Below are 115,343 nucleotides of genomic sequence, written 5' to 3' on the forward strand. Positions count from 1 at the left end.
CGGCTGGCGATCGCCCGACTGCTGCTGAAAGCGCCCTCGGTGGTCGTGCTGGACGAGGCGACGGCCCACCTGGACAGTGAATCCGAGGCAGCCGTCCAGCGCGCCCTGGACACCGCCCTGCAGGGCCGGACCTCGATCGTCATCGCGCACCGCCTGTCCACGGTGCGTGCCGCAGATCAGATTCTGGTGGTGGAGGCCGGTCGCATCGTGGAGCAGGGCCGCCACTCGGAACTGCTCGCAGCCCACGGTCTCTACGCCGAGCTGTACCGGACACAGTTCGCCGAAGCGGCAAGTCCTGCCTGAGTGAGCCTGCTCAGGCGTCTTCCTCGTCCCAGATGCGGACCTTTTTGGGCTTAGTGAGCCGACGCCTGTCCTCCGGTGAGAGTTCACCCGACTCCAGCAGCACATCGCGATGTTCCTGGCGCGCCCGGAACAGGACGAACATCATCCCGCCGACCATCCCGGCCCACCACTGGATCGCGTAGCTGAGGTTGATTCCGGCGTTCGTACCGGGATGAGGCTTGTCCAGCGGCGCCGGTCGTGCTGGGACGGCGCCGGCCGCGGTCCGCTCGCTACGCATCTCCACGTAGGTGTTCTCGTATGTGGCTACCCGGGTCAACGCGGTGACATCGGTGCTGTTGATCGAGTCCACCGAGCCGGAGACCCGGGCCTTGTGTCGGCTGGGTTCGGTCGGGCGCAACCAACCGGTCACGGTGGTGGTACCGGCAGGAGCCCGCGGCACGGGCGCCGAGATCGATGCACTGATCCCGTTGGCCACCCACCCACGATCGACCAAGATCGCCCCCGACCCATCGTCCGGGATGAAGGGCACCAGCACCTCCCAGCCGAAGTAGCCGGCATCGGGCCGGTTGCGGACCAGGACCGTCGCGTCGGGCAGGTAGTGCCCGGTCATCCGGACCTGAGTCCACTGCGCCAGCTTCGGCAGCGGAGCAGCGCGTCCTGGCACGACAGAAGACAGCGCGCGCGGTGTCGCGTTGTAATTCTGCGATACCTCCTGCTGGGAGTTGTGTTTGGATTCCCAACGGTGCCACTGCCAACGACCGAGGAAGAAACACCCGATGCCCCACACGAGTGCCACCAGGATCCAGGCCAGCCAGCGCCTGGTCAGTAGCAAGCGAATCACACCCTGAACGCTACCCGCCGTACTCTGGGCAGTATGACCCGCACACCTGCTTCGGACCTTCCGGCTCTCGGTGACCGCTTCGGCCGGGTCGCGGCCGATCTGCGAGTCTCTGTCACCGATCGCTGCAACCTGCGCTGTACCTACTGCATGCCGGCCGAAGGGCTGGACTGGATGGCCAAGCCGGAGATGCTGACGGACGACGAATTGGTGCGGCTGGTGGGGATCTTCGTCGGCCTGGGAGTGCGCCAGGTGCGCTTCACCGGCGGCGAGCCAATGCTGCGACGCTCACTGGTCGACGTCGTGCGCCGGGTCGGGCAACTGCCGAATGCGCCGCGGATGGCTATGACCACCAACGGGATCGGCCTTGACCGACTCGCGCAACCACTGGCCGATGCGGGCCTGAATCGCGTCAATGTCTCGCTGGATTCCGCATCGCCGGAACGCTTCAAAGAGTTGACACGCCGAGACCGCTTCCATGACGTCGAGCGCGGGCTGAAGGCGGCCGCCGATGCGGGCCTGGCACCGGTGAAGGTCAACGCGGTGGCTATGCACAGCGACGCCGAGAGTCCCGCAGATCTGCTCGCCTGGTGCCTGGACCGCGGGTACCAGTTGCGCTTCATCGAGCAGATGCCGTTGGACGCAGGTCATGTCTGGGACCGCTCCACGATGATGACCGGCGCACAGCTGCATACCGCGATCGAGGAACGCTTCACGCTGACTGCATTACCCGCAGACGCCAGGGGCAGCGCGCCGGCAGAGGAGTTCCTGGTCGACGGCGGACCCGCCACGGTCGGCTTGATCGCCAGTGTGAGTGCGCCGTTCTGCGGAGCGTGCGACCGGGTTCGGCTGACTGCCGACGGGCAGGTCCGTAACTGTCTGTTCGCCCGCAGCGAAGGTGATCTACGCGGGCCGATGAGGGCTGGAGCCACCGATGAGGAGTTGACGAGCATCATCAGTTCAACGATGTGGGCGAAGGCTGCAGGTCACGGAATCGACGGGCCCGGCTTCGTACAGCCGGATCGACCGATGTCGTCCATCGGCGGCTGACCGGCGGTCCGACGCGCTCGACTCAGATTAGATGCGCTCGACTCAGAGGTCGTCGACCGGGATGACATCCTTGAGAAAGCCGCGGAGCGTGAGAAATGAGCTGAGCGATTCTCGATGTTCACCGCAGGCCAACCAGATCTTGCGCCGCTCGGGAGTGTGCAGGGCTGGATTGTTCCACCGCACCGCCCATTGAGCCTGCGCGCGACAGGACTTCGCGCTGCAGATCCGTTCGGGACTTTCGTCCGGACGATCGCCCAGATTTTCTAGGAATCCCACTACGGCGTGGGGTGGCCCGGCTGCAGAATCTTGATCTGGTCTTCGGGTCGCACGACTCCGAGGACATCGATCCGCTTGCTGTTCGACGCGTTCGCAATGACCACTGCGATATACGGCAGGATCACGGCGAGCACGATGAAAATCCACCGCAGTGGTCCGGTGAAGACGACCGCGAGAACAAAGCAGACCGTACGGAAAGTCATCGATATCAGGTACTTACGCATCCGGTCACTCTGGTCGCCCTTGGCCGAAGCTGGCAGGTTGGTGGCAGATCCAACGGGAGGTAGTTCCTTGCGGTAAGCCATGTGAATAGTGTATGTGCCGCCCCTGAGAAGCCTGTAGGCACCGTCCCTGCGAGCGATCGGGTAGCCGGCAGATCATCGGCTGGACGACCGCAGCGGACTACCGCCCGCTACCGGGCGGTAGTCCGATAGCGTCGCTTCTCGAATCTATGAGGGAGATCCATGAGCCAACCCCGCAACGTCCTGGTGACCGGTGGCAACCGCGGCATCGGAGCTGCCATTGCTGTGGCGTTCCTGCAAGCCGGTGATCACGTCGTGGTGACCTCCCGTAACGGAGAGGCACCCGAGGGTGCACATGCAGTGGCCTGCGACGTGACAAGTTCCGAACAGGTCGACGCCGCGTTCACCCAGGCCGAAGAACTGCTCGGAGGACCGATCGAAGTTGTCGTGGCGAACGCGGGCATCACCCGCGACACGCTGCTGATGAGGATGAGTGACGAGGACTTTCAACAGGTCCTCGATACCAACCTGACGGGTGCGTTCCGTTGCGCGCGGCGCGCAAGCAAAGGAATGCTCAAGCTTCGGCGGGGCCGCATCATTTTCGTATCCAGCGTGGTCGGGCTGTACGGCGCGCCGGGGCAGGCCAACTACGCCGCGTCGAAGGCCGGTCTGGTCGGCCTCGCCCGCTCCATCACCCGGGAGCTGGGTAAACGGGGCATCACCGCGAACGTCGTAGCGCCCGGTTTCGTCGAGACCGACATGACGCGCGCACTGCCGCAGAAGCAACAGGCGGAATACCTCGGGGTCATTCCAGCCGGCCGGTTCGCCCAGGCGCAGGAAATTGCACAGGTGGTGCGCTTCGTCGCGAGTGATGAGGCGGCGTACATCAGCGGCGCGGTCATCCCGGTCGATGGTGGCCTCGGAATGGGTCACTGAGCTCCAGCAGGGGATCCGAACAACAGGCCGATCGGAACAACCGCCCCATCCGCGAAACATCGAGAGGACGCCATGGGATTACTCGAAGGTAAGACACTGCTGGTTACCGGAGTGCTGATGGATTCATCCATCGCATTCCACGTGGCCCGCCTGGCACAACAGGAAGGTGCAGAGGTGGTCCTGACCTCCTTCGGACGGACCATGAAGATCACCCGAACCATCTCCCGGCGACTGCCCACAACACCGCAGATCGTGGAACTGGATGTCACCAACGCCGATGACCTGGCCAGCCTTTCCGACCGGCTCAGCGAGCATGTGGACGGGCTTGACGGGGTGCTGCACTCGATCGGATTCGCGCCACCGGGCGCGTTCGATTTCATGGGCGGCACCTGGGAGGATGCCAGCGTCGCGCTGCACGCGTCGGCGTACTCGCTCAAATCCCTCGCGGTCGCCGCGTTGCCGCTGATGCGCGAACGGTCGGCACTGGTCGGTTTGACCTTCGACGCACAGTTCGCCTGGCCGGTCTACGACTGGATGGGGGTCGCGAAGGCCGCGTTCGAATCCACCAACCGTTACCTCGCGCGCGACCTCGGCCCCAGGGGAGTGCGCTGCAACCTGGTGGCAGCCGGGCCGATCCGTACCACCGCCGCAAAGTCGATCCCCGGCTTCGAGACCTTCGAGAACACCTGGGGTAAGCGGGCACCGCTGGGCTGGGATGTCCGTGACGCGGAGCCGGCGGCGCGGGCCTGCGTGGCCCTGATGTCGGACTGGTTCCCCGCAACCACAGGCGAGATCGTGCACGTCGACGGTGGCGTACACGCGATGGGGCAGTAGGGCTTTAGGCTTTCGCACGTGCCCACCGTGACAACTCGACCCGACGCTTCGGTCACTCACATCCGGGTGCTGCAGGGGCCCAATCTGTACTTCACCAAACCCGCGGTCATGCTCACCCTTGAGGTGCCGGGTTATCTCGGGGCTGAGCACGAGGTGCTTGCGGCGCTCGCGGTCCGTCTCGGAGTTCGGCGCGGCGATCCCGGCCTTGCCGATACCGAGACGCGGCAGCGTTTTGTGCTGCGGTTGCTCGAGAGGTGCGTGCGTGCGGTCGGAGCCGGTGTGGGAACTGCCCGGCTCGGTGTCCGGGCCCGGCCCGGTGGTGAACTCTCGCACGCGGTGGTCGCTGTAGTAGTGCGGAACCGCGGTCGGGCAGAAGCGCTGGGCGACGTCTTCGGCCCGCTGCTGACCCGGCTGCTGGACGGCGAGGACGTCGAACAGGCAGTCGCGCACGCGGCCGGTGTCGTGCGCTCGGCTGCGACCGGTGAACCACTGCGACCGCTGCGCCCGAAAATTCCTACGATCTGCGTGACCGGCACCAACGGCAAAACCACGACGACCCGGTTGTTGGCGCATCTCGCGATGACCGCCGGGCGTCGCACGGGGTGGAGCTCGACGGACGGGGTCCTGATCGACGGTGAGCTGATGGAGGGCGGGGACTACTCCGGCCCTGCGGGCGCGCGCACGGTGCTGAGTGACAAGAGCGTTCAGGTCGCGGTCCTGGAGACAGCACGCGGCGGGATGTTGCTCAAGGGCCTGGGTACGGCCTACAACGACGTCAGCGTGGTGACCAACGTCAGCGCGGACCACCTCGGCTCCAACGGCATCGACACCCTGGATCAACTCGCTGAGGTCAAGGCGATCATCACCCGTGTCACCAGGCCGAACGGCTGGGTCGTGCTGAACGGTGAGGATCCCCGGGTGTGGGCGATGCACTCCACCGCCAGTGGCCGGCCGTGGTGTTTCGCGCTGTCACCGGATGCCCCGGCACTGCGGGAGGCGCTGGGTGCAGGCGGTCGCGGAATCACCGTGCTGGACGGCTATCTCACCGTCTTGACGTCCGGTGACTCGCCGCAGTGCCTGCTACCCGTGCTCGATGTGCCGGTGACGCTGAGCGGGCTGTCCGAACACAACATCGCCAATGCTCTCGCTGCGGCGGCGGCCGCGCTGGCCATCGGTCTGCCGGTGGAAGCCGTTGTGCAGGGACTACGCACCTTCCGGCCCGATGTGGAACACAACGCGGGCCGGATGAACATCTACACGGTGCCTCTCGCGGTGGGCGAAGCCAGCGTCATTATCGACATGGCTCACAACGAGGCCGGTCTGGAGGCACTGCTGAGGGTGGCGCGGGGATTGACACCGCCAGGTTCCCGCGTGCTGCTGGGCCTGGGTACCGGGGGTGACCGCACCGACGAGATACTGGTCAATCTCGGCGAGATGGCGGGGCTGGCCGCTGATCGCGTACACATCCAACACAAAGAGCACTACCTGCGCGGACGCACCATGCAGGATTTGGAGGAACGGTTCCGGGAGGGTCTGGGGCGCGTCGGGGTGAGTGCGCTCAGTTCCTCAGAGACCGAATTGGATGGCCTACGCGCCCTGCTCGAGGACGCCCGCGACGGTGACGTACTGGCCGAGATGGTGCACGCGGACCGAGCCCAACTGCATCGGTGGTTGCTCGAGCACGGCGGGCGGATCGACGATGCTGCAGCGATCCGGCGTAAGGCAGCAGTGGCGATCGGACAACACGAGGCGCAGGACCGCATCGACGCGCTCTGGGAGCTGAGTGATGACAATCGTCGGATCGCGGACGCCGAGGCACTGAGACGGCAGTATCCGCACGACGCCCGGGTGATCTACGAACTGGCCGGCGCCTACGACACCGCAGGTGAGGAGTTGGCGGCGCTCACCCGCTACGACGAAGCGCTCGACGGGCGGCTACGCGAACCCTTCCGGCACCGGGCGATGATTCAGAAGGGTTCCACGCTGCGGCATCTGAGACGATTCGAGGAATCGCTCGCCGTGTTCGACGAGTTGCTCGCGGACTGGCCCGATTCTCCTGCGGTCGTGGCGTTTCGGGCCTTTACCCTGCATGACATGGGCCGCGACGCAGACGCTCTGCGCGAGGCGCTGGCGTTGCTGATCGAGTCCGCAGCGGATCCGGACGTGCACCGGTACGCGGGCGCGCTCAGGCGCTTCACCGCCGCCATCGAAAGGTAGGAAAACCGCCGAGGGGTGCAGGTACATTTCCACCCTTCGACGGCATCTCCACCTCTCGATGGAAGCAGGGGTCAGGGTGCCTGCGGTTCGATGGCCTCGCGACGCTCGGCTTCCTGTTCGGCGTAGGTGCTCTGCGCATCGTCGGCCAACTGCTGCGGGTCCAGATCCGGATCCCCGGGCTGCGACTCATCCGTACGGGAACCGGGGTTGGCCTGGTGGGTGAAGTCTTCCAGTTCTGCGAGCACTGCGGCATGCTGGTCGACGCAGAGCATCACCAGGTCGCCGGCGTTGGCCAACAGCACCGCGTGACGCACCGCCTGCGATTCGTTCGTGACGGTGGTGACCTGTCGACAGCGAGCACCCTGGTCCATGGCCCGTCGTGCGCCGCGGACCACCAGTTCGGCTGCTTCACCCGGAGCCCGCCGTCGGAGGTTCTCATCCTCACGCACCACCATGACGTCGAAGTGCTGAGCAGCGATCTCGCCCAATGCCTCGATGTCCTCGTTGCGTCGGTCACCGGCTGCACCGATCATCCCGATGCGGGAGATGCGGTGATCCAGCGCCTTCTGCCGTTGCTCGACGTACCCGTCGACGAATTCGCCCAGTTTCTCCATCCCGGGCGGGTTGTGGCAGTAGTCGACGAACACCTCGGCGCTGTTGACCTCCAGCCGGTTCAACCGTCCGGGGGACAGATAGTAGGACGTGGTGTAGGTCCGCAAACCCTGGCGGATGTCGTGCAGCGGAGCACCGGCGGCGAAGGCGGCGCCGGCGGCTGCGAGCGCATTGGCGACGTTCATCCGGGCAGTGCCCCCGAAGGTGGAGGGCAGCAGGTGGGTCCAGGCCAGCGGCATCCGGCGCCGCCCCTGACGCAGCACGATCATCTCGCCGCGTTCGCTCTGCTCCAACAGCACAGCGCGGGCGCCGCGCCGGCACTGCTCCTCGACGAATTGCCCGATCTGGCTGTCCGGAGCCTGCATCGAGAACCACACGACGGTGCCGGAGCATTTGCGACGCATCGCGCGTACATGCGGGTCGTCGGCGTTGAGTACCGCGAACCCGTTGCGGGGAACGGCCTCGACGATGACGGCCTTGACCGCTGCAAGCTGCTCCAGGGTGTCGACGCCGCGAAGGCCGAGGTGGTCGGCAGCGATGTTGGTGACGACCGCGATGTCGTTGCGGTCATAACCCAGACCTTCGCGCAGGATGCCACCGCGGGCCACTTCCAGCACCGCGAAATCGACCCGCGGGTTCTGCAGCACCATCCGGGCGGACCTCGGCCCGGACGCATCTGCCCGGATCACCAGACGCTCGTCGATGACGATGCCGTCGGTGGACGTCATCCCGACCTTGCGCCCCAGGCCCTTCATGATGTGGGCGAGCATCCGGGACGTGGTGGTCTTGCCGTTGGTGCCGGTGACGGCGACGATGGGCACCCGCGACGGCGCGCCCGGTGGAAAGAGCAGGTCGACCACCGGTTTGGCGATGAACTGAGGTTCGCCGACGGTCGGGTGGGTGTGCATCCGGAAACCGGGCGCCGCGTTGACTTCGCAGATGGCGCCGCCCGTCTCGCGCACCGGCGCGGTGATGTCGGGGCAGATGAAGTCGATGCCCGCGACGTCCAGGCCGATCAGCTGCGCAGCTTCCTCGGCGATCTCGATGTTGTCCGGGTGGGCATCGAAGGTCCGGTCCACGGAGATCCCACCCGTCGACATATTGCCGGTCAGGGCCAGCTTCACGAGCTGATCGGCTGCTGGCACGCTCTCCCACTCCTGCCCCTGCGAGCGGACCAGCTCCAGCGCGCCGTCATCCATCTTGATCCGGGTCAGGACGTTCTCATGGCCTACTCCGCGCCGCGGGTCGGCGTTGGTGATCTCCACCAGTTCGCGCACTGTGTGCTCACCGTCACCAATGACATGGGCTGGGACCCGCTCGGCGATCGCCGCCATCCGACCACCGATGATCAGGCACCGGTAGTCCTTGCCGGTGATGTGCGACTCGACCTGCACAATGCCGCGTCGCGTCTGTTCCTCGGCGATCGGGAAGGCTGCGCGTACCTCGTCCTCGGACCGTAGATTGAGCACCACCCCGCGTCCGTGGTTACCGTCCAACGGCTTGACGACGACCGGGAATCCGATCTCGGTCGCAGCCTGCGCGGCGCCGTCAGCGGTGCGTACCGTCTGCGATCTGGGGACCGGTAGACCGGCCGAGCCGAGCAACGCGTTGGTCAGACTCTTGTCACCGGCGATGTCCACCGCCAGAGCCGAGGTGCGCGAGGTCATCGTCGCCCTGATGCGCTGAGCGTGCACGCCTTGACCCAGCTGAACCAGTGACGCCTGATTGAGGCGGGTCCACGGAATGTCCCTGCTGACGGCCTCTTCGATGATCGCATTGGTCGAGGGTCCGAACGCCGTCCGGCCCGAGGCAACCAGGAAAGCCTCCAACTCGGCCGGAAAATCGAAGTCCGGCTCCGCCTGGACGAGGTGATTGACAAGCCTGATCGCGAGCTGCCCGGCCGCCAGCGCGACACGCTCGTCCAGATACCCGAAGATGACGTTGTAACGACCGGGTACTGACCGGTCCGCTCGGGTCTTACCGCGTCGTAGATCGTGACCGGCCTGCTGCTGCAACTGCAGTGCAACGTGCTCGGCGACGTGGCCCACCCAGGTGCCCTCACGCAGCCGCTCGATGAAGCCGCCGTGATGTCCACGCGAACAGGTGTGCCCCTCCAGACCGGGCAGGAAGTGCAACAGGCCGTCGGTGAAACCGGGGAGCAGGTCCGTGGGGTACTGCTCGAGCACTCCGAGATCGACAACCAGGTGAACAGCCTTGTCGTAGGACCAGATGTTGGGTCCGCGGTAGACGCGCGCGGACACCGTCCTCAGCTCGGGGGCGGCGGGTTCGGTGGGTGTGGCGCGCTCAGTGGACACGGCTGAACCTCCTGGTCGTTGGGGTGGGTGGCGTCAGGGGCGAGTGGGGTTAGTGCCTCAGCATGGTCAGTGCCTTCGCATGGTCAGTGCCTTAGTGCCGCGGCAGCAGTCGCCGTGTCGTGCCGATCGCGACTGGATGAGACCGAGAGATCGGCGTGTTTCTCCACGAATTCGGTGAGCGTTGCACTCGGGAGGTCGAAGGTGGCACCGAAGGGCAAGGTATGCACCACGGCGCCGGTAACCAGCAGGGGAGCATCACGACGGGCCTCATGAGCGTCGGTCACGGCGTTACGGGCGTCGATGACGAACACCGCACCTGACCCAACCACGCGGAGCGTCCGACCGTCGGTGATCTCGGCTGCGGTGTCCTCGTCGATGCCCATGCCGAGCAGGCTCGGTGAGCCGGCCACCAGGGACAACAGCCTTCCGTACCGCGCGCGCTGGTCGAAGTGCTGGTCCACGATGACGCCCGGCAGCAGCCCCAGCCCGGCGGTGAGTTGGCTGGACCGCTGGCGGGGGGTGACACCTTCGTCGCCCATCGAGATCATGAACTGACTCATGATCGAAGCACCTGCAGAGGTACCCGCGACCACGGCGCCACGCTCATAGGCGCGTACCAATGCTGCGCCGAGTGGCGTACCGACGATCAGCTGGCTGAGTTTGAGTTGGTTACCTCCGGACAGGAAGATCCCGGTCGCCTCATCGACATGGGCAACCAGCTCTTCGTCCGCGCTGGCGCGACGGTCCTTGGGATCGACCGACACGATGCCTGCACACCCGAGGCGCTCGAACACGGTGGAGTACACCTCGACGACCTCGTCAGGCACCGATGAAGCGGTCGGTATGACGACCAACCGAGCCTTGCGTCCTCCCGCAAGCCGGACGAACCGTCGCAGGATGGTGACGCGACCCACCTTGTCCTCCGCGCCTCCGATGATAAGCAACGAGCGCGGGGGTGCATCAGACATCAAGAGGGCCTCGAGAAAGAACCTTCATCGGGGCCCCCGCGAAGTATCGGAGCGCAGCGGAGAACTTCGTGGGGTTTTCAGCCATGGCGCGAGTCTAAGGAGTCGGCGTGATCGAGAGAATCGGGCGCATCGAGCAAGTCGGCGTCCTCGACCTCCTCGCGCGAGATACCCAGCAGATACAGAACCGCGTCGAGGTAGGGCACGCTGACCGACGCGTGGGCTTCGGCGCGCACCAACGGTTTCGCATTGAAGGCGATGCCCAGGCCCGCGATGGCCAGCATGTCCAGGTCATTCGCCCCGTCACCGACCGCGACAGTGCGCGACAGTGGCAACCCTTCCTGGTCGGCGAAACGGCGTAATGCGCGGGCTTTCTCAGCGCGATCAACCACAGCTCCGCTGACGCGACCGGTCAACCGGCCGTCCCGGATCTCCAACGCATTGGCGTGCGCGTGATGAATACCGAGTTCGGCAGCCAGCGGGCCGACGATCTCGATGAACCCGCCGGACACGACTGCCACGGTGAATCCGAGCCGCCGCACCGTGCGCACGAGGGTGGCTGCCCCTGGGGTGAGGCGGACCGCGCGGCGCACATCGTCCAGCACCGACTCGGGCAGCCCGGCGAGGGTGGCCACTCGTTCGTGCAGGCTCTGCGCAAAATCCAACTCTCCGGCCATGGCCCGCTCGGTGATCTCGTGGACCTGCGCCTCAACGCCTGCGTGCCGGGCGAGCAGTTCGATCACCTCGTCCTGGATCAGGGTCGAATCGACGTCCATCACGAGCAGCCGTCGACCCCGTCGCTCCAGCCCGCCCGGTGCCACGGCGACGTCCACCGAATGGGTTGCCGCCAGCTTGGCCAGCATCGGTCCCAGGACGGTCACGTCGGCGCCGGACACATCGATCTCCAGTCCGGTGACCGGCATGCTGACCAACCGACGAACCCGGTCCATCCGCGCGCCGTGCGCAGTGATCGCCGAGGTGATCGCACCGAGAGCCGTGGCGTGTAGCGGAGCACCGATGACGACGACCGACACCCGACCGGCCCGGTGCGGCTGCGACAACCCGTCGTCCGAAGGGGACTCGACGTGCACCTGGAGGCTGTGTCGATCGGCGACAGCCTCGACCGCGGACTGCAGTCGGTCCTGTCCGCAGCGCAATGTGGTGGTGACGGACAGGGTCAGCCATCCATGCACCGCACCCTGCGCAAGATCGATCACGTCCTCGTCGAGCTTTGCCACGACCGCCACCAGATCTGCTGTGCAGCTGGGGGAGTCCTGGCCGATCAGGACGAACCGCAGGGCGCTGGCAGCCGGCTGTGCGGTCGTCGCGATGTCGGGCGCGGTCTGCTCGCTCACGCCTGCAGGACGGTGCCCTTACCGACCACCACGAGCCCGCTGTCAGTGACGGTCAGGCCGCGCCTACGGTCCTCGTCGTGATCGACCCCGATGCTGACGCCGTCAGGGACCTCAACGTCCTTGTCGATGATGGCGCGGTGGATCGTGCAGTTGCGTCCGACCTTGACGTTGTCCAACAGCACGGAGTCCTCGATGCGTCCGAAGCTGTGCACATGCACGTTGGGTGACAGGACGGAGCGCTCGACCCTGGAGCCGCTGACAATGCAGCCCGGCGACACCATCGAGTCGACGGCAGTGCCCTGCCGGTCTGCCGAACCATGGACGAACTTGGCCGGCGGATAGCTGCCGGAGTCAGTGAGGATCGGCCATTCGTAGTTGTAGATGTTGAAGATCGGCAGGATCGAGACCATGTCCATGTGGGCTTCGAAGTAGGAGTCCATCGTCCCGACGTCGCGCCAGTACCCGCGGTCGCGGTCCGTGGCTCCGGGGATGACATTGTTCTTGAAGTCATAGGCGTAGGCCTCGCCGCGGCTGACGAAGTCAGGGACGATGTCACCACCCATGTCGTTCTTGCTCCCCTCGCGGTCGCCATCGCGAATCACGGCGTCCACGAGCGCATCGGTGGTGAAGACGTAGTTGCCCATCGACGCGAGGATCTCCTTCGGGCTGTCCTGCAGCGGCTCGGGATCGCTCGGCTTCTCCAGGAATGCCGCAATGCGGTCGCTGCCCTTCTCCAGCTCGATGACGCCGAACTGGTCGGACTGCTCGATCGGCTGGCGGATCGCAGCGACCGAGCACTTTGCGCCCGACTCGATGTGCTGGGCGACCATCTGGGAAAAGTCCATCCGGTAGACGTGGTCGGCGCCCACCACGACGACATAGTCCGGCTTCTCGTCGTAGATCAGGTTCAGGCTCTGGTGGATCGCATCCGCCGATCCGGCAAACCACTGCTTGCCCATCCGCTGTTGGGCGGGAACGGGGGCGACGTAGTTGCCGAGCAAGGTCGACATCCGCCACGACTTGCTGATGTGACGGTCCAGGCTGTGCGACTTGTACTGGGTCAGCACGACCATCTTGAGATAACCGCTGTTCGCGAGATTCGACAGCGCGAAATCGATGAGGCGGTAGATCCCACCGAAGGGAACTGCCGGCTTGGCCCGGTCAGCAGTCAGCGGCATCAGCCGCTTGCCCTCCCCGCCGGCCAACACGATCGCGAGAACTTTAGGACCACCTGTGGCAACCATGGCCCAAACCATAGGCCCATGGAGGTCCGATCGGCAGGTCTGCTCACCGAGCCGTGCGTGAACCACTCAGAGGGACTAGCGTCCCGGGAATGCGCGTCGATCTGCTGACCAAGGAATACCCGCCGAACATCTACGGAGGCGCGGGGGTGCACGTCGCCGAGCTGGTGAAGTCCCTGCGGGCCTCAGGCATCCTGACGAGGGTGCGCGCGTTCGGCGCCCCGGTCGATGAACCGGACACGACCGGCTATCCGAACCTTCCCGAGCTCGCCGACGCGAACGCCACCCTGCAGACACTCGGGGTCGACCTCACGATGAGCGCGGACTGCGTCGGAGCCGACGTCGTGCACTCCCACACCTGGTACGCGAACATGGCCGGCCACCTCGCATCGTTGCTGCACGGGATTCCGCACGTCATCACCGCTCACTCGCTGGAGCCGATGCGGCCGTGGAAGGCCGAGCAGCTGGGCGGTGGGTACCGCGTATCGTCCTATGTCGAGCGCACCGCCTACGAGAACGCTGCCGCCGTCATCGCCGTCTCGCATGGCATGCGGGCGGACGTCCTGCGTAGTTACCCCGCCCTCGACCCGGCGCGGGTACACGTCGTGCACAACGGGATCGACTCGCGACTGTGGGCGCGCGACCAGTCGGAGCAGGCTCTGGAAATCGCCCGCAGGCACGGGATGGACCCCAGCAGGCCGTCGGTCGTGTTCGTCGGGCGGATCACCCGGCAGAAGGGTCTGCCCTACCTGCTCCGCGCGGCCGCGCAGCTGCCGCCGGACGTCCAGCTGGTGCTCTGTGCTGGTGCGCCCGACACCCCTGAGATTCTCGCGGAAGTGCAGGCGCTGGTGGCCGGCCTGCAGGAGTCGCGTGGCGGTGTCGTGTGGATCGACGAGATGCTGCCACGTCAGGAGGTTGTCGCACTCCTGTCGGCCGCGACGGTATTCATCTGCCCGTCCGTCTACGAACCGCTCGGAATCGTCAACCTCGAGGCGATGGCCTGCGAAGCCGCTGTTGTGGGCACCGCTACCGGCGGTATCCCCGAAGTTGTAGCTGACGGTGAGACCGGCTGGCTGGTGCCCATCGATCAGGTCGAGGACGGCACCGGTACACCGAAGGATCCTGATCTGTTCGTGGCGGACCTCGCCCGGGTGATGACCGACGCGGTCTCGGACCCGCAGCGGGCGCGGGCGCGCGGCCGGGCCGGCCGCGAGCGGGCTATCCGCGAGTTCGGCTGGGACGCCATCGCCGAGCAGACCCAGGCTGTATACGACCAGGTACACCGGGAGTGGGCGGCCCGGTAGTGCGGTGCGCTCAGATGTAGGGCACACCTGTGCATAACCCCATGAGGAAGCCGTGCCACCGGGCACGCTGTGGCGATGGCGGATCATCTCAGGCTTCGCGCAGCCATGATCGAGCGCGGCGGGGTCGCACGGTGGGCGGACCTGAAGGCCGCTGTAGGTCGTCGCAGCATCGAGGCGGGCTGCCGTGATGAAGTGGTCGTGCGAATCGGGTACGCCACCTACGTCTCGCCGGGTCTCGATCAGCATGCTGCGCTTCGGGCCCAGACCGGGGGAGTGCTCAGTCATCTCAGTGCCGCAGTCCTGCACGGCTGGTCACTCAAGCATCAGCCGATGTCCGCCTTCATCACCCTCAGGCCGAATGCCCGCAGACCCAGCACCAAGGGAACACAACCTCGTTTCTTCTTTCGCCATGTGGGGATTGAGCAATGTGCCGACGGCGTGACCGAGCCGATCCGCACGGTGCTCGACTGCGCTCGCGACCTGGACTTTGGCGATGCCCTCGCTGTGGCCGACTCGGCGTTGCGGGCGAACGCGGTGACATCACCGGAATTGCTCGAGGTTGACGGGCTGTGCGTGCACCCGCAGTTCAGTATCGAGACGCCGTCCCAGTGGGCTCGCGTCGATCTCGCTGATCCGGCGTTGAGGATTGTGATCGAGGCCGAGGGCTACGAAACACACGGCACAAGAGGTGGGTTCGACAACGACTGTGCTCGCTACACGGCCTTGACGGCTGACGGGTGGTTGGTCTTGCGGTTCACCTGGACTCAGGTGATGCACCGCCCGACGTGGGTCGCTGAGCAGTTGGTTCGCGTGCGGGACCTACGGATGAACGGGTCCCGGCATGAAAACGAGCCTGGCGGAAGGAACGGATGCTGAATAGTGGCCTCTCACCGGGATGCCGACCCACCGCTCCTTCCGCTGGGCTCGGCAGGCAGTCTGCAGCCGTTGCCACCGGGTCAGCGGGCGGGGCGCAGTCCGCCGAGCGCCAGCGCGCACGACGTGGTGGCCTGCGCGAGTGCACGATCGGCGCCGGCACGCAGGCGCAGCAGCAACGCGTGCCGCTCACCGAGGTCATGGACGCCGACGGCAGGGGATTCCTCCAAGGCGATGTCGACCGCGGCACCGATCGATCCGGCCAGCACCAGGATGCGATGCGCCCGCCCAGGTAGACCCGGCGGCAGGCCCCACTCCCGGTCCCGCACCCGGGAGTCGACCTGAGCTCGCGCTGTCGAACCGGCCCACGGGCTGACGTCCAGCGTCTCGAACGCATGGGTTGCCGCACGCACCAGGTCAGCGAGATCACGTTCGATCTGAGATTCCTGCAGGCTCTCCAACTGGTGGACGGGCGTCGGTTCGCAGTCGAATGCCGCCCAGGTGACCCGGGTGCCGGTATCGCCGTCCGGCCCGTAGGTCTCGATCGTGGGCACCAGCGCGCCGCCCAAGGCGGGTACGTAGACGCACTCGCCGACCTCTGCCGCAGCGCCGGTGAACGCGAAGTCCCCTCGCGGCATGCCGGTGAGATCACCGGGTCGAGGCAGGGCACATCCCAGTACCCGCTCGCCGAGGTCCTGCCAGAGGGCCAACCGATCCAGGTCGCCGCCTACGTGGTCGATGTCCGGCATCGAGCGACCGACGGCGTCTTCGAGGTCGAGGTGACCGGCCCATGCTGCGGTCACCCAGAGACTCAGACGCGTGGAGGCCGGGAGTGTTGACACGCCGAACATCGTAGGTCGCCTAGGGTCGGTAGCCATGAGCGATGTGCTGGCCCTGGCTGAAGTAAGCGTGGTCCGCTCGGGCAAGAAGTTGTTGGACCGGGTGAACTGGGAGGTCGAAGAAGGGGAGCGATGGGTCGTACTCGGGCCCAACGGCGCCGGAAAGACGACCCTGCTGCAGATTGCCGCCGGCCGCATGCACCCGAGCAGCGGCGTCGCCGGGGTCCTGTCAGAGGTGTTGGGAGCAGTGGACGTCTTCGAGTTACGCCCGCGCATCGGACTGGCGTCGGCTTCGATCGCCGACCGCATCCCGCCTGCTGAGGTCGTACGCGACGTCGTGGTCACAGCTTCCTACGGGATCGTCGGCCGCTGGCGCGAGTCCTACGACGAACTCGATCACGGTCGCGCCACCGAACTGCTGGGCCTGCTCGGTGCGGGTCATCTGGTCGACCGTCGCTACGGAACGTTGTCCGAAGGCGAACGCAAGCGCGTGCAGATCGCCCGGGCGTTGATGACCGACCCCGAGCTGCTCCTGTTGGACGAGCCGGCGGCCGGGCTGGATCTGGGCGGCAGGGAAGACCTGATCGGTCGCATGTCAGCGCTCGCGCAGGACACCGAGGCTCCGGCGATGGTGCTGGTGACCCACCACGTCGAGGAGATCCCCCCCGGTTTCACCGACGTCCTGATGCTGCGGGAGGGCGCCGTCGTGGCCGCCGGACCCATCGAGACGACGCTGACCGCCGAGAACCTCACCGCCACCTTCGGCCTGAAGCTGGCTCTGGACCGCCACGGCGACCGGTGGTCGGCGCGCGCGACCTCCTGAGGGCACCTACCTAGGTCATTATCGGGTTGTTCTCATAGGGTGCGTCAGTGCCCCTCAGTCATGCCATCTTGATTCTGCTCGCCGGGATGGCTGCGGGCACCATCAACACCGTCGTCGGTTCCGGCACTCTCGTGTCCTTTCCGACCCTGCTCGCCTTTGGAGTGCCGAGCGTGTCGGCGAACGTCTCCAACACGATCGGTCTGGTAGCGGGTGGGCTCTCCGGGACCTACGGCTACCGCAAGGAACTACGCGGCCTGAAGACGCTGTTACGTCGACTTGCGCCGATGTCGTTCTTCGGAGGATTGACCGGCGCCATTCTGCTGATCGTGCTACCGCCGGGCGTTTTCAAAACGGTTGTCCCGGTCTTGATCCTGATCGGTGTGCTGCTGGTCGTTCTCGGACCGTGGCTGAGTCGAAAGCTTCAATCCGCGCCTGCCCACGTCAGTGCCGACACCGGAGCTCGACGTATCGCGTTGTTGGGCGGGGTGTACGCAACGGGTGTCTACGGCGGCTACTTCGGGGCTGCTCAGGGTGTCATCCTGATCGGCATCCTGAGTGCGCTGATGACCGAGTCGCTGCAGCAACTGAACGGCGTCAAGAACGTGCTGGGAACCATCGTCAACGGTGTTGCAGCCATTACGTTCCTGATCATCGCGTGGCACGACGTCGACTGGGCCGCGGCAGGACTGATCGCGGTGGGCTCGTTGATCGGTGGCCTGATCGGTGCCCGGGTGGGCCGTTCGCTGCCTCCGATGGCGCTGCGTGCCTTCATTGTCGTCATCGGTGTGGTCGCCATCGTCAACCTGCTGCGATGAGCGCTGAGATACCCGGGCACGTCACCGTCATCGATGACCCGTCCGACCCTCGGGTACGCGACTACTTCTCCTTGACGGATGTCGCGTTGCGCAAACTGCTGGAGGTGGACGGGGGGCTCTACCTGGCGGAGAGTGAGAAGGTCATCCGGCGCGCACTCGCCGCGGGTCACCGGCCACGATCCTTCCTGATGAGCCGCCGCTGGTTGACCGACCTGTCCGACCTGATCGAAGAGGCGGGCCGGGGCGGTGTGCCCGTCTATATCGCCGATACCGACGTCATCGAGGCGATGATCGGCTTCAACCTGCATCGCGGTGCACTCGCGGCGATGCACCGACCGGCCCCGGTGGCCCATCGCGACCTGCTCGTTGACGCCCGACGCGTCCTGGTGATCGAAGACGTGGTCGATCACACCAACGTCGGCGCGATCTTCCGCTCGGCGGCAGGCCTCGGAGTCGACGCGGTACTGGTGACCCCTCGGTGCGCCGACCCGTTGTACCGGCGCAGTGTGCGGGTATCGATGGGCACAGTGTTCCAGGTGCCGTGGACCCGGATCGAGCCCTGGCCGACGGCACTGGACGAACTACGTCGACAGGGCTGGTTCGTGGCTGCGCTGGCCCTCGGGCACGGTTCGATCGACCTCGACGAGCTGGCTGCGCAGCTGCCCGAGAAACTCGTGCTGGTCGTCGGTACCGAGGGCGACGGTCTGTCGGCGCGGACGCTGGCGTACAGCGACGCAACGGTGCAGATCCCGATGTCAGGAGATGTCGATTCGTTGAATGTCGCCGCTGCCGCTGCAGTGGCGATGTGGGCCACCCGCCGGCCTGCCTGATCATTCACCACCTTCAGATGGTGCTCGGAGCTGACTATCGGAAGTGCTTCATCAGCAGTTCATAGGAGCGCTGACGCTGCGCCGGGTCATGAACGTTCGTGGTCACCATCAACTCGTCCGCCCCACACCTGGTGGCCCGGGCCCGTAGACCGTCGGCGACCTGATCGCCGGTGCCGATGGTGGTGAACCGGGTCATCCGGTCGGCCATGGTCTCCTCCGCCACCGTCCAGTGGTGATCGGCAGCCTCCTTCGGAGACGGGAACGGGCCGGGCCGGTTCTGGCGTAACCGGATCAACGCCAGCGCGGCGGCGCGGCCGTGAGCGTCGGCGGCAGTCTGGTCGTCGGCCACGATCGCCCCTACGGCGAGCATCGAATGCGGTCGGGTCAGCGCACCCGGCCGGCCACTGGGCTGGAACCCGTCGCGATACGCGGACATCGCCTCACTGGGGTCTGCCTCACCGAAGTGGCCCGCGAAGGCGAACGCAGTGCCGAACGCAGCAGCAGCCTGTGCGCCGTACATGCTGGACCCCAGAATCCATACCGGTGGCAACGGCACGTCGGCGGGCTGCGCACTGATCGGCTCGAACGGGTGCCCTTCGGGGAAGCCGTCGACGTAGGCCAGCAACTCGGCATACTGCTGCGGGAAGTCATCTGCTGCCAACGCCTCCCGGCTGCGACGCAAGGCGTAGGCCGTGAGCTGATCGGTACCGGGCGCCCGCCCGATACCGAGGTCGATGCGCCCGGGATGCAATGCTTCCAGCACCCGGAACTGCTCAGCCACCTGCAGCGGCGAGTGGTTGGGCAGCATGATCCCGCCGGCGCCCACCCTGATCCGATCGGTCTGAGCGGCGACAGTCGCGATCATCACCACCGGAGCGCTACTCGTGACGCTCGGCAGGTTGTGGTGCTCGGCAACCCAGAACCGCTCGTATCCCAGGCGTTCGGCGGTCTGCGCGAGGCGAACTGTCTCGCGGAGCGCATCGGCGCCGGTGCGACCGGAACTCACCGGAGACAGATCCAGCACGGACAGGGCGATGTCACTACTACTCATAGTTTGTCGAACATCTTCGGGAAGCCGCTCATTCCATCCCCTACATGCTCGTTAGGCTCCCACCATGCAACTGAAAGACGCCTCGACCGTCATGACCGCCCCCATCGTCGCCACCGGCCTGGTCGGCGGCTACGTCGCCGCCCGCGAGACCGGTATCCGCCCGCTCGGAGGCATCCTCCTCGCCGCGGCCGGAGGTTACGCAGCGCGCACGTGGGTCACCAGGTCCGGCCCTGCGACGGCTGCCGGCCTGGGTGCCATCTACGTGCTCTCGTTCGGCGCCTCGCATCCGCTCGCCAAGAAAGTCGGTGCGTGGCCGGCCGTGCTGGGAGCGGCAGCAGTCAGCGCCGCAAGCGCCTGGGCCTTGTCCGATCGCAGTTAGTCTGACCGGATGGAACCCGTCTACCGACCGATCGTCGCGGCAGCGCGGACGCTGTTCTGGCTGCAGGGTAACGACATCACCCGGATCGGCGCGGACAACATTCCCACTACGGGCGGCGCGGTCATCACGCTGAACCACATCGGATACCTCGACTTCGCCTACGCAGGGATACCTGCCCACGACGTGCACCGGCTGGTCCGGTTCATGGCCAAGAAAGAGGTCTTCGATCACAAGGTGAGCGGTCCTCTGATGCGCGGTATGAAGCACATCCCGGTCGATCGGGAGGCGGGCGCGACCGCGTTCCGGGAAGCCGTCAAAGCACTGCGGGCCGGTGAGTTGATCGGGGTGTTCCCCGAAGCGACCATTTCCCGGTCGTTCGAGTTGAAAGAGTTCAAATCCGGCGCGGCGCGGATGGCGCAGGCCGCCCGGGTACCGGTTATTCCGATGGTGCTCTGGGGCACCCAGCGGACCTGGACCAAAGACCACCCGAAGGCTGTCGGTAAACGGCGTCACGTACCGATCGTCATCAGCGTGGGCACTCCGATCGAGGTGCCACGGGGCACGAATGTCGAAGAGACATCGGTACGCGTCAAGTCGGTGATGGACACGATGTTGCGCGAAGTGCAGGAGTCCTACCCGGCGATGTCCGGCGAAGATCTCGTTTTTCTGCCCGCCCGGCTGGGTGGCAGCGCCCCGACCCTGGAGCGCGCCAAGGAACTGGACGAACGCGAACGGGCCGACCGACTGGCCAGAAAAAGGGCCAGAGCAGCCGCGAAATCTGGCAGGTCCTGAGCACTTGTCAGAGGTCGGGGGCACAATCCGAACCGTGACCCCAGAACCCGCCACCGCGCTCGATCCAGATATCCGTGACGTAGCAGTCGAGGTGCTGACGGCGCTGGCCGGCCCGAACGCGCAGCTGCGGGAGGGTCAGGGGGAGGCGCTGGACGCACTGACCCGGCCCGGCGCTCGTGTGCTGGTCGTGCAGGCCACCGGCTGGGGCAAGTCCGCGGTGTACTGGATAGCCACTGCCTGGAGCCGCCGTGTCGGTCGTGGTCCGACGCTGGTGGTGTCGCCGTTGCTGTCGTTGATGCGCGACCAGGTCGCTGCGGCATCGCGAGCGGGTCTGCGGGCCGCGACCATCAACAGCTCCAACATCGAGCAGTGGAGCTCCATCGAGCAGCAGCTGGGTGCCGACGAGCTCGACTTGATCCTGGTCTCGCCGGAGCGGTTGGCCAACCCGGGTTTCGGCGCCCGGGTGATGCAGTCACTGGCCGGGCGTCTCGGGCTGGTCGTCATCGACGAAGCCCACTCGGTGTCGGACTGGGGACACGACTTCCGACCCGACTACCGGCGGGTTGCCGACATCCTGCAGCGGGTTCATCCCGACCTTCCCGTGCTGGCGACCACGGCGACGGCCAACTCTCGCGTGGTGCAGGACCTCGCGACCCAGTTCGGCGCCGGGACCACGGTCCTACGGGGACCGCTGGCCCGCTCCAGCCTCGAGCTCGCCGTCTTACCCAGCATGGCACCCCTGCAGCGCTACGCGTGGGTGGTGGACCATCTGCCGCGGCTGCCCGGGTCCGGCATCATCTACACCCTCACGGTCGCTGACGCCGAGCGGCTCACGCAGGCGCTGCGCACGCGGTACGCCGACCGAGACGATCTCATCGTCGCGGCCTACACCGGCGCGCTGGAGGCCGGTGAGCGGGAGCGGCTGGAAGATGCCTTACGTGCAGGGCAGGTCAAGGCGCTGGTGGCGACCTCTGCACTCGGGATGGGTTACGACAAGCCGGATCTCGGTTTTGTGGTGCATGTGGGTGCGCCGCCTTCTCCGGTGTCCTACTACCAGCAGGTGGGTCGTGCGGGTCGCGCCATTGAGCACGCCCCGGTCGCATTGCTGCCATCGGCCGGTGACGAGTCGGTCTGGGAGTATTTCGCGACGGCGACGATCCCGCGCGAGCCGGACGTCCGCCAGCTGCTTGCGGCGTTGCGCGAGGCTTCCTCGCCTCGGTCCGTGCCCGCTTTGGAGGCGGAGACGGGCCTTCGACGCGGCAAGATCGAACTGTTGTTGAAACAGCTCGCCGTCGACGAAGTGGTCAGTCGTGGCACCGACGGGTGGAGCGCCACCGGCAAGGACTGGACCTTCGATGCAGCGCATTACGAGGGCGTCCTGGCCGGTCGTCGGCGGGAGGCCGACATCATGCGTTCCTACATCGCCGGCGAGCAGTGCCTGATGGCGCTGCTGCAGGAGTCGCTGGACGACCCGGCGGCGCAACCGTGCGGACGGTGTTCGGTGTGTACAGGGCGGCTGCCACAGGGATGGGTCGAGCAGGCGGAACCGGGCACCGTGCGGGATCTCGCCGTGGTGCTGCGGGCGGACCAGCAACTGCTGGAGCCTCGGAAGATGTGGCCGGGTGGCGCCTTCGGAGCGCGGGGCCGGATCCCGCCGGCACTCGGCGCAGCAGTCGGCCGGGTGCTGGTGCATGCTGACGCAGCGGAGTGGGGCGACCTGATCGCCGGACCGCTACGCCACGACGCTGTTGCCCCGCCGGAGTTGCGGGACGCGGCCATCGCGGTCCTTTCCGGTTGGAAGGGTGACTGGTCGCGCCGTCCCGACGTCATCGTGGGTGCCCCGGTGGCTGGGCATCCTGAGCTGACCGCCTCACTCGCAACAGAGCTCGCCGCCGTGGGCCGGATGGAGTATCTGCACTGGAGCGTCCCGTGCCCCGACGTCAAGGACCTGACATCACCGGACGAAGCGGCGGCATGGCGAACAGCGTTCGCCGCAGGCCCGCCGCCGGCCGTCGACGGGCGCACCGTGCTGCTCGTCGTCGATGCCTCCCGGTCCGGCTGGGCCGTCACTGTCGCCGCGGCGACTCTGCGCGAGGCCGGCGCAGCCGCAGTACTGCCGCTCCTTATCCACCGCACCGTATGAGCCCCGGCTGACGGACAATGGGGTGGTGCGTACGACCGCCAGCATCCTGCATCTTGACCTGGATGCCTTCTTCGCAGCCGTCGAGCAGCGCGACAAGCCGTCGCTGCAGGGTCGGCCGGTCTGCGTGGGCGGCACAGGATACCGAGGTGTCATCGCTACGGCGTCCTACGAGGCGCGTGCCTACGGCGCGCGATCCGCCATGCCCACCGCTGTCGCCCGGCGGTTGTGCCCGTCCGGCACTGCCTTCCTCGCACCGCGCTTCGCTGCCTACACCCGCTCCAGCGAGGCGGTGATGGCGCTGCTGCACGAGTTGTCACCCATCGTGCAGCAGGTCTCGGTCGACGAGGCGTACGTGGACCTGGCCGGCGCCGGCATCGAGCTGACGCTCGACGCGGTGACAGGCCGGGTCCGCCGGTTGCTGGATGACATACCGGGCGCAACCGGCGGACTGACCGCCTCCGCCGGTGTGGCCTCGTCCAAGATGCTCGCGAAGATCGCGTCGGAGTTGGACAAGCCCGACGGGATGGTGGTGGTCGCGCCGGGGGATGAGTTGCGGGTGCTGGAACCACTGTCGGTGCGGGCGATCGGCGGGATCGGTCCCGCCACCGCCGCGCGGTTGCGGACCTTCGGGGTAGAGACGGTGGCCGACCTGCAGCGGATGGGCGAACCGGATCTGGTCAGCATCTTCGGAGCTGCCCATGGTCACGGCATCTTCGGACTTGCGCGGGCGCAGGACGACCGAACGGTCGATGTCGACCGGGAAGCGAAGAGTGTCTCGGCGGAGGAGACTTTCCAGGTCGATGTGACCGACGCGCGGGTGTTGGCTGCAGAGCTGGCAAAAATGGCCGAACGCATCACCGACCGGTTGAGGGCCAGTGGGGCCTTCGCCCGCACCGTGACGATCAAGGTGCGCCAGCACGATTTCACCACCTCGACGCGCTCGGCGACATTGCCGCACCCGACGGGGGAGTTGCCGGTGATCAGCACCACAGCCCAACGGTTGCTGGACGGTGTCGACGTCTCCGACGGATTGCGCCTCCTCGGCGTCGGTGTCTCCGGATTCACGACCCACGCCCAGGAACAGCTCGATTTCGGCACGGGAGATGATGCGGAGCCGGTCAGCGCAGCCGATGTTCACACCGCGGAGCAGCCGGTGGCCACGGCAATGCGCGGCGCTGCAGAATGGCGGACCGGGCACGACGTCCGGCACAGCGTGCACGGCGCGGGATGGGTGTGGGGCAGCGGCGCCGGACGCGTGACGGTGCGGTTCGAAGGACCGCGCACGCCGCCCGGACCGGTCAGAACCTTCGCGACCGACGATCCGGACCTGCACCCTTCAGCTCCTCCCTCGTGGTGAGTGCTGGCGCGCGCCGCGCACAACGCAATGCGCTCATCGGTGCGGTGCGAAGTTGCGCAGCCGCAGCGAATTGGAAATGACCAGCATCGAACTCATCGCCATCGCGGCCGCCGCGATGAGCGGGTTCAACAGACCTGCAGCCGCGATAGGGATCGCCGCCACGTTGTAGGCGAAGGCCCACACCAGGTTGCCGCGAATGGTGCGTTGCGTGCGACGGGCGAGTTGCACGGCGTCCACGACGACCCGTAGTTCGTCCCGGACGAGGATGATGTCAGCCGACTTCATCGCGATGTCCGTTCCGCGGACCAGCGCCATCCCGAGGTCGGCAGTGGCGAGAGCGGCCGAGTCGTTGATGCCGTCACCGACCATCGCGACGCATCGACCTTCGGCTCGCAGTGCCTCGATGCGAGCGGCCTTGTCGTCCGGCAGCACCCGGGCATACACGTCCTGGATACCCAGCTGGCCGGCCACGACGGTCGCCGTCTGCAGTGAGTCGCCGGTCAGGAGCACGGTGTGTAAGCCGATCTCGTGCAGTGCCTGCACTGCGGGTGCTGCCGACGTCCGGACGGTATCGCTGATCGCGAGCACCGCGACGAGACGCCCGTCGACCGCCAGGAGCACCGCGCTGTTTCCCTCGCCGGCAGCCCGTGCAACGGCGAGTTGCGCCGGGCCGGTGAACGCCACCGCATGGCGTTCCAACAGGTCTGCTGTTCCGATGACGCAGCGCAGTCCGTCGATCGTGGCCACGGCTCCCGCACCGGGGAACGCTTCGAACAGTTCCGGGGGAGTGGGGCGTCCGACCATGGGTTCGGCGTACCGCACCACCGCCGCAGCGATCGGATGTTCCGATGCCGATTCCAGCGCGGCGGCGTACCGCACGACATCCACCTGCGACATCTCGTCGAGCAGTTCGACCTGCTGGACCCGCATCCGGCCGGTGGTGAGGGTACCGGTCTTGTCGAAGACCACCGTGTCGATGCGACCGCTGGCCTCCAGTGCGTCGTGACCCTTGATGAGGATGCCCAGTTGTCCACCGCGCCCGATACCGACCATCAACGCGGTGGGTGTTGCCAGACCGAGCGCGCACGGACAGGCAATGATCAGGACTGCCACCCCGTTCGCGAGGGCGGCGTCGGCTCCGGATCCGAACCACCAGCCGATGGCTACTCCCAGCGCGATCAGCATGACGACGGGTACGAAGTAGCCCGTCACCCTGTCCGCCAGCTTCTGGGCCCGGGACTTGCGCCGCTGGGCCTCCTGGGCGATCGCTGCCATCTGCGCGAGCCGGGTGCGCTGTCCCACGGCGGTCGCCTCGATGACCAGCCGGCCGGTCAGATTTGTCGTCCCACCGATGATCTGTTCGCCGTCGGCCACTTCTGAGGGCGTCGACTCGCCGGTCATCGCGCTGGTGTCGATGCTGCCGCCACCGGCCACCAGCACGCCGTCGGCTACCACCCGCTCACCGGGCAGGACCACGAACCGGTCGCCGGTCTGCAGCTGTTCGGTGGGGATGAGACGTTCGATTCCGTCTTTGAGGATGCGTGCTTGCTTGACCGCAAGGGAGGCAAGGGCCTGCATGACATCACCCACCTGGCCCCTGGCGCGGGTTTCGAAATACCGGCCGCCGAGCTGGAAGGTCACCATGCCCGCAGCGACGTCGAGGTAGATGGCGTCGGCGCCGGCGGGGGTCGATCCGAAGCCCAGCCAGTAGCCCGGTGTCGTTGACGGGTGCACCAGCAGGGCGTACAACGCCCACCCGAAGGACACCAGCGCACCCAGTGAGACCAGCGTGTCCATGCTGAGGACGCCGTGCTGCAACCCGCGCCACGTCGCCTTGTGGAACGGCCACGCCGCCCACGTCACGATCGGGATGGCCAGTAGCACGCACAACGCCTGCCACCCGTTGAATCGCAACCCTGGCACGAGCGCGAGCAGGATCGTCAGGTCGCACAGCGGAACGGTGAGCAGGGCCGATACCGCCAGGCGCCGACGAAGCCCGCTCAGGCGCATCTGTGAGGCCCGACGGGTCCACTCGTCGTCGTCCGGGTTGTGCAGGACCGCGGTGTAGCCCGCGCTCTCCACGGCGGCGATAGCGACTGCAGAATCGCCATCCCCCAGGCCGGTTACCACCACACGATCCGTGGCGAGATTGACCGAGGCATAGACACCCGGCAGCTTGTTCAACTTCTGCTCGACCCGGTTCGCGCATGCTGCGCAGGACATGCCGCCGACGTCCAGCTCCAGTCGGTCCTGCTCGACGTCCGGGTGCTGGTCAACGGTCGTCATCGACTGGTCCCTTCGACGGTGCGCCCATCCGGGCGAGCATCTCGTTGTAGGCGTCGAACGATGAGTCGGCCCCTGAGTCGAGGTGTCGGTCGACACGCTTGGCCACCCGCGCATCTTGTCGCGACCACTGCATGACCAGGGCGATGATGATGATGACCAACGGGAACTCGCCTGCAGCCCATGCGATTCCGCCGCCGACGTACTGGTCGTGCGGCAGGTCCGTCATCCACGGTTCGTTCAAAAAGGTGTAGAGGGACTTTGCGATCACGGTGTCGCGGGTCATGACGATGACCCCGAAGAAGGCGTGGAACGGCATGGCGGCCAGGATCAGCCCGAGTTTGCCGAGGTAGGGCACAGTCCGCGGTGGAGGGTCCACCCCGATCGTCAGCCCGTAGAACAGGTAACCGGCCAGGATGAAGTGTAGATAGGCCAGTTGATGGGCCCACTGGAAGCGCAGGGTGTCGGCGAAGAGGGGGCTGAAATAGAGCACATAGTAGGACAGGATGAAGACCGCGAAGACTTCGAGCGGGTTGTAGAGCCAGCTCAGGAAGCGCGACTTCAACAGCACGGTGAGCCATTCGTGCGGCCCCGCCGGCTCGCTCCGCGCGTGGCTCCTGGTGGCACGTAATGCCAGCGTTGTGGGCCCTCCCAGCACCATCAGCAGCGGACCGAGCATGTTCAGGCTCATGTGAAGTGCCATGTGCACGCTGAAGACGGCCCCGGCGTATCGGCCCAGTCCACTGGAGGTCGTCAGGACGACGACGACCCATCCGCAGATCCATGCAACGGTGCGTCCCGGTGGCCAGTGGTCACCCCTTCGGTGCAGTCGGAGCACTCCCAGCAGGTAAGCGACGATCGCCACCACGCTGATCACGAGGAACAAGATGTTGATGCGCCAGTCGAAGACGAGTTCAAACAGATGCGGCGTCGTTCTCAGATCAAAGCCGAAGAACTTCTGAGCGGTGCTGGTCGGCACGAAGTACTGGGGTGAGGGAATGCGCTGACGGACCACGGTGGCCGCGATGGCCAGCAGGATCAGCAGGGCAGCAGCGCCGTCCTGCAGCTGCCCGGTCAGTGACTGTCCGGGCAGTGAGCGGGCAGCGGAGCCGGCCGAATCAGCCGGCTTACCGGGTGATGAGAACCGAGTTCGCCGTACCGCGAAACCTGCGGCGGCGAGGATCAGCAGATCACGGGCGATGAACCACCGGCCGGTGGCATTGGACCACGGGGCGGTGCCTGCCAGTTCGAACCATGCGACGCCGATGTCGGTGAGCACGGTGACGGCGGCGCCGATCAGCACCACGCGTCGCACTCGGACCTGGGCCAGTGGTTCGACGGTGAGGATGTGCCCCCCGCATCTGAGCGCAATCAGTACTCCGGCCAGCACCGTGAAGGTCGGGGTGCCGATGGTTGCCAGATCGCTGCCGTAGTCGTGGTTCGGTCCGATCAGCACCTGGGTGATCACGACCGGTGCGAGGACGGCCACGAACCCCAGGATCACGACGAGCGGTACGAAGTCCCACGATGACATCAGCAGAGCGAGCCCGGCAATCGCGAACGCGCAGACCGCGACCACGATCCAGGCCCGGGGCAGCTCGTTCGCGTGGATCAGTGAGCCGACCGTTCCCCCCCGTGCCAGGGAGCTCAACGGCCGCCCTGCGGCGTCCGAACCGTCGACGACAACCAGGGCGGTGCTGGCTGCACCCCAGAGCAACGCGGTCCAGAACATCGGCCTGAATTCGCGGTGCGCCCCCAGGACCATCCGGTCCCGTCCACGGCGGGGGGTGATGAAGACGACCAGGACCCACCAGCCGAGGCAGCAGGCTGCTGAGACACCCGCAACGAGCTGCAGGGCGGCGCTGGTCAACGCAGTCGCCGTGCCTGGAAAGTGCAACTCGATGGGCAGATACCCCGCCGCGCCGAGCCGGGCCACAGACAGGAGTACGAGAGCCAGAGGTATGACCAGGAGCGCCAACACCCGCACTGCGGAGAAGGTCGGTATTACCGGGGCAGACGCGGACTCAGTCACGCGTGCGCGGCACCGATCGAACGATCCTCAGGCGGGTCCGAAACATTCATTAACTGTACAACTCCCGTCGCGCAAGCCCTCGGCGCGCACACGCCGCAACCCTGCGGGCCTCAGATCACCGGACCCGGTCCAATTCCAGTTGACTGACCTCCTGGTTGCCTGCGCAGTGGCTGGTCATGCAACACGAGGACTTCGTCCGGGCCGGGAACCAGGCAGCAGACCCATCGCTCTACGACGTGGAGAACGCTGCGATGGATCGAGACGGCGTCCTGTGGTCGGCCGTGTGTCGCCACGCCCCCTGGTCCGAGCGGGTACTGCTGGACCTGGGGTGCGGAGCCGGCTTCTGGGACCGCGAGGGTGAGTCCCGGTTCCGCCGAGCACCTGCCACTACCGGACGGCTCCGTGGACGTCGTGCACGCCAGGTTTGCCTACTTCTTCCCGCACCCTGAGTTCGATCCATCTGCCGGGCTTACAGAAGTGGCACGAGTGCTGCGCCCCGGCGGCAGAGTTGCCGTCATCGACAACGACACCGAGGAGTGGTTCTGCAACCATCCGGACCGTACCCACGTGAGCTATGGCTATCTGCTGCACGTATGGATCACCCACTGACTCCATCGACGACACAACGAGGCTGTGATGGGCGTAGGGCAGGGCGGCGGTCGAGTTGCGCGCCGCTTGGAGGGAGATAGAGATCGGTGTCCGGAGGGGGACTTGAACCCCCACCCTCCTGAGAGGACTAGCACCTCAAGCTAGCGCGTCTGCCTATTCCGCCACCCGGACAGGGTGTTCGGCGACCTCCTGCGTAGGGGGCCGACGACGCGAAAGATTAGCACGCACATGGCCGGTGGCCTGCATTCACGATCCGTGCTCGGCAATTGCGGTGGCATCGGTCGGAACCGTCAGGCAGCGGGCGCGCGGGGGGCTACCCGGAGCACCCTGTCCTGCCCGTCCCCGTTGTCCGTCGTCACGTAGAGCGACCCACCAGGACCGGTCTGGACGGTGCGGATCCGGCCATATTTCTGCGTGAGCTCCGACATCCGTTCATCGCGGATGACGTTGCCGGCCAGGTCCAGCGACAGGATGCGCACGCCTTTGTTCTTCAGTTCGGCGACGGCGATGGCGCCTTGCCAACGACCCCACGCTGCACCTTCCAGGAACGTGATGCCGCAGGTGGCGACCGTCGAGGCCCCGGAAGACCACCGCGCGGGTATGGCGTCGGGGAACTTGACCGTGTCCGTCATCGGCACCGATTCGTCGTAACCCGGCACCGGGTCCCAACCGTAGTTACCGCCCGCTCGCAGCAGGTTCGTCTCGTCATCCCTGCTGCTGCCCTGTTCCTGGGTCCACACCTGGGTTGTCCCGGGACGCACCGCTATGCCCTGCAGGTTGCGGTGCCCGTAGCTCGTCACGTACCGCGCGTTGCCGCCCCGCGAATAGAACGGGTTGTCCGTGGGGATCTGACCGTCGGTGCCCACCCGGAGCGTTTTCCCGCCGAGCGAGTTCAGATCCTGCGGGTTCGTGCCATCCGCAGCGTCACCGGTCGCAACCGCCAAGAGGTTGCCCGGCACGAAACGCAGCCGACAGCCGCTGTGCCGCCCACTGGTCACCGGCAACCCGGTGAGAATTGCTTTCTCGCGACGGGCAGACCGGCCGTCTGCCGACAGTGCCCACCGGATCACCCGCGCGTCTATCGGCTTGCCGCCACGCTGGTGGGTCTGACACGTGTAGAAGGTCGTGTGCTCGGTGGTCGGATCAATCACCAGTCCCTCAAGACCGCCCTCGCTCTGTACGAAGAGATCGTCCAGCGGAGCCTGCACCGGGGTCACTTTGCCGGCCGCTGTGCGCAGGGTGATCTTCCCGGGCCTCTGCGTGGTCAGCATGTCGCCGTTCTTGAAGAACGACACATCCCACGGATGGTCCAGGCCCGACATCACCGTTTGGACGCCCGGGGAGGAGGCAGTTGCAGTTGTGGCTGCGGCCCCCGATCCGGGTCCTGTGGACCCCGACGAGCAACCACCCAGCAAAACACCGACAACAGTGAGCTTCGCGCCGTTGCGGACGGATGCTGCCGGCCCGAAGCGAAGGAATCGGCGGTGGGCTGCAGCAGGCTTGCGTCGGTCCATGGATCAACGCTACCCAATGGGATCTGCTCGCCGATCGCTGAGCAGATCCCACTGGGGGGTGCAGGTTGCATCTCGTGGTGAGGGGCGCGCAATTGCAGCACCGTCGGCACAATATGCACCCACTGCCGATGTGACCCCCGATCGTCGGTGGTCGGCGGCACACTGGATGGATGCTGCTCAACGATCTCGTCGAGACCTCCTCCCGCATCGGTGCGACCCGATCTCGTAACGCCAAGACGGAGCTCGTAGCTGCCCTGCTGCGAGCGGCTTTTCCGAGCGAGGTGGAGATTGTCGCCGCCTATCTGGCGGGAGTTCTTCCGCAGCGGCGGGTGGGCGTGGGATACCGCGCGCTCGCAGACGTCCCGCCGGCGCGCGACGATCCGAGTCTCACGATCGGACAGACCGATGCCGCGATGCAGCGACTGGCCGACGCATCCGGGCCTGGGTCGGCGGGCGTGCGCGAGCAGGAACTGAGCGACCTGCTGGCATCCGCGACGACATCTGAACAACGCTTCCTGAAGGGTCTGATCACCGGGGAGTTACGTCAGGGCGCGCAAGACGGTGTCATGCTCGCTGCGATCGCTGTTGCCGCAGCAGTACCGACGGCGGATGTACGACGGGCCGTCATGCTCACCGGTTTCGCCGCGCCCGTGGCAGCGGTGGCAATGACCGGGGGAGTGGCGGCGCTCGCTGAGATCGAGTTGGTACCCGGACGGCCCCTGCGACCGATGCTCGCCGCCTCCGACACCAGTGTCGCCGACGCGCTGGCGACCGTCGCGGCGCCGGGAGAAGCGGGCGCAGTGGAGTGCAAACTGGACGGCATCCGCATCCAGGCGCACAAGAACGGCAACGAAATCCAGCTGTTCACCCGCAGCCTGGAGGACATCACCGACCGACTACCCGAGGTGGTCGAGATCGTGATGGCAATCGATGCCGGCTGCATCGTGCTCGACGGGGAGGTCATCGCACTACGCGCGGACGGTGTGCCGCACCCCTTCCAGGTCACCGGTGCGCGAACGGCGAGTCGCAAAGACCCGGCGCGGCTGCGACGCGAAACCCCGGTCACACCGTGGTTCTTCGACCTGCTCCATCTGGACGGCGAGAACCTCATCGACCTACCCGCGAGTGCACGGTGGGAACGGCTCGCCGCGCTCGTTCCCGATACCTGCCTGGTCCCTCGCATCGTGACCGCTGACGCATTCGAGGGCGACCGGTTCTTCGCGGAAAAGGTGGGTACCGGGCACGAAGGCGTCGTCGTGAAGTCGCTGTCGGCGCCGTATGCGGCGGGACGTCGCGGAGCCGGGTGGGTCAAGGTCAAGCCCCGCCACACTCTGGATCTGGTGGTGCTGGCCGTTGAACGGGGCAGCGGCCGACGATCCGGCCTGCTGTCCAATATCCATCTTGGCGCCCGCGACCCGGAGACCGGCGGTTTTGTGATGCTGGGCAAGACCTTCAAGGGAATGACGGACGAAATGCTCGCCTGGCAGACGCAGCGATTCGGCGAGCTCGCCACCTCGGACGACGGCTGGACGCTGACACTGCGCCCCGAGCAGGTCGTCGAGATCGCCTTCGACGGTATCCAACGTTCCACCCGTTACCCCGGTGGCATGGCGCTGCGATTCGCGCGGGTGCTGCGCTACCGCGACGACAAACGCGCCGACGAGGCCGACACGGTGAAGGTGGTGCGCGAGATGGCACAGTGGGACGCATGACGGATCAGCAGCCCGAAGACGAAGTCGTACAACTCTGCCAAGACCTGATCGGCATCGACACCAGCAACTACGGCGACGGCAGCGGCCCAGGGGAGCGCAAGGCCGCCGAGTACGTCCTGGGCAGGCTGCAAGAGGTCGGCCTCGAGCCCGAACTGGTCGAGAGTGAGCCGGGTCGCGCCAGTGTGATGGTGCGTATAGAGGGCGAAGACTCCTCACGCGGTGCGCTGTGCGTGCACGGCCACCTCGACGTCGTCCCCGCCAACGCCGACGACTGGGCCGCTGATCCGTTCGGTGCCGAGCTCCGCGACGGGTGCGTATGGGGCCGTGGAGCTGTCGACATGAAAGACATGGACGCGATGATTCTGGCGTGCGTGCGCGATCTCGCTCGCACTGGTAGAAAGCCCGCCCGCGACCTGGTGATCGGGTTCCTCGCCGACGAGGAGGCCGGGGGACTCAAGGGTTCGCACTGGCTCGCACAGCACCGCCCCGACTTCTTCGAGGGGGTCACCGAGGCCATCAGCGAAGTCGGTGGCTACTCGGTCACGGTACGTAACAAACAGGGCCAGGATCAGCGGGCCTACCTGCTGCAGACCGCCGAAAAGGGGATTGCCTGGTTGACCCTGCGAGCCCACGGGCGCGCCGGGCACGGTTCGTTGGTTGCCGATGACAACGCGGTCGTGCGTCTCGCCGAAGCCATTGCGCGCATCGATGCGCACCGTTGGCCTCGTGAGTTCCTTGCCTCGGTCCGGGATCTCTTCGACGGTCTGTCGCAGCTCACCGGCAAGCCCTACGACGGCGACGATGTCGACCATCTGCTGCCCGACCTCGCGGGTGCGTCCGCTTTCGTGAAGGCGACGTTGCAGAACACTGCCAACTTCACCATGTTGAACTCCGGGTACAAGCACAACGTCATCCCGCAGAGCGCGAGCGCATCTCTGGACTGCCGGTTCCTGCCCGGCCATGAGGCGGAGATGATGGCGATCATCTCCGAGCTGGCGGGCGAGCACGTCGAAGTCATTGTGGTCCACCGGGACATCGCGCTGGAAGCGCCGTACGACGCACCGTTGGTGGAGAAGATGAAGCAGGCGCTCCTTGTCGAAGACCCCGGTGCGGCAATCCTTCCCTACTGCCTGTCCGGCGGCACCGACAACAAGGCGCTCGCCACCCTTGGCATCACCGGGTACGGCTTCGCACCGCTGCGACTACCGGCCGGTCTGGACTTCTCGTCGATGTTTCACGGCGTCAACGAACGGGTCCCCGTGGAGGCGTTGACATTCGGCGCCAGGGTGCTGAGCGGGTTCCTCGCCGACTGCTGAACGCCGACTGTGTGGCGCGACCACGTTGCGCGGGGACTGGTCAGGCGGTGCGCCGCACCTTGATGATCCTGCGCCGCAGCCATACCCGCCGATGTCCGCCGAGGTAGAGACGAACGCGCGCCAGCTCCCAGTGACCGTATTCAGCCTCGTCGGTGAGCGTCTGTCGTATATCGCTGCGCGAGACCTGCCGGGGGAATCGCAGCTCCCGGTACTCGTATTCGATCATCGGCGTTCCATCATTGCTGCCCATTGTGCGACACACCCGATACGGTCGGGTCATGGCCATCGACCCGCACGTCGCCCTGCAGCGCTTCACCGACGCACTGCAGGAGCATCTGACCGCTGCCCGAGGCCGCCGAAGTGAGAACGATCCAGCGGTGGTCGCGGCGTTCGACCGGGTTGCTGAAACGTTCGACAGCTACGACGAAGCTCTGCTTGCGGCGTACGGCGAGGTCACCCCGTTGGAGGTCTACGACGACTCGGACGACGATTCGGACTCGGACGACGACTCCGATGACGACGACTCGGACGAGGACGACGACGACGATTTCGACGCAGAGATCGATGAGTCGGACGGCTCGGACGACAAAGGGTCAGCCGGCCGCAGCGACCGGCGCTGAGACCTCGTCCAGCGCGGCTCGCACCTGGTAGGGCAACTCGATGTCCTCACTGCCCAGCGCCATCCGAAGCTGCGCCGCCGTTCGAGCACCGACCACGGCGCCGGCCAGGCCCGGTCGCTCCCGCAACCACGCCAGGGCCACCTGAACCGGTGTGATGTGCAGCCCGTGTGCAGCAGTTGTCACGGCGTCGATCATCGGGTGCAGTTCGTGGCTGACTCGCTGACCTGCCCAGTTGCCGTGCCGACCGCCGGCGGCGCGGGAATCGGCCGGGACGCCATGGCGGTACTTCCCGGTCAGCACGCCACCGCCGAGAGGGCCCCAGGACATCAGCCCGACGCCCAGGTGGTCCGCAGCGGGAACGACATCATGCTCGACCGAACGCTCGATCAGGCTGTACTCCACCTGGTCCACAACCAGCGCAATGCCCTGCGCAGCCAACAACGTTGCCACCCGGGCGAGCTGCCATCCGTTGTGATTGGAGACGCCGACGTATCGCGCGCGCCCCGACGTCACTGCGTACGCCATGGCCGAGACGGTCTCCTGCACGGGTGATTCGTCGCTCCATGCGTGCACGAGCCACAGATCCACCCGATCCGTGCGCAGCCTGCGCAGGGAGGTGTCGAGTTGGTTCAGCAGGGCGCCTCGGGACGTATCGACGACACGGGTGCCGCTGGTGCGCGATATGCCTGCCTTCGTACACAACACCAGGTCATCGCGATGGGGTGCGAGCAGTGATCCGAGGATCGTTTCACTGTCCCCGTCGCCGTACCCGTAGGCCGTATCGACCAGAGTGCCGCCCGCATCGCGGAATTCCGACAGCAGATCGCCGGCGGTCTCGGCATCGACCTCGTTGCCCCAGCCCATCGTGCCCAGCCCGAGGGTGCTGACGCGAAGCCCCGACCGTCCTACCGTCCTCATCCGCACTTGCACACCGTAGGCGCCGGGCTCGACAGGACGGAAAGGTGCGTTAGCGTCGAGCCCATGCGACTTGGGCTCAACCTCGGCTATTGGGGCACGACCGGTACCGACGACCTGGCCGGCATGGTCACGCTCGCGCAGGAGGCCCACCGTCAGGAGTACGACGTGGCGTGGCTGGCAGAGGCCTACGGCTCGGACATCCCCTCCCTCGCCGGTTATCTGGCCGCCAAGACACCTGGGATCGGCTGGGGGAGCGCCATCATGCAGATCCCTGCGCGGACACCGGCGATGACCGCCATGACGGCGGCAACCCTGGACCGCATCACCGGTGGCAAGTTTCACCTGGGCCTGGGCGTTTCCGGGCCGCAGGTGAGCGAAGGCTGGCACGGCGTGCGCTTCAACGATCCGCTCGGGCGGACCCGCGAGTACGTCGAGATCATCCGCGCCGCGTTCGCCCGCAAGAACGTCGTGTACGACGGGAAGCATTTCCAGCTGCCGCTGCCTGACGGCCCCGGGAAAGCGCTGCGTCTGCTGCTGCTGCCCGAGCGCCCCAATGTGCCGATCTACCTTGCTTCCATCGGCCCCAAGAACTTGGAACTGACCGGTGAGATCGCCGACGGCTGGCTCGGCATCTTCGTCAGCCCCGAGTACGTCGGCGAGCAACTGACCGCGATCAGAGCGGGTCGGTCGAAGGCAGGACACGAGGGCCTGGACGGGTTCGACGTCGTCGCCTCGGTGCCGGTGAGCGTCGATGACGACCTGGACGTCGCGGCTGACCGGCTGCGCGCGAACGCGGCGCTCTACGTCGGCGGCATGGGCTCGAGGGATAAGAACTTCTACAACAAGCTGGCCGTCCGGATGGGTTTCGAGCAGGAGGCAGCTCAGGTGCAGGATCTCTACCTACAGCGCCAGCATCGGGAGGCAGCGGCCGCCGTACCGCGCGAATTCATCGATCAGACCGCCCTGTTCGGCCCGGCCGACCGCATCGCTCAGCGATTGCACCGTTACGCAGATGCAGGGATCACGACGCTGAACGTGGCCCCCGTCGGGGACAGTCTGGACGACCGCGTGGCGACAATCGCCCTGATGCGCGAGCTGCTCGTACGCGAAGGTCTGGGCGACTGATGGCGACCCTGCTCCTCTTGCGACACGGACGCAGCTCGGCGAATACGGCCGGGGTGCTGGCCGGGTGGACCCCTGACGTACATCTGGATGACACCGGGCGCCAGCAGGTCGAGCGTCTTGCCCAGCAGCTCGGCGATGTTCCGATCGCACGGATCGTCGCCAGCCCGCTGGAGCGGTGTCAGGAAACGGCCGCAGCAGTGGCCGCGCCGCACGGTCTTGCTGTGGTTACCGACCCGGATCTGGGCGAATGCAAGTACGGCGCGTGGACCGGGAAGAAGATCTCCGAGCTGAGCAAGGATCCGCTGTGGAGGACCGTGCAGGACCATCCGGCAGCAGCGATCTTTCCGCCCTCCGACGACTTCGAATCCGAGGGTCTCGCCGGGATGCATGCCCGCACGGTGGCCGCGGTGCGCCGCGTGGACGCGCAGGTCGAAGCCGAGCACGGCCCGTCAGCCGTGTGGTGTGCGGTCTCGCACGGGGACGTAATCAAGGCGATTCTCGCCGACGCGCTCGGACTGCACCTCGATCAGTTCCAGCGCATCGTGACCGGCCCAGCATCCCTTTCCGTCGTTCGGTACACCCCGACCCGGCCGTTCGTCGTACGCGTCAACGACCAGGTCGGTGACGTCGCGGACCTCATGCCGAGTGTGCAGGACACCAGCGGCGACGCAACTCCGGGCGGCGCCACGGGAACCACTGCCGAACCATCCGATGAATCGGTTTAGAGTCGAGTTATGACCCTGTTGGAGTTCGAGCACCCGGACCGGTTCGTCGCCGGCACCGTCGGTCCCCCCGGGGCCCGCACCTTCTTCCTGCAGGCCGCGCAGGGCCGCGCGGTGGTGTCGGTCTCCTTGGAGAAGGAGCAGGTCGCCGTACTCGCGGAGCGGGTCAACGACCTGCTCGACGAAGTCGACGCGACTGCCGACATTCCGCAGGCACCGCAGGACAACGAGCCGCTCAGTACCCCGATCGACGACGAATTTCGGGTCACCACGATGAGCCTGGCGTGGGAGGCCGACCATCAGGTCGTCATCATCGAATGCCACGACCGTGAGGTGTCACTCGAACCGGACGAGACCGGTGCCGACCTCGTCGAGGTCACCGAGCCTGACGCAAGCCTGATGCGCGTCGTGCTGCGCCCGGAGGTTGCGCGGGAGTTCGCCCGGCGCAGTCTGGCCGCGGTGGCCGACGGTCGCCCTCCGTGCCCGTTCTGCAGTGAGCCTCTGGAGCCCACCGGTCACGTCTGCCCCCGTGCCAACGGCTACCGGCGCTAGCTCGCCCGACGTCCTCGCCGTCCTTCGCGAGGGGGAGGTCGAGATCGAGGGGCGACTGGTGGATGCCTCCAACGTCGCGATGCGCGTGTGGATCGGCAGCGGCGAGGACCGCACTCCCGCTGTCTACAAACCAATCCGCGGCGAACAACCGCTCTGGGACTTCCGGTCCGACTCGCTGGCGGCCCGCGAGGTGGCCGCATTCCTGGTGTCGCAGGCCGGTGGTTGGGACCTGATACCACCGACGGTATTTCGCGACGGCCCGCTCGGCGCGGGGTCCGTGCAGCGTTGGGTGGGCCCCTTGGATGCTCGGCCTGATCACGAGTTGCTACGCGTCGACCGTGGTAACGAGCCACCGACGGGGTACGTCGCGATCTGGTCGGTATTCGATGAATCCGATCGGGCCCAGGTGGTCTCGCATGCAATCATTCCGGCGCTGCAGGACCTTGCTGTGCTCGACGCGGTGCTCAACAACGCTGACCGGAAGGCCAGCGCGATCATCGTCGACGAGGACGAGCGCTTGTGGGCGATCGACCAGGGTCTGTGCTTCCACGAGGAACCCAAGTTGCGTACCTGCCTGTGGGGCTTCGCAGGCGACCCGCTCAGTACCGCCAACCTCGCGCGGCTACGCCGTCTGCAGGAGTTCCTGCGCGAGGACCAGCAGGTGGCGGCGCTGTTGTCGGTACGCGAGTTCACAGCCCTGCTGGCCCGTTGTGACCAGCTTGTCAGCACGCAGCAGTATCCCGAGGTTCCCGAAGGGCGCACACCGCTGCCCTGGCCCTTGTGGTGAGACCGATAGGCTCCCGATCGTGAATTCGTGGCCCTCTCCGTCCATCCCTGACGTGGCAGGGTCTTCTCCCGCCCTGAGCTTGCGGAACCCGGTGACGGGGCTCCTCGAACCGATGACGGTGCGCGATGGTGCGGCCTCCATGTACGTCTGCGGCATCACGCCGTACGACGCGACACACCTGGGCCATGCAGCTACCTATGTGACCTTCGACCTCGCAGGGCGGGTCTGGCGCGACACCGGTGCGCACGTGACCTACGTTCAGAACGTCACCGATATCGATGACCCTCTGCTGGAGCGCGCAGCACGCGACGGAGTGGATTGGCGAGACCTCGCGCACCAGGAAGTAGAGCTGTTCGCCACGGATATGACGGCCCTACGGGTCATCGCTCCCGACCACTTCGTCGGCGTCGTCGAGACCATGCCGCGACACGTGGATGTCGTCGCCCGACTCCTCGCGTCGGGTGCGGCCTACTCGCTGAGCATCGGTGCGGACGAGGCCCCTGCGGACGGCGCGGTCGACGTCTACCTCGACCTGTCGCAACAGCCGACCTTCGGGCAGGTGAGCGGCTGGGACCGCACCCAGATGATGTCGGTATTCGCCGACCGTGGCGGGGACCCCGAGCGCGCCGGGAAGCGCGACGAGTTGGACCCGCTGCTGTGGAGAGGCAATCGATCCGGGGAACCCTCCTGGGACGGCGGCCCTGTTGGTCCGGGACGGCCGGGATGGCACATCGAGTGCACGACAATCGCGTTGGACCACCTGGACATGGGCTTCGACCTGCAGGGCGGCGGCACCGATCTACGCTTTCCGCATCACGAGATGAGCGCGGTGCAGGCGGTAGCGCTGACTGGTGAGGTGCCGTTTGCGCAGCACTACGCGCGGCAGGCGATGGTCGCCTACGACGGCGAGAAGATGAGCAAGTCCAAGGGCAATTTGGTGCGCGTCTCCCAGCTGCGCCGCGCAGGTACGGATCCGATGGCGATCCGTCTGGTGCTGCTCGCCCAGCATTACCAGCAGGAGTGGGAGTACACCGGAGAACTGCTCACCCGTGCGCAGACGCGCCTGCAACACTGGCGCGATGCAGTCCGGGTCGGCGCGGATTCGGACGCTGACGCGGTCATCGACGGTCTCCGTCGCGCCCTGAGCAACGACCTCGATTCACCGACCGCGCTGGCCGTCATCGACGAATGGTGCGAGGGATCCAGCGGCGCGGCAGGCTCCCCGCGCATCGCTGCAGCAATTGACGCCCTGCTCGGTGTCGACCTCACACCCTGATTTCATTCGGGGATGACGTTCGACGCCAGCCACCCCGGAGCTGTTCAGGTTGAATATGTAACGTCTTCCGCATGATGATCGAAGTGCAGGCAACCGACGGCCCGGCTCAGGCATGGGTGTCCGTGCCCAGTGTCGGGGGAACGCACCCGGGGGTCCTGTTCTTCATGGACGCGATCGGCCTGCGGCCGCGATTGCACGAGATGGCTGATCGGATCGCCTCATGGGGCTATGTCGTGATGGTGCCGAATGTCTTCTATCGCGATGGCACCGCAGATCAGACCTCGCCGGCAGCGCCGCTGGACACCGACGAAGCGCGCGGCGCGTTCTTCAAGCACGCGATGCCTCGGGTCAACGGACTGATCCCGGACCAGTCCCGACCCGATACCGCGATCTGGATCGACGCGTTGACCAGCCGCACCGACGTCAGCACCCCCATCGGGGTGGTGGGTTACTGCATGGGTGCTCGCCTTGCGGTGCGCGCCGCATGTGACCACCCGGACCTGGTCGCCGCGTGCGGTGGATTCCACGCCGGGGGGCTGGTGACCGACGACCCTGACAGCCCGCACGCTGGACTGTCGCGGGCAACGGCGGAGTTTGTTTTCGGGCACGCGGACAATGACTCGTCGATGCCGAAGGACGCGGTCGACCGGCTTGGCGCGACCTTGAAAGAGGCGGGCCTGACCACCAGCAACGAGATCTACGCGGGCGCGCCACACGGGTATTCGATGTCGGACACAGCGGCCTATGACCCCGAAGCCACCGAACGCTCATTCCACGAGCTGCGCGCTGTCCTGGACCGCCGGTTGCGCTGACAGTCCCGACCTCTGACCGTCTCAATCGGCTTTCAGCTCACCGATCATCGATTGGAAGAGCGGGGTGAGACGGCGTAGTTCTTCGACATGGGCGCCGGTCAGCGCACTCAGGATCTGCTCGCCTGCGGCCGTGAGGTGCAACCGCACCACCCGGTGATCCTGCGAATCGCGCACCCTGTCGATCAGCCCGCTCTTCTCGGTGCGGTCGGCCAATTCCACCGCTGAGTGATGACGGATGAGCAGGTAGTCGGCGGCCTGCCCGATCGTCGGACCGGCCGCGTCCTGGTGACCGCGGATCGCCAGCAACAGCTGATGCTGGCTGGAAGTCAACCCGTGAGCAGCGGCCTGATCTGCGCTCCAGCGCTCGAACCTGCGCAGCCGCGTCCGCACGGCGAGCAGCCGCTCGTAGTCGCTCTGGCTGACTGCCGCGTGCTGTTCACCGAGTATGTCGGACATCACTCTCCGCAAATTTCTGGCGGCTTCACAGAGCCGCTACTATTATGTCTCGTGTCACGATACATCTCTGAGATTTCACGAACCGACGTCCGGCAGACGCGATGACGACCGCCGCCACCCGGCCGGGAAAACCACCCCTTCGCGACGTCAGTCACCTCGGGGACTTCAGTGTCACACCCCGGATGCTGCTGATCGCCGCCCTCGCGCTGCCGGTCGGTGCGGTCAGCGCGGTGATCGCCTGGGCGCTGCTGAGGCTGATCGGCCTGATCACCAACGCCATCTTCTACGGCCGGGTGGGCACCCAGCTCGTGGCGCCGGGGGAGGGCCACCACAATCCGCTGGTGGTCATCCTGGCACCGGTGATCGGTGGTTTGATCATCGGCTTGATGGCACGGTACGGATCGGAAAAAATCCGCGGCCACGGCATGCCTGAAGCAATCGAGGCAATTCTGCTGGGGGGCAGCAAAGTAGAGCCGCGGGTTGCGGTTCTCAAGCCGGTATCTTCGGCGATCGCGATCGGTACCGGCGGACCGTTCGGTGCCGAGGGCCCGATCATCATGACCGGTGGGGCGGTCGGGTCGCTCTTTGCGCAGTTGTTGAAGCTGACTGCCGACGAGCGCAAAACCCTCCTGGTGGCCGGCGCCTCCGCGGGGATGGCAGCGACCTTCAACTCCCCGTTCGCCGCGCTCATGTTGGCCGTCGAACTACTGCTGTTCGAATGGCGTCCGCGCAGCTATGTGCCCGTCGCCGCCGCCGTCTGCGTCGCGGCGATCGTGCGTCGTCCGCTGCTCGGTACGAACGCACTCTTCCCGGCCGTCGGCACCTTGCACATCGGCTATTCCACGTATGCGCTGTGCGTTGTCTCCGGCATCACCTCGGGTCTGCTCGCGGTCGTTGCAACGAGGCTGGTCTACCTCGCCGAGGACGGTTTCCACCGGCTGCCGATCCACTGGATGTGGTGGCCCGCCATCGGGGGGGTGATCATCGGCATCGGCGGACTGATCGTGCCCCAGGCGCTCGGCGTCGGGTACAACGTCATCGGCGCAGAGTTGGACGGCTCGATCGGATTGGGCCTCGTGGTGGGCATCCTGATCGTCAAGACCCTCATCTGGTCGCTCTCGTTGGGCTCTGGGACGTCGGGGGGAGTCCTCGCTCCGGTGTTCATGATCGGTGGCGCGCTCGGCACCCTGGAATCGCACGTGTTCCCAGCAGTCGGACCCGGCTTCTGGGCACTCATCGGTCTCGCCGGTGTGCTCGGCGCTGTCATGAGGTCGCCTCTGACGGGGATCATCTTCGCGCTGGAGCTGACCCGTCGCTTCGACGCGTTGCTGCCGCTGATCATCGGGGCCAGCGTCGCGTTCATGGTGTCGGTGCTGCTGCTCAAGCGCTCGGTGCTGACAGAGAAGATCGCGCGCCGGGGTTACCACCTGTCCCGGGAATACGACGTGGATCCCCTCGAGATTCTCTTCGTCGGTGAAGTGATGCAGACCGAAATCCTGACCTTCGAGCAGGATGTGTCGGTGACCGATGCGTTTGCTGCTATCGCTGATACAGACCCCGCCAATGTTGATGCGCGCCGCCAGATGCTCTACCCGATCGTGGGTGAAGCCGGGACACTCGATGCCCTGGTCACCCGCACCCAGCTGGAGACGGCACTGCATGACGACCGCGGGGAGTCCAGCGTCCTGGACGTCGGTGTCCATGAACTCGTGGTGACCCATGCAGACGAGACGTTGCGACATGTCGTGTCCGTGATGGCCGGCAGTGGAATCGACCGGATGCCGGTCGTGGACCGCGAGGATGCGACGCGCATCGTCGGCATGGTGTCGTTGACGGATCTGCTCGCAGCTCGACTCCGTGACCTGCAGGAGGCGCGTGACACCGACCGGATCCTGCGGATGCGGATCGTACGACCCGGTCGCCGCAGCGACATTCGTCCCTGAGGGCAGGACGGTCTGCCGCTACTGCGCCGCGGCGCCCAACGCCACGCCTAACAGCAGCACCGCAAGAACGGCGCGCACAGTGTCAATCTGCAGCAGGCGTCGAACAAGTGCATCGTCGCGCTCGGAAAGTCGTCCGTGAATCGGGGCAGCTCCGAACGCCGTGACCGAGGCAACCGCGGCAGCCAGCACCGCACCGGCATACGTCCAGCCGCTGCGGTCCGCGAGCAGCATCCAGCACACCGAAACCGCGAGCAGCACGTAGACGACGCCGACAAGCGGAACGATGCCGCGACTGTGCCGAGCGTGAGCATCGGGCCAGCGTTCCGGTGGGATCCGGGACAGTGCCGGGTAGACCAGCACGGTCACCGTCAGTTGGAACCCCGCATGCAACGCCGCGGCGATGAGGAAGGTCACAGCGGCGGCATCCACCAGCTCAGTGTGCCAACCCGAGCCCGCCCGCCATTGCTCAGGCCCGCGTGGTGTGCACCGGTTGCCAGGCCCGCAGGGCGGTCAGCAGTGCGTCGACGCCCAGCCGTAGCGTCGGTTCGATGACGGGGGAGTAGTGCGGTGAATGGTTGCTCGGCACATCACGCAATACCTCCAAGACATCGTCCTGATCTCGTGCACCGGCAAAGAGCGCAGGATCTGCCCCGCCCAGGAACCAGAACGCGCACGGCACCCCGGCAGCTTGCGCGAGCACACCGACATCCTCGCTGCCGGTCATCGCACCCGGATCGATCACAGCTGCATCACCGAGCCAGTCCGCGAACGCGTCGCGTACACGGTCAACTGCCTCGGCGTCGTTGAGCAGCGGTGGGAAGTAGTCGGTGTGTTCGACCGTCGCGACCGGCGCACCCGAAGCTGCCGCCTCCGCCTGCACGATCCTGCTGATCGCTGCCAGAGTGCGCGCCCTGACTTTCGGGTCGAAGGAGCGTACGTTCAGGCGCAGCTGCGCTTCGTCCGGAATGATGTTGTTCGTCGTACCGGCCTGGATCATGCCCACCGTCACCACCGCGGTCTCGGCGCCCGCAGTCTCCCGGGCCACGATCGTCTGCAACCGCATGACCGTTGCCGCAGCCATCACGATCGGGTCGATCGTGCTTTCCGGGCGAGAACCGTGCCCGCCTCGTCCATGCATCGTGACCGTTAACGAGTCGCTGGAGGCCATCGCCATTCCGGGATGAATGGCGATACATCCCGCGGGCAATGGCGACACGTGCTGACCAAGAACCACATCCGGTCTGCCGACGAGGTCGAACAGCCCATCGTCGATCATCGCCTGCGCGCCGGAGCCGACTTCCTCGGCAGGCTGGAACAGCACGATGACACGACCCGAGAAAGTGGTTGTGTCGGCAGCCAGTTGAGCGGCCGCGCCCAACAGGCAGGTCATGTGCACGTCGTGCCCGCAGGCATGCATCACGGGAACGTCATTGCCGAGTCGGTCGACGGCTCGCTGCGTGCTGGCATACGACAGGCCGGTCTTCTCCACCAACGGGAGAGCGTCCATATCTGCGCGCAGCAACACGGTCGGGCCGTCACCGTTGTTCAGGACGCCGACGACACCCGTGCCGCCAATGCCGGTATGCACGTCGTAGCCCCAGACGCGCAGCGCGGTCTCGAGGATCCGGGCGGTCCGGGTCTCCTGGTAGGACAGCTCCGGATGCCGATGCAGATCGCAGTAGATCTCGGCGAGTTGCGAGTCAGTCAATGCGGTTCCCGGATCGAATGTGGTCACTGGTCTGAATCCTCCTGGGACAAGAGCGGGTGCTCGGCCTACCTGCACCGACCATCGCAACGTATACCGAGCCACCCGCGGTGGGGCACAATCGCGGACGTGACCGACTCAGCGCCCATCGGGCAGCGCCACGATCCGTCGATGCCGCGCTACGCCGGACTCGCGACCTTTGCGCTGCTGCCGCGTATCGAGGATGTCGCTCACGCCGATATCTGCGTGCTGGGCATTCCGTTCGACACCGGCACCAGCTTCAGACCGGGGGCGCGGTTCGGTCCCAGTCACATCAGGGAACACTCCCGACAGCTGCATCCCTATCACCAGGTTCTCGACGCCTACCCGTTCGCCAGCTCGCAGGTGGTCGACGCCGGCGACGTGGGCGTGGGTCCCTACGACATCGTTGCGGCGGTCGAGGCGATCGAGACCCGGGCACGGGAGTTGGTCGACGGCGGTGCACGCATCGTTGCCCTCGGCGGGGATCACACAGTTGCGTTGCCGCTACTACGCGCTGCGGCTGGCGCGCACGGGCCCGTCGCGGTGCTGCATTTCGACGCGCATCTGGACACCTGGGACACCCTGCACGGCGCGTCGGTATGGCATGGTTCGCCGTTTCGCCGCGCCGCTGAGGAAGGCCTCATGGACCTGGCGCACTGCCAGCATGTGGGCATCCGGGGAGGTATCTACGACCCGTCGGAGCTGCACGAGGACGAGGCAATCGGGTTCGAATTGATCCACAGCGACGAGTTCCAGCACCGATCGCTGGACGACATCATCATGCAGGTGCGCCGCCGGGTCGGTACAGGTCCGGTCTACGTCTCGGTTGATATCGACGTGCTGGATCCGGCGTTCGCGCCTGGGACCGGCACGCCGGAGGTAGCGGGCCTGAGTACGCGCGAGTTCTTCTGCACCCTGCGTGCCCTCCGCGGCCTGAACATCGTCGGCTGCGACGTGGTCGAGGTCGCGCCGGCCTACGACCACGCCGGTATCACCGGGCTGGCAGCCGCTCATACCGCGTGGGAACTGATTACCCTGATGGGCTTGACCGACCCCGCGTGACGAGCCTGCCCGACGTCACTGCCTGCTCGACGTCACTGCCGCCCGACGTCACTCGCCGTCGGCCATTGCGGCCAGTTCGTCCTCGGGCATCGAGGGGGTGTCGCGCGACAGCGTTTCGCCGCGGAAGAATTCCGGTTGCCGGGCCCGCATGACGAACATCGCGACAACACCGAGACCCAGCACTCCGAAACCGAGGAAGAACACCAGGCCGACGCTGCCGATCGCCGAACCGCTGCCGTTGTCGGGATCCATGCTCGCCTTGACCGAAACGACGAACACCGCGGCCAGGATCAGGCCACCGACCAGCGGGAAGAGAAACTTGAAGATGGCGTTGTGCATGGTGCTGAAGAGCTGTCGACGGAAGTACCAGATGCACGCGAAGGCTGTAATGCCGTAGTAGAAGCAAATCATGATGCCCAGCGCAGCGATCGTGTCCAGCAGCGTCCGCTCGGACAAAATGGTGGTCACCGTGTAAAACACAGCGGTCACGACACCGGCGACCACCGCTGCGAACGACGGGACCAGGAACCGCGGGTGTACCTGGGCGAGCTTGGTCGGGAACGCCTTGTACGCGCCCATCGCAAGCATCGTGCGCGCCGCCGGTAGGAACGTGGTCTGCAGACTGGCGGCCGAGGACGCGAGCACCGCAAGGAACAGCAGCAGTCCGACCCACTTACCCATGACCGGTCCCGCCAGCGCAGCGAAGACGTTGTCTGCGGTGTCGGGGTTACCCAGACCGAGCCCGGTGTCGCCGACGCCGGCGTACATCAATGCTGCCACTGCTACCAGCAGGTAGGTCAGCAGGATGGTCACGACGCACAACAGACCGGCGCGGCCGGGTGTCTTTTCAGGATCTTTGCATTCCTCGCCCAGAGTCAGGCAGGTGTCCCATCCCCAAAATGCGAAGATCGATCCGGTCACTCCGAGGACGAAGGCGCCCGCAGTCAAGCCGGTGAGGGGGTTGAACCAGTCGAGGCTGAAACCCTGGGTCGACGGCGCGTTCCCACGAGCAACCTGAACCAGGGCGAGCACCGCGAACAACAGCAACACAATCATCTGGAATCCGACAAGGACGACCTGGATGCGCTCGCTGGTCGTGATCCCTCGATACGCCACTGATGTTGCGAGCGCCAGAAACGCCAGCGTGGTCAGGATGGCAACCGGTTTGTTACTGGACAGGTCGGCGATTCCCGGGGCGCTGAAGACCCTGGCCAGGAAGAGGTAGAAGAATTCGACGGCAATCGCCGCGAGGTTGGACAACACGATGATGGTTGACATCACCATGCCCCAACCGCACATGAAGCCGACGTAGGGCCCGAAGGCCTTGGTGGACCAGGTAAATGACGCGCCGCAGTCGGGGGAGTCTGAGTTGAGCTCGCGGTAGGCGTACGCCGTGAGGAACATCGGGATGAAACCTGCGATGAAAATGGCCGGCATCTTGAATCCGACAGCGGCGACGATCAGGCCGATACTGGCGGTCAAGGTGTATCCGGGGGCCACGGAGGAGACCCCGAGGATGGCGCCGGACAGGGTGCTGACCTTGCCGGGCGCCAGACCCTTCTCGATGACGCCGCTTCGGGTTGAGGCAGTCTGCTGTTCGCTCACGGTGTCACCTTCACTTGTTCTCGGGTATCTGGATGTCGGCCCGATCGGAACCTGTCGCTGCTTCAGAAGTAGCGGGTCGGGGTACAGCGATGACCGGTACCGGGCAGCATCGAACGAGTTTCAGGGCAGTCGATCCCAGGAACACCCGGGCGAAAGGACCCATCGGTGCCGAACCCAGCACGAGGAGGTCTCCGTCGTGCCACTCGGCTCGGGCGACTGCCTGAGCTATGTTGCCGCCCACCCGTACGAAGATCTCGACCTCGATGTCTTCCGGCACAGCTGCAGCGACCGCTTCGAGTTGCGTTCTTGCGGCTGCAGACTGGGCAGTGGTATCGAACCTGGCCGGGCCCTGCCCTGGGATGTGCCGCAACAAGGGGTACTCCGAGAAAACGAAAGTCACCAGTTGCAGCGGAACCCCATGCGTGCGGCACAGCTCGATGGCGGCACTCAGTGCCTGCGGCGAATCCGGGGACTGGCTGTAGCCGCACACGATCCGCTGCACCGATTCGGTGGCGGACTGGGCGAAACCCTGGGGTGCAAACGCGAGGGGGATAGGTGAAGCGTGCTGCAGCAGGCCGCCGACGCTTCCCACGGCGTACCGACCGGAGACACCGGTGCGTGCGCTGCCCAGGATGAGCATCGAGGCGCCTACCTCGGATGCGTAGTCCAGCAGGCCCACGCCTACCGAGGGCGACAGTCGCACGGTGTGCGACACGTCCAGCGGAGCCAGATCGTTCATCATCGCCTCGAAGATGGGTTGCAGCCGGTCCGCGACAACACTCGCGTACCCGAGGGCACCGTACGCAGCATCACCACCGGTAGCGGTGTGCGGCACCACGGTGCACACGGTCAGCGATATGTCGGTGCCGGTCACCAGGAATCGGCCCAGCGCAACCGCATCTTCTCCTGTCTCATCGGGAACGAACGCAGCCACATAGGAGGCTGCGAGCGGAATCGGTGTGACCTGTGTCATGGCCGTACGGTAGCCGTAGGGTTGCTGAGTAGTCCCTGGATTCGATGGTGTCGCAGAATCTTTCTGCAACGCCGGTCCGGTCGCTCGAAAGTGCTCTTCGTTCGAGCTTGGGCGGACAGGGGATGTGCGCGGGGAATGTTCCGAGGTGCCATTACAGAGGTCGAGCAGGGTGGGAGGAGGTCACCGGTGAGCACCGGAGTCGAGCGGGCGCGCGCGGACCTTGCGGCCGGCCGGGCCTGGAAGGCCAGAGACCGCCTGCAGGGCGTGGTCGCCGACTGCGTCGACGCAGACGTGCTGGACCTGCTGGCGACGGTGTATTCGCAAATGGGCGATCTGCCCGCGGCCGGCGCTCTGTGGTTTGCCACCGGTCGCGAGGACGAGGCCACCCACACCTGCCTGATCGCCTGGCGCGAAAGGTACGGAGGCGAACTGGCGCAGTGGCGCAGCATCCCCCGGCCGGTCCGAAAGGGGGTGCGAACCGATGCGATGCTCACCCTTGAGCGTGCGGCGCGGCGCGCTCAGGACACGCCGCGTGGTCGAGGATCGGCAGACACCGGCGACGGGGCATGGTGGGACCCTGTCGCCCTGGCGGTGATTGTGGCGGTATGTGCGTTGATCGGAATCGGCGCGTGGACCGTCTTGCAGTGGATCTGGGCATGAGCGTGTGTCCGAACCGTGCCGCAACGAGCTGGTTCGGGTGAAACCCTAAAGGTCGGGCTGAAGGTGAGTGCTCGAAGACCCTGCCTCGGCGACATGCACCTCGGTGCCACGTTCTCGAAATGCCCGCACAATCGCCCGGTCGGCCTGCCAGTCGGTCACCAGGTGCGCGATGTGATCACTGGGAACGGTCTGACACATGGTGTCTGTGCCGAGTTTGGTGTGGTCGGCGAGCACGACCGTCTCCGTTGCAGCTCCGACTATGGCCCGATCGGAGCTGGCCACCAGCATGTTCGGAGTGGACAGTCCGTGATCGATACTCAGACCGTTGCCCGACAGGAACGCGCGATTCAGCCGCAGTCCGGCCAGGCTACGTTCGGTTCCTGAGCCCACGAGGGCGAAGGTCGAACCGCGCAGAGTGCCTCCCGTGACGATCACTTCAACTGAGCTACCGGCGAGTTTTTCTGTCACCAGAAGTGAGTTGGTGACCACCGTCAGGTCGCGGAACCCGGTCAACTGCTGCGCCAGCGCCTGCGTGGTGCTGCCCGCGCCCAGCAGTATCGCGTCCCCTTCTTGCACGAGGCGGGCAGCTGCTGCCGCGATGGCCAGCTTCTCCTGCGCAGCGACAGACGATTTCTGCAGATAGCTCGCTTCATGCGTGAGGTCACTGGGCAGAACGGCACCACCATGACGGCGCCGCAGCAGGTTTTCCTCCTCCAACGATCGCAGATCGCGCCGGATCGTGACCTCGGAGGATCCCGTGAGGTTGACCAACGACCGCAGCGACACCACCCCCCTGGCTCTGACCGCCTCCAGGATGGCTTCGCGCCGCTCAGCTGCGATCATTTTCGTTACCTCTGGTAGCTACGCGTTGATGTTCCCGAAACAATATCAACCGATCAGCTTCTGATCGCAAGTGATCAGATCATCCCTGACGATCCAGGCCCTTGTTGGGTCTATGCGGGAATCGCACCTGGCGTGGTCCCGCCAGGGACTGCGCCGCTGTCCATCAACGATCATTACCGAACTGTTATCTGACCGGTATTGACCGATCTCGCTCGATTGTGTTGAATGGCGCTACGCCGCGTTGTGACGGCGCTCACTTGAAAGAGGTATCAGCATGATGCGACGAGCCCCCTTGAGCCTGCGGTCAGCAGGAGTAGCCGCTGTAGCGGCCGCGATGATCGTCGGGACGGCGGGATGTACCAAGAGCAGCAGCTCGGGCGCCTCCTCCTCCGGTGGCGGCAGTACAACGAGTAGTAGCGCAAGCAGCGGTGCGACGTCGTCGTCGTCCTCTTCCGACGGTGCGGCTCAGCAGACCGACTCGGCGTCGGGCGCGTCGTGCACCTACACGAAGTACGGCGTACCGAAGCTGGACCTGAAGAACACGACGGTGGGATTCTCCCAGTCTGAATCGACAAGTAACCCGTTCCGCGCAGCGGAGACCAAGTCGATCACCGATGAGGCGAAGAAGATGGGCGTCAAGCTCATCCAGCGCAACGCCAACGCCAACGTGTCGCAGCAGAACACCGACATCCAGGACATGATCTCCCAGGGTGCCAAGGTGCTGATCGTGGCGCCGGAGAACTCCGCCGGACTGACACCCGCCCTGAACGCGGCCAAAGCCAAGAAGATCCCCGTTCTGACCATCGACCGCACCGTCAATGGCACGGCGTGCAGCGACTTCATCGGCTTCATCGGTTCCAACTTCACCGGACAGGCCAAGATTGCCGCCAACGACCTCGGCGGCGCACTCGGCGGTAAGGGCAACATCGCGGTGCTGCAGGGGACCTCCGGCAACAACGTTGCCACCGAGCGCACCGACGGCTTCACCAGCGAACTGAAGGCGAAGTTCCCGGGCATGAAGATCGTCGCTTCGCAGACCGCGAACTTCGACCAGGCGACCGGTCAGAAGGTCATGGAGCAGATGCTGCAGAGCAACCCGAACATCACGGGCGTATATGCCGAGAACGACACGATGGCCCTCGGTGCCATCCAGGCGATCCGGGCGGCCGGCAAGGTGCCCGGCAAGGACATCAAGATCGTCAGCATCGACGGCACTCAGCAGGCCGTCAAGGACGTCGCCTCCGGTGTCATGGTGGCCGACGTCGAGACGAACCCGCGGTTCGGTCCGCTCGCCTTCTCTACCCTGACGAACTTCTACACCTCTGCAGGCACCCCGGTGAAGGTCATCATCAAGGACGGGCACTTCACCAAGGACAACGCCAAGCAGGCACTGACCGACGGCAGCGTTTACTGACCGATAGTTCCTTCGTTCACTGTGATGGGGTCCGGCACTGCCGGGCCCCATCGCGACCGGAAAGGCTTTGATGTCCGTCGCATCCGACGTCGTGCTCCGCTTGGACGGGGTCAGTAAATCGTTTCCCGGCGTTCGCGCGCTGCGCGACGTGTCACTCGAGCTCCATGCGGGCGAGGTACACGCCCTGGTGGGAGAGAACGGGGCGGGAAAGTCCACCCTGATCAAGATCTCCACCGGTGTCTACACCGTCGATGAGGGACAGGTGAGCCTGCTCGGAGAGCCGGTGAGCTTCAACAATCCCCTCGAGGCTCAGGCCGCCGGTGTCTCAACCATCTACCAAGAGGTCAACCTCATCCCGTTGATGAGCGTCGCGCGAAATCTCTACCTGGGCCGCGAACCGCGACGTTTCGGCCTGATCGACACCGCCAAGATGAACCGCGACGCCCGCGTCCGGCTGCACGAATTCGGCATCGATGTCGACCCGACACGGCCGCTCCGGTCGCTGGCCCTCGGCACTCAGCAGATGGTCTCGATCGCCCGTGCCGTGGAGATCGATGCTCGCGTGGTGATCATGGACGAACCCACGTCCTCGCTGGAGAAGCGGGAGGTCGAAACCCTCTTCGGGGTGATCGAGCGGCTCGCCGCATCCGGCATCGCGATCCTCTACGTGAGCCACCGGATGGAGGAGCTCTATCGCATCTGCAAACGGGTCACTGTGATGCGCGACGGCGCAGTGGTCGGTTCCTCCACGATGGCCGACATCAGCCGTCTCCAACTCATCTCGATGATGCTGGGCCGCGACGCCAGCGAGCTGAAGCACGGCACCACCGCCTTCACCGAGAACACCGCGATTGCTGACGACGTCGTGCTGAGCGCTCAGGGCCTGACCGCACGCCATGCCCTCGACGACGTCTCGGTGCAGATCCGGCGCGGGGAGGTCGTCGGCCTCGGTGGACTGCTCGGGGCAGGACGCAGCGAGACCGCACGGGCGATCGTCGGCGCCCTGCCCACAGAAGGCGGGGAGGTGATGGTCAACGGTGTCCCGTTGACCAGACGCTCACCGGCAGCAGCCATCAACGCCGGCATCGCGATGTTGTCCGAAGACCGCAAACTCGATGGCATCATCCCGGGCCTGTCAGTGCGGGAGAACATCGTGCTGGCCGCGCTGCCGCGGCTGTCCCGATTCGGGCTGGTCAATCGGGCCAAGCAGGACGAAGTGGTGAAGTTCTTCATCGACCGTCTGAAGATCAAGGTGTCCAGCCCCGAACAGAAGGTGTCCAACCTGTCCGGTGGCAATCAGCAGAAGGTCCTGCTCGCCCGATGGCTGTGCCTGCAACCCAAGGCCCTGCTGTTGGACGAACCAACTCGCGGGATCGACGTGGGTGCGAAGGCCGAGGTTCAGCGCCTGATCGACGAACTTGCTCAGGACGGGCTGGCCGTGCTGCTCATATCCTCCGATCTGGAGGAACTGATCGAGGGCTCGCATCGGATCATCGTGCTCAAGGAGGGTCGGATCATCGACACACTGACCGGTGAGGGCGTCACGGACGCCAATCTGATGCGCACCCTGGCCGCTGAAACCCCCGACGTTCCCGCTGACGCCTCGTCGGTCGGTACCTCCGCACTTCAAAAGTCCGCAGACCCGAAGGACCACTCATGACGACCGCGGTCGCCACCAAGCCCAGTACCGATGCGATCGGTCGGCGTCGGTGGGCCACATTGACAGCAAAATACGGCGTTTACGGCGGCATCGTTGTGCTGATCGTCGTCAATGTCTTCGTATCGACGGACTTCATCAGTCTGTCCAACCTGCGCGTGCAGCTCTACCAGGCAGTCCCGGTACTGATCGTGGCACTGGGGATGGCGCTGGTCATCGGCACCGAAGGTATCGACCTGTCGGTCGGCGCGATCATCGCTCTCTCTTCGGCGATTCTTCCGCTCTATCTCGGCTACGGCGTCTGGGTTTCCATTGCTCTGGCGATCGTGGCAGGAGGTGTCGCCGGACTGATCTCCGGCAGCCTGGTTGCGTTTGCCAGAGTGCAGCCGATCGTGGCGACGTTGGCGATGATGATCGGGTTACGCGGCCTGGCCGTGATCATGAACGGCGCTACGGCCAAGCCCATCGACGACATGACCCTGCTCAACCTGGGTCTGACGGGCTGGTTGAGCCTGCCGACGATGGCCTACGTCGCTGTGGTGCTGGTCGCGATTGTGGCTTTCGTCATGCGCCGCACGACGCTCGGCCGCAACCTGGTGGCCGTCGGTGACAATCCCTCTGCCAGCTTCCTGTCCGGTCTACCGGTGCGCCGGATCCTGCTCGCGGTGTACATCGCGTCGGGCATGCTCGCCGCCATCGCGGGCATCCTCATTGCCGGTCACGGTGCCTACGCCGACCCGGCCAACTACGGGTTGAACTACGAACTGCTGGCGATCACCGCCGTCGTCGTGGGTGGAACTCCACTCAGCGGCGGACAGGTACGGGTCATCGGTACGGTCGCCGGCACCATCTTCATGCAGCTGGTGACCGCGACGCTCGTGCAGAACAACGTCAAGAACTCCTACGCGCAGATGATCGAAGCCGTCATCATCTGCATCGCCGTCTTCGTCGCCCGGGAAAGCGCCAACCGATGAGCCAGCAGATGACCTCGCCCGCCGACGCGGCGGAGGTGTCCGGTGTGAAAGAGACCCGCAGCGAGCGCACGTTCTCACTGCTGCAACGTCAAGGTGGCGTCGCCGTTCTGGCGCTCGTGGTCGTTCTCGCCAGCATCTTCTCCTCCGGATTCGCCTCCAGCGGAAACTTCTCCACGATCCTGGTCGGCACGTCCTACATCTCCCTGCTGGCGCTGGCGCAGACCTTCGTCATCATCACCGGCGGGATCGACCTGTCCGTCGGATCGATGTTCGCGCTCGGTGGCGTCCTTGCAGCGTGGGGGATGAACCACGGTGGCAGCGGGATGGCCCTACTCCTGCCGATCGTCGTCGGCATCATCATCGGCGCGATCCAGGGTTCGTTGATCGCCTACGCGCGGCTCGCGCCGTTCATCGTGACCCTGGCCGGTCTGCTCTTCGCCCGCGGACTGCTGCAGGCGATCAGCAGCGAAGGATCCAAGACCTACCTCATCCCCGGCGGTTCCTTCTTCGCATTCATCGGAGATGGCACCTGGCGGCCGATCCTCACCGCCGTGGTGTTGTTCGCACTCGGTTCGGTGCTCCTGACCCGGACCAGATTCGGTCAGGCGCTGTTCGCCCTCGGCGGTAGTGAGAACGCCGCACTGCTGATGGGTATCCGGGTCAAGCGTGCCAAGGTCCTGCTCTACGTGTTGTCCGGCACGGTGGCGTCCGTCGCCGGAATGCTCAACGCATCACGGCTGCAGTCCGGCGTCAGTAACATCGGGGTCGGTTACGAACTGACCGCCATCGCAGCGGTCGTCATCGGCGGAACCATCCTCACAGGTGGATCCGGTTCGGTCTACGGCACGGCAGCAGGGGTGCTGCTGCTTGCGGTCATCCAGAACCTGATCGGTGTGCATCTGTCGAAGTACGGATCATCCGCATCGGACCTGGTCAACGGCGCATTCCTCGCGCTCGTCGTCGTACTGCAGTCATTCCTGGCCCGCCGGCGACAGATATGAAGGCGCAGAAGACTGTGGCGCCGCGGATCGATGCCAAGCTGGCCGATGGCCGCGACATCTTCTACTACGACGACCGCCCTGAGCTCGATCATCAACTGCTGGACACGCGGGAGCTGCCCGACGTGACGTTGCGGTCGCAGGCGAGGTGGGACCCGCTGATGCGTGAATGGGTCGCGATCGCCTCCCATCGTCAGGGACGCACGCACCGTCCGGCCGACGATGCGTGCCCGCTGTGCCCGAGTACGCCGGATCGACTCACCGAAGTGCCGTCGGCTGACTACGACGTGGTGGTATTCGAGAACAGATTTCCGTCGTTCGCGGCGGGTGTGAGCGCCGTACCGGATCTCGTTGACGGGGAGCCGTTGCTGACCAGGATGCGGGGGACCGGCCGCTGCGAGGTGGTGTGTTTCAGTCCTGAACATGCGGCCAGCCTGGGCGATGTCTCACCCGAGCGGATGCGGACCGTGGTGGACGCATGGTCGGACCGCACCACTGCCTTGAATGCAATGCCGCAGGTAGCGCAGGTCTTCCCGTTCGAGAATCGCGGATCCGAGATCGGCGTGACTCTGAGCCATCCGCACGGGCAGATCTACGGTTACCCCTTTGTCACTCCGTGGACCGCCCGGATGCTTGCCTCTGCCGCGGATCATCACGCGCAGCACGGGAGCAACCTCTTCGAGGATCTGCTGCGCGCTGAGCAGCGGTCCGGCGTCAGGGTGGTCACCAGGACCGAGCACTGGACGGCATTCGTGCCTTCCACGGCCAGGTGGCCGATGGAGGTGCACGTCTACCCCAACACGCGGGTGCGTGAACTGCCCGAGCTCGACGACGCGCAACGCGACGACTTCGCAAGGATCTATCTCGATCTGTTACACCGCCTCGATGGGCTCTACGACATGCCGCTGCCGTATGTCTCCGGCTGGCATCAGGCGCCGGCGCGGACGCACCGGGAGCACGCGTACCTGCACCTGCGGTTGCTGTCGAACCGCCGTAGTGCGACCAAGTTGAAGTTCGCGGCCGGTTCCGAGAGCGGAATGGGAGTTTTCATCAACGACATCGCACCCGAGGTTCAGGCAGCCGCACTGCGGGACGTGGTGCCCGCTTGAGGTCGCGGTTCGAGGACATCTACGGCCGGCCGCCGCAGCGGACCTGGTTCGCTCCGGGTCGGGTGAACATCATCGGCGAACACACCGACTACAACGACGGTTTCGCACTCCCGATCGCCCTACCGCTCGGGGTACGGGCCGACGTCGCGGCGGTGGCAGATGGCGCTGCCAGGGTTTCATCGGTGCAACACCCGGGTGAGGTGGTCTCGGCCCGCATCGAGGATCTGTCACCGGGCTGCGTGGACGGCTGGGCGGGGTACGCCATGGGGGTGCTGTGGGCACTGCGCGAAGAAGGTCACCAACTGCCCGGTGTCGACGTTCTCATCGACGGCGACGTGCCGGTCGGAGCGGGTCTGTCCTCCTCGGCTGCGCTGGAGTGTGCTGTGGCCACGGCCGTCGATGACTTGTTCGGCCTCGGCTGCGGCTCCGACTCGTTGATCCGGATCGCGCGCCGTGCCGAGAACGATTTCGTCGGTGTGCCGACGGGAGCTCTGGATCAGACCGCGTCGATGCAGTGCCGGCGCGACCAGGCGCTTTTCGTGGACTTCCGATCGATGCAGACCCGGGCCGTGCCGCTGCAACTGGACCAGGCCGGTCTCGTGCTGCTGGTGATCGATACCCAGGCACCGCACCAGCTGGTCGACGGCGAATACGCCGCGCGTCGAGCTGACTGTGCCCGCGCCGCTCTTGCTCTCGGTGTGGCTTCCTTACGCGAGGTGGCCTCGGCCGACCTGCCCGCAGCATTGACCACCCTGGCCGAACCGGTCCTACGACGACGCGTCAACCACGTGGTCACTGAAAATGCCCGGGTGACTCAGGCGGTGGAGTCGCTCGACTCCGGGAAGGATCCACGGGAGCTCGGATCGTTGCTGACCGCATCGCATGTATCGCTGCGCGACGACTTCGCCGTGTCATGCCCCGAACTCGACCTTGCGGTCGACACCGCTCTGGCTGCGGGTGCCCATGGGGCGCGGATGACCGGTGGTGGCTTCGGCGGCAGCGCCATCGCGCTGGTCGACCAACTGAACGTGGGCGCGGTCACTGCTGCCGTCTCCCGAGCATTCCATCAGCGGGGCTTCACCCCGCCGGTGGTGTTCACGGTCCACCCATCGCCCGGCGCCCATCGGCTGCCGGGCTGAGGTAGTTCTTCGGTCAGGTCAGGAACTGCCGTCGCACCCGGACGGGGTACCAGCGGCAGGTGTCGTGTCGCCGAAGGAGTCCGCACTTTCGGCGCGCGCCAGCAGGTGGGCCACCGCAGTCCCGAAGACGGGACTGTAGGAGGTGCGGCTGGTGCAACCACCCTGGTTCAGCCCACCGATGACGCCGGTGACCAGGGTCGTGCCATCTGCGCTGGTGACGAGCCACGGGCTGCCACTCGATCCACCGACGTACCCTGCACATCCGAAGGTCGGGTTGTTGTCACGGGTGAAATCGAGTCCGGTGGTGCAGGAGATCGCTCGATCGCCGGTGCCGGTGTTGAAACCCTGCACGGTCACTGTCGTAGCCGACGCAGGGGTGTCGCCCAGATTGTTCGCGCCGGTGACGTCCTGAAGTTCACGCGTCGCGCCATTCACCACGCGCGGCGCGACCTGCAGGATTGCGACGTCATCGGGGTCTGACTGCGATGCCTTCCACGCCGCATCCATGAACACGTCGGTCACTGACCACACTCCGTAGGGAGTGGAGCCTGCGTCGTAGCCGGGCGCAACCGTGATCCCTGTCCCCTTTCCGGTCCCGGACACGCAGTGGGCGGCGGTGATGAGCAGGTTACGGGTGGTGCTGGACACCACGCTGGCAGTGCAGGTGTGACCCGAGGTCTCGCTGGAGGCTCCGAAAAGCGCCGCGACGGTGGGGTTAGCGCTGACACTCACCGCCTGCAGTGAGTGCGCCTGCGGCGATATCGGCAAGGATGCGGGCAGCGGAAACATCGGCGCAATTGCGGTGAGCGCTACAGCGACGGCCTGCGAAAGGAACGGCATCTTAATGTCCGCCGCCGCGGCCGGCACCGGTCGGCGGGTGCGAGCCCCGTTTGCGGCTTGTCGCTGGGGGTCCCTTGAGCAAAACCGGCTGCTCGGGGGATCGGGGGAGTGTGCGACAGCCGTTCATGCTCGTCGTTCTCCTCCAACGTCCCTATGTGACAACACCATGAGGCGGGTTCGGTCATTGAAGGACGTGTGCAGACTCAATGTGCCCGCTGTGGAGTCGTCTTCGCCCGGCCGAAACACGCCTCACGGCGCCGCCGATGGACGTTCAGGCGGGGGAGTGCCAGGAAGGTGAGCCTGGATCGCACGGGGTTGTTGGGGCTCTCGACCTTGGAAAAGAGGATGGCGCCATGCCCATAAACAGCGCACCCAGGGGAGCCCACGACACGTCGGGATGCGGCCAGGGAGAAAGCGGCAACGGTGGCCGATGGTGCGTGCGTCGCCGGCAGAATTGAGCACTTGTATCGGACCGAGCATCGGTCGCCCGCCAGCTGGGGTGCGGGACGGAGTCGGCGCGGCCCTGGGTTCGCGCGGGCGATATCGATGACGGCCACGTCCCAGGGTTCTTCCACTGGCTGACCCGGCCGCGGTCGGCCTGTCGGGACGCGCTCTCGGCGCGGGTGGGGAGGTTCTTCACCGCCTCGGATTCCACGCACGGGTACCGGTGGATCGATGCCGACCTGACGAGGAGGGCACGCGGTAGGCACCCGAGCCGGTGCGGCAGATGATGCGCACCCAGAGCATGGTCTCGCCAGTCCCGGCCGTTTCAAGGGCTCAGCCACACGTGGCCCTGCCGGACCACCAAACCTACCGACCGCGGCCCAGACAACTTACGGACCGCGGCTCAGACTGCGGAGGTGGTCAGTTCGCGCGGATGATCTTGTGCGTCATTCGGACGGTCGGGCGCTGGTCGAGCATGTGCCGGAGTGCCTTCTGTGGGGTCATCCGCTTGGCAGCGCTGTCCATGGCCGAGAAATTGAAGTTGAACTGGCCGTAGGTCCAGGCCTCGATATCGATGCTGCCGCTGGCGTTGTAGAAACCGACCTGCGGTGCAGTGCTGTTGATGCCCCCATCGAGTTGTGCGGTCAGGGCGCCGGAGCGGGTTGCCCCGGCAAGAGTGGTGATGATCTGCGTGTCTTTGATCGCGAGCAGATTTGTGGTCTGTGCCACGGACGTGTTCGCCGTGGGTGCAACAGCAGCGGTGGTCATGTTGACTGCGATGGTGTTCTGCCCATAGGCGGAGCTCGGCAGGTTTGCAGTGCGTGCCAGGTCGCCACCGAGGCGGCCCTTGGTGATGTTCTTGCCCGTGATGCTGTTGACAGCGAGCTGGGGGGTGCTGGGGGAGTACGCCGCGCCGAAGGCATCCGTGCCCTGGGTGTAGTAGCCACCGACAGACAGGGCGACATCAGTTGATCCGCCGTACGCGGTGACCGCGAATTTGTAGGTACCCAACTCCATGCCGTCCTGGGTTTGGGCGCTGACGAGGGTCAACGGCACGATGACGGAGCTGCTGACGGACTCCTTGTTCGAGAACTGCAGCGATGGGATCCACGGCTTGGCGCCGCTACCGCTCCAGGCGATCAGACCGCCTTTGCCGCTGGGATTGATGGCTGTGAGGTTGAGGTCCATAGCCATCACTTTGGGAGCCACGAATGAGGGGTCATTCGAGCCGAAGCCGATCTGGAAGTCCTCTTCCAGGCTGTCGCCTGGCTTCAACCGGTCCCTGGTAATTCGGGTGTCATCCTGCAGCGTCAGGTCGCTGGGCAGGTAGAGCGACCCCGCCGCCGCGGTGCTGGATGCCGATGCGAACCAGCCGACCACATCGATGCGCAGGTGTGCCTGGTAGGCACCCGCTCCGCGCACACTGATCTGTCCTGTTGAGCTGAGGGGTACGGTGACCCGGCCTTCCTGAGCGGAGCGCCCGCCGTAGGCGAAGCTCACGGCTGCCGGAATCTTCGCGCCCGCCGGGTAGGCCACGAAAGCACCGTTGCCGTGTTGGTCGAACGCCGTCAGCTGCACTACGACCGACGAGACGCCCTTGGCGGGGATGCCGCTCTTGCCGGCGACCGTGTAGGTAACGGTGTTGTTGCGCGACACGTAGGTCTTGTGGCCACCGAGGCCGGAAAAGGAGTCGGCGATCCGAGCGGGGGAGATCGGCCGGTAGGTGCCTGTGGCTGTGACAGCCGGCGGCGTGGCGGCATGCGCGGCGGACGGTGCGATCGCACCGAATGCAGCTGTGGTGCACGCGACGGCGACCACTGAGGCAGCAATTCTGACGGACATGGTGATTCCCTCGAGAGTGGCCTTCCCCGTGAAGGCTGTCCGAAAGATAGCGCCCGCAGAGAGCAAGTATTGCGGAACGCAGAAGTATTTCCCTCATGCTTTCGAATCGTTACAAACGGGGTCAAAATAGAGGCGGTGGGGGCGCCCAGGCATTACCCGCTGAGGACTGCGTCGTGACGTACCGCCACGTTCGTGGGACAGGCTGAGGGTAGAGCTGAGAGCGGTGAGCAGAGCCGCGAAAGGTAAAAAACGGGATGCGTGCGGCGCAACCCGATCGTCGAATACAGGATTGATGGCCGCTCCTACGCTCAAGAATTTGGTAGTGACCCCGGGCAGTCACCCACCGCGCCCAGCTCTATGACGACCGGAAACCAGTAATTCTTGGGTGGTGTTGACGCAGATGGTGGCGGGGTTGCTGTGGGTCGTCGGGTTCTCGGACAACAGGCGTTACCTGTACGCCGACAACGCGATCACCCGCGAGACGATCCGAAACCGGGTGAGCCGCGAAACTTTGGGGCGCATCGAGCCGTGAGCGCAGGCGCTGCTGGAGACTGCTCCCGAACCAGAAGGCTGAACCACTGCCTACGTTCGCTCGGCGCAGTTTCGAAAAGGTCCAATCCGAGCCGGGTTCTGGGTGTCGTAGCAACTGCACGTTCTACGCCACCGAGACAGTGTTGGCTGAGGGAAGCTGGGCCCGGCTGCGGTTGTCACGTAGCGAGATTCGTCATTGGGCCCCAACACCGCGCACGTACGGCTGATGGCGATCGACGGTTTCTTTCGAGCCGACGCAGCGAGGCAGACTCTGCAGTGGATGGTGCACACTGCGGCAGATGAGCGTGCATAGATCGTTACTGCATCCAATTTACGCGTTCACCCATCCTGCCCGTGATCTCGCGCCCGGTCGTGCTGAGAACAGGATGTCTGCCTACATCTACGGCGATGTCCTGGTGTTGGCCGCAACTGCCGGCGTTTCGGCCCCGGAGATCCGCACCGGTCAGGCGCTACTCATTCTGCTCGGCACCGTCATATCGACCTACCTGGCCCATGTACTCGCCGATATTGTCGGTGCCGTGTTCGCGGGCCACACTTCGGTGGCACTCTTACGCGCTGAATTACGTGATGCCATTCCCGTCGCCAGCGCGAGCCTGCCGTCTTTCGCCCTACTGACCGCAGCCGCGATCACCTGGCTCCCTGCACTATGGGCCCAGACCGCCGCGTGCTGCGTGCTCTTGGCCCGCCTGGCTGGCATCGGCCTGGTGTACCGCCGACTGCACCCTCATGTCAGAACCCGCACCGCAATGCGATTCGGCGCGGCAGTGGCACTGGTCGCTGCCCTGGCCGTCGCACTCAAGCTGGCCCTGACCCACTAACCAAAAAAATTGACAGGGCAGATCACAGAAAACGAACGCCAGCTTCCCCCGGTATCAGCCCGGGACTTCGAAACGTGTCCCCAGGAACCGCGCCGGCAGGGCAGCGTTGGGCTCCACGGAGCTGGCAGTCTCAGAGCACGACGCCAGTTAGATGTGCGACGCGATGTGCGAACCCGGGGCCCGACATGCGATCCCAGAGGTGCGTCTTGTTTCCTGCTACCGTCGCCTGAGAAACATGCGATCCCTATGGAAGGGTCCGTCCGGGGGACGGAAAGCAGTGAACAAGTACTTCCTCATCATCTGCCGCGGCCAGTGGCAGCGAAGCGAGTAAGTCGCCCACTCAGGTACTGGCTGATACCTAGTCGGCATTGTTCAACGCTAAGTCGGTACACATCAGTGGCACTGTGACAAGCAAGGGGCAGCAGCAGAAACTTGATCTGCGGCTCCATCGCCGCAGGCTTGAACTCCGGGCCGGGGGAGGTCACGAAACGGCCAACTTGTCATAATGCAGATTATCGGCGAATCGTTGGGGCTAGGGATCCGGTTCAGCTGACTGGTGCGCTGGAGAAATCGACGTCGACAGTCGGGACGACGCCCGCTGATCGGCCGGGAGCTGTCTGAAAACTCCAGTACAGATTGGTGTGGTCGATGACCTTGTCAGGTGTCGGCGCGCCCCACGGCGAGAGATCGTCGGTCGTATGTGCGTCACTCACCAGCAGTGCGTCGTAACCGCGGGTCAGGGCGCCGTGCAGGGTCGAGCGGATGCAGGCATCGGTCTGCGCCCCGGACACCAGCAGCGATCCGACTCCTCGACTGGCCAACACCTGTTCGAGATCGGTGGCTTCGAAGGCGTCACCGTATTTCTTCTGTACCAACGGCTCGCCCTCCAGGCGCTGCAGCTGCGGCACGTACTCCCACGCCTGGCTCCCGGACGGTAGCTCGTCGCTGTTGTGCTGGATCCAGACGACGTCGACTGACGCGGCGCGGGCCTTGTCGATCAACACCGCGACATTGGCGATGACCCGCTCGCGCTCGTAGGCCTGCCCCAGCACGCCGTTCTGCATGTCGATCACCAGTAGCGCTGTCTTGTCCCGCTCTGCCAGGGTACTCATCGTGGCCTCCTACGCCTTCAGCTCGATCCGCCTGACGTTATCGCCAAGCACCGACAAGACCTGCGGAACGCGCATATCCCCCAGCGACGGCAATTCCCACCCAACGCAACACGTGGCTTGGGCGTCTGCAGGAATATGACCAGCATTGATCGTCGTACTGTTCTCGCCACGGTCGCTGCCGGTGCTGCCGCTGGCCTGCTCACCGCGTGCACACCCAAGGCGGCGCCAGCAACCGGGGTGACCCCACCGGAGACTGCCGCAGTGAGAACGACGGCAACGACCAAAAGCACCGCTGCCTCGTCCTCGGTTGCCGCTACCCCGAGCAGCAGCGCGACGGATGCACCCGATCTTGCCGCCTGGAAGAAGTTCGCCGGGACGGTCACAGGGAGTGTCGAGCTGCCGGGAAGTGGGCCGTACGCGCGCGACAAGTTGTTGTTCGATCCGGAGTTCGATCATTACAAACCTGCCGCTGTTCTGCGAGCGACCTCCGTCAGCGACATCTCCCGCACGATGGCTTTTGCTGCCGACCACGGCCTGCAGGTTGCGGCGCGCAGCGGTGGGCACTCCTACGTCGGTGGATCAGCCGCGAACGGCACGATCGTGATTGATATGCGACAACTCGCACGGGTCACCTCAACGCGCTCGACGGCAACCGTCGAAGCCGGTGCCGGTCTGTACGCGGTGCATGCCGCACTCAGTCCGAAGGGGCTGACCGTGCCCACCGGCACCTGCCCCACTGTGGGCAGCTCTGGTTACACACTGGGTGGCGGGATCGGCACGGAGTCTCGCTCCTTCGGCCTGACCTGCGACCAGTTGCAGTCCCTGCAGTTCGTCCTTCCGGACGGGTCAGCTGTAACAGCGTCTACCGGTTCCAACAGTGACCTGTTCTGGGCGGCCCGCGGTGGTAGCAGCACGGTGCCGGGGATCGTCACATCGATGAAGTTCGCGACCCACGCGGCGACCGACCGCGGCACCTTCCGGCTGACTTTCCCTGCTGCCTCCGCGAGTTCGGTGGCGGCCGGTTGGGGTCAGTGGCTGAATTCAGCAGACCGCGCCTGGTGGGCCAACGTCCATCTGGACCTGCAGGGCGGCGTGCTGAGTCCGAGTGTCGTCGGCGTCACTCCGGCAGGGCAGGAAGGCTCGGCAGCAGCGGCGCTGATCCGCGCGATCGGCGTCAGCCCGTCGACCTCCGCCTACACGTCACGCAGCTATCTGGCCACGGTCCGGTACCTAGGGGGTGGCATCACTTCAGCACGAACGTCATTCGTGGGTGGCTCAGACGTCATCACGACAATGGATGCACAGAGTGTGTCGGCCATCCTGCAGGGTGTGAAGGCCGCCGGTGCTCGATCGGTGACCGCAATCCTGGATCCGCTCGACGGAGCCGTCCACGATGTCACGTCCAGTGCGTCGGCATTCCCCTGGCGCGCCCAGCAGGCCTCCGTGCAGTGGTACTCCAACGTTCCCCGCGGCGACTACGCCGCCGCTCGGACCTGGATCACTGCAGCGCACCAGAAGGTCTCCGGCGTGTCGGCAGGTGCCTACGTCAACTACGTGGAGGCAGGTGTCTCCCCCGACCGCTACTTCGGGCCCAACCGCGGCAAACTCGCGTCCATCCGGCAGGCCCACGATCCGGGCCACCGGGTTCACTCCCCCATCACTCCGTGAGTCGGTGAGCTGTCCCGCCCGACGCCGTTGCGACGTCATCGTGTCGGCCCCACCGGGGCGATAGGTTCCTGGCCATGCGAGATCTTGCGGCCGGCCCGTCGTGACGCTTGCCCCGCCCCGAGGCTCATCGCTGCAACAGCGCAGGATGCAGGCTCGCTGGTACTGGTACGACTGGGCCAGCACGGGATACCTGACGGTCACCGTGACGGTGCTGCTCGCGCCGTATCTCACGGCAGTCGCCAACACCGCTGCCTGCCCCGGACAGGCCGGCGATGCCACCTGCAACAACGACCTGCACGTCCTCGGCGTCGGTATCGCGCCCGGTTCTCTGGTGCCGTACACGATCACCGCGGCTACGATCTTCTCGGCGTTCGTGCTCATCGTCTTCGGCTCGATGGCCGATCGTTCGCGCAGCCCGTTGCGGTTTCTGAGCACGTTCGCGCTGATAGGAGCAACCGCCGGCGGTGCACTCTGTCTTGTCAGCGGCACCCGCTGGGCACTCGGCGTGGTGTTGGCGATCATTGCGAACGTCTGCCTGGCCGGTTCGCTGATCGTCTACTCGGCGGCGGCCTCCTGCTCGCGGTGAATCTTGCGTTCCTCAGTGCCCATTCCGCCCTCGGAGTGGGCACCGAGACCGTTGTCCGGGTCAGCTTCTTCGTATCGGGCCTGTGGTGGGCCGTGTTCGCGATCTACTCGATCCGCGGTCTACGCGATGTACCCCACGAACCTGCGACGGCATTGGTTGGCAGCAATCCGGTGGTGTCCGGGCTGCGGCAGCTGCGGCAGACGTTCACCGAGTTGCGTGACTACCCCCAGACGCTGCGCTTTCTGCTGGCCTACCTCTTCTACAACGACGGCGTGCAGACCGTGATCAGTTCGGCCAGTCTCTATGGCGGTCAGCAACTGAAATTCTCCACAACACAGTTGATCGTGACGATCCTGCTGGTGCAGATCGTCGCATTCGGAGGCGCACTGACCTATGGCCGGCTGGCGCGGCGGGTTCCGGGGCGCACCCTGGTGTACGTCAGCCTGTATCTGTGGATCGTGATCGCAGTCGCTGCGTTCTTTCTCCCGGAGCGCGCGTTTGCCCTCTGGCTGCTGCTCGCCGTCGGTATCGGACTCGTGCTGGGCGGCACCCAGGCTCTGTCGCGCTCGCTGTACTCCCACCTGATCCCACGAGGTCGCGAGGCGCAGTTCTTCAGTCTCTATCAGGCCATGGACCGCGGAACCAGTTGGATGGGCACGCTCACTTTCGGACTGGTGTACCAGGTCTTCCGCGACTACCGGCTCTCGATCATCGCCCTGGTAATTTTTTTCGTGGTCGGAGCGGCGCTGTTACGCAGCGTCGACGTGCGGGCCGGCATCAGCAGAGCCGGTAACGACCTCCCCGCCGTCGTCTAGTGCAGGTGGTTTCAGTGCAGGTGGTTTCAGTGCAGGTGGTTTCAGTGCAGGTGGCGAACGCCGTCCTTCTGGCACACTGCCCTGATCTGGGATTTGCCCTGCACCGGCGACCTGAGTAACGTCGTTTGTCGCGTAGACGGGCACTCGATCACATCCGTGGCAACCAATCCGGACCCTACGACGTCTACGAATACAACTCATCAGTCCAGTACGTGATGACGGAACACGATCATCCATCGTTTCGTTATACGTGAGAGAACGCCGCAAATCCGCCGACCGCCGCGGCCGTCCAGCAGGGAGAAGAACATGGCAGACCGATCATTGAGAGGTACCAACCTCTCAACCTTGTCGTTGGAAACCGACGAGAACATCGCCTACAGCGAACGCCAGACCGTACGGTACGAGTGCCAATGCGGCAGAATCACCGAGTTGCCATTCTCAGTCGAGGCTGACATTCCGGGAATCTGGGAATGCCGGTGCGGCAAAGAGGCCACCCTCGTGGACGGCCCCGAACCCACTCGCAAGCCTGTCAAACCTGTCCGCACCCACTGGGACATGTTGCTCGAGCGTCGTTCGGTACCAGAGTTGGAAGAACTGCTCGAAGAGCGGCTCGCCTGGTTGCGTGCCTCGCGTGGCGAGAAGCCTCGACGCAAGCGCACCGCCTGATCACTCGCGGGGATGTTTTTCCCTGACGATTTTTCCTTCGATGGCACCGGGAGCTCCCGGTGCCATCGGCGTCTGCGGATGGGTGTCGGTAGGGGCGGAATAGGGGTATGCCGTGTACGTCGGCGGAACTCGCTGTCCCTGCACGATGGTCACTCCCCCGACTCCTGCAGCCACCCGACGTGCCGCCCACCCCTTGATGAGTGTCCGTCCGATGGGGCGGGTGAAGGGCAAAATCAACAACAGTCCGAAAAAGTCGGTGATGAAGCCCGGTATGAGGATCAGCACCCCGCCCAGCAGGGCAAGCACCGCGTCGAGCAGGTCATCTGTCGGCATTTGTCCGTTGCGACCGGCCTCCCGCAGGTCGCGCCATGCACTACCCCAGGTGCGCTTGACCAGCCAGACGCCGATCACCGACCAGATCAGCAGTAGCCCGAAGGTCTTCCAGCCGCCGATGGCCTGACCGATCGCGACGACCAGGGCGATCTCGCAGACCGGGAGCACGAGAAACAACAAGAGGACCACCCAGCGCACCCAGTGGCGGCGTCTGCCGACAGGGGTGCCGGCAGGGATCGGTCCGCTGGTCATCGCAACCCGTTGGTCATCGCGACGAACCGGTCAGCTGGTGTCGTAGCTGCTCGGCGCGGTGGTGCAGGCCCCACGAAGTGATGTTGATGAGCGATTCGCGCATGATGTCCTTGCTCATTTTGGACACTCCCACTTCGCGCTCGACAAAGGTGATCGGAACCTCCACGATACGCATGCCGGCGTTGGCGGCGCGCCAGGTCAGGTCGATCTGGAAGCAGTAGCCCGCCGAACTGACATCCTCCAGCGAGAGTGCGCGCAGAGCGTCCGCGCGATAGACCCGGTAACCCGCCGTAGCGTCCCGCACAGACATTCCTAGGAGCAGCCGCGTGTACAGGTTGGCGCCACGGCTCAGCAGCTCACGTTGCTTGGGCCAGTTCTGCACCCGACCGCCGCGCACCCATCGCGACCCGATCACCAGGTCTGCGGTGGCAGAGGCCTGAATCATTAGAGGTAGAACGCTGGGCGGATGGGAACCATCGGCGTCTATCTCGACCAGGACGTCGTAACCGCGCTCCAGACCCCAGGCAAAACCTGCGATATACGCGGCGCCGAGTCCTTCCTTGGACACGCGGTGCAGTACCTGGATGTGCGGCTCCCGGCTGGCCCATTCGTCGGCCAGCGCCCCCGTTCCGTCCGGTGAGGAATCATCCAGGATGAGAATGTCGGCGTCCGGTACGGCATCACGCAGACGCCGCAGAATCGCCGGCAGGCTCTCCAGTTCGTTGTACGTCGGCACGAGCACCAGGACACGTCGTGCGGGCAGGTCAGACAAGCTGAGAGCCTCTCGAAGATCGCTTGTTGTCATGGGACGTCTCACGCCCGCGCCGCGAACCGACGGCAGACAGGAAGAACAGTGCCACAGCGATCGCATAGGCAAGATTTTCGGGCAGCGCACCCAACCGGTCGGAGATCGTCAGCGTGCTTCGCAGCGGCAATGCGCCGGACAGCACTTTGCTGGTGAAGAGGCTGGACCTGTCGTGCACCACGCCGTCGGGGGTAATCAGGCCACTTACTCCTACCGTCGATATGTGCACCACCGAGCGCCCATGCTCGATGGCTCGGATTCGGGAGATCGCGAGCTGCTGCTCGGACTCGGCCGTCCGCCCGAAGGTGGCGTTGTTCGTCTGGACAATGATCATCTGCGCACCGTCCTCGACGGGCAGGCGCACCAGGTTGTCGTAAGCAACCTCGAAGCAGATGACCGGTCCCACCTTGACCCCGCCATGGGTTTTGGTGGGAATAGTGAAAAGTCCGGTTTTTTTGCCCTTGGCGAAGTCCACCTTGACCAGGTTCACCTTGTCGCTGAAGTGGGCGAAGAAGGACCGGTCGGGAATGTACTCGGCAAACGGCACCGGGTGCTGCTTGATGTACTGCGCCACCAGGCCCTGCCCCGGCAGGAACAGCAGGGACGCATTCGAGACGTCGGGAGCGGGTTGGTTCAGCACCGCGCCCAGGATCAGGGGCGCTTTCACCACCGCTACCGAACGCAGAATTTTCGTCATTGCGTCCGCGTTGCGGGTCGGATCGATATCAGAGGCATTCTCGGGCCATACGACAAGATCCGGCTGGGGGATCGTGCCGCTACGGACCATCGCAGCAGCACGCGCGGTGGTCTCGGCGTGGTAGTTGAGGACTCCCTCTCTCTGTGCGTTGAAATCCAGGCCCATTGTCGGCACATTGCCTTGGATCCCCACAACCTGCAGCTTCGAACCCGATGTCGGCGTCGGATACCAGATCGACCCAGCCACGACGGCAACGACGGCGACTGCGGGCCAGCCACGGCCCCAGACGGACCCAGCGGGCAGAAAGGAAGCGGCACTGCCGGCCGTCGAAGTGCGCACCACTTCATCGTCGACAGTTGAGCCGCCGAGCAGACGTGGGAATGTTCGGTGGACGACCGCTGCCAGGACGGCGCCGAGGAAGGCGACCGCGAAGCTGAGGCCGGGGCCGCCGGCGATCGATGCCAGGTGAGCCAGCGGCGACCCGGACTGGGACCAGGCCAGCCGCGCCCAGGGGAAGCCGCCAAAAGGCCAGGAGGAACGCACGCCTTCCTGCACGACCCACAGGATCGCGACGCAGAACGGCCGCACGTGCGGGGAGTTTCTTGGCCACAGCCAGTTCGGCAGCCAATGTATCGGCCGCGCCGATTGCAGAATGGCGATCCCGAGGCCGAGGAAACCCAGATAGATGGATTCGGTGACGCCCAGTGCCAACCACGGGACCGCACCGACATAGATACCGGTCCAGTGCAGTACCGGCAGCATGCAGGCGGCTCCGCCGACGAGCCCGTAGAGAAAGCCGGCGCGCGCACGCACACCGCAGGTTGCCAGCGACAAAAGTGCGACCCCGAGGATTGCGAGCGGCCAGATGCCGAGTGTCGGAAACGACAGCCACAGGCAGAGTCCACCCGCAGCGCTGAGCCCCAGGCGACGCCACATTTGCGCAAGGGTATGCGAGCAGTCTGTCGACTTTTTGGGCGGCGCTCGATTGCTGCGGCCGGTGGGTATCTCAGCGTGACGTAAAGATGGACGGGCCAACGCTCCGTTGGGACCAATACGCGCATCAGCGCATGTTTTCTACTGAGAGCGTGGGCCCGTCCATCACCATGGGCCGGGTGAACGGCCGGTGGCGCGTGCGCTAACTTACCTTCTGGCAGATTCCTGTCAACACGCTCCTGACCTGCAGAAATAGATGTCCATGCAGGTCAGGACGGTGGAGACCGGGTGACATTTCGGGCACTGTTTCAACGGGCGACGGCGTGTCGCTCACGACACGCCGTCGACGATGTCAAACGGTCGAACCGACCCCCGCATTGTTCTCGCGCGTCCGGTGTGACGGGTGTTACCTGTGAGTTCCATGTGGTGCCGCGGATGCACTACAGCGTTGGTTTCCACGGTCAATTGCCTCAGCTGGGTGGTGGAAGGCGGTCCTCCCACGGGGTGCTGAGAACCACAGTGGTGTGTGTAGTCACCCCGGCTGCGGCACGCACCCGGGCCAGGAGCTCCTCCAACTCCAGTGGGCCGGCGACCCGCGCCTGCAAGACGTAGCTCTCGCTGCCGGCCACGGAGTAACAGGAATCCAACTCGCTCAGGTCGCGCAGTTGGTCAGGTACGTCATCAGGTGCTGCCGGATCGAACGGCGTGACGGAGATGAGCGCGGTGAGCGGCATCCCGGCGGCCTGATGGTCGACAATTGCCCGGTAACCGCGGATCACCCCGCGCTCCTCCAACCTGCGAACGCGCTGATGGGCAGCCGAGGTGGACAGGCCGAGATCTCTGCCCAGATCAGTGAAACTCATCCGACCATCGAGTGCCAGCAGCTGCACAATACGGCGATCCAGTTCCTCCATGGGGGCACTGTAGGCGACGATGTGCCCATGCCCAGACGCCTGATGTTGCTGGATTCGGCCAGTTTGTACTTCCGCGCTTTCTATGGTGTGCCCGATCGACGGTCGGACCCAGGAGATATTCCTACCAACGCGGTTCGCGGCTTTCTGGACATGATTGCGACCCTGGTGTCTGATCATCAACCCACCGATTTCGTGGCCTGCTGGGACAACGACTGGCGACCGGAGTTCCGGGTGGCTGCGATTCCCTCGTACAAGGCTCACCGCGTTACCGAGGGCTCGCAGGTCCTGGAGGAGTCCCCCGCCGACCTCACCCCCCAGGTGCCGTACATCGTGTCGCTACTCGCTGCCATCGGTATCGCGCGCCTCGGCGTGGACGGCTACGAGGCAGACGACGTGATCGGCACTCTGGCGGTCGCACACCACGGGATGTGCCCGGTCGATATCGTGACCGGTGACCGCGACCTGTTCCAGCTGGTCGACGACGAGGCCCCGGTGCGGGTCCTCTACACCGCACGAGGCGGGGTACGGGACCCCGACATCTTTGATCAGTCGGTCCTGCAGGCCAGGTACGACGTCCCCACCGGACGCGCTTATGCGGAGATGGCCATGTTGCGCGGCGACAGTAGCGACGGGCTACCTGGCGTTCCAGGGATCGGTGAGAAGACTGCGGCAACGTTGTTGCGGCGATACGGCGACCTGACCACCATTCGGAAGGCCATCGCCGACGGCGACCCGATGTTGAAGGGCGCCCAGCGGACTCGTCTGGAGGCGGCCTCGGACTATCTGGATGTGGCTCCGGCCGTCACGAACGTTGCTCTCGATGTTCCGGTCCCGGCTGATCTGGACACTGCGCTGCCGACCGAGCTGGCGGACCCATCGGCTCTGAACAGGATTCGCGGCGAAATCGACATCAACACCCCGGTCAGCCGGTTGCTGGCAGCGCTGCACCTGGATTGAGCGACTCATCCACACCCGTACTGAGACCGGGACCTGACCTCAGAATGGACGCCGCCGGTCGGCTCGAGGATCGCCGGGCGGGAAGGATCCTTCGACGTCCGTGCCGTTGTCGTGCTCGAACAGCAATTCGTTCAGGCGGACCTGGACATCTTCGACGTGCGGGATGTCGTCGAGCTTCAGGCCATCCTGGTCGGAGGCATCCGAGACAATCAGCGTTCCGCAGCCGAGTATCCGGTCGGTCAGACCCTTCTCGTACGCGACGTCGGAGATTCGGTACAGCGGGATGTCGCGCCCGGACTTGCTGATGATGCCCCGGCGGGTGATCAACCGCCGGTTGGTGATGACGTACAAGGTGCTGCGCCACCGCCACACCGGAACGAGAACGAAGATGAGCACGACCAGCAGCCACGCGACCGCGATACCGAGCCGACCCCACTGGTAGTCCCAGAACGCTCCCCCCGCAATCGCCGCAGCGCTCGCGACGACCAGGATCACCAGTGGTAGCACAATCTGCTTGACATGAGTGTGCAGTTCGAGCTCGATGCGCTCACCCTGAGTGAGGTGTTTGGGTGAGAAGACCATGTCCGCATCCTGCCACGAGAGATCCACGCCTTTCAGGACGCAGCCGTTCAGGACGCAGCCGTTCAGGACGCAGCCGACATCGGGCCATCGGGTCGGGTCAATCCAGCCGGTCGGCTGCCACCACGCCGCGCATCACCGCATTGATACCCGCCTTGGTGGTCTTGCGGATAGCGGGATCGCCACTTGCGTCGTGGATCTGATCGAGCAGGTCGACAAGTTGCTTACAACGCCGGACGAAGTCACCGGCCGACATCTCCGCGTCCCGCAGGACGGCGTCCAGTCGCGCTCCGCTGGCCCATCGATGCATCATCGCGGCGATGCCCGCGTCGGGCTCCCCCGTCGGCTGTAGGCGCTTGCCGGCTTGCTGATCGTGCAGCTCACCCCACAACCGGTGCATGTCCTCGAGTGCCTCGCTCACCTGGGTGTTCGGCATCTTGGCGCCGCCACCCTCACCCTCCCGACGTGCCTGGTGCACCAGCGCGCTGACGACTGCGACCAGGGATGCGGCATCCAACCGGCTCCACACACCTTCGCGCAGGCACTGTGCGACCAGCAGATCCTTCTCGGCGTAGATCCGTTTCAGCACCTGCCCGTCTGCGGTGACGTGTTGCCCGTCCTCGCTCAGGTAGCCCAACTCGGTCAGCAGATCGCAGATCCGGTCGAATGTTGCAGCCACGGTCTGGGTGCGACCGGACACCTTGCGGGACAGGCTGTCGGTTTCCCGGCGCAGTCGCCACCAGCGCTCTGCCCACCGGGCGTGATCCTCACGTTGCTCGCACTGGGCGCACGGATGCTCGCGCAATCGGCGCCGCAGCTGCTCCACTGCTTCGGTTGTTGCACTCTGATCATCGGATTCATTACCCGGATCAGTTGCCCGATCAGCGGATTCTTCCGATGTCTGCACCCGCAGCGCGACGGCCAGGTCTCGGCGCGCCTTCGGATTGCGGGAGTGGAATCCTTTCGGGATCGTCAATTTCGCAAACGGTAGGAGCGGAGCCTGCAGGTCGCCGATCTCCAACCGGCGTGCCTCGCCGTCCTGGGTCAACACGACCGGATCAGCGGTCCCCCGCCGACCACCACCGGATGAGATGACCACGGCCCGGCCGGTTCGTCGGCCGATCGGCACCTGCACGACGTCGCCCGCTACCAGTCCCTCCAGGGAGGTGGCGATGGCTGCGCGCCGACCTGCGTTGCGGCTGCGAGCGGCGTCCTTCTGCAGGTCCGACAATTCCCGACGCAATGCGGCGTACTGGGCGAAGTCCCCCAGGTGGCACTGCATCGCCTCGAGATACCCCTCCAGACCCTCCTCATTGTGCCGAATCGCCGATGCGACCCCCACGACCGACTTATCGGCCTGGAACTGGGCGAACGACTGCTGGAGCAGATCGCGCGCAGCGGGCCGACCGAGGCGCTCAACGAGGTTGACCGCCATATTGGAGGTCGGTACGAAACTGGATCGCAGCGGGTAGGTCCGCGTCGACGCAAGGCCGCCGACGTGGTGTGGGTCCAGGCCCCGGTGGTAGAGGACGACGGCGTGGCCTTCGTAGTCGATGCCACGACGCCCGGCGCGCCCGGTGAGCTGGGTGAACTCCCCCGGCGTGATGTCGGCGTGGGTTTCACCGTTGTACTTGACGAGCTTTTCCAACACGACGGTGCGGGCCGGCATGTTGATACCCAGGGCGAGCGTCTCGGTGGCGAAGACCGCCTTGATCCGCCCTTCGGTGAACAACTCCTCGACGATTTCCCGGAAGGTCGGCAGCATCCCCGCGTGGTGCGCGGCGAACCCTCGACCCAGACCCTCGACGAAGTCCCAGTAGCCCAGAACCGCCAGGTCTTCCTCGGGTAGGTAGGCGACTCGTTGCTGCACCAGATCCCGGATCCGCTCACCTTCGGCCACCGGGATCAGCCGGGTGCCCCAGGCAAGAAGTTGGGTGACCGCAGATTCGCACCCGACGCGGCTGAAGATGAAGGTGATGGCGGGAAGCAGCCCTTTGCGGTCCAGCGCGTCGATGACCTCCGCTCGGCTGGGACCGCGACCTGGCCGGCCGGCACGCACCGGACCATCGCTGCTCCTACCGTTCCTGGCCTTACCCCGCCGGCCACGCGGACCACCGGCGTCTTCTCGCCGACCATGCCGGTCCGTTTTCGCATCGAACCCCTGAATACGTTGCAGCAGCTGTGGGTTGAGGCGCAACCGCTCGCTGTCACGCTCGTCATCGACGAACAGATCAAACACTGCCGGCCCCACCATCATGTGCTGCCACAGCGGCACCGGTCGGGTCTCCTCGACGATCAGTTCAGTGTCGCCGCGCACCTGGCCCAGCCATTCGCCGAACTCTTCGGCGTTACTCACCGTCGCCGAGAGGGAGATGAGCTGCACCTGCTCCGGCAGCTGGATGATGACTTCCTCCCAGACCGCGCCACGGAAACGATCCGCGAGGTAGTGCACCTCGTCCATCACCACGTACCCGAGACCGTCGAGCGTGGCGGATCCCGCATAGATCATGTTGCGTAGCACTTCGGTGGTCATCACGACCACCGGCGCCTCACCGTTGATCGACGCATCCCCGGTCAGAAGGCCGACCTTGTCGGCGCCGTACCGCGCGACGAAATCGGCGTACTTCTGGTTCGAGAGCGCCTTGATAGGCGTGGTGTAGAAGGTCTTGGTGCCAGTCTGCAGCGCGAGATATGCCGCGAACTCACCGACGAGCGTCTTACCGGACCCGGTCGGCGCGGCCACCAGCACGCTACTGCGTCCGTCCTGGACGGCCAGCAGGGCCTGACGTTGGAAATCGTCGAAGGGGAAGTCGTACCCATCGGCGAAACGGCGCAGGTGTGAACTATCGAGGCGGCGCGCTGAGCGTGCCGGCACCGACGTTTCCGAACGGGACATGCTCCGAGGTTAATCGGAGCGGCTGGTCAGAGCGCGGACGCCTGCTCGTCGGGCACGTCGAGCCACTCGCGAGGCATCGCCTGGAAGCGGCGCCGGTCCAGCACCGCTGAGATGCCGACGGCAATGAAATACAACGCCACCATCGGGAACGCGAGGGCCAGCATCGACCACGCATCCGGGCTCGGGCTCATGATCGCCGCGAAAACGAAGATCAGCATGGTCGCCACCCGCCAGCCCTTGACCATCACTTTGGCCGGGAGCACCCGGATGCAGTTGAGACCGACCAGGAAGACCGGCAGCAGGAACGCCAGGCCGAAAGCCAGGATGAACTTGGTAATGAAATTGACGTAAGCCTGCGCTGCAATGAAGTTGGTGCCGCCCTTGGGCGTCTGTCCGATGAGGAAGTCGACAGCGTTGGGGATGGTCAATGTTGAGACCCAGCACCCGGTGAGGAACAGCGGGACTGCCGACGCGATAAATACCGCACTCACCCGCTTTTCTTTGCGTTTCAGCCCCGGTGCAAGGAACCGCCAGATCTGCCACAGCCATACCGGACTGGCGATGATGATGCCCAGCCACATGGCGATTTTCAACTTGATGCTGAAAGAATCGCTGACTCCGTTTGCGAAGTTCGTTGAAACGGATCCTGCGGGGAAATGGTTTCGGATAGCAGCCTCTTTGAGAGGACGTTCCATCCAGTCGAAGACCGTCTGGAATTTTATCCACCCGTAGACCCCGGCCACAGCGATAGCCAAGGCGCAGATTGCAGCGCGACGACGGAACTCCCGGAAGTGCTCCCCGAGGGACATCCGGCCTTCGGGATTGCCTTTACGGCGCAGTACGGCCATCGGTCCTCAGCGTTGTCGGGTACGGGCGATCTATGAATACAGACCGGTCAGGCTGAGGTGTTGTGGTTCGCGGCGTCAGCCTGCGGCGCTTCGCTGACGGGTGTTGCGCCGGCGGGGGTGGTTCCCGCGACGGGCGGAACCGGTGCCTGCGGGGTCACTGGAGCCTGCGGGGTCACTGGAGCCTGCGGGGTGACCGGAGCCTGCGGGGTGACCGGCGGCTGAGCTGCTGTCTGACCCTTGACCGTCTGGCCGGACGCCTGGGACTTGCCGTCTTCTTTCATACCGTCGACCTCGGACTTCAAAATCCGAGCAGAACGGCCGAAGCTACGTGCCATATCCGGCATTTTTTTCCAGCCGAACAACAAGAAAATGGCGATAACGATGATGACGATGTGCCAACCGTCGAACAAGTTCCGAAACATCGGGTAAATCCTTACGCGTTGTCGGTGTGGTACTTCGACGCAGAGTCTACGCGCCCCGAGTGGGCCCTTCCCCGATCACGGAATACGCGTGGCGTGTCACGGTGGACCGTAGGCGGCCAGCGCCTCCGCAGCTCCGGCCTCGATCTCGTGGCGAAGCGCCGCGGGCTCGATGACCCAGGCAGATCCAGAAAGGCGCCACACCAGGTTGCGCACCCAGGCGCTGTCCGCCGTACGCAGCGTGACTGTCATGCCGCCGTCGGGTCGCGTGACCGCATCCTGCACCGGGTAGTACTCCGCCACCCAGCCGGCCGCCGGGCTCAGCCCAAGGGTGATCTGCAGGTCCTGCGGGCTCGGGGTGAAGATATCCGCATCAAGATCCCTGGACCGCGCGTCCTGCGGCGCGATGCCCGCCTCCTGCAGGACCTCGATCGACTCCACCCGGTCAAGCCGGAAGAGTCGCACATCCAGCGCGCGGTGACACCAGCCCTCCAGATACCAGTGACCGGTCAGGTTCACCACCCGCATCGGATCAACATCCCGCTCGGTCGCCTCGTCACGAGCGGCCACCAGATACTTCAGGTGAACCCTGCGCCGGTTGCGCAACGCGACGCGGGCCGACTCCAGCGTCTGATCAGTGGTCGAACTGTCGAGTGTGACCCGGACCCGACTGCTTGCCCGGGCATTGTCACCGGTCGCCTCGGTGAGTTTGGCCAGCGCGCGGTCGACTGCATCCCGTTCGCCAAGCCCGGGAACAGCGGCCAGAGTGCGCAAACCGACGATCAACGCCATCGCCTCGTCCATCCCCAGGCGCAGCGGGCGTGCGATGGTGTCGACGTTACGCAGGTAGACGTGCCCACCTTCCCACTCCGCCTCGATCAGGTCATCGGGAAGGTGGCCGGGCGTGCCGCACACGAAGAGCAGTGCGAGGTCGGCCTCTATCTGAGCCCTGGGTACCCCGAGCTGTGAGGCCGCTTCGTCAATATCGATACCCTGCCGATTCACCAGCCACGGCACCATCGTCAACAGCCGCGACAAGCGGGCTGTCGCGCTCTCCGGGGCTGCCATCAGAGGGTCCCCTCGCCCGCAGGGTGATCGGCGACGCGGCGCTGCGCGGACCGGGCCGCCGCCAGCCGTCGCACCACGGCCTCGATCAGTTCCGGCGGATGCACGACCCGCACCGCCGGACCGAAACCGGCGATCTCCTGCGCGAAGATCTCGGCATCGGTGAACTCCAGATCCATCTGCGACCAGTCACCCGGGCCCTCGCTGATCGCACTGACGGTACTGCCCCCGTTCTCTGCACGCGTCCCTGCACGCGCGCGGCGGCGCAACGTGTTGCCCGCTCCAGTACGCAACCGCAGCGTCGCCGTCTGCGGAGCCCGTTCAACCACGACCCCGGCGATCATCGACAGCGGATCGTGATCCTCGGGCACCTGATAGGCACCGGGGCGACCCACCCGCTGCACGGCGCCCTCGACGCGGCCCAACCGAAAAACCCTGGGAGCGTCGCGGTCCAGATCGAATCCCGTCACATACCAGCGACCGTGCCAGTTGGTGACTGCCCACGGTTCCAGTCGGCGCGGAGCCAGCTGCCCGTCTGCCTTGCGGTAGTCGAACGCAATCGCGCAGCAGACCAGGACAGCGTCTTTGACCGGTGTGAACGCCGGCTCCTTCGTCCGCACCCGTGGCTCGAGCCCGAGGACCGAGCTGGTGTCGCGCTCGACATCTGCTGCCTGCAGCTTGCGCATGGCCGTGGACGCGGCGCCGGCCAGGCTCGCCTGCTGCCAGGTGCGGCTGGCCAGGCCCAGCACCGCGAGCTCATCGGCCTCGAACACGATGTCCGCCAGTGCGTACTCACGCCGATCGATGCGGTACCCGGGTTCATCATCGAAATAGGCATCGAGGGGCTCGGTGCGCAACGGGATGCCGAGATCGCGCAGTTCATCCTTGTCGCGCTCGAACATCCGGTCGAACGCCTCGAGTGAGGCAGTGTCGCCGTACTGCGGAACTGCATCGCGGATACGGGCCTTGGACAGGGGCTGGCGGGTGTAGAGCAGACAGATCACGAGGTTCAACAGCCGCTCTGTCTTGGCCGCTGGTGACGTGGAGCTCATGTGCGGTAACGCTATCCCAACCGACGCAAGAAGTACGCACATATGTTCGCTGTGTCAGGCTGCAGGTATGCCCGCGACGTTTCCGACACCGGACGAACCCGACGAACTCGGCTCCGGGTGGACTCCTGGAAGCTCTTCGACCCCCAGTTGGCGTGCTGCACCCCTGCCGCAGGACGCCCAGCGGATGGGACTGTCTGCCTGGGTCGCGCCGGAGTTGCAGTTGGCCAGCAATCTACGCGCCGACAAGAAGCTGCACAGAGTGCTCGCCTGGATCGGACTCGTGGCGGCGATCGCACTGGTCCTGGCACCACTGGTACTCACCCTGCGCTGACCTCAGTCGACGCAGGATGAACACCAGTGGATTAAATACCCTGTAATCAGCCGATTCCGAAAGCTGCGCCGGCACCGGGGCGGTTGCTGCTGACGAGGTCGACCACGAAGATGAGCGTCTCGTTCGGTCCGATGGCACTGCCGGCGCCATTCGCGCCGTACCCCATGTGCGGGGGGATGGTGAGTTTGCGACGTCCGCCGGCGAGCATCCCGACGATTCCCTCGTCCCAGCCGGTGATGACCTGACCGACACCGATCTGGAAGCGCAACGGTTCACCTCGGTTCCAGGAGGAGTCGAACTCTTCGCCGGTGGACCAGGCGACACCTACGTAGTGGGCCTCGATGGTGTCCCCAGCGGCCACCTCGGCACCGTCGCCCTCGGTGATGTCCTCGATCAGCAGATCAGCCGGCGGAGTGTCTCTGGGGAAGTCGACCTCGGGTTTGGTTGTGGTGGAGTCGAACGGCATGTCGCCCTTTCGTCAGTCGGGTTGATTCGGAAATCTGTTACTGCTGCTGTTGCGCGGGCGGCGGCGGCACGATTGCCAGGATGTCGACGACGAAGACCAACGTGTCGGTCCCCTTGATGCCGGCGCTCGGCTGGCCGGCACTCTGGTAACCGTCGGCCGGCGGGATGACCAGGACGACCCGACTCCCGACCGTCTTGCCGGTCAACCCCTTCACGAATCCGGAGATGGCACCCGTCGGTGACAGCTGGAACGGCACCGGCGCGTTTTTGGAGCTTGAGTCGAAGACCTTCTTGGTTCTCCAGTTGACCCCGGTATAGCTGGCGAGGATCGCGTCGCCGGTCACCGTCTTCAGGCCGGCGCCGGTAATCAGGTTCTGCGAGATCAGACTCTTCGGCGCAGCACCTGCCGGGATGGTGACCTTGGCTTCTTTGTTGATGCCGGCAGGGACCACGACTTTCAGACCGACGGGCGCAGCTACCTGGGTACCGCTGGGTTGGGTGATGGCATCCGCGACCGAGTCGATCTTGAGGTAGAAGACCAACGTGTCGGTCGGACCCACGCCGATCGAGCTGTTTCCGGCGGAGCCGAACCCCTGTGCCGGCGGAATCGCCACCTTCTCGGTGGTGCCGACCTTCTTACCGGACAATGCCTTCACCAGACCCGGAAGCTGTCCGGCGTCTGACAACGGAATCGGCACGAATCGCTGACCGAACGTGCTCACCAGCTTCTTCCCGGTCGTGCCGTTGTACGCCAGATAGTCGACATAGGCGATCTGCTTGCTGCCGACCACCGGTCCGCTGCCCGGGGCGATGACCTGGGTGGCCGTCTGGGAGCCGGCTTTCAAACCACCCTTCGGGATGGTCATCGTCGGGGCGGTGGGTTTGCTGGAATTCACCTTGATGTCACCCAGCGTGGTAGCTCCGGTGTCCTTGGAGTTGCTACCGCAGGCCGTGAGTAGAACCAGCGGAGCGGCAGTGATGCTGAGCAGTCGAACGGCAGAGCGGCGCACGGAGCAAACCTCATGGGTTGGGTATGGGGAGACGCATCACCCTAACCCGACGGTCTGTGGGCCGGCCGTGTGGTTCACATGCCGTCTATCAGCCGCTGGACGCGTGGATCCTCGGCCGAGAACGGGTCCTTGACCAAAACGGTCCGTTGTGCCTGGTCGTTGAGTTTCAGGTGGACCCAGTCCACCGTGAAGTCCCGGCGGTGGATCTGCGCAGCCTGGATGAAGTCGCCGCGCAACTTGGCGCGCGTGGTCTGGGGCGGCGTGCTCTTCGCGGCGAAGACCTCGGGGTCCGTGCACACCCGGGCAGCTCGACCGCGGCGCTGCAGCAGGTAGAACAGACCACGACGACGGTTGATGTCGTGGTACGTCAGATCGACCTGCAGCATCCGCGGATCATCCAGCGCGAGCCCGTGCTTCGCCGACATCTGGTCCAGCAGACGATGTTTGATCACCCAGTCGATCTCGGTATCCACCAGCGCGAGGTTGTCGGTGTCGATCGCCGTCAGCGTCCGCTGCCACAGATCCAGCACCTGCTTCGTGATCGGGTCGCTGATGCCGTGCTCGTCCGCGAAGTTCGACGCGCGCTGGAAGTACTCGCTCTGCATCGCCAGCGCCGACATCTCCTTGCCGTTGGACAGACGCACCGGGGTGCGTCCCGTCATGTCATGACTGATCTCCCGGATCGCCCGAATCGGGTTCTCCAGGCCCAGATCCCGCATCGGCACCCCGGCCTCGATCATCTGCAGCACCAGGTGCGCCGATCCGAGCTTGAGCATCGTGGTCGTTTCGCTCATGTTGCTGTCACCGACGATCACATGCAGTCGGCGGTAGCGCTCCGCGTCCGCGTGCGGCTCGTCACGGGTATTGATGATCGGACGGGAGCGGGTCGTCGCGCTGCTGACCCCCTCCCAGATGTGGTCGGCACGCTGACTCACGCAGTAGGTCGGATGCTGGCCGAGGGTAGAGATCTTGCCGGCCCCGGCAATGATCTGCCGACTGACCAGGAACGGGATCAGCACGTCGGAGATGGCCTGGAACTCACCCTGTCGTCCGATCAGGAAGTTCTCGTGACAGCCGTAGGAGTTACCCGCCGAATCGGTGTTGTTCTTGAAGACGTAGATCTGTCCGTCGACACCGTCCTCAGCAAGACGCACCTGGGCCTCTTCGACCAGGCCCTCGAGGATGCGCTCCCCCGCCTTGTCATGGATCACTGCTTCGCGAATGTCGTCGCATTCCGGCGTCGCGTACTCCGGATGACTGCCGACATCGAGGTAGAGGCGGGAACCGTTGCCCAGGAACACATTCGAGGACCTACCCCACGAAACGACTTTTCGGAAGAGGTAACGCGCGACCTCATCCGGTGACAACCGTCGGGCACCGGCTGAGGTGCAGGTCACGCCGTACTCGTTCTCGATGCCGAAGATGCGTCGCTGCATGCCTCGACCTTAGACGCGCCCGCGAACGGTCAGGCCAGCGAACGGGTCCAGGCGTCGTGCAGGGCGGCGTACCGACCGCCTGCAGCGATGAGGTCCGCGGGGCTGCCGTCCTCCACGAGCACCCCGTGCTCCAGCACGAGTACCCGGTCAGCGACCTCGACGGTAGAGAGGCGGTGGGCGATGATGACCGCCGTGCGGTCATCCAGTACGCGCTCCAGAGCGCGCTGCACCAGGCGCTCGCTCGGGATGTCCAGGGATGAGGTCGCCTCGTCCAGGATGAGCACGGCCGGGTCGGCGAGGAAGGCGCGCGCGAAAGCGACCAGCTGCCGCTGCCCCGCTGAAAGCCGCCCGCCACGCTTGCCCACGTCTGTGTCGTACCCCTGCGGCAGCGTGTCGACGAACCGGTCCAGTCCGACAGCCTCGGCGGCAGCGCGGACCTGCTGCTCGCCGGCACTCGGTGCGCCGAATCGGATGTTGTCGGCAATGCTGCCCTCGAACATGAAGTTCTCCTGCGTCACCATCACGACGCGGTCGCGCAACTGCCGCTGTTGCATATCGCGTAGATCGACTCCGTCCAGACGCACGGCGCCGGCGCTCGCGTCATAGAACCGAGCCATCAGCTTGGCGATCGTGGTCTTGCCGGCCCCGGTGCTGCCGACGACGGCTACCGTCTGCCCGGCGGGGATGAGCAGGTTGAGGTTGTCGATCACCGGCCGGCCCTGCACGTAACCGAAGTCGACGTTGTCGAAGACGATCTCGCCGTGCGCGTGTCCGAGCTGTGCCGGCTCGGGCGGGTCGGCGATAGCAGGTTCTTCGGCCAGGACGACAGCCAACTTCTCCAACGCCGACGCTGCAGATTGAAAGGTGTTGAAGAACTGGGTGATGTCCTGCATGGGTTCGAAGAAGAGCCGTAGATACAGCAGGAAGGCCGTCAGGACACCGATGGTCATCGAGCCCTGCAGCACCCGCCAGCCGCCGTACAACAGCACAACACCGGTGGTGATGTTGCCGATCAGTTTGACGCCGGGCATGAAGATGGCGACCAGTTTGAAGGTGCGCTCGTTGATGTCGCGGTAGCGGTCCGCGAGGTCTTCGAAGATCTGCTGATTGCGTGGTTCGCGACGGTAAGCCTGCACGGCCTTGATACCGGTCATTGTCTCGACGAACTGGACGATCACCATTGCCGCGCTGTCCCTGACCTCGCGGTAGGTCTTGGAGGACTGTCGACGAAACCACACCGATAGCAGTACGAGGAACGGAAAACTGACCAGGCAGATCAGCCCGAGCCGCAGGTCCAGGAGCACGAGCGCAATCGAGGTACCGATCAGGGTCAGACCCGCAGTGATCAGGCTGTCGAAACCGTCCTCGAGCAGCTCCTGGATCGCTTCGACGTCGTTGGTGGAGCGGCTGACCACCCGACCGGAGGTGTACCGGTCGTGAAAGGAGATGTCGAGTGACTGGAAGTGGCGGAAGACGCGACGTCGAAGCTCCAGCAGCACCTTCTGCCCGACAATGCCCGAACGGCGCAGGAAGTAGGAGCGGGTGATCGCCTGCACCACGACCGCCAGGCACAGTAGCCCGACGACAATCAGCAGTGACCTAGCACCGCGATGGGCGGCAATCGGCGGAATCCCGTGGTCGATTCCCCGCTGTACGAGCCACGGGACAGCCAGCCGGGAGACGTTCTCGAGCACGACGACCGCACCGAGCAGCAGCAGGACGCGACGGTAGGGACGCAGCAACGTCACGAGCAGCGACCGCGCCTCGGCGCGCATCGAGTCGCCGCTCTTGTCGACCTGCTCGTCCGGGTCGACCATCCGACCGCGCCACCCGTGTTCGGGCGGGTCCGCGTGCCCCGACGCGGGTGTGGGCGGTGCCTCCGCGGTCATCGGGCGCCACCGGCAGGTGCGACGGCGAGGCTCTCGTCAGCTGCCAGGAGGTAGCGATAGGCCGGAACGTCGCGAAGAAGCTCACGATGTGAGCCCAGGTGAGTGATCGCGCCGTCCTCCATGAGGGCGACCCGGTCTGCGAGCAGCACCGTCGACGCGCGGTGCGCCACCACGATCGCGGTGACGCCGACGAGCACTTCGCGCAGTGCCTCCTCGACCAGGGCCTCGGTGTGCACGTCCAACGCTGACAGCGTGTCGTCCAGTACGAGGACCTGCGGGCCGGCCAGTACTGCGCGAGCCAGGGCGAGCCGTTGGCGTTGCCCCCCGGACAGACTCATCCCCTGCTCACCGATCCTGGTTTCCAGACCGTAGGGGAGCTCCCGCACGAAATCAGCCCGGACGACCTGCAGTGCCGCCTCGACCTGCTCATCAGTGGCCTCGGCGCGGCCGAGGGTGAGGTTCTCGCGCACCGACATCGAGAAAAGTGTGGGGTCCTCGAAAGCGGTCGCGACCATCGACCGCAGATCACGCAACTGCAGCTCTTTGACGTCGGTCCCGTCGATACTCACCTGACCCTCGCTGACGTCGTACAACCGCGAAATCAGGCCGACCAGCACGGACTTGCCCGACCCGGTGGCCCCGACGATGGCGAGCGTCTGACCGGCCGGCACCGTGAGGTCCAGATGCCGAAGCGCCCAGGCTTCGCTGTCGGGGAACCGGTAGCCCACGTCGCGCAACTCAAGCGCGCCCGCACCCGTCGGCACCGGTGCGGCGCCGTCTTCGATCTCGCGGGGCACGTCGAAGACCTCGACGATCCGGTCCGCAGCAGTCATCGACTCCTGCGTCATCGACAGGAAGAACCCCATCGATGCGATCGGCCACACGATGGAGAGCATCATCGTGATGAACGCGACCAAGGTGCCGATCGTGATGCGTCCCTGCCCGACTGCGGTTGCTCCAAGACCGAGCACGATGATCAGGGTGACGTTGGGGATCACTTCCAGAATGGTCCAGAACTGGGCCTGCAGGCGCACCTTGCCGAGCTGGATGTCATACAGGGAACGGGCCTGGGTGTCGAAGCGTTCGAAGACGTAGTCCTCCCGGCCGAACGACTTGATGGCCCTGAGGCCGAGTGCCGATTCCTCGACCTGCGTCGCGACCCGGCCGGACTGATCCTGAGCCTGGCGCGAGAGAAGAGTGAATTGGCGTTCGTTGCGCAGCACGGTCACCGTGATCGGCAGGATCGAAACAAGCACGATGACGCCGAGCGGCCAGTAGAGCACCAGGAGAATGAGTGTGGTGGCCAGGATCTGGACGGAGTTCAGAAGCAGGAACAGCGCGCCGAACGACAGGAAACGGCGGACCGAGCCGAGGTCGTTCATGATCCTGGACAGCAGCTGGCCCGATTGCCATTTGCTGTGAAAAGACATCGGCAGCAACTGCATCCGGGCGTAGAGGTCTTTGCGGATATCAGCCTCGACACCCATCGTCGACCGAGCGACCAGCCAGCGCCGAACGATCCACAGCAGTACCTCGGCCGCCCCGAGGCCGAGTGCGGCGCTCCCCCACAGCCACAATCCGGTCTGATCGTGGCGTCGGATCGGTCCGTCGATCACCGCCTTCGTCAACAGCGGAATCACGATCGTTGCCACCGTACTGAGCACGGCAACACACACCATGCCAATCCACCGGGTGCGATACGGCAGCAGGTAAGGCAGCAGACGGCGCATCGCGTCGTATCTGGACGCAGCGGGGCGCGCCGCGCCGACGGCCGGTGCGCGCTCGAGCGCGCGACGAGGAAGTTCCTCGGTCATCTGCTGCTTCCCCATCATCCGCACGTCAGCTGGGCCCAGGCTGCAAGGTGGGCACTGTGAAGTGTATTGCCCCGCTATGAGTTACCGGAACTTCACGTTACGGCAACAACACTGTGTCACCGGTCGATCACAACGGCATCCGATTTTTGCGGGGTTCGATTTTTGCGGGGTTCGATGGGCCCTCGCCTACGGCTGTCAGCCCTCGCCGGTGAGCGTCTCGTGCGAGCCAGGGCCCGGGTCGTCCTGCTGCGGCACATCGCGGGTCGCGTCATCGGGACTGAGCAACGCTTCGAGCAGCGGCCCGACCAGGCGCCGGAAGGTGCGTCGCCCGCGGTGCCGGTCCAGGACCGCAACCTCCAGCGACGCCGGATCGACGGCCGTTGCAGACTCTTCGGCGGCGTCGGGCCCCACGGCTTCGGCTGTATCGCGGTCGTCGGTGGTCAGTGCACCCACTGCCAGTTGAAGTGCTGAACTCAGATCGAGATCCTGATGCCAGCGTTCCTGCAGCACCTGCGCGATGCGCTCGGCGGCACCACCCATCGCGACGAAACCGCGCTGATCCGCCACCGAACCGTCGTAGGTCAACCGGTAGATCTGATCGTCCTCGGTCGATGCGCCGACCTGGGCCACCACGATCTCGACCTCGTAGGGCTTGGATTCCTGAGTGAAGACACTGCCCAGGGTTTGCGCGTACGCATTGGCCAACCCCCGTGCTGTGACGTCGCTGCGGTCGTAGGAGTAGCCCCGCAGATCAGCGTATCGCACGCCCGCTACCCGAAGATTTTCGAACTCGTTGTACTTGCCGACGGCGGCAAACGCGATCCGGTCGTAGATCTCGGAGATCTTGTGCAGCGCACGGCTGGGGTTGTCGGCCACGAACGCGATACCACCGTCATACCCCAGGACGACGACCGAACGACCACGCGCGATGCCCTTGCGGGCAAAATCAGCGCGGTCCTTCATCAGTTGCTCGGGTGATACATAGAACGGCATGCTCATCGCGCCTGACCGCCTTCCACGCTCCGGTCGTGCAGCAGCTGCGTCACGACCACCTCCACCTGGGCGGGACCCACGAAGCGAGCGCCGTCGACGTCCAGCAATGCCACGGTCGGCCAGATCTTGCGGCCCACGTCAGGGCCGCCCGTCGCCGAGTCGTCGTCAGCGGCGTCGTACAACGCTTCGACAGCGACCCGGACGGCTGCCTCCGGGGTGAGACCCGGACGCCACAGTTTCTTCAATGCTCCGCGAGCGAAGATCGAGCCGGACCCGATGCTGTGGTGGTCACGCTCCTCGTAACACCCGCCCGTCACGTCGTAGGAGAAAATTCGACCCCGCGCGCCGGGCACGTCGTATCCGGCGAACAACGGAACGGCTGCCAGTCCCTGCATTGCCATCGCGAGATTTCCGCGGATCATGCTCGCCAACCGATTGGCCTTGCCCTCCAGGGACAGCAGGGTGCCCTCGATCTTCTCGTAGTGCTCCAACTCCACCTGGAAGAGCCGGACCAGCTCGATAGCGATGCCGGCTGTCCCGGCGATACCCGCTGCGGAGTACTCGTCCGTGGTGAACACCTTCTGCATGGTGTGGTTGGCGATCAGGTTGCCCATGGTGGCGCGACGGTCACCTGCGAGCAGGACACCGCCCGTGTAGGCAACAGCCAGAATCGTGGTGCCGTGTGGAGCTTCCAGAGAACCGCCCACAGTCGGCGGGCCCACCGGACCCCGCAGTCCTGGAATCAGGTGTGGCGCGTATTCGCCGGCGAACTCGGTGAACGAGGCCGAGCCGGATCGCAGGAACGCATCGGGAAAGCCCGGTCCGGAACGATCTCCGGAAGTCACTGGCCACCCTTCTGCACAAAACCGCGGACGAACTCCTCAGCGTTGCTCTCCAGCACGCCGTCGATCTCAGCGAGCATGCTGTCGGTGTCCTGGTCGAGGTCCTGCTTGCCCGCCTGGGCAACAGGCGCGGTCGGCTCGGGAGCCCCGTCGTCCGGGTCCGCATCCCGACGCTGCGGGCTCTTCTGTTCCTGTCCGGCCATGATGGGCTCGCTTTCGCTGGAGAACCGTTTCAATCACCCTAATGTGCCCCGCTGACACGTCGCCGGGGCCCGGATTGTTCCGGTCCTGAATCACTGCGAGATTGCCAGGCCCCTCAGCAGATCCCGCGCCGACGCAGACCGCTCCATCAGGTCCCCCACATGCGCTTTGGTGCCGCGTTCCGGCTCCAGCATGGGAACCCGTTGCAGACTCGGATTGCCCGGCACGTCGAAGATGACCGAGTCCCACGAGGCAGCCACGACCTGCTCGGGAAAACGCGACATGCACTGACCCCTGAAATATGCGCGGGTGTCCTCCGGCGGGGCGTTGACCGCCCGACGTACGTCGTCCTCGCTGACCAGGGTGTCGAAACGCCCGGCAGCAGCCATTCGGTGGAACAACCCCTTCTCGGCGCGCACGTCGGACCACTGGATGTCGATCGCCCGCAGCCGTGGGTCGGACCACTGCAGGGAGTCACGGGCGCGGAAGCCCTCCAGGGCGGCGAGTTTCGCCACCCAGTCGAGCTGACGCACACAACTCATCGGGTCCCGCTCCAGGCGGGTCAGTACCTGCTCCCACAGCGCCATCACCTCAACGGTGTCCGCGTCCAGGTCACTCCCGTAGGTCCGGTCCAGCCACGTCGAAGCCATCTGCTGATAGATCCGCAGCAGTTCCAGGCTCGTCATACTCGTGCCGTCCGCGAGCTTGACCCTCGTGCGTAGGGTCGGATCGTGAGATATCGCCCGCAGAGTGGCGACCGGTTGGTCCAGCGTCAGATCGCGCGTCACGGCGCCCGCCTCGATCAGCGCCAACACGAGGCTCGTGGTGCCGAATTTGAGCAGGTTGGCCACATCGCAGTGGTTGGCGTCACCGAGGATGACGTGCAGCCGCCGATACCGGTCGGCGACCGCGTGCGGCTCGTCGCGGGTGTTGATGATCGGCCGCTTGAGCGTGGTTTCCAGGCCCACCTCGACCTCGAAGAAGTCGGCACGCTGCGAGAGTTGGAAACCTGGGCGTGTCGATTCGGTACCGATCCCCACCCGACCTGAGCCGATCATCACCTGCCGGACGACGAAAAACGGGATCAGGTGCTTGACGATGTCGGCGAACGGTGTGGAACGGCGCATCAGATAGTTCTCGTGGGTGCCGTAGGACGCGCCCTTGCCGTCCGTGTTGTTCTTGTAAAGGTTCAGCCCACTGGCCCCCGGCGGGGTCAACAACCGCACCGCCTCACGCATCACCAGCTCCCCCGCACGATCCCAGATGACCGCGGCCCGAGGGTTGGTCACCTCAGGTGAGGAATACTCCGGATGCGCGTGATCTACGTACAACCTGGCCCCGTTGGTGAGCACCACATTGGCCAGAGTGGGGTCCGGTTCGTCAGTCAGTTGGGATGGGTCGGCCGCCCCACGGAAAATGTCGAAGCCGCGGGCATCCCTCAGCGGCGCCTCGTCCTCGTAGTCCCAATTGGAACGGCTCGGCCGGATTCCGTAACGGCCCGCGTAAGCGGTGACCACTGCCCCGGAGAGGTTCATCGGGTTGGCCGTCGGGTCCCCCGGTACGGAGATGCCGTACTCGGTCTCGATACCCATCACCCTGCGCACTGTCATGACCCGACAGTAACGAGCCGAGTGCGCGGGACGGGCACCGCGAGGCGAAGGCGCGGGGGACACTGGCGTCATGACCGCATCCCCTGCATCTCAAGACGCTGCATCTCAAGAACAACCCAGCCTCGCAGCGCGCTGGACCGCCTCCTCCGGCATGCCGCTACGCACCCGGGTGCTCGGACTCGGCCTGGCCTTGCGTAACCGCACCCCGATGGCTGAGCTGAGTGCCACCGAGTTGGACAAGCGCCGTTCACTGACACCGCCGGCCAAAGGCCCGGCAGCCTGGGTGACCGGGCGCGTGGCGCCTGACGTCTCGATCTCCACCCAGGCGATGCCGACCAGAGGCGGGGGCTCCATCCCGCTGCGGATACTCCGCAGCCCGGCCAGCTCGGACCGGGTACTGCTCTGGCTGCACGGCGGCGGATGGACCCTCGGCCGCCCGCGTGACTACGACGCCCTGACCAGCTTCATCGCCGCTGAGACGGGGTGCATCGTTGTGGTTCCCGACTACCGTCTGGCACCGGAGCACAAAGCCCCCGCAGCAGTGCATGACTGTCTGGATGCGCTGGACTGGATCGCCGGCGGAGGTGTCGCACACTGGGTCGGTGCCCACCCCCGAATCATCGTCGGAGGGGACAGCGCGGGCGGAAACCTCGCTGCCCTGGCCGCGCTGTACGCCCGCGACAACGACATGCAGTTGTCCGGGCAGCTGCTGAGCTATCCCGCGACCGATCTCGACGCGGAACGCCCCTACCGCAACGCACCGATGCTCAGTGGAGCCGACATGGATGCCTTCGAGGATTTCTACCTGTCCGGTTCGGGCCTCAGCGGCAAGGACCCTGCCATCTCCCCCATCTACGCCGCCAATCACCATGACCTTGCCCCCGCCCTGGTTCAGACCGCCGAGCTGGACCCGTTACGACCGGAAGGCGCGCGGTACGCGGAACTGCTGGAGACATCAGCGGTGCCTACGCGCTACACCTGCTACCGCGGTGCACCCCACGGATTTCTCAGCATGCCGGGCGCCACCCACGTGGGATATCAGGCACGTTGGGAACTCGTCGACACCATGCAGGGCTGGTGGCGCTGAGCGCCCACCAGCATTGGAACCAACCCGCAGCCTCGAGACGTTGACGATGTAACCTGGAAGACAGCAGGAACTACGTACCGACTCTGTTGGGGTCACGTGCCCCACGCGATGTGTGGTTCTGACTGAAGAGGTGGTCAGTATGGCTGCTATAGGCCTTCTACTCGTTCTCGTCGGGCTCACCCTGCTCGTGATTGAAGCCCATGTCACCGCCTTCGGCATCTTCGGTGCTGCTGGTGTCGTGGCAACCGCGGGTGGCTTCGGGTTGATCATCGATGGTGCGGGGGCATCGCTCGGCACATCCATCGCGGTAGCCGTTGCCCTCCTGCTCATCGGCGGCGTGACTCTTGTCGTCGCGGCGCGCAAGGTGATCGCCGCTCGACGACAGGAAGTACAGGCCGGCCCGGAACATCTCGCCGGACAGTGCGGACTCGTTCGTAGCTGGGACGGCGAAGAAGGGCAGATCTACGCAGACGGCGCGCTCTGGGGCGCGCGTACCAGTTTCGGCTGGGAAGACCCAGCCCCACAACCTGGCGAAGCGGTCATCGTCAACCAACTCGACGGACTCACCGTGTCTGTCCGTCGTCTACACACATGGGAGATGGAGCCGGTATGGAAGCCGTCGGAATTGTCGTTGTAGTTGTCATCCTGCTCATTGCCGCACTACTGAGTTCATCCGTTCGAGTGCTGCGCGAGTACGAGCGCGGCGTGGTGTTCCGGTTGGGCCGTCTGGTCAAATTGAAGGATCCGGGACTCGTCCTACTGATCCCGATCGTGGACCGGATGGAACGCGTCGGAATGCGTACCGTCACGCTCAACGTGCCCGCTCAGGACGTGATCACCAGAGACAACGTGCCGGTACGCGTCACCGCCGTCACCTACTTCCGGGTGGTCGACGCCAACAGGTCGATCGTCGAGGTGGAGAACTACCTCGCAGCGACCAGCCAGATCGCTCAAACCTCACTGCGTGCAGTCCTTGGTAAGGCCGAGCTCGACACGTTGCTGTCCGAGCGGGAGCGGTTGAACGCAGATCTGCAGAAGGTCATCGACCAGCAGACCGAGCCGTGGGGCATCAAGGTCCTGATCGTGGAGATCAAGGACGTTGAGATCCCCGGCAGCATGCAACGCGCCATTGCTCGTCAGGCGGAGGCCGAGCGCGAACGTCGTGCGAAGGTCATCAACGCTGAAGGTGAGTTCCAGGCATCTGCCAAGCTCGCTGAGGCAGCCGACGTCATGAGTACCAACCCGGCAACACTGCAGTTGCGCTATCTGCAGACGCTGCTCGAGATCGGCAGCAACAACAGCAACTCGGTGGTCATTCCGCTGCCCATCGACCTCCTCCAGGGCGTCATGAGCGGTATGAGTGGCGCGAAGCCAAGCGCTGACATCTCCAACAAGGTGGCGGAGGCCAAGCAGGCCGCCGACGCCCTGCTCGCAGAGTCACGTAAGGGAGATTCTGAGCCTGCGGTGATCGAGGCTGCGGCACCAGTCGACGAGATGGAGCAGGTGGGAAGTCCCAGCTAAGCAATCTCAGCACGACAAACGACCTCCCTCACTGGTCAATCCACAGAGAGGGAGGTCGTTTCATGTTCTGGCGCAGGTCTGTGTCGGTTGCTGCGAGGCAAACAAACCCGCCCGCTGGAAGTGTCGTAGCAGGGTTGTCGTCGGTGATTTGCCACGTCAGGGCTGGCTCAGCCGGGGACCGTGTACGTCGCCACCTTTGTGTCGGATGTTGCGTTCGAGCCAGTCGCTTTCACGGTGAGGCTACGGACGCCGGGAGAGCTGTCGGTCAGCGCTACCTGGAAGTCGAGGGTTGAGGTAGTTCCGCCCGGGGCGGCGGTCCCAGTCCAGGTGAAGGTGTACGTCAGCAATCCGCCCGCAGAGACCGGTGCTGACGCAGTCCAGCCCGAGCCGGTCACAGACGTCGCAGCGACTGCGGTGACCTGATTGGCCGAGAATGCAGCGGTTGCAATAACTGATGTCAAGGTCGCGGACACTGCGGGGTACGGCGCGTAATACTGGTTCTGCACAGAGAATTGAGTGCGAAGACCGATCGTTTTACCCGCTGTCGACACGCCATTCATGTTCAGGCCGGTGATCAACAGTTGAGCTGGCCGATCTGTCGACGACGCTGAGGCGCTGGGCAGTACCGCTGCTGTGGCGATAACCGGCACGGTCCAGGCCCCCGCACGGACCACCGTCCTTCGTGTGTGTTCCATGAGAACCTCCTGATTGCCGAATCAACTACCGGGAGGATTAGAACACAGTCCCCCACCCTGCCGTCAGCCGGCGAGTGAGCCACCGAAGATCTGCCAGGCGAGCAACGACTTCGCAATCAGGCTGAGCACCAGGTAGACCTTCTCGCCGTACGCGTAGTCCTTCCACTTTCCGATCCCGCGGTACTGCAGCCACTGGTTCAGGCCGAACGTGAAGAACAGGATGAGCAATGACGCGTAGATACCGATAACGAAGCCAGGCACAGTCTTGGACCCGACGAGGTTCACGGTGATTGCAACCCATGGTGCGATCCCGGCCAGGGTGCCGAACCAGAACGGCATCATGGTGGTCTCGGTCCGGCCGGGCGGGTTCATCCGCTCCTGCAGCCAGCCGAAGAGAATCATCGCAACGTTGGCTCCGATGACGGCGATCACCGTCGAGATGTTTGTCAGGCCGAAGTAGAAACCGATCAGCACCAACATGACCGTTGCACTGAACGAGTACTCGATCCAACGGAACCGGTTGATTCCGCGCTTGAGGTCGGCTTCGTAGATGGAGCGGCCGACGGTGGCTGTGAGCAGGTGATCGAGAGCTGCGAGGAACAAGAAGACGGCGATCGCCGGTCCTACAGCGACGTCGAATAACTTGCTAGCCGCGGGCGCGGCGCTGCCGGGTGGGCCCGTCGGGAAGGTCGATGTCACCGGGATCGAGAAACTGGTGGCCAACACGAGGACAGCGATGGCTTGCGCTCCGTGCAGCACCGTCAGGCCGAAGTTCCATCGACGTAGCCCAGCGAGTCGCTCAGTGGTCACCCCCGTGGCTTCCTGCTGGGAATCAACGGATGTGTTACCAGATGTCATGGAACAGCCCACCTTCGGAACGTGGATGGAAAGCCCTGAGGGCCTCGGATTCGTTCAGCTCATCTTCGCAGGCGCCGGCCGATCGCACCGCATTCGCTACCGCAGCCAGCCGCAGGCGAGGCGACCACGTCGAGCGACGAACTGGGCGGGTGGCACCGGCGTCAGGCGGCACTGGGGTGGCCGGCCATCTTGGGCATCAGGCCGGGGGTCAGGTCCCAGGTGACTCCGGTCGCAGTCACGTCAGCCATCAGCAGGTCACGATGCACGATGGTGTGGTGTCTTGCGCAGAGCAGAGCTGCATTGGAACGGGTGGTCTCGCCACCGCACCACCACGGAATCACGTGATGTGCATCGCACCAGTCCGGTGGCCGATCGCAATCGGGGAAGGTGCAGCCCTGATCTCGGTGAATGATCGCTGCGCGTAATGCTCCGGTGAAGAGTCTCTTTGCCCGCCCGACGTCCAACGGTTCGGATGCCCCTCCGAGAACCATGGGGATCAGGTCCGCATCGCACGCGAGCCGCCGCAACGTACCGGCGTCGAGCAACTGCCCGTCGCTCGTACGCCCAATGCCGGGCAGGTAGGTCGGGTCGGTGGGGTGCCCCGCCTCGTCCAGGTGACCGGTGCCCTGCAGGCCGACAACCAGAGTGTTGTAGTCGAGGGTCACTACGAGCTTCGCGTTTCCGCCGATCTCCCCGACCGGTCGGGATGCGGTGCCGTCAAGTACGTCGAAGGCGGTTTCGACGAGGCGCATGAGTCCATCAGCCCGTCGTTTCCCCGGGGTCCGAACGTCATGATCAGCCGCTGCGCTACCGGTCTCCAGCATCGAGTGCGCCTCGTCAACGATCGAGTCGGCCTCATCAACGTCGGATCCAGGTGTGCCATCCGGGCAGAGCTGCGGCACAGGCGCGGACAGGAACTGCAACGCGTGTTTGACGGTCGCGGCGTGCCCGCCGGACAGGTCGGCTTCGAATCGGATCAGCCCGCAGGGCAGGTCGTACCAGCGCACCGATTCGCACCGCTGCTGGACCTCTTCGTCGCGCACCTGCTGCTCGGGAGCGAACTGGCCGATGATTCGAGTCGATAACTCTTTCAACGCCCTCGATCCGAATCTGGTCAGGCTCAGGTAGTGCAACATCATCTCGTCGCGGTCGGCGCCTGAGAGTTGTTTACACACGCGTGGCACCTCCCGCAATGCAATCGCTGCGGCGTGAACCGACGCGGTCCCAGCGGCCAGTGATTCAGCGACGGTGTGGTTGCGGGGGTTGGCGCAATCACGACCGACGACACCTACCCGATGCACCACGGTGGGATCGACCGCACGCGCGTACTGGGCAACCCACCCGGGTGCGCCGGTTGCCGTCGACTCCGCGACTGTCCCACGATCGAGTGCATCGGCCGTGGCCAGCGCAGCCACGTTCTCTGCGCGCCCCATGATCCGCAGCAGCGAACCCACCAGGTGCCCCAGGGCAACCTCGTCCAGTTGATGCAGAGCACCCGGCAATTCATGGAGGCCGGTTTCGAATTGATCAACCAGCTCTACCAATTGGGCACCTACCCCCGGTGCCGCGGACATGATCAGCGGGGGCGTAGTGACATCGCTATCGAAAGTTGAGTGGCTCATCTTCGCCCCTTTCCGCGATTCGAGGAATTCGAACTGATGTATTCATCGTACGCCTGTCCGATTACTCGCACAAGGGGCACGGAGCACGAATTCGATTGCAGTAGAGACTTATTGCACGATAGTTATCCACATCCCCCAGGTATTGCGGGCAGAAACTGGATCAAAGTCGACTTATCCACAGACATTCATCGGTGGCTTGCCATATCTGCCTATCCACCCACGAAATGGACCTATTTCTCACACTTCTGGGGTGTTCCGGTGCTCCTCGGCATACCGCGGAGCCATCGCCTCCATCTGCGCCATGACCAGTTTGATCGCGCCCGGCTGCTTGTCCGGCGGGTACCCGTTCTTGACCAGCAGGCGCTTGATCGAGGACCGCAGCTTCGCCCGTACGTCGTCGCGCACAGTCCAGTCGGTGCGCACGTCCCGTTTCATCACCGCGACCAGGTCACGGCCTATATGGACGAGCACGCCCTCCCCCATGACGTCGAGGAGTGACTCATTGGTGGACACCACGTCGTAGAAGGCCAGCTCGTCGTAGCCGAGCGCTGGATCGAAGCTCTAGCCCCGGTCGGCCTCGATGCTGATGCCCTTGGACATCGCGATCAACACGGCGATCACCTCCGCCGAGGTCAATTGCTGATTCATATACTTGTCATCAGCGTTGTCAGCCGCTGCGAGAACGCCTGCTGTCGCACCATGTTGCTGCGCGTGACTCTGGCCGCTTCGGCCATGATGAGCGGCGGACGGTGGTGCCGTCATAACCTCCGCCACACCTCTCGGCCGCGGTGCGAATCCACGGGCAAGGTCCGCTATCGCAACGAGCGCGCGGCGCTGCTCGCACTCCAGCAAGCGGCTGCGTCTCGCTCGATGGCCGAGGTGCTGCTGGGTGACGCCCGATGGAGCCGACGGTCGTGCCCACTGAAATTCTGCAGGTCCGCGACGTTCCTGCCGAGGACGTCGCGGTTCTGCGTGCACGAGCGGCGTCGCGGCAGATGTCGCTGTCCAGTTATCTAAGGGAGCTCATTCGAGCCGATGCGACGCGTCCCACGATGTCTGATGTCTTGGAGCGCATCGCAGCCCGAGAGAGTCTCGATGTCGGCCACGATGACATTCGATCGTGCATCGAGGACGGTCGGCGGTAGATGGCGGTCGTCGACGCCTCGATCGTCGTGCGATTGCTCCAAAACCGACGCGACGACACCGCGTTACGCGCCTGGTTCGAAGGCCAGCGTCACGTTCAGGCGCCGACGCTGATCGATGCCGAGGTGGCCTCGGCGATACGCGGCCTGATGATGACCACCACTTGACCGGTACCCGATGCACCCTCACCTGACTCGAGTGTTGTCACTGCGGAACAACTTCACCGCCCACGACGCGTTCTATGTCGCGCTGGCTGAGGCGCTCGAAGTGCCTCTCGTCACGGATGATCACAAGTTCGCAAAGGCGCCCGGCCACAACGCGCACGTCCAAAGGTGGGAATAGGTACATCGAAGACCGCAGCAAGATCGGACCCACCACACGTGGATGCGAGTCCGGATTCAGTGGCCGAGGCGCGGGAGGACGGCGCCATGGGTGACTGCTGATGCTGCTGGACTCCGAACGTGCCGCGCTGCAGCAGAGCGAGATCGGTGCTGGGCGGTTCCAGCTCACTCTTTGTCAGATGAGGCGGTGGCGCTAGCGTGACCCGATGGCTCCCACTGCTGCCCTGACCGACTGGTTACTCGACTCCGACCCCGCCGTGCGGTGGCAGGTGGAACGTGACCTCGTCGGTGCGCCCGAAGCCGTCTGGAGGGCCACCCGAAGCCGGATCGCCACCGAGGGTTTCGGCGCGCGGTTACTCGCGCTGCAGGATCCCGACGGGCAGTGGGCAGGCGGCGCCTTCTTCCCCAGTCGGGACCTTCCGACCGCTACCAAATCAGAGACTGAATCGGCTACCAGCAGTGCAGTATCCGATGAGTACCCAACACCCACGGACAACCAGGGCCAACCCTGGACGGCCACCACCCCCACCCTCAGCCTGCTGCGGCAGTGGGGCACCGACCCGGCCGCGCTCGGCGACACGGCGCAACGTCTGGCGGTCAACAGCCGATGGGAGTACGACGACCTGCCCTACTGGGGCGGGGAGGTCGACTGCTGTATCAACGCGGACACCCTCTCCAACGGCGTCTGGCTGGGCGCGGACATCGCGGATCTGGCGCAGTGGTTTCCCGACCACCAGATGGCTGACGGAGGTTGGAACTGCGAGTGGGTCGAGGGTTCGACGCGATCCTCATTCCACTCCACGATCAACGCACTGCGCGGCATGCTCGACTACGAGATGGCGACCGGTGGAAGCGAAGAGCTGCGCGACTCCCGTCATGCCGGTGAGGCGTACCTGCTCGAACGGCGGCTGCTACGTCGACGTTCCACCGGTGATCTCATCGGACCCTGGGTCGCCGATCTGGCGTACCCCTTCCGGTGGGCCTACAGCACACTCGTCGCGCTGGAGTACTTCCGCCAGGCAGCGGCCCATGACGCGGTCCCACCGGATGCGCGGCTGTCCGGCGCGGTGAACGCGTTGCGTGCCGACCGCCAGGACGACGGGACCTGGATGCAGGAACATCGCCACCCCGGGCAGGTGTGGTTCGAGGTCGACGTTCCCGTGGGTGAGCCGTCGAAATGGCTCACGCTGTATGGCACACGGGTCCTGAACTGGTGGGACGAGCAGGCCCCGTCGTGATTGCTGCAGCACATCCAGTTCCACCCGTCGTTCTCAGCGGCTGCGGCGTAAGCCCTTCCCACGACCCGCCGCAGCTGTCATCATCGCCGGATGGATGCCCACCCCGGGCAACGGCGTCGACCCTGGCGCACCCGTCGTGACCGGGTCCGCCGGCGACGCACTCGATGGCTACCGACGGTCAGCGCGAACATTGACAGGGGCTTTTCATTTTCCGGGCGTCTTGAATCAGCCGGTCACCGTCCCCTTCGGCACCGTGCCAGGCAACGTGGCGTTGCATCTGCGGATCATCGACCTGCTGGTTCACGGATGGGATCTTGCCCAGGCGACCGGACAGGCTGTGCGGTGTCCGGACGCCCTGGCCGAGCAGGAGTTTCAATTCACGACGGCCATGTTGGCGGGCCTGCCACCCGACCAGCGACCCTTCGCACCACCACAGCCGGTAGCCGACGATGCACCGGCCATCGATCGACTCGCTGCGTGTCTCGGCCGACGAGTGACGACCTGACTTCCTACGCCGCAGCCACGACCGCTGAGCACCCTTACCGAGGCGGCACTTAGGCTCCTCTCATGGTCGATCACGCATCCACACAGGGCGCGGCGGGCTCGCAGAGATCTGTAGGACGCGACGTCGCGGTGCGCTCCGTAGTGGCCGCTGGTCTGATCGACGCGGCGTTCATCATCGTTTTCGCGGCCATCGGTCGGGCCTCGCACTCCGAGGCGCAACCGGTGCTGGAATCGCTTTCCGTCGCGTGGCCGTTCCTGGTCGGAGCCGCCGTCGGATGGGCGATCGCGTGGTTTCTGCTGGATCGGGCCCCGACATCACTGGTGGCAGGGGTCGCCGTCTGGCTCGCAACAATTGTGCTCGGTATGTCGCTCCGAGCGGCTACCGGGCGGGGTATCGCCGTCAGTTTCATCATTGTCGCGACCCTCTTACTCGGACTGTTCCTGCTGGGCTGGCGGGTCATACTTCTGCTATGGCGGCGACGACGGACCCAGTAGGCACCACCTGGTCCGGGACGTACACCTTCCGAGCGGCGCAACGTGTGCAGCCGACTTCCGTGGACGACCTGGCCCGCGTGGTCAGCAACGCGTCGGCAGTGAAGGTGCTCGGTTCCGGACACAGCTTCAACAGCATCGCCGACAGTGAACATGGGGTGCAGGTCGATCTGTCCGTAATGGTGGGTCCCCCGGTGCTCAGCACGGACCGAACCTACGTGGAGGTCGACGCAGCGATGACCTACGGCGTGCTCGTGCCGTTCCTGGTCGCCGCCGATCTCGCACTGGCCAACCTCGCGTCCTTGCCACACATCACCATCGCGGGAAGCGTCGCTACCGGCACACACGGCTCGGGAGTGCACCAACCGGGTCTGTCGCAGGCCGTCCTGGCCATCCAACTACTGCGCAGCGATGGCTCGCTGCGCTGGTATGACCGTACTGATCCGACCTTCGATGCCATGGTGGTCTCGCTGGGCGCGCTGGGCATCGTCACCAAGCTGCGGCTGGCGGTGCTACCCACCTTCCGAATTTGTCAGGACACCTACCAGGGCATCACCTGGAGTCAACTGATCGACAGCCTCGACACGGTCCTGGAGTCTGCCTACAGCGTCAGTGTCTTCAGTCGGTGGACCGGGCAGGGCCCGGATCACATCCTCTGCAAGAGCCGTGTCGGTGCAGGATTCAGCCGACCAGCGCTACCGCACACCCGACGCGTCGACCAGACGCTGCACCCGGCGTGGGTGAGCGGGGAGTCCAACCAGAAGGTGACCGAGCAGGCAGGGGTGCCCGGGCTCTGGTCGGACCGGCTGCCGCATTTCAAGCTCGGTTTCACCCCGAGCTCCGGCCAGGAGATCCAGTCCGAGTTCTTCGTACCCCGGGCAGACGGGCCGGCGGCAGTGGCAGCCCTCCGCGAGATCGGACATCTCATCTCACCGGCGCTGATCATCAGCGAGATCCGCGCTGTCGCGGCGGAGACGCAGTGGCTCAGTCCTGCGTCGAAGCGCGACAGCGTCGCTCTGCACTTCACCTGGGCGCCGGACATGCCAGCTGTCCTGAGCGTCGTGGACGCGGTGCAGCAGGCGCTGTCCGATCTGGATGTCCGTCCGCACTGGGGGAAGGTGTTCACCTACCCCGGCAGGTTGGACGCGCACTACTCGCGACTGAACGACTTCGACGCGCTACGACGCCGAATGGACCCGACCGACAAATTCGCCAACGACTTCATCCGCCGGCACGTGGCTGTGGCGAACTGACGCGCCGAGCGGTTCACCACGTGGAGTCGACACCGCGTGGGATTGGCTCAGAGGTACTGGCCGGTGTTTGCGATCGAGTCGATGGCCTTGCCCGGCTGAGTACCGTTCTTGCCGTCGATCAGGGTGCGGATGTAAACGATGCGCTCACCCTTCTTGCCGGAGATGCGCGCCCAGTCATCCGGGTTGGTGGTGTTGGGCAGGTCCTCGTTCTCCTTGAATTCATCGACACATGCCTGCAGCAGGTGATCGACTCGAATCCCTTTGGCGCCGAGCGTGATCTGGTCCTTGATCGCCATCTTCTTCGCACGGTCCACGATGTTCTGGATCATCGCGCCGGAGTTGAAGTCCTTGAAATACAGGACCTCCTTGTCCCCACTCGCGTAGGTGACTTCCAAGAACTTGTTCTCGTCGATCTCGGTGTACATCCGCTCCACAGTGGCCTGGATCATCGCCTCGACGGTGTCGGCCGCCGACCCGCCGTGCTCCGCGAGATCGTCCGCGTGCAGCGGCAGGCTCGCGACCAGGTATTTCTCGAAGATGTCCCGGGCACTTTCGGCGTCGGGCCGCTCGATCTTGATTTTCACGTCGAGCCGTCCGGGGCGCAGAATCGCCGGATCGATCATGTCCTCACGGTTGGAGGCGCCGATGACGATGACATTCTCCAGCCGCTCCACGCCATCGATCTCGGCGAGCAACTGCGGCACGATCGTGGTTTCCACGTCGGAGGACACGCCTGATCCACGGGTCCGGAACAAGCTCTCCATCTCATCGAAGAAGACCACGACCGGCGTACCGTCCGACGCCTTTTCGCGAGCGCGCTGGAAGATCAGCCGAATATGCCGCTCGGTCTCACCGACGTACTTGTTGAGCAGCTCCGGGCCCTTGATGTTCAGGAAGTAACTACGCGTCCCGGTCCGGCCGGTCTTTTCGGCAACCTGTCGCGCCAGCGATGCCGCGACCGCCTTGGCGATCAGCGTCTTACCGCACCCGGGCGGGCCGTAGAGCAGTACACCTTTGGGCGGGCGCAGCGAGTGCTCACGGAACAACTCCGCGTGCAGGTAGGGCAACTCCACGGCGTCGCGGATCTGCTCGATCTGGCCGGCCAGACCACCGATGTCCTCGTACCGGATGTCGGGTACTTCTTCCAGCACGAGGTCAGCGACCTCGGCTTTGGGGATGCGTTCGTAGACGAAGCCGCTGCGACTGTCCAGCAGCAGCGAGTCACCGGTGCGAATCGGCTCGCCCTCGAGGCTGGCCGCCAACCGGCAGACGCGTTCCTCATCGGAGTGCCCGACCACGAGAACGCGGTCCTCGCCGAGGCGGTCCTTGACCGTGACCAGTTCACCGATCGACTCATACCCGGTGGTGGCCACGATGTTCATCGCCTCGTTCAGGAGGACCTCACGGCCGGGGCGCAGATCAGTCAATTCCAGGGCGGGGCTGTAGGCCACCCGCATCTTGCGACCACTGTTCAGGATGTCAGCGGTGCCGTCGTCGCGAGCCATGATCACGATGCCGTAGGCGGCGGGTGGCTGCGCCAGACGATCGATCTCACCCTTGAGGGTCACGATCTGGTCGCGAGCATCGCCCAGGGTGCGCACCAGGCGCTCGTTCTGCGCCGAGAGCGTGCCGACGGAGGCCTGCAGTTGCGTGACCTGCTGGGAGGGGATCGAAGCACGCGCGGGACCTGAGGTCGTGGCAAGTCGTTCACGCAAGGCCTTCACCTCACGCTGCAGACTGTCAACGGTATCGTAGGAAAGGGAATCATCGGACGGCCGGTCGGGCATCGAGCCTCCTGCGGTCAGCGCTCGCGAGCTTCGTGAATGATCTGACCCGACCCTAACCCGAGGTGTTCACTCCTGTGCTGGCGGCTCCGCAACGGTGCGCCGTACCTTGCGGATCTTCTTTTCCGACAACGGTCGCTCGCCGAGGTCCTCTGCGTCCCAGATCAGTGCCGGATCGCCCTCGAACGTGCCCTTGGAAGGCCTCCGTTTGCGCAGCGGGGGTGTCACGCCGGGCGCGAGCCGGCGGGTCGTGATGAGGAATCCGGTGTGCCCGTGCATCCGATGTTCCGGGCGGACGGCGAGTCCTTCCAGGTGCCAACCGCGCACCATCGACTCCCAGGCCTGCGGCTCGGTGAAGCCGCCGTGGTCACGAGATGTCTCAGCGACCCGGGACAGCTGCGTGGCCGTGGCGACATAACAGATCAGCACCCCGCCCGGCGCGAGTGCGTCCGCCACGACATCCAGGCATTCCCAGGGCGCCAACATGTCCAGCACCACCCGGTCGACCGAGCCGGGCTCCTCGTGCTCGGGCAGCGACTCGACGAGGTCACCCACCGTTACTTTCCATGCCGGGTGGTCGCCACCGAAAAATGCGCGTGCGTTTCCGCGGGCGATGTCGGCGAACTCGGCCCGGCGTTCGAAGGAGTGCAGGTGACCCGTGTCCCCCACCGCCCGCAGCAACGACATGCTGAGCGCGCCCGAGCCCACGCCGGCCTCCACGACGCGGGCGCCGGGGAAGATGTCGGCCATTGCAACGACCTGCCCCGCGTCCTTCGGGTAGACAACGGCGGCGCCGCGCGGCATCGACATCACGTAGTCCGACAAGAGCGGACGCAGTGCGAGGTACTGCACCGCTGCGGTATTGGTGATGGTGCAGCCGTCCGGGCTGCCGATCAGGTCATCGTGCAGCAGATGCCCCCGGTGGGTGTGGAACTGCTTGCCCGCACCGAGGGTGATGGTGTGCATCCGTCCCTTGGCATCGGTCAGCTGGATGCGCTCACCGTCAGTGAACGGCCCGCGCCTGGCGTCGGCTCCGGTGGCATGTGCGGTCATGGGCGGTGAGTCTATGTCTGTTCAGGTCACCCGTTCCCTGCGCTGCCGCCACCTGTACTGCCGCGGGTGGAGCGACTGGTGAGATTCAACGTCTTCGGCGCCTGCCGCAGGGCCTCGATCACAGCTCGGACTGCGGGCACCCGTTCCTGATCGGGCCAGAAATCGATCGACAGGCGACGTTGTGGCCAGCCGACCAGTGTGCGGGCCACCAGTGCGTGGTGGCGGTGGGCGCGGACCGCCAGCTCCGGCAGCAGCGTCAAGCCCAGGCCGGCAGCCGCGAACGACTGCATCGCAACGTAGTCGTCGGCGACAATCTGGATATGCGGATCGACCCCGGTGGGTGCGTACAGGGCCTGCAGCAGCCGGGCGAAGCGCTGCGATCCCAGCAGCCACCGTGCGTCCGGTAGCTCAGCAACATCCAGCAACTGTCGCCCGGCACCGGGATGATCGCGCGGCATCAGGAGCGAGATCGGCTCGGTCATCACGTCGAGATGCCGGAGCCCGTCAATCTGCCCCGGGCTGGGCACGTCGTCCCCGTCACCGAACCGGTACGTCAACGCGAGGTCGGCTTCTCCGGACCGGACAATCTCGTAGGCACGGGGTTGCTCCGCTGTCGCTACGCGGACCTCGATCTGCGGATGCTCCTGTCGCAGTTGGGCCAGCGCTGTTGCCACGATGGTGGCGTTCCCGCTGGGGAATGCGACCAACCGCACCAACCCCACCCCCTCCCCGACGGCGGCAGCGATGCGCCGTTCCATCGCGCGCAGCTCCTCCAGAGCCGGCTGCGCGAACTCCAGCACCATTTCTCCGAGAGCTGTCAGCTGCATCGAGCGGCCCATCCGTACGGTCACGGGGGCTCCCAGCGACCGCTCCAGGCGTCGGATCTGGTAGGTGACGCCGGGTTGAGTCATCTGCAGGGCGCGCGCAGCCGCAGAGTAGGAGCCCGTCCGCGCGACAAGGCTCAGCAACTCCAGGGACGTTGCGTCGATCATCAGCAACTATAAGCATTACTTTGAAGCAGTCTGAAACATTGATTATTGTTCTTGAGGTCGTCGCAGCTTAGCGTCGGGTACATGGTCGATTCCGGGCAGGCATCCCACCCCTCACCGGGCGCGAAAACCGTTGGTGCGCCGCTGGTGCAGGTGCAGTCCGTGGGCAAGATGTTCGGCGACTTCACCGCGCTGGACGATGTCTCGTTGGACGTGGCCGCCGGTGAGGTCGTCGTGGTCCTGGGCGCCTCCGGCTCCGGTAAATCAACGCTGTGTCGATGCATCAACCGGTTGGAATCCACCACGACGGGCTCGATCCGTATCGACGATCAGCTCCTGCCTCAGGAGGGACGAGACCTCGCAAAGCTGCGCTCCGAGGTCGGCATGGTCTTTCAGTCGTTCAACCTCTTTGCGCACAAGACCGCGCTGCAGAACATCACGATGGGCCCGGTCAACGTGCTGAAAACAAGTAAGTCCGATGCGACCAAGCAGGCGATGGACCTGCTGGAGCGTGTCGGGCTCACCGACAAGGCCGGCCGCTATCCGGCCGAGCTGTCCGGCGGGCAGCAGCAACGCGTTGCGATCGCCCGGGCGCTGGCGATGCGGCCGAAGCTGATGCTCTTCGACGAACCGACCTCAGCCCTGGACCCGGAAATGATCAAAGAAGTGCTCGACGTCATGGTGGCCCTTGCCGCCGAGGGAATGACCATGATCGTGGTCACCCACGAAATGGGTTTTGCCCGTCAGGCCGCCGACCGCGTCGTCTTCATGGACGCCGGTCACATCCTGGAGATTGCCCCACCGCAGGAGTTCTTCGACCACCCACGCACCGAACGCGCCAAGGATTTCCTGTCCAAAATCCTGGCGCACTGAAGTCAACCCTCAGCCCTTTTCACGCCCTTAGCCCTCTTCACACCCTTCAGGGAGCCATCATGAACATCTCAGATCGCCACATCGTCAGCCGCCGGACCCTCGTGTCCGGAGTGGGCATCGGCTCGATCGCCACCCTGCTCGCCGCATGTGGCGGTAGCAGCGGCGGCAAGAGCAGCGCCGCGGGAGGATCAGGCAGCGCCTACGACAAGATCATCGCCGGCGGACCCGTCGCGAGCGCGGCCGCTATTGCCGCGAGCCCCTGGGCAGCGGCTGTCAAGAAGAACGGAGTTCTACGCGTCGGTGCGACCGAGACGAGCCCGTTGTTCTCGATGAAGAGCCTGTCCACCGGTGAACTCACCGGCTTCGACGCCGGCCTGTCCCAGCTGCTGGCGCGCTACATCACCGGCAAGTCCGCCCCCAAGGACCTGACCAAGGTGACGGTGGTCAGCGTGGATACCCGGGAGAGCCTGCTACAGAACGGCACGGTCGACGCCGTGTTCGCGACCTACTCCATCACTCCCGCCCGCGCCAAGAAGGTCGCCTTCGCAGGGCCGTATTACGAGTCGGGCGACGCCATCATGGTCAAGGCCGACAACAACGACATCAAAACCGTGGCCGACCTCGCCGGGAAGACGGTCGTGACCGAATCCGGGTCCACCGCTGCGCTCGACATCAAGAAGCGGGTGCCGACCGCCAAGCTCCTGCTGCTTCAGCAGGACGCGGAGTGTGTAGCGGCTCTGCAGCAGGGTCGCGCAGACGCCTACGTGCTCGACCAGGGCATCCTGATCAGTGACGCGAGCACGAACAAGAAGGTCAAGGTGGTAGGCCAGCCCTTCACCAAGGAGCCCTACGGCATCGGGCTGCCGCTGAAGGACCCGAGCGCAAAGAAGTTCGTCGATGCGTTCCTGCAGGAGATCTACAAGAACGGGGACTGGGCGAAGCTGTGGAAGGCCACTATCGGCACCGTGGTCAGCGGCGCCGCCCCCGCAACGCCCACCCTCGGATCCGTCACCGGCGCCTGAGCCGCGCGGTCGGTTCACAGGCCTGCCATGGACGTCATCACCTCGAACCTGCACAGCATCGGAGTAGGCCTCGGAATCACGGCCCTGCTGACCGTGATCGGTTTCGGCGGAGCAATGGTCATCGGATCCTTCGTGGCCATGTGCCGGGTATCACCGATCCCGCCGTTGCGCGCCGCCGGAACCCTCTACGTGGAGTTCTTCCGTAACATCCCGCTGCTGTCGCTGCTGATCCTCTTTGCGTTCGGGTTACCTGACCTCGGGCTCACCATCTCGTTGTTCTGGTGCGCTGCGCTCGGGTTGATGTTGGCGGCCGGCGCGTTCGTCTGCGAGTCGATCCGGGCCGGTGTCAACGCCATCCCACTCGGGCAGGCCGAAGCAGCCCGAGCCATCGGGTTGACCTTCACCCAGTCGCTGCGGCTGGTGATCCTGCCTCAGGCGCTGCGCACGATGATCGCGCCCCTGGTCAACTCCTTCATCGGAGTCGCACTCGGCTCCTCGCTCGCCTCGGCTGTCGGCGTGTCCGATCTCACCAACAGGACCGAGTTCATCATGTTGCAGAACGCCGAGCCGGCCATCTTCATCGCCGCCGGAGTGCTCTACATGGTGATCTCGTTCGGCGGCTCCGGAGTCGGCGCGACACTGGAACGCAAATTGAGGATCGGCCGATGAGTAAGGCGAACGTCCTCTTCGACGAACCCGGGCCGCAAGGTCGCCGGCGCATCGTGGTGGCGACCGTGGGTGTGCTCGCGGTGGCTGCGGCGGTCGTCGCCGCAGCGGTCTGGCAGTTCGGGCGCAGTGGTCAACTCGCAGCCGGACAGTGGAGTCCCTTCACCCAGGGATACATCGTGAACGTCATCTGGCAGGGCATGGAGGGCACGCTTCGGGCGACCGTCGTCGCCGTGTTGATCTCCTTCCCGCTCGGTGCCCTCGTGGGTTTGATGCGCGTTTCGGTCTTCACCCCGGTACGTGTCGTCGCGCGGATCTATGTGGAATTCTTCCGCTCGATCCCGCTGCTGCTGCTGATCTACTTCTTCCTGCTCGTGCTGCCGTTCTGGAGCGTCAATCTGCCGATCTTCTGGAAACTGGTCGCTCCGATCATCCTGACGAACGTCGCAATCCTGGCGGAGGTCTTCCGCGCCGGCATCGGGGCATTGGATCGGGGTCAGTTCGAGGCAGCAGAGGCAGTGGGCATGCGTCGCACCCAGATGATGCGACTGGTGGTGCTACCCCAGGTCATTCGCCTGCTGGTGCCGGCGCTGGTCAACGGACTGATCACCGTCCTGAAAGACACCACGCTGGGGTACGTCGTGTCCTACCCGGAATTGATGAGGACCGCCCAGAACATCACCGCAAGCCTGCACCTGCTCATCCAGACCTACCTGATCGCCGCGCTGATCTACGTCGTGGTGAATGCGCTGCTGTCGCAACTCGCCCACTACCTGGAGCGGCGTCTGAGCCACAGCCGCCGATCGGGGCGTTCTGCCGGTGCGGTCGGCAACGCCGAAGAAAAGATCGCCGTCGCGATGCGCTGAGCACCTCCTCGTACCCGGCTGTATCCCACCGTGTTGCATCCTGTCGTCCTGCCCGAAAGAGGCCTATCCATGTGTCGTCTACTCGCTGTCATCACACCCAAAGACCAGGAACTGTCCCAAACCCTGGGGACCTCCCTGCAGTCCTTCAGGTCGCTCTCACAGGTCCACTGCGACGGGTGGGGGCTGGCGTACTGGGATTCCCACAATGAACTCGTGTGTCACAAGCGCCCCGAATCAGCGCTGCACAGTGCCAATTTCGACGAGGCGGTGAACGGCGCTCATACGGACGCTGCGCTGCTGCACATCCGCAAGGCATCGCCGCAGATGTCGAATGAGGTGGCCAACACCCACCCGTTCGTCTCGGGCAGCGTTGCATTCGCCCACAACGGCTGGCTCTACCCGCAACAGCCGCTGGAGGATCTCGCTCACGCAGTGCACGCTCCGGCCCCCATGGGCGACACCGACAGCGAACTCTTCTTCGACCTGATCCTGGCCCATCTGCGAAACAGTGAACCCGTGGCGGCGCTGCACGCCGCCATCGACTCGATCCGCCAGTCGCAGGTCGACTACCTGTCGTTGAACTGCATGTTGCTGACCGATGACTCGCTCTACGCCGTCGAATGCTGGGACCCGGCAGCCGTCGAGCGAAAGGGCGACCCGGTGGACACCTTCGCACTTCGATACCTGGTGCAGGACGATCAGGCGCTGGTGGCCTCATCCGGGTGGGACCATGACCAGTCCGGCTGGAACACGCTCGGCAACGGCCACGTGTTGCAACTGCACCGCGGCGACCTACGGAGCACGATCCACCGCGACCTGCTGCAGGACGGTCACCAGGGCTAGCCCTTCCCCGATGCTGCCTGCAAGGCATTTCCGAGGTCTGCGGTGCGTACGACGCCCAGCAGCGGCCCGCCCCGCTGGCTGACCAGTAGGTGTTCGGGCTGTTGCGGCGACGACTGCACGGCTGCGATCAGTTCGGTGCAGTCGTCGTCGACCGATCCGATGCTGATCGACCACCCCGGCGGCTGGCGGCGTGCGACTGCGTCGACCGGCACGGCAGCACCGGGCCGACCGGGCACCACCGAGCGGTCTGCTGCCGACGCCAGACCCCACGCCACCCCGTCTGCACCGACGACGACCACGTCGCCGTCACCCTGCAGCCGCGACAGAGCAGTGCCCGACGGCACGGACGTCACGCGGCGCAGCAGCTGGCGCACCGTCACCTTGGCGATCACGTCCGAGGAGGTCGCACGGGAGATCGCGTTGGTCGCGCCCGCCCAGAGGAAACCGGCGATCAGCAACGCCCACAGAAGGGTGAACAGGTCCGGTCGACCGCCCCGCAGCAGGCCCTGCCCGGCCCCACCGACCACGACCAACACGGCCAGCACGCGACCGGTCCATCCTGCGACGCGCAGCCCTGAGGACCGCGAGCCGGTGATGCGCCAGACCAGCGAGTCCAGCAGGAAACCGCCGTCCAGCGGCAGCCCCGGCAGCAAGTTGAAGATGGCGACGAAGCTGTTCGTCCAGATGAACACCAGCACCAGCAGACCGGTCACTCCCCCGTCGGTGGCCTGCAGCAGGAGATATCCCAGCCCCGCCAGGATGCCGTTGCTGAGCGGGCCTGCGGCGGCCACCAGCGCGCTGGACAGGGGTGTGGTGTCGGCTGTGTTGTAGGACGTGTGCCCACCCCACAGGTCCGCAACGATCCGGTGCACCTGGTAGCCGCGCCACTGCCCCACCACCGCATGCGAGGCCTCGTGCACGACGACGGAGAAGAGCAGCAGGAGGGCGTATCCGACCGCGACCAACTTGGCTTCGAGCGCGCTGAGCTGCGGCAGCGCATCCTGGACCTGCGGGCCGAACAGGAAAATGATCAGGACGGCGATGATCGGCCAACTGCGCCCCAGGTAGATCGGGGTCCCACGGACCTGACCGATCTGCCACCCGGGACCGGGACCTTCGGGGCTGCGCGGCATGAGGAGAGGTTAACCGCCGTGCGCCCGGTGTCGGTGGTGCGCCCTACAGTCACCCCATGGCGCGACCTCATGCATCGTCCGCGGAATCCGGCTCTGTACCGGGTGTCCGTCGGGCGGCGCTGTCCCCCAGCCGAGCTTCGGACTTCATGCAGTGTCCGCTGCTGTACCGCTACCGCACGATCGACAAACTGCCCGAGCCGCCCAGCCCGGCGGCCGCCCGCGGAACGCTCGTGCACTCCGTGCTCGAGCGGTTGTTCGACGTGTCGGCGCCCGAGCGCACCATCGAACATGCCCGCACCCTGATCCGGCCACAGTGGGATGCTCTGGTCGCGGACGAGCCGGAGCTGGCAACTCTCGTCGCAGCGGGTCCGGACGGAATGCAGCAGTGGATCGACGACGCAGCCGCCCTGGTCGGGCGGTGGTTCACGCTGGAGGACCCGACGCGGTTGGAGCCGGCCGAACGTGAGCTCTACGTGGAGGCACAGGTCGACGGGCTGACCCTGCGCGGGTACGTGGACCGGTTGGATGTAGCGCCGACCGGTGAGGTGCGCGTCGTGGACTACAAGACCGGCCGCTCACCCTCACAGCTGTTCGAGGCGAAAGCCCTGTTCCAGATGAAGTTCTACGCCCTGGTGATCTGGCGAACACGTGGCGTGGTGCCGCGCATGCTGCAGCTGGTCTACCTCGGAAATTCCGAGATCGTCCGCTACGAACCGGAAGAACGCGACCTCGTGGCGACCGAGCGCAAGGTGCAGGCCCTGTGGGCGGCCATCGAGCGGGCCGCGGCCGACGGCGACTGGCGACCCAGTCCCTCGCGGCTGTGCGACTGGTGCAGCTTCCGCGACATATGTCCCGCCCATGGCGGTACCGCGCCACCATTGCCGGAGCACGCTCGTGAACTGGCCGTCGATCCCGTGCGCTCAGGTGCTGTCGCCGACCCTGAATGACCCACCGCGATGCTCAGCTGGGAGCAAACAACCGCAGCAGATCATCGGGGCCCAGACCGGCCAACGACGCAATCTGCACCGCGTCAGGTAGGTCGGGCAGCGCGACGATGTGCGGCACCCCGATGGTTCGGACCCCGGCAGCTACCGCTGATCGGACACCCGGTGGTGAGTCCTCGATGGCAACACAGTCCGCTGGGTCGACACCGAGCGCACGGCACGCCGCGAGGTAGGGCTCCGGCGACGGTTTGCCTTCGCTCACGGCTTCGCCGGTGATCACGGCGGAGAAGGTGCCCTCCGGCAGCGCATCCACCAGCACCTGAGCAAAAGACCGGTACGACATCGTCACCAACGCGTTGGGCACGCCCGCCTCGCGGCAGCTGAGCAACAGCTCCTGCGCACCGGGTCGCCAGGGGACGTGCACCTTCATGGCAGCAACCACCGAGCTCAGCAACACCTGCACGATGTCGGCTGCCGGCAGTGTCACCGGGGAATTGGCCCGGATGATCTGCGCCGACACGATCAGCTCGTTGCCCACGCACTCATGGGCCAGCTCCTGCGTCCAGGTACCGCCGTAGGACTGCACCAGGGCATGCTCGGCGTCGATCCAGTAGGGCTCGGTATCCACGATCGTGCCATCCATGTCCCACAGCACGGCTTGGGGTAGCGACACGTATCAGCTCTCTGGGTCGTAACCGAGGTTGGGAGACAACCACTTCTCCGCGACCTGCATCGACCAGCCCTTGCGCTCGGCGTAGTCAGTCACCTGGTCCTGACCGACACGACCGACCACGAAGTACTGACTGGCCGGATGCGAGAAGTACAACCCGCTCACCGAGGCCCCGGGCCACATCGCCATCGACTCGGTCAACTCCATACCGGTCTCCTGCTCGACGTTCAGCAGCTCCCAGATGGTGGCTTTCTCAGTGTGATCCGGACAGGCCGGGTACCCCGGGGCGGGGCGGATTCCGACATACTTCTCGCCGATCAACTCCAGGTTGTCCAGCTTCTCATCGGGTGCGTACCCCCACAGTTCATGGCGCACGATCTTGTGCAGGCACTCGGCGAAGGCTTCGGCGAGACGGTCGGCCAGCGACTCCAGCAGAATCGCGCTGTAGTCGTCCAGGTCGTCCTTGAACTTCATGATGTGTTCCTGGGCGCCCAGGCCGGCGGTCACCGCGAAACCGCCGACATAGTCGCGTAGACCGGTGTCCTTCGGCGCGACATAGTCGGCCAGCGACCTGTTCGGGACACCGGGGCGGTGGTCGCCCTGCTGACGCAGGTGGTGCAGTTTGAGCCGGATATCGCTGCGGTCCTCGCCGGTGTAGAGCTCGACGTCGTCACCCACTGCGGCGGCCGGGAAGAAACCGGCAACGCCGTTGGCCGTGAGCCACTTCTCCTCGATGACGGTGTCCAGCATCGCCTGGGCGTCGTCCCACAACTTGCGGGCAACGTCGCCGGTCGCGGGATTGTTGAGAATGTCGGGGAAACGACCCTTCATCTCCCACGCATTGAAGAACGGCTGCCAGTCGATGTACTCCCGCAATGTTCCCAACGGAAACTCGGCGAACGTCTTTGTCCACGCAGTGGGCCCGTCCACCTCGTCCTGGTCGCTCAGAAAGTGCGGGCGCGGCGGGACGTAGTCGGACCAGTCGACCGGACTACGACGCTCGCGGGCCGTGTCGTAGCCGATCAATTTGCGATCGGTGCGCTTCGCGGCATGGCGGGCGCGCAACGAGGTGTAGTCGGCGTCCACGTCGGCGAGCAGCTTTCCCCGACGCTCGTCGGACAACAGGGCAGCCACGGTGGGCACCGAACGCGAGGCGTCCTTGACCCACACCACGGGACCGGAGTACTTCGGGTCGATCTTGACGGCAGTGTGCGCGCGCGAGGTGGTGGCGCCACCGATCAGGAGGGGGATATCGAGGCCGAGGCGCTCCATCTCCTCGGCGAAACCGACCATTTCATCCAGCGACGGCGTGATCAGCCCGGACAGCCCGATCACATCGGCGTTCTCGGCTTTCGCGGCATCCAGGATCTTCCGTGCCGGCACCATCACACCGAGGTCGACGACGTCGTAGTTGTTGCACTGCAGCACGACTCCGACGATGTTCTTGCCGATGTCGTGCACGTCGCCCTTGACCGTCGCCATCACGATCTTGCCCTTGGTGCGTGCGGCATCCCCTGGCTTCCGCTCCGCCTCGATGAACGGGATGAGGTGTGCCACTGCTTTCTTCATCACCCGGGCCGACTTCACCACCTGAGGCAGGAACATCTTGCCCGCACCGAACAGGTCGCCGACGACGCCCATTCCGTCCATCAGCGGACCCTCGATGACGTCCAGGGGCCGGCCGCCGCTCTCGACCAGCTCCAGCCGCAGCTGCTCGGTGTCGTCCACCACGTGCTCGTCGATGCCCTTGACCAACGCGTGGGTGATCCGTTCGCGCAACGGCAATGAGCGCCATTCCTGCTGCTGGGCGGGGGTCTGCGGGCCGGTCGCGTTGTGCCGTTCGGCGATTTCCAGCAGCCGCTCGGCCGCATCCGGGCGACGGTTCAATACGACGTCCTCGATGCGCTCGCGCAATTCAGGGTCGATCTGGTCGTAGACGACCAGTGCGCCTGCGTTCACGATTCCCATCGTCATGCCGGCCTTGATGGCGTGGTAGAGGAAGACCGCGTGGATCGACTCCCGCACCGGGTTGTTGCCCCGGAAGGAGAACGAGACGTTGGAGACGCCGCCGGAGATACCCGCGTACGGCAGGTTCGCCCTGATCCACCGCGTCGCCTCGATGTAGTCGACGCCGTAGTTCGAGTGCTCCTCGATACCGGTGGCCAGCGCGAAGGCATTGGGGTCGAAGATGATGTCCTCGGCCGGGAAGCCCACCTCGTCCACCAGGATCCGGTACGCCGTCTGGCAGATGTCCTTGCGGCGCTGAAGATTGTCGGCCTGGCCGTCTTCGTCGAACGCCATGACCACAATCGCCGCACCGTATTTACGACACAGCCGGGCGCGTTCCTTGAACGCCTCGACTCCTTCTTTCATCGAGATGGAGTTGACGATCGATTTGCCCTGGATGCAACGCAGCCCGGCCTCGATGACCTCCCACTTGGAGGAATCGACCATCACCGGCACCCGGCAGATATCGGGCTCGGAGGCGATCAGCTTCGCGAAGCGGTCCATCGCCTCGACACCGTCGATCATCCCCTCGTCCATGTTGATGTCGATGACCTGGGCGCCCGCTTCGACCTGTTGGCGTGCCACCGCGAGCGCTGCGGTGTAGTCACCCGCCTTGATCAGTTTGCGGAAGCGCGCGGATCCGGTGATGTTGGTGCGCTCTCCAACGTTCACGAACAACGAGTCGGGCAGCACCGTCATCGGCTCGAGACCGGACAGCCGCAGGGCCGGCGGGATGCTCGGGACCACCCTGGGTGAGTGGTGAGCGGCCCGTTCCGCAATTGCGGTGATGTGCTCCGGCGTCGTGCCGCAGCATCCGCCGAGGATATTGACCAGGCCGTCGGCCGCGAACGACCCGACGATGTCGCCCATGTGGTCGGGCTCTTCGTCGTATTCGCCGAAAGCATTGGGTAGCCCTGCGTTGGGGTAGCAGGAGATGAAGCAGTCCGCGATGTTGGACAGTTCCTGCACGTACTGCCGCATCTCGGCGGCTCCGAGCGCGCAGTTGAGGCCGACCGCGAGCGGCTTGGCGTGCCGCACGCTGTTCCAGAAGGCCTCGGTGACCTGACCGGTCAGGGTCCGGCCCGAAGCATCGGTGATGGTGCCGGAAATGATGACGGGCCACCGGCGTTCGCGCTGCTCGAAGAGCGTCTCCACGGCGAAGATGGCAGCCTTCGCGTTCAGGGTGTCGAAGATGGTCTCGATCAGCAGGAGGTCCGCGCCGCCGTCGACCAGTCCGTTGGCCTGCTCGAGATAGGCCTCCACCAGCTCCTCGAATGTCACGTTGCGTTTGCTCGGGTCGTTGACATCCGGGGAGATGGACGCGGTGCGCCCGGTCGGGCCCAACGCACCGGCGACATACCGAGGGCGCTGCGGATCCTGCTCGGTGGCAATGTCACACGCCTCGCGGGCCAATCGCGCCGAGGCGACATTGAATTCGTAGGCGAGGTCCTGCATGCCGTAGTCGGACAGCGAGATGCGCTGGGAGTTGAAGGTGTTGGTCTCGATGAAGTCGGCGCCACCCGCCAGATACTCCGCGTGAATCGAGCCGATCAGCTCCGGCTGGGTCAGCGACAGCAGGTCGTTGTTGCCCTTGAGGTCACTGTCCCAGTCCGCAAATCGTTCGCCGCGGTACTCCGCCTCGCCCAGTCGATGTCGCTGGATCATGGTGCCCATGGCGCCGTCCAGGATGAGAATCCGAGAGCTGAGCAACGTACGCAACTGCTGGGTGCAGTCCGGTTGCAGGGCGGGTGTGGGCCTGGGGCCCGTGGAGCGGCTGCTCACTGATGGTGTCCCTTCATCGGTATGACACGTTGATTCTACGAGGGCTGCACACCTCGTATACACCTCGCCCGCAGGGCGAGCCCTGCAGAGTCAATAGGCTGGTGCCTTGCGCGTGCAGTCGCCGCGCCGCACACCAGCAGGCTGGGAGGTCGTCCGTGATCGAGTTCGAGGACATTCCCTTGCTGCGGGATCCGATCATGATCGCCGCATTCGAGGGTTGGAACGATGCCGGCGAGACGGCGAGTTCGACGTTGGCCCACCTGATCTCGATGTGGGATGCACAACCGTTGTGCGCGATGGATCCTGAGCTCTACTACGACTTCCAGGTCAACCGACCACAGGTCTCCGGAACCGGCGCGGACCGGATGCTCACCTGGCCGACGACCAAGGTCTTCCTGGCGCGCGACACCCCCCTGGAACGCGATGTGCTTCTGGTCCAGGGCATTGAACCGTCGATGCGCTGGCTGGGGTACACCCGCGAGCTGATGGGACTGGCGGCCGAAGTCGATGTGGCCATGATCGTGACGTTGGGAGGGCTGCTTGCCGACGTGCCGCACACTCGACCGATACCGGTGACCGTGACCTCCGATGATGAGCAGTCCCAACTGCGGTACGACGTGGAGGCGAGCAAGTACGAGGGTCCGTCGGGCATCGTCGGCGTGCTGGCCGAAGCAGCCCGTTCGGCGGGCGTGCCTCAGCTGTCCTGTTGGGCGGCAGTTCCGCACTATGCCGGTGGAAGCCCGTCCCCCAAGGCGACACTGGCGTTGCTGGCCAGGCTGGAGGAGCTGCTCGACACCCTGATCGGACACGCCGACCTGCCGGATCTGGCCCGGGCGTGGGAGCACGGGGTGGATGAACTGGCCGCTTCGGACGACGAGGTCGCGGATTACGTGCACTCGCTGGAGGAGGCGCAGGACACCACCGAGCTGCCCGAGGCGAGTGGGGACGCCATCGCGCGAGAATTTCAGCGCTACCTGCGCCGACGCGACGACCAGGACGAATAGTTCGCAGACCAGAGCAGCAACAGTACGGCGCAGCGTAGAACT

Annotated in this window: 109 protein-coding genes, 1 tRNA gene and 1 pseudogene (1 of these 111 cut by a window edge); 58 read left to right on the forward strand and 53 right to left on the reverse strand. The window is 65.3% G+C overall.

The window, feature by feature from the left end; all coding sequences use genetic code 11:
- Positions 1-303, forward strand: the end of a protein-coding gene (locus tag V3G39_11230) for an ABC transporter ATP-binding protein (GenBank protein XAS78225.1). It extends 1,566 nt beyond the left edge of the window; the window shows 303 of its 1,869 coding nt (coding positions 1,567-1,869); its start codon lies beyond the left edge, outside the window; its stop codon occupies positions 301-303.
- Between the two features lie 10 nt (positions 304-313).
- Here V3G39_11230 and V3G39_11235 read toward each other — a convergent pair whose 3' ends face one another.
- Complete coding sequence (locus tag V3G39_11235; GenBank protein ID XAS75237.1) at positions 314-1,144, reverse strand: SURF1 family protein; 831 nt, start codon at positions 1,142-1,144, stop codon at positions 314-316.
- Positions 1,145-1,177: 33 nt separating this feature from the next.
- Here V3G39_11235 and moaA point away from each other — a divergent pair, with 33 nt between their 5' ends.
- A complete protein-coding gene (gene moaA, locus V3G39_11240; protein XAS75238.1) occupies positions 1,178-2,191 on the forward strand; it encodes a GTP 3',8-cyclase MoaA in 1,014 nt (337 codons plus the stop codon).
- A gap of 275 nt (positions 2,192-2,466) precedes the next feature.
- Here moaA and V3G39_11245 read toward each other — a convergent pair whose 3' ends face one another.
- Positions 2,467-2,772: a DUF3099 domain-containing protein gene (locus V3G39_11245; protein XAS75239.1), complete on the reverse strand. Its 306-nt coding sequence runs from the start codon at positions 2,770-2,772 to the stop codon at positions 2,467-2,469.
- Positions 2,773-2,931: 159 nt separating this feature from the next.
- Here V3G39_11245 and V3G39_11250 point away from each other — a divergent pair, with 159 nt between their 5' ends.
- From V3G39_11250 to V3G39_11260, 3 genes are all read left to right on the forward strand, one after another.
- Positions 2,932-3,645, forward strand: a complete 714-nt coding sequence (locus V3G39_11250) for a beta-ketoacyl-ACP reductase (GenBank protein ID XAS75240.1) — start codon at positions 2,932-2,934, stop codon at positions 3,643-3,645.
- A 72-nt stretch (positions 3,646-3,717) separates the two neighbouring features.
- A complete protein-coding gene (gene fabI, locus V3G39_11255) occupies positions 3,718-4,479 on the forward strand; it encodes an enoyl-ACP reductase FabI (protein XAS75241.1) in 762 nt (253 codons plus the stop codon).
- A gap of 18 nt (positions 4,480-4,497) precedes the next feature.
- Positions 4,498-6,696, forward strand: coding sequence for a tetratricopeptide repeat protein (locus tag V3G39_11260; protein XAS75242.1), 2,199 nt, complete (start codon positions 4,498-4,500; stop codon positions 6,694-6,696).
- Positions 6,697-6,767: 71 nt separating this feature from the next.
- Here the strand turns inward: V3G39_11260 and cphA are convergent, their stop codons facing one another.
- From cphA to glgC, 4 genes are all read right to left on the reverse strand, one after another.
- Complete coding sequence (gene cphA / locus V3G39_11265) at positions 6,768-9,623, reverse strand: cyanophycin synthetase (GenBank protein ID XAS75243.1); 2,856 nt, start codon at positions 9,621-9,623, stop codon at positions 6,768-6,770.
- An 83-nt stretch (positions 9,624-9,706) separates the two neighbouring features.
- On the reverse strand, positions 9,707-10,591 hold the full coding sequence (locus V3G39_11270; protein ID XAS75244.1) for a cyanophycinase: 885 nt from the start codon (positions 10,589-10,591) through the stop codon (positions 9,707-9,709).
- Between the two features lie 77 nt (positions 10,592-10,668).
- A complete protein-coding gene (gene serB / locus V3G39_11275; protein ID XAS75245.1) occupies positions 10,669-11,943 on the reverse strand; it encodes a phosphoserine phosphatase SerB in 1,275 nt (424 codons plus the stop codon).
- Positions 11,940-13,187, reverse strand: coding sequence for a glucose-1-phosphate adenylyltransferase (gene glgC / locus V3G39_11280; protein ID XAS75246.1), 1,248 nt, complete (start codon positions 13,185-13,187; stop codon positions 11,940-11,942). Before glgC ends, serB begins: the two co-directional genes overlap by 4 nt.
- Positions 13,188-13,276: 89 nt before the next feature.
- Between glgC and glgA the strand changes: the two genes are divergently transcribed.
- Together glgA and V3G39_11290 are read left to right on the forward strand one after the other, a co-directional pair.
- Entirely contained in the window at positions 13,277-14,488 is a 1,212-nt protein-coding gene (gene glgA, locus V3G39_11285) for a glycogen synthase (GenBank protein XAS75247.1), read from the forward strand.
- A gap of 75 nt (positions 14,489-14,563) precedes the next feature.
- A complete protein-coding gene (locus V3G39_11290; protein XAS75248.1) occupies positions 14,564-15,364 on the forward strand; it encodes a DUF559 domain-containing protein in 801 nt (266 codons plus the stop codon).
- An 80-nt stretch (positions 15,365-15,444) separates the two neighbouring features.
- Here V3G39_11290 and V3G39_11295 read toward each other — a convergent pair whose 3' ends face one another.
- Positions 15,445-16,203: a hypothetical protein gene (locus V3G39_11295; GenBank protein ID XAS75249.1), complete on the reverse strand. Its 759-nt coding sequence runs from the start codon at positions 16,201-16,203 to the stop codon at positions 15,445-15,447.
- A 34-nt stretch (positions 16,204-16,237) separates the two neighbouring features.
- Between V3G39_11295 and V3G39_11300 the strand changes: the two genes are divergently transcribed.
- From V3G39_11300 to V3G39_11310, 3 genes are read left to right on the forward strand one after another with little or no spacing between them, the layout of a single operon-like run.
- The gene (locus tag V3G39_11300) at positions 16,238-17,023 is read left to right on the forward strand and encodes an ABC transporter ATP-binding protein (protein ID XAS75250.1); all 786 of its coding nucleotides are present in this window, start codon (positions 16,238-16,240) and stop codon (positions 17,021-17,023) included.
- A gap of 47 nt (positions 17,024-17,070) precedes the next feature.
- Entirely contained in the window at positions 17,071-17,838 is a 768-nt protein-coding gene (locus V3G39_11305; GenBank protein XAS75251.1) for a sulfite exporter TauE/SafE family protein, read from the forward strand.
- Positions 17,835-18,668: an RNA methyltransferase gene (locus V3G39_11310; GenBank protein ID XAS75252.1), complete on the forward strand. Its 834-nt coding sequence runs from the start codon at positions 17,835-17,837 to the stop codon at positions 18,666-18,668. The genes V3G39_11305 and V3G39_11310 overlap by 4 nt, the downstream gene beginning before the upstream one ends.
- A 34-nt stretch (positions 18,669-18,702) precedes the next feature.
- Here the strand turns inward: V3G39_11310 and V3G39_11315 are convergent, their stop codons facing one another.
- Positions 18,703-19,719, reverse strand: coding sequence for an LLM class flavin-dependent oxidoreductase (locus V3G39_11315; GenBank protein ID XAS75253.1), 1,017 nt, complete (start codon positions 19,717-19,719; stop codon positions 18,703-18,705).
- A 64-nt stretch (positions 19,720-19,783) separates the two neighbouring features.
- Here V3G39_11315 and V3G39_11320 point away from each other — a divergent pair, with 64 nt between their 5' ends.
- The 4 genes from V3G39_11320 to V3G39_11335 are packed head-to-tail and all read left to right on the forward strand — an operon-like array spanning position 19,784 to position 24,390.
- Positions 19,784-20,098, forward strand: a complete 315-nt coding sequence (locus V3G39_11320) for a hypothetical protein (protein XAS75254.1) — start codon at positions 19,784-19,786, stop codon at positions 20,096-20,098.
- Positions 20,099-20,107: 9 nt separating this feature from the next.
- The gene (locus V3G39_11325) at positions 20,108-20,890 is read left to right on the forward strand and encodes a lysophospholipid acyltransferase family protein (protein XAS75255.1); all 783 of its coding nucleotides are present in this window, start codon (positions 20,108-20,110) and stop codon (positions 20,888-20,890) included.
- A 34-nt stretch (positions 20,891-20,924) separates the two neighbouring features.
- Positions 20,925-23,033 carry a DEAD/DEAH box helicase gene (locus tag V3G39_11330; GenBank protein XAS75256.1) on the forward strand — a complete coding sequence of 703 codons (2,109 nt, stop codon included), beginning with the start codon at positions 20,925-20,927 and terminating at the stop codon, positions 23,031-23,033.
- A 25-nt stretch (positions 23,034-23,058) separates the two neighbouring features.
- Positions 23,059-24,390, forward strand: a complete 1,332-nt coding sequence (locus tag V3G39_11335) for a DNA polymerase IV (protein XAS75257.1) — start codon at positions 23,059-23,061, stop codon at positions 24,388-24,390.
- Between the two features lie 33 nt (positions 24,391-24,423).
- Here the strand turns inward: V3G39_11335 and V3G39_11340 are convergent, their stop codons facing one another.
- Positions 24,424-26,676 (reverse strand): heavy metal translocating P-type ATPase, encoded by a 2,253-nt coding sequence (locus V3G39_11340; protein XAS75258.1) that lies wholly within the window; start codon positions 26,674-26,676, stop codon positions 24,424-24,426.
- A complete protein-coding gene (locus tag V3G39_11345) occupies positions 26,663-28,705 on the reverse strand; it encodes a cytochrome c oxidase assembly protein (GenBank protein ID XAS75259.1) in 2,043 nt (680 codons plus the stop codon). Before V3G39_11345 ends, V3G39_11340 begins: the two co-directional genes overlap by 14 nt.
- A gap of 357 nt (positions 28,706-29,062) precedes the next feature.
- Here V3G39_11345 and V3G39_11350 point away from each other — a divergent pair, with 357 nt between their 5' ends.
- On the forward strand, positions 29,063-29,314 hold the full coding sequence (locus V3G39_11350; protein ID XAS75260.1) for a methyltransferase domain-containing protein: 252 nt from the start codon (positions 29,063-29,065) through the stop codon (positions 29,312-29,314).
- A gap of 87 nt (positions 29,315-29,401) precedes the next feature.
- Here V3G39_11350 and V3G39_11355 read toward each other — a convergent pair.
- Together V3G39_11355 and V3G39_11360 are read right to left on the reverse strand one after the other, a co-directional pair.
- A tRNA-Leu gene (locus V3G39_11355) sits at positions 29,402-29,485 on the reverse strand.
- Between the two features lie 119 nt (positions 29,486-29,604).
- Positions 29,605-30,828, reverse strand: coding sequence for a PQQ-dependent sugar dehydrogenase (locus tag V3G39_11360; protein ID XAS75261.1), 1,224 nt, complete (start codon positions 30,826-30,828; stop codon positions 29,605-29,607).
- Between the two features lie 170 nt (positions 30,829-30,998).
- Here V3G39_11360 and V3G39_11365 point away from each other — a divergent pair, with 170 nt between their 5' ends.
- Together V3G39_11365 and V3G39_11370 are read left to right on the forward strand one after the other, a co-directional pair.
- Positions 30,999-32,540: an ATP-dependent DNA ligase gene (locus V3G39_11365; protein ID XAS75262.1), complete on the forward strand. Its 1,542-nt coding sequence runs from the start codon at positions 30,999-31,001 to the stop codon at positions 32,538-32,540.
- Positions 32,537-33,856, forward strand: a complete 1,320-nt coding sequence (locus tag V3G39_11370; GenBank protein XAS75263.1) for a M20/M25/M40 family metallo-hydrolase — start codon at positions 32,537-32,539, stop codon at positions 33,854-33,856. The genes V3G39_11365 and V3G39_11370 overlap by 4 nt, the downstream gene beginning before the upstream one ends.
- A 40-nt stretch (positions 33,857-33,896) precedes the next feature.
- On the opposite strand, the gene V3G39_11375 is transcribed toward V3G39_11370, so the two are convergent.
- Positions 33,897-34,082: a DUF5703 family protein gene (locus tag V3G39_11375; GenBank protein ID XAS75264.1), complete on the reverse strand. Its 186-nt coding sequence runs from the start codon at positions 34,080-34,082 to the stop codon at positions 33,897-33,899.
- Positions 34,083-34,134: 52 nt separating this feature from the next.
- Here V3G39_11375 and V3G39_11380 point away from each other — a divergent pair, with 52 nt between their 5' ends.
- Positions 34,135-34,476: a primosomal protein gene (locus V3G39_11380; protein XAS75265.1), complete on the forward strand. Its 342-nt coding sequence runs from the start codon at positions 34,135-34,137 to the stop codon at positions 34,474-34,476.
- Here the strand turns inward: V3G39_11380 and V3G39_11385 are convergent.
- Positions 34,450-35,394, reverse strand: coding sequence for an aldo/keto reductase (locus V3G39_11385; GenBank protein ID XAS75266.1), 945 nt, complete (start codon positions 35,392-35,394; stop codon positions 34,450-34,452). The genes V3G39_11380 and V3G39_11385 overlap by 27 nt on opposite strands.
- Before the next feature lie 63 nt (positions 35,395-35,457).
- On the opposite strand from V3G39_11385, the gene V3G39_11390 reads away from it, so the two are divergent.
- The 6 genes from V3G39_11390 (at position 35,458) to V3G39_11415 (ending at position 40,668) form a co-directional block, all read left to right on the forward strand.
- Positions 35,458-36,519 (forward strand): LLM class F420-dependent oxidoreductase, encoded by a 1,062-nt coding sequence (locus V3G39_11390; GenBank protein ID XAS75267.1) that lies wholly within the window; start codon positions 35,458-35,460, stop codon positions 36,517-36,519.
- Positions 36,519-37,244: a histidine phosphatase family protein gene (locus tag V3G39_11395; GenBank protein ID XAS75268.1), complete on the forward strand. Its 726-nt coding sequence runs from the start codon at positions 36,519-36,521 to the stop codon at positions 37,242-37,244. The genes V3G39_11390 and V3G39_11395 overlap by 1 nt, the downstream gene beginning before the upstream one ends.
- Positions 37,245-37,253: 9 nt before the next feature.
- The gene (locus tag V3G39_11400) at positions 37,254-37,793 is read left to right on the forward strand and encodes a DUF3090 domain-containing protein (GenBank protein ID XAS75269.1); all 540 of its coding nucleotides are present in this window, start codon (positions 37,254-37,256) and stop codon (positions 37,791-37,793) included.
- Positions 37,771-38,580, forward strand: a complete 810-nt coding sequence (locus V3G39_11405; protein XAS75270.1) for an SCO1664 family protein — start codon at positions 37,771-37,773, stop codon at positions 38,578-38,580. Before V3G39_11400 ends, V3G39_11405 begins: the two co-directional genes overlap by 23 nt.
- Before the next feature lie 19 nt (positions 38,581-38,599).
- A complete protein-coding gene (gene mshC, locus V3G39_11410; protein ID XAS75271.1) occupies positions 38,600-39,856 on the forward strand; it encodes a cysteine--1-D-myo-inosityl 2-amino-2-deoxy-alpha-D-glucopyranoside ligase in 1,257 nt (418 codons plus the stop codon).
- Between the two features lie 71 nt (positions 39,857-39,927).
- Positions 39,928-40,668, forward strand: a complete 741-nt coding sequence (locus V3G39_11415; protein XAS75272.1) for a dienelactone hydrolase family protein — start codon at positions 39,928-39,930, stop codon at positions 40,666-40,668.
- A 21-nt stretch (positions 40,669-40,689) separates the two neighbouring features.
- Here the strand turns inward: V3G39_11415 and V3G39_11420 are convergent, their stop codons facing one another.
- Positions 40,690-41,124, reverse strand: a complete 435-nt coding sequence (locus tag V3G39_11420; GenBank protein ID XAS75273.1) for a MarR family transcriptional regulator — start codon at positions 41,122-41,124, stop codon at positions 40,690-40,692.
- A 101-nt stretch (positions 41,125-41,225) separates the two neighbouring features.
- On the opposite strand from V3G39_11420, the gene V3G39_11425 reads away from it, so the two are divergent.
- Positions 41,226-43,067: a chloride channel protein gene (locus V3G39_11425; GenBank protein XAS75274.1), complete on the forward strand. Its 1,842-nt coding sequence runs from the start codon at positions 41,226-41,228 to the stop codon at positions 43,065-43,067.
- Positions 43,068-43,085: 18 nt separating this feature from the next.
- On the opposite strand, the gene V3G39_11430 is transcribed toward V3G39_11425, so the two are convergent.
- Both V3G39_11430 and V3G39_11435 read right to left on the reverse strand, forming a co-directional pair.
- Positions 43,086-43,496, reverse strand: coding sequence for a hypothetical protein (locus V3G39_11430; GenBank protein ID XAS75275.1), 411 nt, complete (start codon positions 43,494-43,496; stop codon positions 43,086-43,088).
- A gap of 37 nt (positions 43,497-43,533) precedes the next feature.
- Complete coding sequence (locus V3G39_11435) at positions 43,534-44,802, reverse strand: amidohydrolase (GenBank protein XAS75276.1); 1,269 nt, start codon at positions 44,800-44,802, stop codon at positions 43,534-43,536.
- A gap of 99 nt (positions 44,803-44,901) precedes the next feature.
- On the opposite strand from V3G39_11435, the gene speB reads away from it, so the two are divergent.
- The gene (speB, locus tag V3G39_11440) at positions 44,902-45,855 is read left to right on the forward strand and encodes an agmatinase (GenBank protein XAS75277.1); all 954 of its coding nucleotides are present in this window, start codon (positions 44,902-44,904) and stop codon (positions 45,853-45,855) included.
- A gap of 48 nt (positions 45,856-45,903) precedes the next feature.
- Here speB and V3G39_11445 read toward each other — a convergent pair whose 3' ends face one another.
- Positions 45,904-47,460, reverse strand: coding sequence for an APC family permease (locus V3G39_11445; protein ID XAS75278.1), 1,557 nt, complete (start codon positions 47,458-47,460; stop codon positions 45,904-45,906).
- A gap of 10 nt (positions 47,461-47,470) precedes the next feature.
- Positions 47,471-48,433 carry a universal stress protein gene (locus V3G39_11450; GenBank protein ID XAS75279.1) on the reverse strand — a complete coding sequence of 321 codons (963 nt, stop codon included), beginning with the start codon at positions 48,431-48,433 and terminating at the stop codon, positions 47,471-47,473.
- Between the two features lie 186 nt (positions 48,434-48,619).
- Between V3G39_11450 and V3G39_11455 the strand changes: the two genes are divergently transcribed.
- Entirely contained in the window at positions 48,620-49,093 is a 474-nt protein-coding gene (locus tag V3G39_11455) for a DUF6584 family protein (protein XAS75280.1), read from the forward strand.
- Positions 49,094-49,138: 45 nt separating this feature from the next.
- On the opposite strand, the gene V3G39_11460 is transcribed toward V3G39_11455, so the two are convergent.
- On the reverse strand, positions 49,139-49,936 hold the full coding sequence (locus tag V3G39_11460) for a DeoR/GlpR family DNA-binding transcription regulator (GenBank protein ID XAS75281.1): 798 nt from the start codon (positions 49,934-49,936) through the stop codon (positions 49,139-49,141).
- Between the two features lie 274 nt (positions 49,937-50,210).
- Here V3G39_11460 and V3G39_11465 point away from each other — a divergent pair, with 274 nt between their 5' ends.
- From V3G39_11465 to galK, 6 genes are all read left to right on the forward strand, one after another.
- Complete coding sequence (locus tag V3G39_11465) at positions 50,211-51,350, forward strand: ABC transporter substrate-binding protein (GenBank protein ID XAS75282.1); 1,140 nt, start codon at positions 50,211-50,213, stop codon at positions 51,348-51,350.
- A gap of 70 nt (positions 51,351-51,420) precedes the next feature.
- Positions 51,421-53,010, forward strand: coding sequence for a sugar ABC transporter ATP-binding protein (locus tag V3G39_11470; GenBank protein ID XAS75283.1), 1,590 nt, complete (start codon positions 51,421-51,423; stop codon positions 53,008-53,010).
- Entirely contained in the window at positions 53,007-53,981 is a 975-nt protein-coding gene (locus tag V3G39_11475; protein ID XAS75284.1) for an ABC transporter permease, read from the forward strand. The genes V3G39_11470 and V3G39_11475 overlap by 4 nt, the downstream gene beginning before the upstream one ends.
- Complete coding sequence (locus tag V3G39_11480; protein ID XAS75285.1) at positions 53,978-54,982, forward strand: ABC transporter permease; 1,005 nt, start codon at positions 53,978-53,980, stop codon at positions 54,980-54,982. The genes V3G39_11475 and V3G39_11480 overlap by 4 nt, the downstream gene beginning before the upstream one ends.
- Positions 54,979-56,088 carry a galactose-1-phosphate uridylyltransferase gene (galT, locus tag V3G39_11485; protein XAS75286.1) on the forward strand — a complete coding sequence of 370 codons (1,110 nt, stop codon included), beginning with the start codon at positions 54,979-54,981 and terminating at the stop codon, positions 56,086-56,088. Before V3G39_11480 ends, galT begins: the two co-directional genes overlap by 4 nt.
- On the forward strand, positions 56,085-57,227 hold the full coding sequence (gene galK / locus V3G39_11490) for a galactokinase (GenBank protein XAS75287.1): 1,143 nt from the start codon (positions 56,085-56,087) through the stop codon (positions 57,225-57,227). Before galT ends, galK begins: the two co-directional genes overlap by 4 nt.
- A gap of 18 nt (positions 57,228-57,245) precedes the next feature.
- On the opposite strand, the gene V3G39_11495 is transcribed toward galK, so the two are convergent.
- Positions 57,246-58,067 carry a trypsin-like serine protease gene (locus tag V3G39_11495; protein ID XAS75288.1) on the reverse strand — a complete coding sequence of 274 codons (822 nt, stop codon included), beginning with the start codon at positions 58,065-58,067 and terminating at the stop codon, positions 57,246-57,248.
- 372 nt (positions 58,068-58,439) lie between these two features.
- On the opposite strand from V3G39_11495, the pseudogene V3G39_11500 reads away from it, so the two are divergent.
- Positions 58,440-58,633 (forward strand): annotated as a pseudogene (locus V3G39_11500) (IS3 family transposase).
- 298 nt (positions 58,634-58,931) lie between these two features.
- On the opposite strand, the gene V3G39_11505 reads toward V3G39_11500, so the two are convergent.
- Positions 58,932-60,353: a hypothetical protein gene (locus V3G39_11505; GenBank protein XAS75289.1), complete on the reverse strand. Its 1,422-nt coding sequence runs from the start codon at positions 60,351-60,353 to the stop codon at positions 58,932-58,934.
- Positions 60,354-60,741: 388 nt separating this feature from the next.
- On the opposite strand from V3G39_11505, the gene V3G39_11510 reads away from it, so the two are divergent.
- Both V3G39_11510 and V3G39_11515 read left to right on the forward strand, forming a co-directional pair.
- Positions 60,742-60,885 (forward strand): hypothetical protein, encoded by a 144-nt coding sequence (locus V3G39_11510; GenBank protein XAS75290.1) that lies wholly within the window; start codon positions 60,742-60,744, stop codon positions 60,883-60,885.
- Between the two features lie 298 nt (positions 60,886-61,183).
- On the forward strand, positions 61,184-61,723 hold the full coding sequence (locus V3G39_11515; GenBank protein ID XAS75291.1) for a hypothetical protein: 540 nt from the start codon (positions 61,184-61,186) through the stop codon (positions 61,721-61,723).
- A gap of 545 nt (positions 61,724-62,268) precedes the next feature.
- On the opposite strand, the gene V3G39_11520 is transcribed toward V3G39_11515, so the two are convergent.
- Positions 62,269-62,835, reverse strand: a complete 567-nt coding sequence (locus tag V3G39_11520; GenBank protein ID XAS75292.1) for an isochorismatase family protein — start codon at positions 62,833-62,835, stop codon at positions 62,269-62,271.
- A gap of 135 nt (positions 62,836-62,970) precedes the next feature.
- Between V3G39_11520 and V3G39_11525 the strand changes: the two genes are divergently transcribed.
- From V3G39_11525 to V3G39_11540, 4 genes are all read left to right on the forward strand, one after another.
- The gene (locus V3G39_11525; GenBank protein ID XAS75293.1) at positions 62,971-64,503 is read left to right on the forward strand and encodes an FAD-binding oxidoreductase; all 1,533 of its coding nucleotides are present in this window, start codon (positions 62,971-62,973) and stop codon (positions 64,501-64,503) included.
- 145 nt (positions 64,504-64,648) lie between these two features.
- Positions 64,649-65,089: an MFS transporter gene (locus V3G39_11530; protein ID XAS75294.1), complete on the forward strand. Its 441-nt coding sequence runs from the start codon at positions 64,649-64,651 to the stop codon at positions 65,087-65,089.
- Complete coding sequence (locus tag V3G39_11535) at positions 65,086-65,904, forward strand: MFS transporter (GenBank protein XAS75295.1); 819 nt, start codon at positions 65,086-65,088, stop codon at positions 65,902-65,904. Before V3G39_11530 ends, V3G39_11535 begins: the two co-directional genes overlap by 4 nt.
- A gap of 306 nt (positions 65,905-66,210) precedes the next feature.
- A complete protein-coding gene (locus tag V3G39_11540; GenBank protein ID XAS75296.1) occupies positions 66,211-66,570 on the forward strand; it encodes an RNA polymerase-binding protein RbpA in 360 nt (119 codons plus the stop codon).
- On the opposite strand, the gene V3G39_11545 is transcribed toward V3G39_11540, so the two are convergent.
- The 4 genes from V3G39_11545 to V3G39_11560 all read right to left on the reverse strand — a co-directional run bounded on the left by V3G39_11545 (position 66,571) and on the right by V3G39_11560 (position 70,504).
- Positions 66,571-67,155, reverse strand: a complete 585-nt coding sequence (locus V3G39_11545) for an FxsA family protein (GenBank protein XAS75297.1) — start codon at positions 67,153-67,155, stop codon at positions 66,571-66,573.
- A gap of 13 nt (positions 67,156-67,168) precedes the next feature.
- A complete protein-coding gene (locus tag V3G39_11550) occupies positions 67,169-67,927 on the reverse strand; it encodes a polyprenol monophosphomannose synthase (GenBank protein XAS75298.1) in 759 nt (252 codons plus the stop codon).
- Complete coding sequence (gene lnt, locus V3G39_11555) at positions 67,920-69,593, reverse strand: apolipoprotein N-acyltransferase (GenBank protein ID XAS75299.1); 1,674 nt, start codon at positions 69,591-69,593, stop codon at positions 67,920-67,922. Before lnt ends, V3G39_11550 begins: the two co-directional genes overlap by 8 nt.
- Positions 69,594-70,060: 467 nt before the next feature.
- Positions 70,061-70,504: an Lrp/AsnC family transcriptional regulator gene (locus tag V3G39_11560; GenBank protein XAS75300.1), complete on the reverse strand. Its 444-nt coding sequence runs from the start codon at positions 70,502-70,504 to the stop codon at positions 70,061-70,063.
- A gap of 27 nt (positions 70,505-70,531) precedes the next feature.
- Between V3G39_11560 and V3G39_11565 the strand changes: the two genes are divergently transcribed.
- The gene (locus tag V3G39_11565; GenBank protein XAS75301.1) at positions 70,532-71,461 is read left to right on the forward strand and encodes a 5'-3' exonuclease; all 930 of its coding nucleotides are present in this window, start codon (positions 70,532-70,534) and stop codon (positions 71,459-71,461) included.
- A 39-nt stretch (positions 71,462-71,500) separates the two neighbouring features.
- Here V3G39_11565 and V3G39_11570 read toward each other — a convergent pair whose 3' ends face one another.
- From V3G39_11570 to V3G39_11595, 6 genes are all read right to left on the reverse strand, one after another.
- Entirely contained in the window at positions 71,501-72,043 is a 543-nt protein-coding gene (locus V3G39_11570; GenBank protein XAS75302.1) for a PH domain-containing protein, read from the reverse strand.
- A gap of 97 nt (positions 72,044-72,140) precedes the next feature.
- On the reverse strand, positions 72,141-74,936 hold the full coding sequence (locus tag V3G39_11575; GenBank protein ID XAS75303.1) for a DEAD/DEAH box helicase: 2,796 nt from the start codon (positions 74,934-74,936) through the stop codon (positions 72,141-72,143).
- A gap of 26 nt (positions 74,937-74,962) precedes the next feature.
- A complete protein-coding gene (gene tatC, locus V3G39_11580) occupies positions 74,963-75,784 on the reverse strand; it encodes a twin-arginine translocase subunit TatC (protein XAS75304.1) in 822 nt (273 codons plus the stop codon).
- Between the two features lie 47 nt (positions 75,785-75,831).
- Positions 75,832-76,206, reverse strand: coding sequence for a Sec-independent protein translocase subunit TatA (gene tatA / locus V3G39_11585; protein XAS75305.1), 375 nt, complete (start codon positions 76,204-76,206; stop codon positions 75,832-75,834).
- 96 nt (positions 76,207-76,302) lie between these two features.
- Entirely contained in the window at positions 76,303-77,271 is a 969-nt protein-coding gene (locus V3G39_11590; protein ID XAS75306.1) for a WYL domain-containing protein, read from the reverse strand.
- Positions 77,271-78,320, reverse strand: a complete 1,050-nt coding sequence (locus V3G39_11595; protein XAS75307.1) for a WYL domain-containing protein — start codon at positions 78,318-78,320, stop codon at positions 77,271-77,273. The genes V3G39_11590 and V3G39_11595 overlap by 1 nt, the downstream gene beginning before the upstream one ends.
- Positions 78,321-78,387: 67 nt before the next feature.
- On the opposite strand from V3G39_11595, the gene V3G39_11600 reads away from it, so the two are divergent.
- On the forward strand, positions 78,388-78,651 hold the full coding sequence (locus tag V3G39_11600; GenBank protein XAS75308.1) for a hypothetical protein: 264 nt from the start codon (positions 78,388-78,390) through the stop codon (positions 78,649-78,651).
- 46 nt (positions 78,652-78,697) lie between these two features.
- On the opposite strand, the gene V3G39_11605 is transcribed toward V3G39_11600, so the two are convergent.
- The 9 genes from V3G39_11605 to dop form a co-directional block, all read right to left on the reverse strand.
- Complete coding sequence (locus V3G39_11605; protein XAS75309.1) at positions 78,698-79,117, reverse strand: FKBP-type peptidyl-prolyl cis-trans isomerase; 420 nt, start codon at positions 79,115-79,117, stop codon at positions 78,698-78,700.
- 37 nt (positions 79,118-79,154) lie between these two features.
- Positions 79,155-80,126 (reverse strand): FKBP-type peptidyl-prolyl cis-trans isomerase, encoded by a 972-nt coding sequence (locus tag V3G39_11610; protein XAS75310.1) that lies wholly within the window; start codon positions 80,124-80,126, stop codon positions 79,155-79,157.
- 74 nt (positions 80,127-80,200) lie between these two features.
- Positions 80,201-81,562 (reverse strand): Pup--protein ligase, encoded by a 1,362-nt coding sequence (pafA, locus tag V3G39_11615; GenBank protein XAS75311.1) that lies wholly within the window; start codon positions 81,560-81,562, stop codon positions 80,201-80,203.
- Positions 81,563-81,591: 29 nt separating this feature from the next.
- On the reverse strand, positions 81,592-83,451 hold the full coding sequence (locus tag V3G39_11620; protein ID XAS75312.1) for an ABC transporter ATP-binding protein: 1,860 nt from the start codon (positions 83,449-83,451) through the stop codon (positions 81,592-81,594).
- Complete coding sequence (locus V3G39_11625; protein ID XAS75313.1) at positions 83,448-85,265, reverse strand: ABC transporter ATP-binding protein; 1,818 nt, start codon at positions 85,263-85,265, stop codon at positions 83,448-83,450. Before V3G39_11625 ends, V3G39_11620 begins: the two co-directional genes overlap by 4 nt.
- A 195-nt stretch (positions 85,266-85,460) precedes the next feature.
- A complete protein-coding gene (gene prcA / locus V3G39_11630; protein ID XAS75314.1) occupies positions 85,461-86,264 on the reverse strand; it encodes a proteasome subunit alpha in 804 nt (267 codons plus the stop codon).
- Positions 86,261-87,103, reverse strand: coding sequence for a proteasome subunit beta (gene prcB / locus V3G39_11635; GenBank protein ID XAS75315.1), 843 nt, complete (start codon positions 87,101-87,103; stop codon positions 86,261-86,263). The genes prcA and prcB overlap by 4 nt, the downstream gene beginning before the upstream one ends.
- Positions 87,100-87,303 carry a ubiquitin-like protein Pup gene (locus V3G39_11640; GenBank protein XAS75316.1) on the reverse strand — a complete coding sequence of 68 codons (204 nt, stop codon included), beginning with the start codon at positions 87,301-87,303 and terminating at the stop codon, positions 87,100-87,102. The genes prcB and V3G39_11640 overlap by 4 nt, the downstream gene beginning before the upstream one ends.
- A gap of 90 nt (positions 87,304-87,393) precedes the next feature.
- The gene (dop, locus tag V3G39_11645; GenBank protein XAS75317.1) at positions 87,394-88,911 is read right to left on the reverse strand and encodes a depupylase/deamidase Dop; all 1,518 of its coding nucleotides are present in this window, start codon (positions 88,909-88,911) and stop codon (positions 87,394-87,396) included.
- A 70-nt stretch (positions 88,912-88,981) separates the two neighbouring features.
- Here dop and V3G39_11650 point away from each other — a divergent pair, with 70 nt between their 5' ends.
- The 3 genes from V3G39_11650 (at position 88,982) to V3G39_11660 (ending at position 91,519) form a co-directional block, all read left to right on the forward strand.
- The gene (locus tag V3G39_11650) at positions 88,982-89,998 is read left to right on the forward strand and encodes an alpha/beta hydrolase (protein ID XAS75318.1); all 1,017 of its coding nucleotides are present in this window, start codon (positions 88,982-88,984) and stop codon (positions 89,996-89,998) included.
- A 139-nt stretch (positions 89,999-90,137) separates the two neighbouring features.
- Positions 90,138-90,635 (forward strand): NfeD family protein, encoded by a 498-nt coding sequence (locus V3G39_11655; GenBank protein ID XAS75319.1) that lies wholly within the window; start codon positions 90,138-90,140, stop codon positions 90,633-90,635.
- Positions 90,608-91,519 (forward strand): slipin family protein, encoded by a 912-nt coding sequence (locus V3G39_11660; GenBank protein XAS75320.1) that lies wholly within the window; start codon positions 90,608-90,610, stop codon positions 91,517-91,519. The genes V3G39_11655 and V3G39_11660 overlap by 28 nt, the downstream gene beginning before the upstream one ends.
- 167 nt (positions 91,520-91,686) lie before the next feature.
- On the opposite strand, the gene V3G39_11665 is transcribed toward V3G39_11660, so the two are convergent.
- The 5 genes from V3G39_11665 to V3G39_11685 all read right to left on the reverse strand — a co-directional run bounded on the left by V3G39_11665 (position 91,687) and on the right by V3G39_11685 (position 95,456).
- On the reverse strand, positions 91,687-92,214 hold the full coding sequence (locus tag V3G39_11665) for a hypothetical protein (GenBank protein ID XAS75321.1): 528 nt from the start codon (positions 92,212-92,214) through the stop codon (positions 91,687-91,689).
- Positions 92,215-92,277: 63 nt separating this feature from the next.
- The gene (gene heR / locus V3G39_11670) at positions 92,278-93,072 is read right to left on the reverse strand and encodes a heliorhodopsin HeR (GenBank protein XAS75322.1); all 795 of its coding nucleotides are present in this window, start codon (positions 93,070-93,072) and stop codon (positions 92,278-92,280) included.
- Positions 93,073-93,233: 161 nt separating this feature from the next.
- Positions 93,234-94,694 (reverse strand): DUF222 domain-containing protein, encoded by a 1,461-nt coding sequence (locus V3G39_11675; GenBank protein XAS75323.1) that lies wholly within the window; start codon positions 94,692-94,694, stop codon positions 93,234-93,236.
- 237 nt (positions 94,695-94,931) lie between these two features.
- Entirely contained in the window at positions 94,932-95,210 is a 279-nt protein-coding gene (locus V3G39_11680; GenBank protein ID XAS75324.1) for a type I restriction enzyme endonuclease domain-containing protein, read from the reverse strand.
- 45 nt (positions 95,211-95,255) lie between these two features.
- Positions 95,256-95,456, reverse strand: coding sequence for a hypothetical protein (locus tag V3G39_11685; GenBank protein XAS75325.1), 201 nt, complete (start codon positions 95,454-95,456; stop codon positions 95,256-95,258).
- Positions 95,457-95,608: 152 nt separating this feature from the next.
- Here V3G39_11685 and V3G39_11690 point away from each other — a divergent pair, with 152 nt between their 5' ends.
- The 6 genes from V3G39_11690 to V3G39_11715 all read left to right on the forward strand — a co-directional run bounded on the left by V3G39_11690 (position 95,609) and on the right by V3G39_11715 (position 99,665).
- Positions 95,609-95,839: a hypothetical protein gene (locus V3G39_11690; protein XAS75326.1), complete on the forward strand. Its 231-nt coding sequence runs from the start codon at positions 95,609-95,611 to the stop codon at positions 95,837-95,839.
- Positions 95,840-96,004 carry a hypothetical protein gene (locus tag V3G39_11695; protein XAS75327.1) on the forward strand — a complete coding sequence of 55 codons (165 nt, stop codon included), beginning with the start codon at positions 95,840-95,842 and terminating at the stop codon, positions 96,002-96,004.
- 380 nt (positions 96,005-96,384) lie between these two features.
- A complete protein-coding gene (locus tag V3G39_11700; GenBank protein XAS75328.1) occupies positions 96,385-97,416 on the forward strand; it encodes a squalene cyclase in 1,032 nt (343 codons plus the stop codon).
- A gap of 94 nt (positions 97,417-97,510) precedes the next feature.
- The gene (locus V3G39_11705) at positions 97,511-97,921 is read left to right on the forward strand and encodes a TIGR03086 family metal-binding protein (protein ID XAS75329.1); all 411 of its coding nucleotides are present in this window, start codon (positions 97,511-97,513) and stop codon (positions 97,919-97,921) included.
- A gap of 62 nt (positions 97,922-97,983) precedes the next feature.
- Positions 97,984-98,415, forward strand: a complete 432-nt coding sequence (locus V3G39_11710; GenBank protein ID XAS75330.1) for a DUF3054 domain-containing protein — start codon at positions 97,984-97,986, stop codon at positions 98,413-98,415.
- Positions 98,391-99,665 carry a D-arabinono-1,4-lactone oxidase gene (locus tag V3G39_11715; protein XAS75331.1) on the forward strand — a complete coding sequence of 425 codons (1,275 nt, stop codon included), beginning with the start codon at positions 98,391-98,393 and terminating at the stop codon, positions 99,663-99,665. Before V3G39_11710 ends, V3G39_11715 begins: the two co-directional genes overlap by 25 nt.
- Positions 99,666-99,712: 47 nt before the next feature.
- On the opposite strand, the gene arc is transcribed toward V3G39_11715, so the two are convergent.
- The 3 genes from arc to V3G39_11730 all read right to left on the reverse strand — a co-directional run bounded on the left by arc (position 99,713) and on the right by V3G39_11730 (position 103,494).
- Entirely contained in the window at positions 99,713-101,452 is a 1,740-nt protein-coding gene (arc, locus tag V3G39_11720; protein ID XAS75332.1) for a proteasome ATPase, read from the reverse strand.
- Positions 101,453-101,518: 66 nt separating this feature from the next.
- Positions 101,519-102,502: a tRNA (adenine-N1)-methyltransferase gene (locus V3G39_11725; GenBank protein XAS75333.1), complete on the reverse strand. Its 984-nt coding sequence runs from the start codon at positions 102,500-102,502 to the stop codon at positions 101,519-101,521.
- A 26-nt stretch (positions 102,503-102,528) separates the two neighbouring features.
- A complete protein-coding gene (locus V3G39_11730; protein ID XAS75334.1) occupies positions 102,529-103,494 on the reverse strand; it encodes a LysR family transcriptional regulator in 966 nt (321 codons plus the stop codon).
- An 81-nt stretch (positions 103,495-103,575) separates the two neighbouring features.
- Here V3G39_11730 and V3G39_11735 point away from each other — a divergent pair, with 81 nt between their 5' ends.
- From V3G39_11735 to V3G39_11755, 5 genes are all read left to right on the forward strand, one after another.
- On the forward strand, positions 103,576-104,364 hold the full coding sequence (locus V3G39_11735; GenBank protein XAS75335.1) for an amino acid ABC transporter ATP-binding protein: 789 nt from the start codon (positions 103,576-103,578) through the stop codon (positions 104,362-104,364).
- A gap of 59 nt (positions 104,365-104,423) precedes the next feature.
- Positions 104,424-105,386: a glutamate ABC transporter substrate-binding protein gene (locus V3G39_11740; protein ID XAS75336.1), complete on the forward strand. Its 963-nt coding sequence runs from the start codon at positions 104,424-104,426 to the stop codon at positions 105,384-105,386.
- 27 nt (positions 105,387-105,413) lie between these two features.
- Positions 105,414-106,055 (forward strand): amino acid ABC transporter permease, encoded by a 642-nt coding sequence (locus tag V3G39_11745; GenBank protein XAS75337.1) that lies wholly within the window; start codon positions 105,414-105,416, stop codon positions 106,053-106,055.
- Entirely contained in the window at positions 106,052-106,918 is an 867-nt protein-coding gene (locus tag V3G39_11750) for an amino acid ABC transporter permease (GenBank protein ID XAS75338.1), read from the forward strand. Before V3G39_11745 ends, V3G39_11750 begins: the two co-directional genes overlap by 4 nt.
- Before the next feature lie 69 nt (positions 106,919-106,987).
- Positions 106,988-107,761, forward strand: a complete 774-nt coding sequence (locus tag V3G39_11755; GenBank protein XAS75339.1) for a class II glutamine amidotransferase — start codon at positions 106,988-106,990, stop codon at positions 107,759-107,761.
- Here the strand turns inward: V3G39_11755 and V3G39_11760 are convergent.
- Complete coding sequence (locus tag V3G39_11760; GenBank protein ID XAS75340.1) at positions 107,758-108,894, reverse strand: site-2 protease family protein; 1,137 nt, start codon at positions 108,892-108,894, stop codon at positions 107,758-107,760. The genes V3G39_11755 and V3G39_11760 overlap by 4 nt on opposite strands.
- Before the next feature lie 56 nt (positions 108,895-108,950).
- Here V3G39_11760 and V3G39_11765 point away from each other — a divergent pair, with 56 nt between their 5' ends.
- Positions 108,951-109,841 carry a PD-(D/E)XK nuclease family protein gene (locus V3G39_11765; GenBank protein XAS75341.1) on the forward strand — a complete coding sequence of 297 codons (891 nt, stop codon included), beginning with the start codon at positions 108,951-108,953 and terminating at the stop codon, positions 109,839-109,841.
- A 13-nt stretch (positions 109,842-109,854) separates the two neighbouring features.
- On the opposite strand, the gene V3G39_11770 is transcribed toward V3G39_11765, so the two are convergent.
- Together V3G39_11770 and metH are read right to left on the reverse strand one after the other, a co-directional pair.
- Positions 109,855-110,511: an HAD family phosphatase gene (locus V3G39_11770; GenBank protein XAS75342.1), complete on the reverse strand. Its 657-nt coding sequence runs from the start codon at positions 110,509-110,511 to the stop codon at positions 109,855-109,857.
- 3 nt (positions 110,512-110,514) lie between these two features.
- Positions 110,515-114,189: a methionine synthase gene (gene metH / locus V3G39_11775; GenBank protein XAS78226.1), complete on the reverse strand. Its 3,675-nt coding sequence runs from the start codon at positions 114,187-114,189 to the stop codon at positions 110,515-110,517.
- Positions 114,190-114,452: 263 nt separating this feature from the next.
- On the opposite strand from metH, the gene V3G39_11780 reads away from it, so the two are divergent.
- Positions 114,453-115,301, forward strand: coding sequence for a PAC2 family protein (locus tag V3G39_11780; protein XAS75343.1), 849 nt, complete (start codon positions 114,453-114,455; stop codon positions 115,299-115,301).
- Positions 115,302-115,343: the final 42 nt, after the last annotated feature.

It is taken from the genome of Dermatophilaceae bacterium Sec6.4 (genome assembly GCA_039636865.1).
Classification (GTDB): domain Bacteria; phylum Actinomycetota; class Actinomycetes; order Actinomycetales; family Dermatophilaceae; genus Allobranchiibius.

Excerpts from the sequence above, each read along its gene's own strand:
- galT (XAS75286.1), top strand. The coding sequence starts at position 54,979 with ATGAAGGCGCAGAAGACTGTGGCGCCGCGGATCGATGCCAAGCTGGCC.
- V3G39_11675 (XAS75323.1), bottom strand. The coding sequence starts at position 94,694 with ATGAGCCACTCAACTTTCGATAGCGATGTCACTACGCCCCCGCTGATC.
- V3G39_11700 (XAS75328.1), top strand. The coding sequence starts at position 96,385 with ATGGCTCCCACTGCTGCCCTGACCGACTGGTTACTCGACTCCGACCCC.
- V3G39_11420 (XAS75273.1), bottom strand. The coding sequence starts at position 41,124 with ATGTCCGACATACTCGGTGAACAGCACGCGGCAGTCAGCCAGAGCGAC.
- V3G39_11570 (XAS75302.1), bottom strand. The coding sequence starts at position 72,043 with ATGGTCTTCTCACCCAAACACCTCACTCAGGGTGAGCGCATCGAGCTC.
- V3G39_11525 (XAS75293.1), top strand. The coding sequence starts at position 62,971 with ATGACCAGCATTGATCGTCGTACTGTTCTCGCCACGGTCGCTGCCGGT.
- V3G39_11245 (XAS75239.1), bottom strand. The coding sequence starts at position 2,772 with ATGGCTTACCGCAAGGAACTACCTCCCGTTGGATCTGCCACCAACCTG.
- moaA (XAS75238.1), top strand. The coding sequence starts at position 1,178 with ATGACCCGCACACCTGCTTCGGACCTTCCGGCTCTCGGTGACCGCTTC.
- V3G39_11515 (XAS75291.1), top strand. The coding sequence starts at position 61,184 with ATGAGCGTGCATAGATCGTTACTGCATCCAATTTACGCGTTCACCCAT.
- V3G39_11325 (XAS75255.1), top strand. The coding sequence starts at position 20,108 with ATGGAACCCGTCTACCGACCGATCGTCGCGGCAGCGCGGACGCTGTTC.
- fabI (XAS75241.1), top strand. The coding sequence starts at position 3,718 with ATGGGATTACTCGAAGGTAAGACACTGCTGGTTACCGGAGTGCTGATG.
- V3G39_11465 (XAS75282.1), top strand. The coding sequence starts at position 50,211 with ATGATGCGACGAGCCCCCTTGAGCCTGCGGTCAGCAGGAGTAGCCGCT.
- V3G39_11320 (XAS75254.1), top strand. The coding sequence starts at position 19,784 with ATGCAACTGAAAGACGCCTCGACCGTCATGACCGCCCCCATCGTCGCC.
- heR (XAS75322.1), bottom strand. The coding sequence starts at position 93,072 with ATGACATCTGGTAACACATCCGTTGATTCCCAGCAGGAAGCCACGGGG.
- V3G39_11340 (XAS75258.1), bottom strand. The coding sequence starts at position 26,676 with ATGACGACCGTTGACCAGCACCCGGACGTCGAGCAGGACCGACTGGAG.
- V3G39_11565 (XAS75301.1), top strand. The coding sequence starts at position 70,532 with ATGCCCAGACGCCTGATGTTGCTGGATTCGGCCAGTTTGTACTTCCGC.
- arc (XAS75332.1), bottom strand. The coding sequence starts at position 101,452 with ATGCCCGACCGGCCGTCCGATGATTCCCTTTCCTACGATACCGTTGAC.
- V3G39_11765 (XAS75341.1), top strand. The coding sequence starts at position 108,951 with ATGGCGCGACCTCATGCATCGTCCGCGGAATCCGGCTCTGTACCGGGT.
- V3G39_11730 (XAS75334.1), bottom strand. The coding sequence starts at position 103,494 with ATGATCGACGCAACGTCCCTGGAGTTGCTGAGCCTTGTCGCGCGGACG.
- V3G39_11315 (XAS75253.1), bottom strand. The coding sequence starts at position 19,719 with ATGAGTAGTAGTGACATCGCCCTGTCCGTGCTGGATCTGTCTCCGGTG.
- V3G39_11530 (XAS75294.1), top strand. The coding sequence starts at position 64,649 with ATGCAGGCTCGCTGGTACTGGTACGACTGGGCCAGCACGGGATACCTG.
- V3G39_11695 (XAS75327.1), top strand. The coding sequence starts at position 95,840 with ATGGCGGTCGTCGACGCCTCGATCGTCGTGCGATTGCTCCAAAACCGA.
- V3G39_11575 (XAS75303.1), bottom strand. The coding sequence starts at position 74,936 with ATGTCCCGTTCGGAAACGTCGGTGCCGGCACGCTCAGCGCGCCGCCTC.
- V3G39_11595 (XAS75307.1), bottom strand. The coding sequence starts at position 78,320 with ATGAGCTCCACGTCACCAGCGGCCAAGACAGAGCGGCTGTTGAACCTC.
- V3G39_11750 (XAS75338.1), top strand. The coding sequence starts at position 106,052 with ATGAGTAAGGCGAACGTCCTCTTCGACGAACCCGGGCCGCAAGGTCGC.
- V3G39_11415 (XAS75272.1), top strand. The coding sequence starts at position 39,928 with ATGATGATCGAAGTGCAGGCAACCGACGGCCCGGCTCAGGCATGGGTG.
- V3G39_11250 (XAS75240.1), top strand. The coding sequence starts at position 2,932 with ATGAGCCAACCCCGCAACGTCCTGGTGACCGGTGGCAACCGCGGCATC.
- V3G39_11360 (XAS75261.1), bottom strand. The coding sequence starts at position 30,828 with ATGGACCGACGCAAGCCTGCTGCAGCCCACCGCCGATTCCTTCGCTTC.
- V3G39_11375 (XAS75264.1), bottom strand. The coding sequence starts at position 34,082 with ATGATCGAATACGAGTACCGGGAGCTGCGATTCCCCCGGCAGGTCTCG.
- V3G39_11450 (XAS75279.1), bottom strand. The coding sequence starts at position 48,433 with ATGACACAGGTCACACCGATTCCGCTCGCAGCCTCCTATGTGGCTGCG.
- V3G39_11745 (XAS75337.1), top strand. The coding sequence starts at position 105,414 with ATGGACGTCATCACCTCGAACCTGCACAGCATCGGAGTAGGCCTCGGA.
- V3G39_11560 (XAS75300.1), bottom strand. The coding sequence starts at position 70,504 with ATGGAGGAACTGGATCGCCGTATTGTGCAGCTGCTGGCACTCGATGGT.
- V3G39_11270 (XAS75244.1), bottom strand. The coding sequence starts at position 10,591 with ATGTCTGATGCACCCCCGCGCTCGTTGCTTATCATCGGAGGCGCGGAG.
- glgC (XAS75246.1), bottom strand. The coding sequence starts at position 13,187 with ATGGTTGCCACAGGTGGTCCTAAAGTTCTCGCGATCGTGTTGGCCGGC.
- glgA (XAS75247.1), top strand. The coding sequence starts at position 13,277 with ATGCGCGTCGATCTGCTGACCAAGGAATACCCGCCGAACATCTACGGA.
- V3G39_11495 (XAS75288.1), bottom strand. The coding sequence starts at position 58,067 with ATGCCGTTCCTTTCGCAGGCCGTCGCTGTAGCGCTCACCGCAATTGCG.
- V3G39_11705 (XAS75329.1), top strand. The coding sequence starts at position 97,511 with ATGCCCACCCCGGGCAACGGCGTCGACCCTGGCGCACCCGTCGTGACC.
- dop (XAS75317.1), bottom strand. The coding sequence starts at position 88,911 with ATGACAGTGCGCAGGGTGATGGGTATCGAGACCGAGTACGGCATCTCC.
- V3G39_11605 (XAS75309.1), bottom strand. The coding sequence starts at position 79,117 with ATGCCGTTCGACTCCACCACAACCAAACCCGAGGTCGACTTCCCCAGA.
- V3G39_11390 (XAS75267.1), top strand. The coding sequence starts at position 35,458 with ATGCGACTTGGGCTCAACCTCGGCTATTGGGGCACGACCGGTACCGAC.
- V3G39_11505 (XAS75289.1), bottom strand. The coding sequence starts at position 60,353 with ATGTCCGTCAGAATTGCTGCCTCAGTGGTCGCCGTCGCGTGCACCACA.
- V3G39_11760 (XAS75340.1), bottom strand. The coding sequence starts at position 108,894 with ATGCCGCGCAGCCCCGAAGGTCCCGGTCCCGGGTGGCAGATCGGTCAG.
- V3G39_11425 (XAS75274.1), top strand. The coding sequence starts at position 41,226 with ATGACGACCGCCGCCACCCGGCCGGGAAAACCACCCCTTCGCGACGTC.
- V3G39_11640 (XAS75316.1), bottom strand. The coding sequence starts at position 87,303 with ATGGCCGGACAGGAACAGAAGAGCCCGCAGCGTCGGGATGCGGACCCG.
- V3G39_11290 (XAS75248.1), top strand. The coding sequence starts at position 14,564 with ATGGCGGATCATCTCAGGCTTCGCGCAGCCATGATCGAGCGCGGCGGG.
- V3G39_11480 (XAS75285.1), top strand. The coding sequence starts at position 53,978 with ATGAGCCAGCAGATGACCTCGCCCGCCGACGCGGCGGAGGTGTCCGGT.
- V3G39_11365 (XAS75262.1), top strand. The coding sequence starts at position 30,999 with ATGCTGCTCAACGATCTCGTCGAGACCTCCTCCCGCATCGGTGCGACC.
- V3G39_11370 (XAS75263.1), top strand. The coding sequence starts at position 32,537 with ATGACGGATCAGCAGCCCGAAGACGAAGTCGTACAACTCTGCCAAGAC.
- V3G39_11740 (XAS75336.1), top strand. The coding sequence starts at position 104,424 with ATGAACATCTCAGATCGCCACATCGTCAGCCGCCGGACCCTCGTGTCC.
- V3G39_11475 (XAS75284.1), top strand. The coding sequence starts at position 53,007 with ATGACGACCGCGGTCGCCACCAAGCCCAGTACCGATGCGATCGGTCGG.
- V3G39_11620 (XAS75312.1), bottom strand. The coding sequence starts at position 83,451 with ATGACCGCGGAGGCACCGCCCACACCCGCGTCGGGGCACGCGGACCCG.
- V3G39_11735 (XAS75335.1), top strand. The coding sequence starts at position 103,576 with ATGGTCGATTCCGGGCAGGCATCCCACCCCTCACCGGGCGCGAAAACC.
- tatC (XAS75304.1), bottom strand. The coding sequence starts at position 75,784 with ATGGCCGTACTGCGCCGTAAAGGCAATCCCGAAGGCCGGATGTCCCTC.
- V3G39_11755 (XAS75339.1), top strand. The coding sequence starts at position 106,988 with ATGTGTCGTCTACTCGCTGTCATCACACCCAAAGACCAGGAACTGTCC.
- prcA (XAS75314.1), bottom strand. The coding sequence starts at position 86,264 with ATGAGCATGCCGTTCTATGTATCACCCGAGCAACTGATGAAGGACCGC.
- V3G39_11540 (XAS75296.1), top strand. The coding sequence starts at position 66,211 with ATGGCAGACCGATCATTGAGAGGTACCAACCTCTCAACCTTGTCGTTG.
- V3G39_11660 (XAS75320.1), top strand. The coding sequence starts at position 90,608 with ATGGAAGCCGTCGGAATTGTCGTTGTAGTTGTCATCCTGCTCATTGCC.
- pafA (XAS75311.1), bottom strand. The coding sequence starts at position 81,562 with ATGCAGCGACGCATCTTCGGCATCGAGAACGAGTACGGCGTGACCTGC.
- V3G39_11650 (XAS75318.1), top strand. The coding sequence starts at position 88,982 with ATGACCGCATCCCCTGCATCTCAAGACGCTGCATCTCAAGAACAACCC.
- V3G39_11715 (XAS75331.1), top strand. The coding sequence starts at position 98,391 with ATGGCGGCGACGACGGACCCAGTAGGCACCACCTGGTCCGGGACGTAC.
- V3G39_11590 (XAS75306.1), bottom strand. The coding sequence starts at position 77,271 with ATGGCAGCCCCGGAGAGCGCGACAGCCCGCTTGTCGCGGCTGTTGACG.
- V3G39_11655 (XAS75319.1), top strand. The coding sequence starts at position 90,138 with ATGGCTGCTATAGGCCTTCTACTCGTTCTCGTCGGGCTCACCCTGCTC.
- lnt (XAS75299.1), bottom strand. The coding sequence starts at position 69,593 with ATGTGGCGTCGCCTGGGGCTCAGCGCTGCGGGTGGACTCTGCCTGTGG.
- V3G39_11725 (XAS75333.1), bottom strand. The coding sequence starts at position 102,502 with ATGACCGCACATGCCACCGGAGCCGACGCCAGGCGCGGGCCGTTCACT.
- V3G39_11520 (XAS75292.1), bottom strand. The coding sequence starts at position 62,835 with ATGAGTACCCTGGCAGAGCGGGACAAGACAGCGCTACTGGTGATCGAC.
- V3G39_11310 (XAS75252.1), top strand. The coding sequence starts at position 17,835 with ATGAGCGCTGAGATACCCGGGCACGTCACCGTCATCGATGACCCGTCC.
- V3G39_11545 (XAS75297.1), bottom strand. The coding sequence starts at position 67,155 with ATGACCAGCGGACCGATCCCTGCCGGCACCCCTGTCGGCAGACGCCGC.
- V3G39_11300 (XAS75250.1), top strand. The coding sequence starts at position 16,238 with ATGAGCGATGTGCTGGCCCTGGCTGAAGTAAGCGTGGTCCGCTCGGGC.
- V3G39_11470 (XAS75283.1), top strand. The coding sequence starts at position 51,421 with ATGTCCGTCGCATCCGACGTCGTGCTCCGCTTGGACGGGGTCAGTAAA.
- tatA (XAS75305.1), bottom strand. The coding sequence starts at position 76,206 with ATGTTTCGGAACTTGTTCGACGGTTGGCACATCGTCATCATCGTTATC.
- V3G39_11665 (XAS75321.1), bottom strand. The coding sequence starts at position 92,214 with ATGGAACACACACGAAGGACGGTGGTCCGTGCGGGGGCCTGGACCGTG.
- V3G39_11385 (XAS75266.1), bottom strand. The coding sequence starts at position 35,394 with ATGAGGACGGTAGGACGGTCGGGGCTTCGCGTCAGCACCCTCGGGCTG.
- V3G39_11685 (XAS75325.1), bottom strand. The coding sequence starts at position 95,456 with ATGACGGCACCACCGTCCGCCGCTCATCATGGCCGAAGCGGCCAGAGT.
- V3G39_11380 (XAS75265.1), top strand. The coding sequence starts at position 34,135 with ATGGCCATCGACCCGCACGTCGCCCTGCAGCGCTTCACCGACGCACTG.
- V3G39_11460 (XAS75281.1), bottom strand. The coding sequence starts at position 49,936 with ATGATCGCAGCTGAGCGGCGCGAAGCCATCCTGGAGGCGGTCAGAGCC.
- V3G39_11625 (XAS75313.1), bottom strand. The coding sequence starts at position 85,265 with ATGACCGAGGAACTTCCTCGTCGCGCGCTCGAGCGCGCACCGGCCGTC.
- metH (XAS78226.1), bottom strand. The coding sequence starts at position 114,189 with ATGGGCACCATGATCCAGCGACATCGACTGGGCGAGGCGGAGTACCGC.
- V3G39_11710 (XAS75330.1), top strand. The coding sequence starts at position 97,984 with ATGGTCGATCACGCATCCACACAGGGCGCGGCGGGCTCGCAGAGATCT.
- V3G39_11600 (XAS75308.1), top strand. The coding sequence starts at position 78,388 with ATGCCCGCGACGTTTCCGACACCGGACGAACCCGACGAACTCGGCTCC.
- V3G39_11395 (XAS75268.1), top strand. The coding sequence starts at position 36,519 with ATGGCGACCCTGCTCCTCTTGCGACACGGACGCAGCTCGGCGAATACG.
- V3G39_11400 (XAS75269.1), top strand. The coding sequence starts at position 37,254 with ATGACCCTGTTGGAGTTCGAGCACCCGGACCGGTTCGTCGCCGGCACC.